This window comes from Nocardioides kribbensis (assembly GCF_015070375.1).
Classification (GTDB): Bacteria; Actinomycetota; Actinomycetes; order Propionibacteriales; family Nocardioidaceae; genus Nocardioides; species Nocardioides kribbensis.
Map to the genome: position 1 here is coordinate 1 of NZ_JADCLL010000008.1, position 114882 is coordinate 114882.

Annotated in this window: 100 protein-coding genes, 4 tRNA genes and 1 other RNA gene (1 of these 105 only partly in view); 63 read left to right on the top strand and 42 right to left on the bottom strand. The window is 74.6% G+C overall.

The genetic code is table 11. The features are described 5' to 3' along the window. Nucleotides 1-407: lactate utilisation protein LutB domain-containing protein (locus tag IR170_RS16080; protein WP_193665778.1), on the top strand; the 407-nt coding region annotated here is incomplete at its 5' end. Beyond that, a complete protein-coding gene (locus tag IR170_RS16085; protein WP_193665780.1) occupies nt 400-1080 on the top strand; it encodes a LutC/YkgG family protein in 681 nt (226 codons plus the stop codon). The genes IR170_RS16080 and IR170_RS16085, both read left to right, overlap by 8 nt. Before the next feature lie 151 nt (nt 1081-1231). Here the strand turns inward: IR170_RS16085 and IR170_RS16090 are convergent, their stop codons facing one another. Both IR170_RS16090 and IR170_RS16095 read right to left on the bottom strand, forming a co-directional pair. Then, nucleotides 1232-1633 (bottom strand): PGPGW domain-containing protein, encoded by a 402-nt coding sequence (locus IR170_RS16090; protein ID WP_251534890.1) that lies wholly within the window; start codon nt 1631-1633, stop codon nt 1232-1234. 198 nt (nt 1634-1831) lie between these two features. Next, on the bottom strand, nt 1832-2785 hold the full coding sequence (locus IR170_RS16095) for an alpha/beta hydrolase (protein WP_193665782.1): 954 nt from the start codon (nt 2783-2785) through the stop codon (nt 1832-1834). A 153-nt stretch (nt 2786-2938) separates the two neighbouring features. Between IR170_RS16095 and IR170_RS16100 the strand changes: the two genes are divergently transcribed. Beyond that, a tRNA-Ser gene (locus tag IR170_RS16100) sits at nt 2939-3025 on the top strand. 88 nt (nt 3026-3113) lie between these two features. On the opposite strand, the gene IR170_RS16105 is transcribed toward IR170_RS16100, so the two are convergent. Together IR170_RS16105 and IR170_RS16110 are read right to left on the bottom strand one after the other, a co-directional pair. Beyond that, a complete protein-coding gene (locus tag IR170_RS16105; protein WP_193665784.1) occupies nt 3114-4694 on the bottom strand; it encodes a hypothetical protein in 1581 nt (526 codons plus the stop codon). Nucleotides 4695-4880: 186 nt separating this feature from the next. Continuing rightward, nucleotides 4881-6029, bottom strand: coding sequence for a hypothetical protein (locus IR170_RS16110; RefSeq protein WP_193665786.1), 1149 nt, complete (start codon nt 6027-6029; stop codon nt 4881-4883). A 234-nt stretch (nt 6030-6263) separates the two neighbouring features. Here IR170_RS16110 and chrA point away from each other — a divergent pair, with 234 nt between their 5' ends. The 3 genes from chrA to IR170_RS16125 all read left to right on the top strand — a co-directional run bounded on the left by chrA (nt 6264) and on the right by IR170_RS16125 (nt 9098). Beyond that, the gene (chrA, locus tag IR170_RS16115; protein ID WP_193665788.1) at nt 6264-7625 is read left to right on the top strand and encodes a chromate efflux transporter; all 1362 of its coding nucleotides are present in this window, start codon (nt 6264-6266) and stop codon (nt 7623-7625) included. A 62-nt stretch (nt 7626-7687) separates the two neighbouring features. After that, nucleotides 7688-8221, top strand: a complete 534-nt coding sequence (locus IR170_RS16120) for a gamma carbonic anhydrase family protein (protein ID WP_193665790.1) — start codon at nt 7688-7690, stop codon at nt 8219-8221. A 106-nt stretch (nt 8222-8327) separates the two neighbouring features. Next, nucleotides 8328-9098, top strand: a complete 771-nt coding sequence (locus IR170_RS16125) for a crotonase/enoyl-CoA hydratase family protein (RefSeq protein ID WP_193665792.1) — start codon at nt 8328-8330, stop codon at nt 9096-9098. 49 nt (nt 9099-9147) lie between these two features. On the opposite strand, the gene IR170_RS16130 is transcribed toward IR170_RS16125, so the two are convergent. Continuing rightward, a complete protein-coding gene (locus IR170_RS16130) occupies nt 9148-9342 on the bottom strand; it encodes a hypothetical protein (protein ID WP_193665794.1) in 195 nt (64 codons plus the stop codon). 120 nt (nt 9343-9462) lie between these two features. Beyond that, nucleotides 9463-9900, bottom strand: a complete 438-nt coding sequence (locus IR170_RS16135; RefSeq protein ID WP_193665797.1) for a hypothetical protein — start codon at nt 9898-9900, stop codon at nt 9463-9465. Nucleotides 9901-10125: 225 nt separating this feature from the next. Between IR170_RS16135 and IR170_RS16140 the strand changes: the two genes are divergently transcribed. Both IR170_RS16140 and IR170_RS16145 read left to right on the top strand, forming a co-directional pair. Further along, nucleotides 10126-11007, top strand: a complete 882-nt coding sequence (locus IR170_RS16140) for an AAA family ATPase (RefSeq protein WP_193665799.1) — start codon at nt 10126-10128, stop codon at nt 11005-11007. Then, nucleotides 11004-12461 (top strand): VWA domain-containing protein, encoded by a 1458-nt coding sequence (locus tag IR170_RS16145; RefSeq protein ID WP_193665801.1) that lies wholly within the window; start codon nt 11004-11006, stop codon nt 12459-12461. Before IR170_RS16140 ends, IR170_RS16145 begins: the two co-directional genes overlap by 4 nt. A gap of 11 nt (nt 12462-12472) precedes the next feature. On the opposite strand, the gene IR170_RS16150 is transcribed toward IR170_RS16145, so the two are convergent. From IR170_RS16150 to IR170_RS16180, 7 genes are all read right to left on the bottom strand, one after another. Beyond that, nucleotides 12473-13957: a hypothetical protein gene (locus IR170_RS16150; RefSeq protein ID WP_193665803.1), complete on the bottom strand. Its 1485-nt coding sequence runs from the start codon at nt 13955-13957 to the stop codon at nt 12473-12475. Further along, nucleotides 13954-14919: a hypothetical protein gene (locus IR170_RS16155; RefSeq protein WP_193665805.1), complete on the bottom strand. Its 966-nt coding sequence runs from the start codon at nt 14917-14919 to the stop codon at nt 13954-13956. Before IR170_RS16155 ends, IR170_RS16150 begins: the two co-directional genes overlap by 4 nt. 84 nt (nt 14920-15003) lie before the next feature. Continuing rightward, nucleotides 15004-15456 (bottom strand): hypothetical protein, encoded by a 453-nt coding sequence (locus IR170_RS16160; RefSeq protein ID WP_193665807.1) that lies wholly within the window; start codon nt 15454-15456, stop codon nt 15004-15006. A gap of 84 nt (nt 15457-15540) precedes the next feature. Then, on the bottom strand, nt 15541-17058 hold the full coding sequence (locus IR170_RS16165) for an alpha/beta fold hydrolase (protein WP_193665809.1): 1518 nt from the start codon (nt 17056-17058) through the stop codon (nt 15541-15543). Beyond that, complete coding sequence (locus IR170_RS16170; protein ID WP_193665811.1) at nt 17055-18053, bottom strand: hypothetical protein; 999 nt, start codon at nt 18051-18053, stop codon at nt 17055-17057. The genes IR170_RS16165 and IR170_RS16170 overlap by 4 nt, the downstream gene beginning before the upstream one ends. Next, nucleotides 18053-18517, bottom strand: a complete 465-nt coding sequence (locus tag IR170_RS16175; RefSeq protein ID WP_193665813.1) for a hypothetical protein — start codon at nt 18515-18517, stop codon at nt 18053-18055. Before IR170_RS16175 ends, IR170_RS16170 begins: the two co-directional genes overlap by 1 nt. A 76-nt stretch (nt 18518-18593) precedes the next feature. After that, nucleotides 18594-19790 (bottom strand): pyridoxal phosphate-dependent aminotransferase, encoded by a 1197-nt coding sequence (locus IR170_RS16180; protein ID WP_319805124.1) that lies wholly within the window; start codon nt 19788-19790, stop codon nt 18594-18596. A gap of 112 nt (nt 19791-19902) precedes the next feature. Here IR170_RS16180 and IR170_RS16185 point away from each other — a divergent pair, with 112 nt between their 5' ends. Then, on the top strand, nt 19903-21414 hold the full coding sequence (locus tag IR170_RS16185) for a potassium/proton antiporter (protein WP_193665816.1): 1512 nt from the start codon (nt 19903-19905) through the stop codon (nt 21412-21414). A gap of 8 nt (nt 21415-21422) precedes the next feature. Here the strand turns inward: IR170_RS16185 and IR170_RS16190 are convergent, their stop codons facing one another. From IR170_RS16190 to eccCa, 4 genes are all read right to left on the bottom strand, one after another. Beyond that, nucleotides 21423-21938 (bottom strand): LytR C-terminal domain-containing protein, encoded by a 516-nt coding sequence (locus IR170_RS16190; protein WP_193665818.1) that lies wholly within the window; start codon nt 21936-21938, stop codon nt 21423-21425. Continuing rightward, entirely contained in the window at nt 21935-22240 is a 306-nt protein-coding gene (locus tag IR170_RS16195; RefSeq protein WP_193665820.1) for a type II toxin-antitoxin system VapB family antitoxin, read from the bottom strand. The genes IR170_RS16190 and IR170_RS16195 overlap by 4 nt, the downstream gene beginning before the upstream one ends. A 69-nt stretch (nt 22241-22309) precedes the next feature. Next, complete coding sequence (locus IR170_RS16200; protein WP_162242262.1) at nt 22310-22465, bottom strand: hypothetical protein; 156 nt, start codon at nt 22463-22465, stop codon at nt 22310-22312. A 227-nt stretch (nt 22466-22692) separates the two neighbouring features. Further along, nucleotides 22693-26712 (bottom strand): type VII secretion protein EccCa, encoded by a 4020-nt coding sequence (gene eccCa / locus IR170_RS16205; protein ID WP_227489459.1) that lies wholly within the window; start codon nt 26710-26712, stop codon nt 22693-22695. A gap of 212 nt (nt 26713-26924) precedes the next feature. Between eccCa and IR170_RS16210 the strand changes: the two genes are divergently transcribed. From IR170_RS16210 to IR170_RS16235, 6 genes are all read left to right on the top strand, one after another. Next, nucleotides 26925-28295: a ubiquitin family protein gene (locus IR170_RS16210; RefSeq protein WP_193665822.1), complete on the top strand. Its 1371-nt coding sequence runs from the start codon at nt 26925-26927 to the stop codon at nt 28293-28295. Between the two features lie 268 nt (nt 28296-28563). Next, nucleotides 28564-28890 carry a WXG100 family type VII secretion target gene (locus IR170_RS16215; protein WP_056863150.1) on the top strand — a complete coding sequence of 109 codons (327 nt, stop codon included), beginning with the start codon at nt 28564-28566 and terminating at the stop codon, nt 28888-28890. 32 nt (nt 28891-28922) lie between these two features. Beyond that, nucleotides 28923-29219 (top strand): WXG100 family type VII secretion target, encoded by a 297-nt coding sequence (locus IR170_RS16220; protein WP_056863151.1) that lies wholly within the window; start codon nt 28923-28925, stop codon nt 29217-29219. 199 nt (nt 29220-29418) lie between these two features. Next, on the top strand, nt 29419-30771 hold the full coding sequence (eccD, locus tag IR170_RS16225) for a type VII secretion integral membrane protein EccD (RefSeq protein WP_193665825.1): 1353 nt from the start codon (nt 29419-29421) through the stop codon (nt 30769-30771). Between the two features lie 4 nt (nt 30772-30775). Beyond that, nucleotides 30776-32188 (top strand): type VII secretion protein EccB, encoded by a 1413-nt coding sequence (locus IR170_RS16230; RefSeq protein ID WP_193665826.1) that lies wholly within the window; start codon nt 30776-30778, stop codon nt 32186-32188. After that, complete coding sequence (locus IR170_RS16235) at nt 32185-33504, top strand: S8 family serine peptidase (RefSeq protein WP_193665828.1); 1320 nt, start codon at nt 32185-32187, stop codon at nt 33502-33504. Before IR170_RS16230 ends, IR170_RS16235 begins: the two co-directional genes overlap by 4 nt. A 60-nt stretch (nt 33505-33564) precedes the next feature. Here the strand turns inward: IR170_RS16235 and IR170_RS16240 are convergent, their stop codons facing one another. Continuing rightward, nucleotides 33565-34704 carry an ECF transporter S component family protein gene (locus IR170_RS16240; protein WP_193665830.1) on the bottom strand — a complete coding sequence of 380 codons (1140 nt, stop codon included), beginning with the start codon at nt 34702-34704 and terminating at the stop codon, nt 33565-33567. A 294-nt stretch (nt 34705-34998) separates the two neighbouring features. Here IR170_RS16240 and IR170_RS16245 point away from each other — a divergent pair, with 294 nt between their 5' ends. Beyond that, on the top strand, nt 34999-35658 hold the full coding sequence (locus IR170_RS16245; RefSeq protein ID WP_193665832.1) for a hypothetical protein: 660 nt from the start codon (nt 34999-35001) through the stop codon (nt 35656-35658). Between the two features lie 82 nt (nt 35659-35740). Here IR170_RS16245 and IR170_RS16250 read toward each other — a convergent pair. After that, a tRNA-Ser gene (locus IR170_RS16250) sits at nt 35741-35829 on the bottom strand. Between the two features lie 139 nt (nt 35830-35968). On the opposite strand from IR170_RS16250, the gene ffs reads away from it, so the two are divergent. The 7 genes from ffs to IR170_RS16285 all read left to right on the top strand — a co-directional run bounded on the left by ffs (nt 35969) and on the right by IR170_RS16285 (nt 42666). Then, nucleotides 35969-36059: signal recognition particle sRNA small type (ffs, locus tag IR170_RS16255), an RNA gene on the top strand. Between the two features lie 103 nt (nt 36060-36162). Beyond that, a complete protein-coding gene (locus IR170_RS16260) occupies nt 36163-38526 on the top strand; it encodes a DNA polymerase III subunit gamma and tau (protein ID WP_193665834.1) in 2364 nt (787 codons plus the stop codon). A 70-nt stretch (nt 38527-38596) separates the two neighbouring features. Next, nucleotides 38597-38971, top strand: a complete 375-nt coding sequence (locus tag IR170_RS16265; protein ID WP_193665836.1) for a YbaB/EbfC family nucleoid-associated protein — start codon at nt 38597-38599, stop codon at nt 38969-38971. A 27-nt stretch (nt 38972-38998) separates the two neighbouring features. Beyond that, the gene (gene recR / locus IR170_RS16270; RefSeq protein WP_056863159.1) at nt 38999-39595 is read left to right on the top strand and encodes a recombination mediator RecR; all 597 of its coding nucleotides are present in this window, start codon (nt 38999-39001) and stop codon (nt 39593-39595) included. Next, on the top strand, nt 39592-40275 hold the full coding sequence (locus IR170_RS16275; protein WP_193665838.1) for a DUF5063 domain-containing protein: 684 nt from the start codon (nt 39592-39594) through the stop codon (nt 40273-40275). The genes recR and IR170_RS16275 overlap by 4 nt, the downstream gene beginning before the upstream one ends. 73 nt (nt 40276-40348) lie before the next feature. Continuing rightward, entirely contained in the window at nt 40349-41623 is a 1275-nt protein-coding gene (locus IR170_RS16280; RefSeq protein ID WP_056863160.1) for an aspartate kinase, read from the top strand. Beyond that, nucleotides 41620-42666 carry an aspartate-semialdehyde dehydrogenase gene (locus IR170_RS16285; protein WP_056863161.1) on the top strand — a complete coding sequence of 349 codons (1047 nt, stop codon included), beginning with the start codon at nt 41620-41622 and terminating at the stop codon, nt 42664-42666. The genes IR170_RS16280 and IR170_RS16285 overlap by 4 nt, the downstream gene beginning before the upstream one ends. A gap of 40 nt (nt 42667-42706) precedes the next feature. On the opposite strand, the gene IR170_RS16290 is transcribed toward IR170_RS16285, so the two are convergent. From IR170_RS16290 to IR170_RS16300, 3 genes are all read right to left on the bottom strand, one after another. Continuing rightward, complete coding sequence (locus IR170_RS16290) at nt 42707-43639, bottom strand: hypothetical protein (protein ID WP_193665839.1); 933 nt, start codon at nt 43637-43639, stop codon at nt 42707-42709. Nucleotides 43640-43786: 147 nt separating this feature from the next. Next, nucleotides 43787-43863: transfer RNA gene (locus tag IR170_RS16295), tRNA-Pro, on the bottom strand. A 122-nt stretch (nt 43864-43985) separates the two neighbouring features. Next, nucleotides 43986-44924, bottom strand: coding sequence for a metallophosphoesterase (locus IR170_RS16300; protein WP_319805125.1), 939 nt, complete (start codon nt 44922-44924; stop codon nt 43986-43988). Between the two features lie 26 nt (nt 44925-44950). On the opposite strand from IR170_RS16300, the gene IR170_RS16305 reads away from it, so the two are divergent. Continuing rightward, on the top strand, nt 44951-45412 hold the full coding sequence (locus IR170_RS16305; RefSeq protein ID WP_193665841.1) for a GatB/YqeY domain-containing protein: 462 nt from the start codon (nt 44951-44953) through the stop codon (nt 45410-45412). A gap of 66 nt (nt 45413-45478) precedes the next feature. Here IR170_RS16305 and IR170_RS16310 read toward each other — a convergent pair whose 3' ends face one another. Next, nucleotides 45479-47935: a penicillin-binding protein gene (locus IR170_RS16310; RefSeq protein WP_193665844.1), complete on the bottom strand. Its 2457-nt coding sequence runs from the start codon at nt 47933-47935 to the stop codon at nt 45479-45481. Between the two features lie 195 nt (nt 47936-48130). Here IR170_RS16310 and IR170_RS16315 point away from each other — a divergent pair, with 195 nt between their 5' ends. Further along, nucleotides 48131-48442, top strand: a complete 312-nt coding sequence (locus IR170_RS16315) for a WhiB family transcriptional regulator (protein WP_082500081.1) — start codon at nt 48131-48133, stop codon at nt 48440-48442. A gap of 48 nt (nt 48443-48490) precedes the next feature. On the opposite strand, the gene IR170_RS16320 is transcribed toward IR170_RS16315, so the two are convergent. After that, the gene (locus IR170_RS16320; RefSeq protein WP_193665846.1) at nt 48491-49669 is read right to left on the bottom strand and encodes an ArsA family ATPase; all 1179 of its coding nucleotides are present in this window, start codon (nt 49667-49669) and stop codon (nt 48491-48493) included. Beyond that, nucleotides 49666-50676: an ArsA family ATPase gene (locus tag IR170_RS16325; protein WP_193665848.1), complete on the bottom strand. Its 1011-nt coding sequence runs from the start codon at nt 50674-50676 to the stop codon at nt 49666-49668. Before IR170_RS16325 ends, IR170_RS16320 begins: the two co-directional genes overlap by 4 nt. A gap of 70 nt (nt 50677-50746) precedes the next feature. On the opposite strand from IR170_RS16325, the gene IR170_RS16330 reads away from it, so the two are divergent. Further along, nucleotides 50747-52057, top strand: coding sequence for an Nramp family divalent metal transporter (locus IR170_RS16330; protein ID WP_193665851.1), 1311 nt, complete (start codon nt 50747-50749; stop codon nt 52055-52057). Between the two features lie 88 nt (nt 52058-52145). Here the strand turns inward: IR170_RS16330 and IR170_RS16335 are convergent, their stop codons facing one another. Then, a complete protein-coding gene (locus tag IR170_RS16335) occupies nt 52146-53660 on the bottom strand; it encodes a PTS fructose transporter subunit IIC (protein WP_193665853.1) in 1515 nt (504 codons plus the stop codon). A 202-nt stretch (nt 53661-53862) separates the two neighbouring features. On the opposite strand from IR170_RS16335, the gene IR170_RS16340 reads away from it, so the two are divergent. From IR170_RS16340 to IR170_RS16360, 5 genes are all read left to right on the top strand, one after another. Beyond that, entirely contained in the window at nt 53863-54015 is a 153-nt protein-coding gene (locus IR170_RS16340; protein WP_165699027.1) for a hypothetical protein, read from the top strand. After that, nucleotides 54012-54488: a RidA family protein gene (locus IR170_RS16345; protein ID WP_319805126.1), complete on the top strand. Its 477-nt coding sequence runs from the start codon at nt 54012-54014 to the stop codon at nt 54486-54488. Before IR170_RS16340 ends, IR170_RS16345 begins: the two co-directional genes overlap by 4 nt. Further along, the gene (locus tag IR170_RS16350) at nt 54488-55366 is read left to right on the top strand and encodes an NUDIX hydrolase (RefSeq protein ID WP_193665856.1); all 879 of its coding nucleotides are present in this window, start codon (nt 54488-54490) and stop codon (nt 55364-55366) included. The genes IR170_RS16345 and IR170_RS16350 overlap by 1 nt, the downstream gene beginning before the upstream one ends. A 9-nt stretch (nt 55367-55375) precedes the next feature. Next, nucleotides 55376-56191 carry an MBL fold metallo-hydrolase gene (locus IR170_RS16355; RefSeq protein ID WP_319805127.1) on the top strand — a complete coding sequence of 272 codons (816 nt, stop codon included), beginning with the start codon at nt 55376-55378 and terminating at the stop codon, nt 56189-56191. Nucleotides 56192-56563: 372 nt separating this feature from the next. After that, a complete protein-coding gene (locus tag IR170_RS16360; RefSeq protein WP_193665858.1) occupies nt 56564-57553 on the top strand; it encodes a DUF559 domain-containing protein in 990 nt (329 codons plus the stop codon). Nucleotides 57554-57757: 204 nt separating this feature from the next. On the opposite strand, the gene IR170_RS16365 is transcribed toward IR170_RS16360, so the two are convergent. After that, on the bottom strand, nt 57758-58435 hold the full coding sequence (locus IR170_RS16365; RefSeq protein WP_056863171.1) for a Crp/Fnr family transcriptional regulator: 678 nt from the start codon (nt 58433-58435) through the stop codon (nt 57758-57760). Nucleotides 58436-58611: 176 nt separating this feature from the next. Between IR170_RS16365 and nth the strand changes: the two genes are divergently transcribed. The 3 genes from nth to IR170_RS16380 are packed head-to-tail and all read left to right on the top strand — an operon-like array spanning nt 58612 to nt 61217. Beyond that, nucleotides 58612-59316, top strand: a complete 705-nt coding sequence (gene nth / locus IR170_RS16370; protein WP_251534948.1) for an endonuclease III — start codon at nt 58612-58614, stop codon at nt 59314-59316. Next, nucleotides 59313-60020, top strand: a complete 708-nt coding sequence (locus IR170_RS16375; protein WP_193665862.1) for an NUDIX hydrolase — start codon at nt 59313-59315, stop codon at nt 60018-60020. Before nth ends, IR170_RS16375 begins: the two co-directional genes overlap by 4 nt. 6 nt (nt 60021-60026) lie before the next feature. Further along, nucleotides 60027-61217: a MarP family serine protease gene (locus tag IR170_RS16380; RefSeq protein ID WP_193665864.1), complete on the top strand. Its 1191-nt coding sequence runs from the start codon at nt 60027-60029 to the stop codon at nt 61215-61217. 54 nt (nt 61218-61271) lie between these two features. Here IR170_RS16380 and IR170_RS16385 read toward each other — a convergent pair whose 3' ends face one another. From IR170_RS16385 to IR170_RS19640, 5 genes are all read right to left on the bottom strand, one after another. After that, the gene (locus IR170_RS16385) at nt 61272-61676 is read right to left on the bottom strand and encodes a phage holin family protein (protein WP_056863175.1); all 405 of its coding nucleotides are present in this window, start codon (nt 61674-61676) and stop codon (nt 61272-61274) included. A gap of 125 nt (nt 61677-61801) precedes the next feature. Further along, nucleotides 61802-63148 carry a Na+/H+ antiporter NhaA gene (gene nhaA, locus IR170_RS16390; protein WP_056903216.1) on the bottom strand — a complete coding sequence of 449 codons (1347 nt, stop codon included), beginning with the start codon at nt 63146-63148 and terminating at the stop codon, nt 61802-61804. 205 nt (nt 63149-63353) lie between these two features. After that, nucleotides 63354-65333 (bottom strand): acetate--CoA ligase, encoded by a 1980-nt coding sequence (gene acs / locus IR170_RS16395; protein ID WP_193665866.1) that lies wholly within the window; start codon nt 65331-65333, stop codon nt 63354-63356. A gap of 142 nt (nt 65334-65475) precedes the next feature. Beyond that, nucleotides 65476-67110, bottom strand: a complete 1635-nt coding sequence (locus tag IR170_RS16400) for a solute symporter family protein (protein ID WP_056863178.1) — start codon at nt 67108-67110, stop codon at nt 65476-65478. A gap of 1 nt (nt 67111) precedes the next feature. Next, nucleotides 67112-67510, bottom strand: coding sequence for a DUF485 domain-containing protein (locus tag IR170_RS19640; protein WP_056863179.1), 399 nt, complete (start codon nt 67508-67510; stop codon nt 67112-67114). A gap of 334 nt (nt 67511-67844) precedes the next feature. On the opposite strand from IR170_RS19640, the gene IR170_RS16410 reads away from it, so the two are divergent. From IR170_RS16410 to IR170_RS16440, 7 genes are all read left to right on the top strand, one after another. Then, nucleotides 67845-69374 carry an MFS transporter gene (locus IR170_RS16410; protein ID WP_319805128.1) on the top strand — a complete coding sequence of 510 codons (1530 nt, stop codon included), beginning with the start codon at nt 67845-67847 and terminating at the stop codon, nt 69372-69374. Between the two features lies 1 nt (nt 69375). Next, a complete protein-coding gene (locus IR170_RS16415) occupies nt 69376-71547 on the top strand; it encodes a molybdopterin oxidoreductase family protein (protein ID WP_319805129.1) in 2172 nt (723 codons plus the stop codon). Next, the gene (locus IR170_RS16420; RefSeq protein WP_193665871.1) at nt 71544-73010 is read left to right on the top strand and encodes an FAD-dependent oxidoreductase; all 1467 of its coding nucleotides are present in this window, start codon (nt 71544-71546) and stop codon (nt 73008-73010) included. Before IR170_RS16415 ends, IR170_RS16420 begins: the two co-directional genes overlap by 4 nt. Continuing rightward, complete coding sequence (gene nirB / locus IR170_RS16425; RefSeq protein WP_193665873.1) at nt 73007-75610, top strand: nitrite reductase large subunit NirB; 2604 nt, start codon at nt 73007-73009, stop codon at nt 75608-75610. Before IR170_RS16420 ends, nirB begins: the two co-directional genes overlap by 4 nt. Further along, on the top strand, nt 75607-75957 hold the full coding sequence (gene nirD, locus IR170_RS16430; RefSeq protein WP_193665874.1) for a nitrite reductase small subunit NirD: 351 nt from the start codon (nt 75607-75609) through the stop codon (nt 75955-75957). The genes nirB and nirD overlap by 4 nt, the downstream gene beginning before the upstream one ends. Further along, nucleotides 75954-77129 carry a uroporphyrinogen-III synthase gene (locus IR170_RS16435; protein ID WP_319805130.1) on the top strand — a complete coding sequence of 392 codons (1176 nt, stop codon included), beginning with the start codon at nt 75954-75956 and terminating at the stop codon, nt 77127-77129. Before nirD ends, IR170_RS16435 begins: the two co-directional genes overlap by 4 nt. Nucleotides 77130-78442: 1313 nt before the next feature. After that, nucleotides 78443-79174 carry a sirohydrochlorin chelatase gene (locus IR170_RS16440; RefSeq protein WP_193665876.1) on the top strand — a complete coding sequence of 244 codons (732 nt, stop codon included), beginning with the start codon at nt 78443-78445 and terminating at the stop codon, nt 79172-79174. Nucleotides 79175-79184: 10 nt separating this feature from the next. Here the strand turns inward: IR170_RS16440 and IR170_RS16445 are convergent, their stop codons facing one another. The 5 genes from IR170_RS16445 to IR170_RS16465 are packed head-to-tail and all read right to left on the bottom strand — an operon-like array spanning nt 79185 to nt 84100. Then, nucleotides 79185-80741, bottom strand: a complete 1557-nt coding sequence (locus tag IR170_RS16445; protein ID WP_193665878.1) for a sodium/solute symporter — start codon at nt 80739-80741, stop codon at nt 79185-79187. Then, a complete protein-coding gene (locus IR170_RS16450; protein ID WP_193665880.1) occupies nt 80738-81157 on the bottom strand; it encodes a DUF485 domain-containing protein in 420 nt (139 codons plus the stop codon). The genes IR170_RS16445 and IR170_RS16450 overlap by 4 nt, the downstream gene beginning before the upstream one ends. Next, nucleotides 81154-81930, bottom strand: a complete 777-nt coding sequence (locus IR170_RS16455; protein ID WP_193665882.1) for a LytR/AlgR family response regulator transcription factor — start codon at nt 81928-81930, stop codon at nt 81154-81156. The genes IR170_RS16450 and IR170_RS16455 overlap by 4 nt, the downstream gene beginning before the upstream one ends. A 20-nt stretch (nt 81931-81950) precedes the next feature. Next, complete coding sequence (locus IR170_RS16460; protein WP_056903223.1) at nt 81951-83075, bottom strand: sensor histidine kinase; 1125 nt, start codon at nt 83073-83075, stop codon at nt 81951-81953. Further along, nucleotides 83072-84100 (bottom strand): class I SAM-dependent methyltransferase, encoded by a 1029-nt coding sequence (locus tag IR170_RS16465; RefSeq protein ID WP_193665884.1) that lies wholly within the window; start codon nt 84098-84100, stop codon nt 83072-83074. Before IR170_RS16465 ends, IR170_RS16460 begins: the two co-directional genes overlap by 4 nt. A 93-nt stretch (nt 84101-84193) precedes the next feature. On the opposite strand from IR170_RS16465, the gene IR170_RS16470 reads away from it, so the two are divergent. Further along, complete coding sequence (locus IR170_RS16470; RefSeq protein ID WP_193665886.1) at nt 84194-84922, top strand: oxidoreductase; 729 nt, start codon at nt 84194-84196, stop codon at nt 84920-84922. 358 nt (nt 84923-85280) lie between these two features. Here IR170_RS16470 and IR170_RS16475 read toward each other — a convergent pair whose 3' ends face one another. Beyond that, a complete protein-coding gene (locus IR170_RS16475) occupies nt 85281-86069 on the bottom strand; it encodes an HAD family hydrolase (protein WP_193665888.1) in 789 nt (262 codons plus the stop codon). 148 nt (nt 86070-86217) lie between these two features. On the opposite strand from IR170_RS16475, the gene ssd reads away from it, so the two are divergent. From ssd to IR170_RS16510, 7 genes are all read left to right on the top strand, one after another. After that, nucleotides 86218-87303 (top strand): septum site-determining protein Ssd, encoded by a 1086-nt coding sequence (ssd, locus tag IR170_RS16480; protein ID WP_193665890.1) that lies wholly within the window; start codon nt 86218-86220, stop codon nt 87301-87303. A 5-nt stretch (nt 87304-87308) separates the two neighbouring features. After that, on the top strand, nt 87309-88577 hold the full coding sequence (locus IR170_RS16485) for a TadA family conjugal transfer-associated ATPase (protein ID WP_193666114.1): 1269 nt from the start codon (nt 87309-87311) through the stop codon (nt 88575-88577). After that, the gene (locus IR170_RS20440) at nt 88574-89416 is read left to right on the top strand and encodes a type II secretion system F family protein (protein WP_193665893.1); all 843 of its coding nucleotides are present in this window, start codon (nt 88574-88576) and stop codon (nt 89414-89416) included. Before IR170_RS16485 ends, IR170_RS20440 begins: the two co-directional genes overlap by 4 nt. Beyond that, complete coding sequence (locus IR170_RS16495; RefSeq protein WP_193665895.1) at nt 89413-90165, top strand: type II secretion system F family protein; 753 nt, start codon at nt 89413-89415, stop codon at nt 90163-90165. The genes IR170_RS20440 and IR170_RS16495 overlap by 4 nt, the downstream gene beginning before the upstream one ends. Nucleotides 90166-90308: 143 nt before the next feature. After that, a complete protein-coding gene (locus IR170_RS19650; protein ID WP_227489460.1) occupies nt 90309-90881 on the top strand; it encodes a DUF4244 domain-containing protein in 573 nt (190 codons plus the stop codon). Next, entirely contained in the window at nt 90878-91252 is a 375-nt protein-coding gene (locus IR170_RS16505) for a TadE family protein (protein ID WP_056863196.1), read from the top strand. Before IR170_RS19650 ends, IR170_RS16505 begins: the two co-directional genes overlap by 4 nt. Next, nucleotides 91249-91641 carry an Rv3654c family TadE-like protein gene (locus tag IR170_RS16510; RefSeq protein ID WP_193665897.1) on the top strand — a complete coding sequence of 131 codons (393 nt, stop codon included), beginning with the start codon at nt 91249-91251 and terminating at the stop codon, nt 91639-91641. Before IR170_RS16505 ends, IR170_RS16510 begins: the two co-directional genes overlap by 4 nt. A gap of 26 nt (nt 91642-91667) precedes the next feature. Here the strand turns inward: IR170_RS16510 and IR170_RS16515 are convergent, their stop codons facing one another. After that, on the bottom strand, nt 91668-94016 hold the full coding sequence (locus tag IR170_RS16515; RefSeq protein ID WP_193665899.1) for a DEAD/DEAH box helicase: 2349 nt from the start codon (nt 94014-94016) through the stop codon (nt 91668-91670). Between the two features lie 276 nt (nt 94017-94292). Between IR170_RS16515 and IR170_RS16520 the strand changes: the two genes are divergently transcribed. The 3 genes from IR170_RS16520 to IR170_RS16530 all read left to right on the top strand — a co-directional run bounded on the left by IR170_RS16520 (nt 94293) and on the right by IR170_RS16530 (nt 98777). After that, complete coding sequence (locus tag IR170_RS16520) at nt 94293-94631, top strand: anti-sigma factor antagonist (protein ID WP_193665901.1); 339 nt, start codon at nt 94293-94295, stop codon at nt 94629-94631. A gap of 241 nt (nt 94632-94872) precedes the next feature. Continuing rightward, on the top strand, nt 94873-97224 hold the full coding sequence (locus IR170_RS16525; protein ID WP_193665903.1) for a sodium-translocating pyrophosphatase: 2352 nt from the start codon (nt 94873-94875) through the stop codon (nt 97222-97224). Between the two features lie 62 nt (nt 97225-97286). Further along, nucleotides 97287-98777, top strand: coding sequence for a DUF7059 domain-containing protein (locus IR170_RS16530; RefSeq protein ID WP_193665906.1), 1491 nt, complete (start codon nt 97287-97289; stop codon nt 98775-98777). Between the two features lie 8 nt (nt 98778-98785). Here IR170_RS16530 and IR170_RS16535 read toward each other — a convergent pair whose 3' ends face one another. Beyond that, nucleotides 98786-99607 (bottom strand): hypothetical protein, encoded by an 822-nt coding sequence (locus IR170_RS16535; RefSeq protein WP_193665908.1) that lies wholly within the window; start codon nt 99605-99607, stop codon nt 98786-98788. Nucleotides 99608-99858: 251 nt separating this feature from the next. On the opposite strand from IR170_RS16535, the gene topA reads away from it, so the two are divergent. From topA to IR170_RS16555, 4 genes are read left to right on the top strand one after another with little or no spacing between them, the layout of a single operon-like run. Then, on the top strand, nt 99859-102660 hold the full coding sequence (gene topA, locus IR170_RS16540) for a type I DNA topoisomerase (RefSeq protein ID WP_193665910.1): 2802 nt from the start codon (nt 99859-99861) through the stop codon (nt 102658-102660). A gap of 52 nt (nt 102661-102712) precedes the next feature. After that, a complete protein-coding gene (tmk, locus tag IR170_RS16545) occupies nt 102713-103363 on the top strand; it encodes a dTMP kinase (RefSeq protein ID WP_193665913.1) in 651 nt (216 codons plus the stop codon). Further along, nucleotides 103360-104520: a DNA polymerase III subunit delta' gene (locus tag IR170_RS16550; RefSeq protein ID WP_193665915.1), complete on the top strand. Its 1161-nt coding sequence runs from the start codon at nt 103360-103362 to the stop codon at nt 104518-104520. The genes tmk and IR170_RS16550 overlap by 4 nt, the downstream gene beginning before the upstream one ends. Then, nucleotides 104517-106106 (top strand): alpha/beta hydrolase, encoded by a 1590-nt coding sequence (locus IR170_RS16555; RefSeq protein WP_193665917.1) that lies wholly within the window; start codon nt 104517-104519, stop codon nt 106104-106106. The genes IR170_RS16550 and IR170_RS16555 overlap by 4 nt, the downstream gene beginning before the upstream one ends. A gap of 16 nt (nt 106107-106122) precedes the next feature. Here IR170_RS16555 and IR170_RS16560 read toward each other — a convergent pair whose 3' ends face one another. Further along, nucleotides 106123-107049 carry a LysR family transcriptional regulator gene (locus tag IR170_RS16560; RefSeq protein ID WP_056863206.1) on the bottom strand — a complete coding sequence of 309 codons (927 nt, stop codon included), beginning with the start codon at nt 107047-107049 and terminating at the stop codon, nt 106123-106125. A 105-nt stretch (nt 107050-107154) separates the two neighbouring features. On the opposite strand from IR170_RS16560, the gene IR170_RS16565 reads away from it, so the two are divergent. The 3 genes from IR170_RS16565 to IR170_RS16575 all read left to right on the top strand — a co-directional run bounded on the left by IR170_RS16565 (nt 107155) and on the right by IR170_RS16575 (nt 109105). Continuing rightward, the gene (locus tag IR170_RS16565) at nt 107155-107340 is read left to right on the top strand and encodes a hypothetical protein (RefSeq protein WP_056863207.1); all 186 of its coding nucleotides are present in this window, start codon (nt 107155-107157) and stop codon (nt 107338-107340) included. A gap of 80 nt (nt 107341-107420) precedes the next feature. Then, nucleotides 107421-107496: transfer RNA gene (locus IR170_RS16570), tRNA-Thr, on the top strand. A 196-nt stretch (nt 107497-107692) separates the two neighbouring features. Next, nucleotides 107693-109105 (top strand): DUF4041 domain-containing protein, encoded by a 1413-nt coding sequence (locus IR170_RS16575; protein WP_227489462.1) that lies wholly within the window; start codon nt 107693-107695, stop codon nt 109103-109105. An 84-nt stretch (nt 109106-109189) separates the two neighbouring features. On the opposite strand, the gene IR170_RS16580 is transcribed toward IR170_RS16575, so the two are convergent. Further along, nucleotides 109190-109696, bottom strand: a complete 507-nt coding sequence (locus tag IR170_RS16580) for a YxiG-like protein (protein ID WP_227489463.1) — start codon at nt 109694-109696, stop codon at nt 109190-109192. A gap of 254 nt (nt 109697-109950) precedes the next feature. On the opposite strand from IR170_RS16580, the gene IR170_RS16585 reads away from it, so the two are divergent. From IR170_RS16585 to IR170_RS16600, 4 genes are all read left to right on the top strand, one after another. Continuing rightward, nucleotides 109951-112077, top strand: a complete 2127-nt coding sequence (locus IR170_RS16585) for an ATP-binding protein (RefSeq protein ID WP_227489492.1) — start codon at nt 109951-109953, stop codon at nt 112075-112077. Nucleotides 112078-112355: 278 nt separating this feature from the next. Continuing rightward, a complete protein-coding gene (locus IR170_RS16590) occupies nt 112356-112934 on the top strand; it encodes a PD-(D/E)XK nuclease family protein (RefSeq protein ID WP_193665921.1) in 579 nt (192 codons plus the stop codon). After that, nucleotides 112927-113547, top strand: a complete 621-nt coding sequence (locus IR170_RS16595; RefSeq protein WP_193665923.1) for a hypothetical protein — start codon at nt 112927-112929, stop codon at nt 113545-113547. The genes IR170_RS16590 and IR170_RS16595 overlap by 8 nt, the downstream gene beginning before the upstream one ends. Nucleotides 113548-114242: 695 nt before the next feature. Continuing rightward, nucleotides 114243-114882: the 5' end (the start) of a pentapeptide repeat-containing protein gene (locus IR170_RS16600; protein ID WP_193665924.1), read on the top strand. Its footprint extends 1160 nt past the window's final position; 640 of the gene's 1800 nt are visible here — the first part of the coding sequence; its start codon is at nt 114243-114245; its stop codon lies off the right edge, out of view.

A 114882-nucleotide genomic window follows, 5' to 3' on the forward strand; every position in this document is an offset into this window, starting at 1 on the left:
CCTCGCTGTGCGGAGCCTGCTTCGAGGTCTGCCCGGTGCGCATCGACATCCCCGAGGTGCTGGTCCACCTGCGCTCCAAGGTCGTCGACGGCCACCGCGGCGACCGGGTGCCCAAGGCCGAGGCCGTAGCCATGAAGGCCGCCGCCTGGGCCTTCACCGACGCCCGCCGCCTCGGCCTGGTCGAGAAGGCCTCCGGTCTCACCGGCAAGGCCCTGGCACGTCTCTCACGCACCTCGCTGCCCGGCGGTCGTGCCACCGCCGGCCGCCTCCCCGGACCCGGCGCCGCCTGGACCGGCGCCCGCGACCTACCCGCCCCGCCCGCCGAGTCGTTCCGCGCCTGGTGGCAACGCACCGACGGCGGACGCACCGACAGCGGACACACCCCCACAGGACGAGTCGATGACTGACCCCACCCCGACCCCGACATCCACCGCGGGAGCCACCTCGGCGCGCGAGGAGATCCTCGCCCGGGTGCGCGCCGCGCTGGGCGACGTCGTGCCCGAGGCCGCCGACGCCTCGCCGGTGGTGGCACCGCGCGCGACCCCGGCCCACGAGGGTGCCCACGCCGCGCTGGTGGACCTCTTCGACGAACGCGTCGCCGACTACCGCGCGGTGGTCGAGCGCTGCACCGCCGCCGAGCTGGAGGAGCGCATCGCCGCCGCCCTGCCGGCCCAGGGCCGGGTGGTCGTGCCCGCCGGGCTCGACGTACCCGTGCCGCGCGCCGTGGTCGACGACCCCTCGGACACCTCTGGGGAGGCCGGCGTGCTCAGCGCCGCCGACCTCGACGCCTGCGTGGCCGTGGTCACCGCCGCCCGCGTCGGCATCGCAGAGACCGGCACCATCGTGCTCGACCACACCCCCGACCAAGGCCGCCGCGCGATCACCCTCGTGCCCGACCTCCACCTCTGCATCGTGCGCACCGACCAGGTCGTCGCCGACGTCCCCGACGCCATCGACCTCCTCGACCCCACCCGACCCCTCACCTGGATCAGCGGCCCCAGCGCCACCAGCGACATCGAGCTCGACCGCGTCGAAGGCGTCCACGGCCCACGCACCCTCCACGTGCTGCTCGTCGACTGAACCCCACCTCGACCGCCGGGCAACCAGCGCCGAGCGGCCTCCCCACCGGCACCACCCGTCACACCTGTCGGCCCACACCCGCACCTGTCGGCCCACGCGTAGGCCGACCAGTGCGGGTTTCGCCAGCCGACCGGCGAAACCCGCGCCCGCCTCAGAGCAGCGCCAGCGACCCGAGCAGCGCCGTGACCGCGGTGGTGGCCAGGAAGCCGGCGACGAGCACGCCGGCGATGGCGGCGACGCCGAGGAGCCGGCGCGGGCCTGAGGCGCCGGTGGGCAGGGTGGCCTGCTTGGCCCGCGCGAGGGCGCGACCGAGCAGGGCGAGCGCGTGGCGCGCCCAGGGGTACTCCACCGCGAGCAGCGCCAGGCCGAGCGCGATGACCACGAGACCGGGGCCGGGCAGCACCAGCATCGCGACCCCGGTGAGCACCACGAGCGGCCCGGCGACGGTGACCGCCGCCTTGACGGCCAGCGAGCGGGCCAGGCTGCGCGCCGACCACGCCTCCATGCGGGCGAGGAGGGCGTCGGCGCGCGGGGCGAGGGTCAGGTCGGTCACAGGTGGCTCCGGGGTGCTCCGGGGGTGCAGCGGCGGATGACCAGTCTCGCCGGTCCGCCTGAGCGGCGTCTGAGGAACGCCGCGCCTCGCGCCCGACCCCGACCCCGACCCTGACCGGCCCGATCTGACCGGGCCGGCCCGACCGGTTCAGCCCGACGGGCCCGACCGGTTCAGCCCGACCGGCCGGCCTGGACGGGGTCAGCCCGTGACCGCGGCGGCCACCCGCCGCGCGGCGGCCGGGTCGAAGAGGATCGTGTAGTGGTTGGCCCCCGCGAGGGTCTCGACGTCCAGTGCCGCCACCTCGGCGTCGTAGGCCGCGACCACCTCGGCCGGCAGCAGCCCGGGCGTCTCCCCGAACATCCCCAGCGGCGCGACGAGCAGTGTCGTCGGCGTGCGCAGGCCGCGCAGGGCGGCGTCGAGCCGCTCGCCCAGCACCAGCAGGTCGCGCCCGTCGGCGCGCACGGCGTCCTCGACCGCCCGCGAGCGCACCCCGGCGTCGGTGGTCAGCGCGTCGTAGCGGGCGTAGGTCTCGACGTCGTCGTTCCAGTGCGGGGCCAGCGCGGGGTGGGCGCGGAAGACGTCGACGTAGGCGTCGTCGTCGGGGAAGGTCTGGCTCAGCCGGGCCAGGGCGGGGCCGAGAGTGGCCTCGAGCACGGCGTCGGGGTCGGCGCCGGCCGGCACGGGCAGCGGCACGGCCCCGTCGACCAGCACCACGCGCGCGAAGGCGTCGGGGGAGTCGGCGGCCAGGAGCAGCCCGACGTATGCGCCCATCGAGTGGCCCAGCAGCACCAGGTCGCCCGAGCCCTCCGGGTCCAGGCTCCGTACGACGGCCCGGAGGTCGGCGACGTGGCGGTCGAGGCCGGTCGGGCCGGGCAGGTCGCGGGAGGCGCCCCGCCCGCGCAGGTCGACGGCCACGAGGGCCCAGTCGTCGGGCAGCGAGCGCGCCACCGCCGGCCACGCCCGCGAGCTGGCCGTGATGCCGTGCACGGCCAGCACCGTGCGCGCGGGGGGTGCGCCCGGGGCGCCGTACCGGAAGGTGGCGAGGGCGCCGTCCTCGACCGCGACGTCGTGGCGGTCGGGCTCGTGGTCGGGCCCGCGGCCGAGGCCAGTGCTGGCGTCGTGGCGGGGGCCGGTCTCGCTGCTCGGGGTCATACCTCGATCATGCCGCGCGGACCCGCGACGGAGCCGTCCGACCGACTGCGCGGCGGGCCCCACTGCGCCCCCGTCGAGGCCCCCGTCGAGGCCCCCTGCCACCACCCCTGGCCGGATTCGCCCTGACCCACCCCCTCCGGTACATTCTCCCGCGGTGGCGTGTCCGAGCGGCCGAAGGTGCATCACTCGAAATGATGTGTGGGGTCAAACCCACCGTGGGTTCAAATCCCACCGCCACCGCCCTGAGAAGGCCCCCGTCGAGCTGTGCTCGACGGGGGCCTTCGGCGTCTGCGGCTGGTCGCGGGCGGCAGGCCCGCCGGGCAGGCCGTCAGCAGCGAGCGGCGACGGCCCGGCGCGGCAGGCGGTCGCGGCTGAGGGTCTCCTCGCCGGTGGTGATCGGGAAGCCGCGCTGCCAGTCGGAGATCAGCCCGGTGTGGTCCATCTCCTGCGCGCCGTCGCCGACCAGCGAGAGACGCAGGGTGAGCGGCACGCCCGGCACGACCTCCTCACCGGTCACCGTGCCGACCGGGACACCGTTGACGAACCAGGTGACGTGGTCGCGGCCGACCTCGACCGCGACGGCGTAGGCGAAGCGCGTCGGGGTGTCGGGGCCCGTGACCCGGCCCGACCAGCGGTGCTGCGCCGACTGGGCGCCGAAGCGCACGACCCGGGAGAAGGGCGAGATCCGAGCCAGCCTGATCGTGCCCGCGCCGCAGTCCTGGTCGCCCACCGCGGCGGGCACCAGCTCGGCGAGCACGTCGTAGGGGTGGCCGGTGCGCTCGGCGGCGTCGCGCACGCGCATGCGCGCCTCCCAGCGGCCGTAGGTCATGGCGTTGCCGCGCAGGGTCGCGCGGGTGGTGCCGAAGTCGCCCGGGCCGGCCGTGGCGAGGCGCTTGCTGTCGATGGCCAGGCCGCCGTTGACCTTGCTCACCCGACCCGCGCCCTCGGAGTGGTCGACCCACCCACCGGCCAGGCGGGTGCCGCGCGCCGGCAGGCTGGTCAGCGACTGGCCGAACTCCCAGGCGAAGTCGAAGAGCGCGGGGAACCACCGCAGGCGCTGGCCCGCCGTCGTCCCCGGCGCCGCCTGGAGGGCCCGGCCGGCGGTGGCGGCCCTGGTCGGCGCAGCCGCAGCGGCTCCGACGTACGACGGGCGGGGCGAGGTCGTCGTCGGGTGGTCGCGGTCCCAGGCATGCTGGGCCTGCTCGCCGACGAGCACGTAGAGGGGGAAGGACTGCGTCCAGCCGATCCGGTGGCCGCCGGTGCGGTGGTCCTCGGCGCGGACCCGGTAGACGACGACGCCGGCGTCGGCCTCGAGGTCGGTGAAGCGCGTGGCGCCGTCGGCGGGCACCGTCGTGGTGGCCAGGGTGTCCCAGGTGTCCGCGTCGACGCGGCGCTGGAGGGTGAGGGTGCGGCCCTCGAAGACCGGCAGGCCGCGGGAGGTCGGCCCGCGCAGCTCGTCGGGCGTGGTGTCGACGGCGATCGCGAAGGGGCGACCGGCCTCGACCCGGCCGGGCGGGTTGGCCGCGTCGGCGCGTGTGCCGGCGACGCGGATGGTGAGGTCCTGGGTCTTGGCGAGGAACGTCAGCGGGGCGGAGACCGCGGAGCCGCCCCTGACCCGGTAGTGGATGTTCATCATGCTCGGCGCCTCGTGCACGAAGGAGAAGCTCCCGTCGAGAGCGCTCGTGCCGACCACGCCGGGCTCGGTGACCCACGCATCGCCCGGTCGGCCCATGTGGTGCTCCAGCACCAGCGCCCGCGGACCGGCGACCCCGAGGCTGCCGGTCCAGGTGACGGCCTGGCCACCGACGTAGCTGGTCGGTGACACCGCCAGCGCGGGCGGCGCGGGAGGCAGCGACGCCGTCGCGGTGCCGGTGGCCGCGCTCAGGGCACCCGTCAGGAGGCTCAGCACGCCGAGGAGCACGGCGGCCAGCGCGCGTGGGCGTCGAGGGCGCGGTGCCGCGGGGACGGCGTCGCGCGGGGCGGGGCGGGTCGGGGGGTGGGCGCGAGGGCCTCGGGGGGAGCCGGTCACGGTCTGGTCCATCGGCCCGTGGGGGCCCGACCTGACCCGACCGCGCCGGCTTTCCGCCGCGTCGGGTCAGAGCCCGGGGGTCGGGATCAGCCGTGTCGCGCGCTCGCAGGTGCGGTCCTCGGCCGGGCCGGCGACGGTGCACCGCACCACGGCCGTCCTGCGGACCCCGTAGACCGTGATCAACGCGGTGCGGTCGTCCTCCCACACGAGGGGGCCGAGCGTGCCCCGCGTGCCGTACGTCGCCAGCAGCCGGCCGTCGGGACGCCGCGCGTCGACCTGGCCCAGCGGCCCGTCGAGCAGCAGCGGCACGGTCAGCAGCCGACCGGTGCCGGGGGAGGCGGCCACCTCGATGTCGTCGCAGGAGCGCCACAGGGTGCGGGCCGGGTCGCTGAGGGGGGTGATCCGGCTGCAGCCGCCGTCGTAGGGGTCGCCGGAGAAGGTCGAGAGCCGGTCGGCGGCCAGGTCGGCGCGGTAGCCCTGGCGGCTCACGATCCGGGTGGTCTCGTCGGTGGCGGTGTCCCAGGAGACGGTGCGGCGCGGCGCCGTGCCGCCGAGCACGGCCACGCCGTCGGCGGCGTCGAGCACGTCGACGAAGCCGGGGAAGCCGCGGCGGGCGGTGACCTCGCCGGTGGTGGTGTCGAGCACCCGCACCACGGTGCGGTCGCGCCCGCGGGTGAGGACGTCGAAGAGCTGGCTGCCGTCGCTCGAGAGCTCGTAGAGGCCGATGCCGCTCTCGCGCAGCACCCGGGTGGACCCGTCGGGGGAGACCCGCTCGACCACCCCGCCGCTGGCGTCGTAGGCCACCACCACGTAGTCGTCGCCGGCGGGGCCGAGCAGGTCGATCTCGTCGGCGTCGACCGGCACCTCCAGGGAGCCGTCGACGATGGAGGTGCCGAGCACCCGGGGCACCCGGGGGCCCGCTCCGCGCTCGAGCTGCCCGGGGTCGAGCACGGTCGTGGGCACGGCGCGGTCCGTCGCCGTCGACACCGTGGAGGTCGCCGCCCCGCCGCCGGCGGGCGGCAGCGCCGTCGCCGTGACGGGCGCCAGCGCCGCCAGCACCGCCGCCGTCACCGCTGCCAGTGCCGTGAGCCCGGTGGCCCGCACGACGCCGGGCGCGCGCCGGGCAGGGACGGTCGCACGGACGCGGGCAGGAGCGCGTGCCGGGACAGGTGCGGGGTCGGGGGTGCGAGGCGTCGGGTGGAGGTGGGTGGTCATCGGGGATCCTTCGCGGGAGGGTGGCGCGACGGGCCGGCGGTCGGCCGTCCCCTTGTCGACGCGCCCCGCGTCGGTTTCGTTGTGGGCTGCCGCCGGTCCCTCCCGACGACCCTCACGACGCCGGCGGCGGGCAGGGTGGTGGTCGGAGCACCCGCCCGCCCCGCAAACCCCACTCGATCACTAGACTTCCACGGGCCGTACGACCGCCCGCCCGCACCGACCCCGAGGACGCCGATGAGCCAGCGCGACGCACGCTCCGCCGACGTGGTGCCGCTGCGGGAGGCCACGCGCGCGTGGTTCCTCATCTCGCTGCAGACCTTCGGGGGGCCGGCCGGCCAGATCGCGGTCATGCAGCGCACGCTGGTGGAGGAGCGCCGCTGGATCGGCCAGCAGCGGTTCCTCTTCGCGCTGTCCTACTGCACCCTGCTGCCCGGCCCCGAGGCCCAGCAGCTCGCCACCTACGTCGGCTGGCTGCTCAACGGCGTGCGTGGGGCCCTGGTCGCCGGCATCCTCTTCGTGCTCCCCGGCGTGGTCACGCTGCTGGCCCTGTCGGCGCTCTACGTCGGCTACGGCGAGACCACCCTGCTCGAGGGCCTCTTCCTCGGCCTGGCCGGGGCGGTGGTCGCCATCGTCGTGCAGGCCGTCACCCGCCTCTCGCGCAAGGCGCTGCGCCACCCGGCCCTGGTGGGCCTGGCGCTGGCGTCGTTCGTGGCCCTGAGCGTCTTCGGGGTGCCCTTCCCCGTGGTCGTGCTCGCCGCCGGCGTCCTCGGCTGGGCCCTCGGCACCCGGCTGCCCGGGCTGGGCGCCGCCCCGCCGCCGCTCGCCGACGACGGCCCCGCCCCGCTGATCGGCGACGAGGCGCTCCACACCGAGCGCCCCTCGACCGCCCGCTCGCTGCGCGTGCTCGGCCTGGGCCTGCTGCTGTGGGCCGCCCCCGTCGCCGTCGCGGCGGCGCTGGCCGGACGCGACAGCGTCTTCGTCGACCAGGGGCTCTTCTTCGGCGGCACGGCCGTCGTCACCTTCGGCGGGGCCTACGCCGTGCTGGCCTTCGTGGCCCAGCAGGCGGTCAACGTCTACGGCTGGCTGGCCCCCGGCGAGATGGTGCGCGGGCTGGCGCTGGCCGAGACCACGCCGGGGCCGCTGGTGATGGTGGTGCAGTTCGTCGCGTTCGTCGGCGCCTACCGCGACCCCGGCGCGCTCGACCCGTGGCTCGCGGCGGTGCTGGCGGCGCTGCTGACCACGTGGGTGACCTTCGTGCCCTGCTTCGTCTTCATCCTGCTCGGCGCGCCGTACGTCGAGCGGCTGCGCGGCAACCGCGCCCTGCGCACCGCCCTCACCGGGATCACCGCCGCGGTGGTCGGGGTGATCGCGAGCCTGGCGGTCTACTTCGCGGTGCACACCCTCTTCACCGACACGGTGCGCGTGGACCGCGGGCCGCTCGCCCTCGAGCTGCCCGTGCCGGCCTCACTCGACCCCGCCGCCCTCGCGGTCACCGCCCTCGGGCTGCTGCTGGTGCTCGGCCGGGGCTGGCCCGTGCTGCGGACCCTCGGGGTCTGCGCGGTCGCGGGCGTGGTCGTGCACCTGCTCGCCGGCTGAGCCCTAGGTCGCCCGCCGCGCCCGCCGCGCGCGGCGGGCCCGGGAGAGTGTGGAATGGCTCCATGCCGCTCTACGAGTTCGAGGGCAAGCGCCCCACCGTGCACCCCGACGCCTTCGTCGCCCCCACCGCCACCCTCATCGGCGACGTGACCGTGGAGGCCGGCGCGAGCATCTGGTACGGCGCGGTCCTGCGCGCCGACATCTGCACGATCGTGGTGCGCGAGGGCACCAACGTGCAGGACGGCTCGGTGCTCCACGCCGCGCCCGGCGAGACGCTCACGGTCGGCCCGAACGCCTCGATCGGCCACTCCTGCGTGGTCCACTGCACCGACGTCGGCGAGCAGGCGCTCATCGGCAACGGCAGCACCCTGCTCGACGGCGCTCGCATCGGCGCGCGCACCCTAGTCGGCGCCGGCTCGGTGGTCACCCCCGGCGCGGTCATCGAGAGCGGCGTCGTCGCCACCGGCGTCCCCGCCCGCGCGGTCAAGCCCGTCGCCGGCAGCAGCTCCGAGCCGTGGATCGAGTCCAACGCGCGCTACTACCAGGACCTCGCCCGGCGCCACGCCGCTGGCGCCGGCCCGGTGGGCGAGGACTGAGCGGGCCGGTCCGTCGCGGGCGTCGTACGAGGGGTGGAGGCGCCTCCACGGTGCGCATGACGTCCTGTGGCGGGGGCGGGCGGTGCGGGGGTCCTACGCTGCCGGCATGAGCGCTCCCGCCGTACGCGTCGAGACCGAGGGGCCGGTCACCACCGTGGTGCTCCACCGCCCGCACGCCCGCAACGCCGTCGACGGTCCCACGGCCGCCGCGCTGGCCGCGGCCTTCCGGGCCTTCGACGCCGACGAGACCCAGTCGGTGGCGGTGCTGTGGGGCGAGGGAGGCACGTTCTGCGCCGGAGCCGACCTCAAGGCGGTCGGCGGCGAGCACGGCAACCGGGTCGACGACGTCGACGAGGACGCCCCGATGGGGCCCACCCGGATGCGGCTGGGCAAGCCGGTGGTCGCCGCGATCGAGGGGTACGCCGTCGCGGGCGGGCTCGAGCTGGCCGCGTGGTGCGACCTGAGGGTCGCCGCCGAGGACGCCGTGCTCGGCGTCTTCTGCCGGCGCTGGGGCGTGCCGCTGATCGACGGCGGCACCGTGCGGCTGCCCCGTCTGATCGGAGCCTCCCGGGCCCTCGACCTCGTGCTCACCGGCCGCCCGGTGGGCGCCGTCGAGGCCGAGCGCATCGGCCTGGTCAATCGCGTGGTCGCCCCGGGCGGGGCGCGCGCCGCGGCCGAGGCCCTCGCCCGCGAGCTCGCGGGCTTCCCCCAGGAGTGCCTGCGCCACGACCGGCTCTCGCTGCTGGAGCAGCACGGACTGCCCGAGGCCGAGGCCCTGGCCGTCGAGCTCGAGCACGGCCGGGCCTCGCTCGCAGCGGGAGCGCTGGAGGGCGCCGCCCGCTTCGCGTCCGGGGCCGGGCGACACGGCGCTTTCTGACCCCTCGACGGTGGGTCCTGGCAGCGGATCCTGGCGGCGGGTCCCGGGGTCAGTCGCCGGGGCCGGGGACGGTGACGGCGGCCTGGCGCGGCCCGCCCGGACCGTCGCCGCCGGTGCCGGCCGACCCGACGCCCTGGCCGCTGCCGAGCGGCAGGCCGACCAGCAGGATCATCAGCAGCGTGAAGACCGTGGCCTTCACGGCTCGCACCGCGGTGACGGCGGCGGCGGGAGGACGGTGTCGCATGACGGTCCAACGAGCCTGGGGTCCGCGGGTGACGGCCCCGGCCGTGGATCTCCACGGCCTGCGCCGGGCGGCCGGTCCGGCACGACTAGCGGTCCCCGCGGGGCCGGGCGCGGGCTGGGCTCAGCGCGGAGCGGGGCCGAGGCACACGGCGACCAGCTCACCGGGGGCCTCACCCGTCCACGCGGCCCAGCCCCGGTCGAAGCCGGTCACCCGGACCACCCCGTCGCGCCCGCGCAGCAGCGCCTGCGCAGGGATGACGTCGGGCCCGAGACCCTGGGTGGAGCAGCGGTGGCGGGCCATCAGCGCGTCGACCCGGTCGGGCACGTCGGCGACGGGCTCGGCGCTCAGCCCCGGGGCCGACCCGGACGGCTCCGTCGTACGCGCGCCGAGCACGAGCGCCACCACGAGCGCGGCCAGGAGCACCACCACCGCGAGCCGGACCCCGACCAGCAGCCGGGCCACCAGCGGCGGCGGTGTCCGCGGCGCGATCGACGGCGGGATCGACGGCGGGATCGACGGCGGGGTCGACGGCGGGGCGACGTCGGCGGAGGGGTGCATGGCGGGCTCCTGGGGGGAGGACCACCGGCGGCGGGGACCGCGGAGGTGGGTGACGGGGGGAGGGGGCTGCGGGTCCCGGAACCACGCCCACGGACCCCGCTGGGGCTCGTGGTGCCCTCCTCAACGACCCGTGCGCGCCGAGGTGACCCTCCCGACCGGCGAGGCACCGGCCGGTCCAGACCGGTCCCGCCCCCGGCGGCACCGCCGGTGGGACAGGATGGGGCCATGACCTCCTCCTGGTTCTCCTCCCCGGCGCAGGCCGTCGAGCGGCTCGCCGCGGCGGGCTACCTCGCCGACGCCCCCACTGCGACGACCTCCTACCTCGCAGGAGCGCTGGAGAAGCCGCTGCTCGTCGAGGGCCCGGCGGGGGTGGGCAAGACCGAGCTGGCCAAGGCCGTCGCGCGGGCCTGCGACGCCGAGCTGGTGCGGCTGCAGTGCTACGAGGGCCTCGACGAGGCCCGCGCGCTCTACGAGTGGAACTACAAGAAGCAGCTGCTGCGCATCCAGGCCTCGCAGGGGGCCCAGGAGGGTGCGCAGGAGTGGAGCGCCACCCACGACGACATCTTCACCGACGAGTTCCTGCTGACCCGCCCGCTGCTCACCGCCATCCGACGCGAGGAGCCCACGGTGCTGCTCATCGACGAGGTCGACAAGACCGACGTGGAGGTCGAGGGCCTGCTGCTCGAGGTGCTCTCGGACTTCCAGGTCACGATCCCCGAGCTCGGCACGGTGACCGCGGTGCGCCGGCCCTTCGTCGTGCTCAGCTCCAACGCCAGCCGCGAGCTCTCCGAGGCGGTCAAGCGCCGCTGCCTCTACCTCCACCTCGACTACCCCGACGCGGAGCGGGAGCGCGAGATCGTCTCCTCGCAGGTGCCGGGGCTCGACGACCGCGGCGCCGAGCAGCTGGTGGCCATGGTCGGCCGGATGCGCGAGCTGGAGCTGAAGAAGGCGCCGTCGATCGCGGAGTCGGTCGACTGGGCGCGCACCCTCATCGCCCTCGAGATCCGCGACCTCGACGACAAGGCCGTCACCGACACCCTCGGGGTCGTGCTCAAGCACGCCTCCGACCACGACCGCGCGGTGCGCGAGCTGCGGCTGCGGGCATGACCGCGGCCGGCACGAGCGGCCTCCTCGAGCGGCACATCGCCTTCCTCGAGGCGCTGCGCGCCGCCGGCCTCCCGGTCTCGCTCGCCGAGGACCTCGACGCCATCGCGGCGCTCACCGCGCTGAGCTGGGACGACCGCGCCCTCGTCCGCGAGGGATACGCCGCGACGCTGGTCAAGCGTCGCGCCCAGCGACCCACCTTCGACGCCCTCTTCGACCTCTACTTCCCGCGCCTGGTCGGCGACGGCGGCCTCGGGCTCGACGGCACCCCCGGCGGCTCGGACGCCGAGACCTCGCCCGACGGCGACGCCGACGGGCCCGACGCTCCCGACGGGCCCGACGCCGCGGGGGAGGGTGTGCGCGACAACGCCGCGGCGCTCACCGACTTCCGCGAGCGCCTGCTCGACGCCCTGCTGGCCGGCGACGACGACGCCCTCGCGCGCATGGCCGCGGAGATGGTCGGCCGCTTCGGGGCGATGCCGGGCCGCGGCCCGGGACTGTCCTCGTGGTCGGCCTACACCGCGCTGCAGCGCGTGGCGCCCGGCGAGCTGGTCGACAAGATCGTGGCCGGGCTGGTCGCGGGCGGTCGCGGCGACGAGGAGGCCGACCGCGCGGCCGCCCAGCGCATCGGCGCCTTCACCCGCACCGTCGAGGCCGACGCGCGTCGTCGCATCGGTGAGGAGAAGGGGCCCGACCACGTCGCCTCGGTGGCGATGCGGCCCACCATCGACCGGCTCGACTTCCTCTCCATGCGTCGCGCCGACCTGGAGGAGATGCGGCGCGAGATCCACCCGCTCGCCCGTCGCCTGGCCAGCCGGCTGACCCAGGAGCACCACGCGCGACGGCGCGGCCCACTGGACTTCCGGCGCACGGTGAGGGCGTCGATGTCGACCGGTGGCGTGCCCCTGACCACCCACCACAAGCCGCGCCGGCCCCACCGCACCGAGCTGGTGGTGCTGTGCGACGTGAGCGGGTCGGTGGCCCACTTCGCGCAGTTCACCCTGCTGCTGGTCTTCGCGCTGCGCGACCAGTTCCAGGCCGTGCGCGCCTTCACCTTCGTCGACGACGTGCACGAGGTGACGCCGTACTTCCGCCCCGGCGCCGATCTCGTCGACGTGATGGGCGACCTGGCGGCCAGCGCGGCCCACGCCGCCCGCTTCGGGCGCACCAACTACGGCCGTGCCCTCACCCGCTTCGCCGAGGAGCACCCCGACGCGCTGGGTCCGCGCTCGTCGCTGCTGGTGCTGGGCGACGCCCGCTCCAACTACGCCGACCTCCGCCTCGACGTGCTGCGCGAGCTGACCGCCGGCATCCGTCACTCCTGGTGGCTCAACCCCGAGCACCGGCGCCACTGGGACACCGGCGACTCCGCCGCGTCGCGCTACGGCGAGGTCGTGCCGATGGTGGAGTGCCGCAACCTGACCCAGCTCGGGGAGTTCGTCCACCAGGTGCTGTGAGGCGGCCCGGGTCAGCCGGCCAGGTAGCCCAGCCCCTGGATGCGCTGGATCTCCGCGCGCAGCTCCGGGTGGGTCGCGCTGTCGGCGGCCCGGGCACCGGCGAGGTAGACGCTGGTGCCGTCGGCGCGGGCCGAGGCCCCCTCGAAGACCACCGTGACGCGGTGCGGCAGGCCGGCGTTGACCAGCGACCCGAGCAGCGCGACCGGGTCGGAGCGGTCCTCCAGCGACAGCACCCGCGTGGTCTCCGGCACGCGCGTCACCTGCGCGCCCGGCGCGCCGGCGGTCACGACCTGGTCGACCACGAAGTGGGGCGAGGCCACGGTGGCGGCGATCTCGGCGGCGGTCACCCCGCCCTGCGCCGACCCGACGAGCATCACGCGCGCGCCCTCGTCGCCGGCCACGGCGCGCTCCACCGCGGCCACGACCTCGGCGTCGTAGGCGGTGTGGTCGCCCCCGACCAGCCGCAACCGGCCCTCCCCGGCTTCGGGGCCGGGCAGGTAGGCGATGTAGCGCTGCGGGCCGACGCGCTGCACGGTGACGCTGCGCCGACTCGCGGCCAGCGCGGTCAGCAGCTCCTCGATGGTGCGAGGTGCGCGCTGCACCGGGTCGTCCGCGCCCGGCTCGCCGGGCCCGCCCGCGCCGCCGGCCCCCGGCGCGTCCGCGACGACGGTGGACCCGTCGTGCACCAGGCCGCCGGCGACGTCGCGCAGGGCGGAGCCGAGGTCGGTGGGGAAGTCGGCGACCCCGGCGGCGCGCAGACCGCCGGCGGCCGCCACCCGCTGCGTGTCGCCCGCGAGCACGCCGACCGTGAGCATCGAGCGCATCTGCAGCCCGTCGAGCAGGCCGCCGCCGCCGCTGCTCACGTGGTCCATCAGCTCGGGGTTGTTCTCGGCCAGCTCGTTGAGGTAGGCCGCCACGCCGTCACGGTCGAGCGCGTCGGTCTCGATCAGTCCGGCCGACACGATCGCGCCGCCCAGGGCCACACCGGGGGCGAGGTACCCGATGGCCCGACCGGCGATGGAGCCGAGGGTCTCGAAGGCCGCCGACTGCAGCTCGTCGATCCACCGGTAGGTCAGCACCGTCGCCCGGAGCACGAGCGCGTCGGCGTCGAGCTCGATGGAGCGGGTCAGCAGGCCGTGCTTGCCGGCGGTGGCGGCGCGGATGTCGTCCTCGGCCCGCGTCCAGGTCGACCGGGAGAGGTCGGCGGAGTCGGCGACGTCGGGGTCGCGCAGGATCTCCACGCCGAGGCGGGCCCGCTCGCGCACGTGCTGGCCGGCCGCGTCGAACTCGTCGGCGAGCCGCATCATCTGGTCGTACTTGTCGGCGAGGTCGGCGTCCTCCACCGCCGAGCGCGGGGCGGGTGCCGCCGCCGCTGCGTCTCCTGCGTCTCCTGCGGCCCCCGCGGCCCCGTCGGGCCGCCGGCCGAGGAGCTCCCCGAGGAGATCGCCGCCGGGTCCGCTGGCGGGCGTGCCCTGGTCGGGCAGGTCCCCGGTCACCGGGTGACCTCGGCGAGCACGGGCGCCAGCTCGGCGGCGAGGTCGGGAGGCTCGACGCGGTGCACGCCCACCCGGTGCTCGTCGTCGACGTGGCGCGGGCGCAGCGCGCGCCAGCCGTCGGCGAGCAGCACCCAGGAGACGACGCCGACGACGCTGGTGCTCGCGCCGGAGACGTCGGCGACCAAGGCCCGCAGGCGGCCCCGTGCCTCGGTGGTCAGGGCGCCGAGCGCGCCGACGGTGGCGGCGTCGTCGAGCGTCGTCTGCCGACCGGCCCACCGCTCGTCGGCGCCGGTCCTGCTCATCGAGCGGGTGCGGCCGGTGTGCTGCGCGACCAGCACCGGCAGCAGGTCGCTGCGCCCCGAGCGCACCGCCTCGCCCGCGGCGTCGACGAGCGCGAAGGGGGCGTCGAGCACCGCGGGCACCTGCGAGGTGCTCAGCGCGAGGTCCTCCGGCACCACGGCCACCCGGGCCAGCTCCATGGCCCACTGGGAGACCGGGAACCACGCCAGCTCGAAGACGATGCCGTCGGCCGTCGCCAGGGTGGCGACGGCGTCCCCGGCCTGGCGGTGCCAGGCCTTGCAGCGCAGCGGGCCGACCGCGAGGTCGACGTCGAGGGCGACGGCAGGCGTGGCGAGCAGGCCGACGGCTCCGAGAAGGCCGGAGTCGACCTCGCCGCCCGCCAGCAGGCCACGACGGCCCAACGAGGCCTCGGGGTCGTGCAGGGACGACAGCGCCGAGGCGTACGCCGCGTCCTCCGTCGTGCCGCGGCTCGAGCCGAGGCGACCGTCCAGCCCGCCCGGGCCCGCGGCGGGAGCGGGCGTCGGGGCGAACGGCAGCGGAGCGCCGCCGGCGGCCTCGGCCACGAGGTGCAGCTCGGCCAGGGTGAGGGCCACCCGTCGCGGCAGCGCGTCGAGCAGGTTGGCCGCCGGGGGCGGCGGGTTGCTCAGGTCGATGGTGGGCATCGGCGTCCTCTCGAGACGGTGTCGGGGGGTGGGCCGGACGGGGTCACGGGCTCACGAGGCCCGGGGGCCCGGGTGGGGGGAGGGTCACAGGCCCGGGAGCTCGACGGTCAGCCAGTCGCGGTGCCCCGCGGGCGGCGCGTCGAAGCCGGCGACCTGCTCGTCGGCCGGGTCGGCGAGACGTCGCACCCCGAGGGCGGCGTCGTCGTCGGCGTGGGCCTGCACCGCGGCGACGCGGGCGCGGGCGTCGGCGACCAGCGTCGCCGCGCGTCGCTCGCGCTCGCCGATGGTCTCCTGCAGGAGGCCCACCTCCTGGGCGTGCCGCTCCAGGGAGTCGGCGGCGGCGTCGTGGTCGGCGGCGGCGTCGCGCAGGTGCCCGGCGCGCTCCCTGACCCGCTCGCGCATCGTCTCGGCGGCCCGTCCGCTCCAGCCGACGGCCTCGGTGCGGGCGACCAGCCGGTCGGCCAGGGCGCGGATGTCGCCGCCCTGCTCGCGCAGCTGCAGCACCCGCCTGCGCATGACGTCGGTGTCGCCGTACATCGTGCCTCCCTCTCTCGTGCGCTCGCTTTCCCCGGGCCCGGGGCCGCGAAACCACGGCCCCGCGCCGTCGCGCGGGGCCGCGACTCAGCGCTCGGCGACCACCTGGAGCACCTGGCTGGAGGCGGCGGAGTGGCCGGCCGGGTCGAGGAAGCCGGCGGCGGTGAGGCTCTCGACCTGCTCCACGACGCCGGGGTGGGCCGAGGCGTCGAGCGCTGCGGCGCCCGCGACGTAGGCCGGCAGCCCGTGGTGGCCCACCACGCCCGCGCCGCCGGCGTCGAAGCCGACCGTGAGCTGCTCGGCGGTGTCGGGGTTGTCCTCGCCGTCGAGCAGGGGCACGACGTCACCGTGGTTCTCCAGCGACACCACGTGGGTGCCGGCCGGGAAGCCGTCGAGGTGGGCGGTGGGGGAGCCCGCGGTCACGACGTGGGTGACGTCGTAGGGGCTGCCCTGCGCGAGCAGCGCCGCGGCGGTCATGCCGCCCTGGGAGTGACCCACGAGCAGCACCGGCTCGTCGGGCTGCACCCCGGCCTGCTCGAGCGCGGCGACCACACCGTCCTGGTAGGCGTTGCCCTCCCCGGCGAGCAGGAGGTAGTTGGTCGCCATGTCGCGCACGTCGGAGTCCTGGGTCCACGGCAGCGTGCCGAGGTCGTCGGTGCCGGGCAGGTAGACGACGTGGCGCACCTGGCCGTCGGGCCCGCGGAGCGTCTGCACCTCCACGGCCCCCGGCGCCCCGCGCCCGTCGGGCCCCGACAGCGCGGCCACCTGCTGGAGGTGGGTCAGCAGCCCGGCGACGGTGGCAGGGGCGACGGCGCCGAGGCCCACCGCGAGGTCGCCGCGCGGCACCGCGACACCGGTGCGGTCGTCGTAGAGCCCGGCGAGCAGGCCCGCGGCCGACTCGGTGTCGGGGGTCGACGACGGCAGGCCGAACGGGCCGCCCGGTGTCGCCGGCGTGAGCCCGTCCCAGAGACCGTCGAGCAGCCCGCCGCCGCCGTTGGCGAGGTGCTGCACCAGCCCGGGGTGCTCGAGCAGCCACTGCTCGGTGAGCCGGCCGACCCCCGTCAGGCCCCGGTCGAGGTCGCGCCGCACCGACGGCGGCAGCGCCGGGCGGAGCAGCGTCGGCCAGAGCAGCGCCGCCGCCCCGCCCACGACCACGGCGCCGGGCAGCCACAGCGGGCTCGAGGCGGTCAGCGTGAAGCCCACCGCCCTGCCGGCGAGCAGGTCCACGGCCTCGAAGGTCGCCCGCACCAGCTCGTCGCTCTCGCGCAGCCAGTGCAGCGTCACCCGCACCAGCACGGCGTCGGTCTCCCAGGCCGCGGAGGCGGCCAGCGCCCCCTCCGGACCGGCGCAGGCGGCCACCACGGCGGCCTCCGCCGCGGCGAACGTGCGCGGCGCCAGCGGCGCCGAGGCCAGCAGGTCGGCGTCGAGCAGCACCCGCGACCCCTCGCCCGCCCAGTCGCGCAGCCGGTCCCCGGAGGCGTCGTACGCCGAGGCCAGCGCGACCAGCTGCGGCCAGCTCGCCGCGAGGCCGGTCGCGCCGCCGGTGAGCGACGTCAGGGGCGGCAGGGCGCGGCCCGGTCCGGCGGGGTCGCCGGGGGCGCTCACGACGTGACCCCGGCGACGAGCCGGGCCACCTCGCGGCCCAGGGCGGAGGGCTCGACGTGGTGCACCCCGACCTGGGACACCCCCGAGTCGACGTGGGGGCGCAGGGTGCGCCAGCCGTCGCTGAAGAGCAGCCAGCTCACCCAGCCGACCTTGCGCCGGCCGTCGTCGCCCTGGCCGGAGACCACGGCGCGCAGGCGTCCGACCACGCCGGAGTGCAGCAGCTGCACCTGCTCGCGGGCGTCGGCGCCCTCCGGCACGCGCATGTGCGGCAGGTGACGGCGCAGCAGCTCCTCGGTGAGCCGGGGTGCGTCGGTGCGGCGCGCCACGCCCACACCGAGCATGAGCTCGTGGGGCAGGGTGAGGTCGCGCGCAGGCGGGGTGGGCGCCAGGGCGCTGGTGACCGCGGCGACGCGGGCCAGCTCCGCGGCCCACGAGCGGTCGTCGAACCAGCCGATCTCCACCTGCGCGCCCGCGGTGGCGACGGCGGTGACCCGTCCCGCGCGCCGGCGGTGCCAGGCGCGCAGCTGGACGTCGGTCGACCCGCCCGGCCCGGCGCCGTCACCCGGGGCGGCGACCGGGGCGGCGCCCGTCGTCGGGCGTCGCACGACGAGGTCGAGGTCGACCGCGGTCTCGGGGCGGGCCAGCACGTCGAGGGCGCCGGGCAGCTCCGGGAAGAGCCGGCCGGAGGCGTCGACCAGGCCGAGCCCGCCGAGCTCCTCCCACGGGTCGGTCGTGTCGTCGGGGTCGTGGGGCGGCACGGGCGCCGGACGCATCGAGCCGTCGAGGGTCCGGTCGGGGCCGGTGCGGCGGGCGACCTGCCACGGCATCGGCGACTCCAGGCGGCGCCCCAGGGCCTCGGCCGCGCGCCGCGAGACCCGCACCCGGCGCGGATCCGCGCTCTCCCGGCCGGCCCCGGCCCCGGCTCCGGGTCCGGGTGCGGCCTCGTGCTCGGCCCGGGCGCCGTCGAGACGGCCGAGGTCGATCCGGGTCGTCATCAGGCCGCGCTCCCGAGGCCGGGCAGCAGGCCCGGCAGCTCCAGGTCGATCCAGTCGCGGTGGCCCGGGGGCGGCGGGGTGATCCGCTCGAGCCGGTCGGCCAGTCCTCCGGTCCAGTCGTCGAGCCGCCCGCCGAGCGGGTCCAGCCAGTCGTCGGCGCGCTCGCGCACCGCGTCGAGGAGCCCGGCGAGGCGACGCTCGGCCGCGGCGATGAGCTCGCGCAGCCGGTCGACCTCGCGGGCGTGGCGCTCGAGGGCCTCGGCGGCGGCGTCGTGGAGGGCGGCCGTGCGCCGCAGGTCACCCGCCCGCTCCCGGGCCCGCCGGCGCACCGCGTCGGCGGCGACGCCGGTCCAGGTGGTGGCCTCCGCCCGGCCCACCAGCCGGTCGGCCTCGGCGCGGACGTCGCCCGCCACGTCACGCATGCGGCGGGCCAGACCGAGGAGGGCCGAGGGGTCGCCGTACATCGTGGACCTCCGAGGGGGTGGGCGGTGGGCCGGGTGCCGTGGCAGGACCGTGCCCGACCTCGGCGGCGCGGAAACGTCACGGACGCAGGGCTGTGGAGAGCCGGTCGAGGCCCTCCTCGACCACGGCGGTGGGTCCGGCGAAGCTCAGCCGCACCGAGCGGTGGCCCTCGACCACGTCGAAGTCGACGCCCGGGGCCACGCCCACGCCGGTGCGGGCGAGCAGGTCGCGGGCGAAGGTCATGGAGTCGTCGGTGAGGTGGGAGACGTCGGCGTAGACGTAGAACGCCCCGTCGGCCGGCGCGAGACGGCTCAGTCCCAGCCGCGGCAGCCCGTCGAGCAGCAGCCGCCGGTTGTGGGCGTAGCGCTCCACGTGGGCGTCGAGCTCGGCGTAGGTCTCCTCGGTGAAGGCCGCGAGGCACGCACGCTGGGCGAGCACGGGCGGGCAGATCGTGAAGTTGCCGGTGAGCACGTCGACGGCGCGCCGCAGGTCGCGCGGCACGAGCATCCAGCCGATGCGCCACCCGGTCATCGAGAAGTACTTGCTGAAGCTGGAGAAGACCACGGCCTGGCGGCTGGTCTCCCACGCCGAGCGGGCCAGCCGGGCCTGCGGGCCCTGCTCGAGCGGGGCGTACTCGATGCCGTGGTAGATCTCGTCGGAGATCAGCCGCACCCCGTGCTTCTCGGCCCAGCGGGCCAGGGCGGCGAGCTCCTCGGGCAGCAGCATCGTGCCGGTGGGATTGGCGGGGCTGGCCACCACCAGGCCCGCGAGCCCCACCTCGGCGTGCAGCGCGTCGAGCTGCTCGACCGTGGGCTGGAAGCGGGTCTCCGGCCCGGTCGCCACCTCGACGACCTCGCAGCCGAGCGCGCTGAGCACGTTGCGGTAGCAGGGGTAGCCCGGGCGCGCGATCGCCACGCGGTCGCCGTGCTCGAAGGCGGCGAGGAAGGCGAGCAGGAAGCCGCCGCTGCTCCCGGTGGTGACGACGACGTCGTCGGCCTCGACGTCGATGCCGTGGGTGCGGCGGTGGTGGCCCGCGATGGCCTCGCGCAGCTCCAGCACCCCGGTGGCCGGGGTGTAGCCCAGCGGGTCGCCCGACCCGAGCAGCCGCACGGCCTCGGCGGCGACCGGGCCGGGGGCGCCGGTGCTGGGCTGGCCGGCGAGCAGGTCGACGAGGTCGCCGTGGGTGCGCCGGCGCTCCGCCGCCGCGGCCAGCATGTCCATCACGTGGAAGGGGGGTACGGCGGCGCGGCTGGCCACCTGCATCCGGTCGGTCACCCTTGCGACCCTAGAGGGGACCCCGGAGGGCGTCCGGGAGCGGTCGGGGCGCTCCGCGGCGGCCCCCCGCGCCGATAGACTGCGTGCCCGCCACCCCACGCGCAGAGGTGACATGACCTTCGACGTCCACCAGCTCGACCAGTTCGTGCTGGTCGGCTCGGCCGTCACGCTCCTGGCGATCCTGGCCGTGCGGATCTCCTCGCGCGCCGGGCTGCCCAGCCTGCTGTTCTACCTGCTGATGGGCGTCGCGCTCGGCGAGGCCGGCCTCGGCATCAGCTTCGAGGACGCCGAGCTGGCCCACGCCCTCGGGTTCGCGGCCCTGGCCGTCATCCTGGCCGAGGGCGGGCTCACCACCAGCTGGCGCGAGGCGCGACCGGTGATGCGCCTGGGCCTGTCGCTGGCCACGGTCGGCGTCGCGGTCTCGGTCGCGGTGGTCGCCGTCGGGGCGCACTACGTGCTGGGCCTGCCGTGGGAGCTGGCCGTGCTGCTGGGCGCGGTGTGCTCGCCCACCGACGCCGCCGCGGTGTTCTCGGTGCTGCGGGTCGTGCCGTTGCCCCGCCGGCTCACCGGCACCCTGGAGGCCGAGTCGGGCCTCAACGACGCCCCCACGGTCGTGCTGGTCACCCTCATCTCCACCGGGGCGGTCGGCGAGCACCCGCCGCTGGTGGTGCTCGCGATCATCGTCTTCGAGCTCGCGGTCGGTGTGGCCCTGGGGCTCGCCGCGGGCTTCGGCGGTGCCTGGACGATGCGGCGCGCCGCCCTGCCCTCCTCCGGTCTCTACCCCCTGGCCGTGCTCTGCCTGACCTTCCTGGCCTACGGCGGCGCCACGGCGCTGCACGGCAGCGGCTTCGCGGCCGTCTACGTCGCCGCGCTCGTGCTCGGCAACTCCGAGCTGCCCCACCGCGCGGCCACCCGGTCCTTCGCCGAGGGCGTCGCCTGGCTGGCCCAGATCGGGCTCTTCGTCATGCTCGGTCTGCTGCTCTCGCCGGGCCGCATCGACGCCGCGACCGTCGGTCTGGCGGTGGTGGCCGGGTTGCTGCTGACCTTCGTGGCCCGACCGCTGTCGGTGGCGGTGAGCGCCCTGGCCCAGCCGATGCCGCCACGGCAGCTGGCCTTCCTGTCCTGGGCCGGACTGCGCGGTGCCGTGCCGATCGTGCTGATGACCATCCCGCTGTCGGAGGGGGTCGAGGGGGCCGAGCGGCTGTTCGACATCGTGTTCGTGATGGTGGTGCTCTACACCCTTCTCACGGGGCCGACCCTGCCCTGGGTGGCGCGCGTGCTGCGGGTCGCCCGCCGCTCCGAGCCGCGCGACCTCGAGCTCGAGGCAGCGCCCCTCGAGCGGGTGGCCGCCGACCTGCTCCAGATCACGATCAGCCCGGTCTCGCGCCTGCACGGCGTGGAGGTGGGCGAGCTGCGGCTGCCCGTGGGGGTGTCGGTGTCGATGGTCATCCGCGACGGCCGCACGCTCGTGCCCGACCCGCGCACGGTGCTGCGCCGCGGCGACGACCTGCTCGTCGTGACCCCGCGCAAGCAGCGCGAGCTCACCGAGGAGCGGCTGCGCCTGGTCAGCGCCTCGGGCCGCCTGGCGCGGTGGAGCAGCCCGGAGCAGGGGCCGCGGGGCTGAGCCGCCGGTCAGGCGTCGGGCGGCACGCAGACGGTGGCGTCGCCGCGGACCTTGACCTGCTGCTTGCCCGGCAGGAGCTCGTCGAAGTCGTCGCCGACGACCACGACGACCCCGTCGACCGGGGCGTCGCGGCGCACGACCTCGGTGTCGGCGCCGAGGTGGGTCCGCACCAGCCGCACCGCGGGGTTGGTGGGGTCGTCGGTCCAGATCTGGGCGCGGGCCACGTCGGCGTCGCCCGGCGCGTCCTGACCGCTGCCCCGGGCGAAGCCGGCGTCGACCAGTCCCTGCAGCGTCCGCCCCGCGAGCCCCGAGCGGTCGCCGGCGTTGAGCACGCTGACGAGGACCTGTGCGCTGCTCAGTGTCGAGCCGCGGGCCACGTCGGTCTCGACGCAGGCGCTCGAGGAGGCCTCGTCGGAGTCCGAGAAGGGGGCGGTGACGGCCGAGAGGCCCCACGCCGCCCCGGCCACGAGCAGGACGGCGAGCACGGTCAGCGTGATCGCCGAGCGGGCCTGGGCGCTGCTCACGACGCGGTCCCGGCCACGGCGTGCACGCGCGCGTGCAGCACGGTGCGCTGCTGGAGCGCCGCGCGCAGCGCGCGGTGCAGACCGTCCTCGAGGTAGTACTCCCCGCGCCACTCCACGACGTGGGCGAACAGGTCGCCGTAGAAGGTGGAGTCCTCGTCGAGGAGCGCGGCCAGCTGGAGGGTGTCCTTGGTGGTCACCAGCTGGTCGAGGCGCACCTGGCGCGGCGGCACGTCGGCCCAGCCGCGCGAGGACAGGCCGTGGGCGGGATAGGGACGGCCCTCGCCCACGCGCTTGAAGATCACGCCGCGACTATAACCAGCCCGACGTGCGCCGTGGCCGCGGCGAGGCGGCCCCGGCGCACCCCGGACGGGTCAGGCCGACCAGCGCAGCGAGTCGTCGACCAGGTCGGCGAGGGCGTTGACGCCCCGCAGGTCGGCGCGCTCGCCCATGAGGCGGGCGAGGGCCTGCGAGTGGCGGGTCTTGAGGTCGCGCTGCTGGCGCGCACGCTCGAGGTCCCGGTCGGACATGGTGGGGTTCTCCATCATCGGCCTCCCTGACTGGTGCCTGTCGGCGTGACCGGGACCCGTGTCCCGGTCGGAGGCTCCAGCGTGGGGTGCGTCGATGGCCGCACTGTTGAGCGCGGGTTACGAGCAGGTCTCACGTGCCGTGACGTACGACTCGCGGCCGACCGCGCCGTTCCGCCCCGCCCGCGGCCGTCGTGTGCTGCCGACGGGCGCGGGACGGGCGAGGGGCCTCACAGGGTGGGCTCGCTCCACGCGTTCTGGATGACCTCGACGCCGCGGTCGCGGGTGACCAGGCGGGCCCGGCCGGCCGGGGCGGGCAGCGGCCGCAGGTTGCGGATGAGCGGCCCCTCGTCGGGGCTGCCCGAGAGCAGCATGCCCGGCATGGCCAGGTCGCGCAGCGACTGGATGACCGGCTCGTAGAGCGAGCGCGAGGCGCCACCGGAGCGGCGGGTCACCACGACGTGCAGACCCACGTCGCGGGCCTGGGCGAGCATCGGCTGCAGCGCCTGGAGCGGGGAGCTCTGCTGGGTGGCGACGAGGTCGTAGTCGTCGACGAGCAGGAACACCTCCGCGCCGGCCCACCAGCTGCGGTTGCGCAGCTGGTCGGGGGTGACGTCGGGCCCGGGGATGCGGTTCTCGAGGTAGGTCGCGAGGTCCTTGAGCACCGGCGTGGCCTGGGTGGCCGAGGTCATGTAGTTGAGCAGGTAGTCCTCGGGCACCTCCCCGAGCAGCGAGCGGCGGTAGTCGACGAGGAAGATCTGGGCCTGCCGGGGCGTGCGGGTCCGCACGATCTCCTGGGCGTAGGTGCGCAGCAGGGCGCTCTTGCCCGACTGGCCGTCGCCGAAGACCAGCAGGTGCGGCTCGGCGTCGACGTCGAGCCCCACCGGGGCCAGCTCCTTCTCGTTGATGCCGAGCAGGATCGGCCCGCCGGGCTTCTCGGCCGCGGGGTCGACCTCGGCGAGACCGGCGAGGCGGCGCACCTGCTCGAGGTCGATCCGCTCCGGCAGCAGCCGCAGCTTGGGACCGGCAGGGCCGGTCCAGGCGTCGGCCACCCGGGTGATGAGGTCGTCGACCCCGTCGCCGAGGTTGTCGGCGGAGGCGTCGCCGTCGATGCGGGGCAGCGCGCCGAGGAAGTGCAGCTTGCTGCTGACCAGGCCACGGCCGGGCCGACCGGCCGGCACGAGGGCGGCCACCTTGCGGTCGATCTCGGAGTCGATGTGGTCACCCAGCTTGAGCTCCAGGCGCGTGCCGAGCACGTCGCGCATCGCGGCGCGCATGTCCGACCAGCGCGCGGCGCCCAGCAGCATGTGCAGACCGAAGGTCAGGCCGCGCCCGGCGAGCTGCTGGAGCTCGATCTCGATGTCGTCGAAGTCGGCGCGCAGCGTGCTCCAGCCGTCGACGACGAGGAACACGTCGCCGTAGCCGTCGTCGGCGCGGCCCTGGGCGCGCCGGCTGCGGTAGGTCTCGATGGAGTCGATGCCGTGCGCGCGGAAGTAGGCCTCGCGCCGGTCCACGATCCCGACGACCTCGGCGATGATGCGCCGGATCACGTCGGGCTCGGAGCGCGTCGCGACGCCCGAGACGTGGGGCAGGCGGGCCAGCGGGGTGAACGTGCCGCCACCGAAGTCGAGCACGAAGAACTGCGACTCGGTGGGCGTCGTGGTCAGCGCCATGCTGGTCACGACGCTGCGCAGCAGGGTGCTCTTGCCCGAGCGCGGCCCGCCGACGACCACGACGTGGCCGGCGGCGCCGGTGAGGTTGACGGTGAGCGTGTCGCGGCGCTGCTCGCGCGGGCGGTCGACGGTGCCGAGGGGGATCGTGAGGCCGGGCAGCTCGCGCCAGCGGCGCGAGACCAGGCCGAGCTCGGGATCGGCCTCCAGGTCGCCGAAGAGCTGGTCGAGGGTGTCGGGCACGTCGAGCGGCGGCAGCCAGACCTGGTGGGCCTCGGGGCCGTGCCCGACCATGCGGTCGACCGCGATGTCGAGCAGGGACTTCTGCTGGCCCTCCTGCTTGGCCGCGGGCCGCGGTGCCTCCTCCGGCTCGGGCGCGCTCGGCACCTCGAGCATCTGCACCTCGGAGACGGTGAAGGGCAGGATCCCCTGCACGTGGCCGCCCTCGTCGCGGATCACCCGGGTGCGACCCGACGGCGGGCCCGAGACGTAGGCGGCCTTGAAGCGCACCATGCTGGTCGGGTCGGGCTTGAGGTAGCCCAGGCCGGGCACGGCCGGCAGCTCGTAGGCGTCGGGCACGCCGAGCACCGCACGGGACTCCTGGGCGCTGAAGGTGCGCAGGCCCACGCGGTAGGACAGGTGCGACTCCAGGCCGCGCAGCCGGCCCTCCTCCAGGCGCTGGGAGGCCAGCAGCAGGTGCAGCCCCAGCGAGCGGCCGAGGCGGCCGATGGCCACGAAGAGGTCGATGAACTCCGGCTTGGCCGAGAGCATCTCGGAGAACTCGTCGACCACGATGAAGAGCGAGGGCATCGGCTCGAGGTCCTCGCCGGCGGCGCGGGCCTTCTCGTAGTCGCGGATCGAGGCGTAGTTGCCGGCGGCGCGCAGCAGCTCCTGGCGGCGCACCATCTCCCCCGACAGGGCGTCCTGCATGCGGTCGACGAGGGTGAGCTCCTCGGAGAGGTTGGTGATGACCGCGGAGACGTGCGGCATCTCCGACATGCCGGCGAAGGTCGCGCCGCCCTTGAAGTCGACCAGCACGAGGTTGAGCTGCTCGGGAGAGTGGGTCATCACGAGGCCGAGCACCAGCGTGCGGAGGAACTCCGACTTGCCCGATCCCGTGGCCCCGATGCACAGGCCGTGGGGTCCCATGCCCTGCTGCGCCGACTCCTTGATGTCGAGGTGCACCAGCCCGCCGCCCTCGCCGTTGCCGATCGGCACCCTCAGCCGGTCGCGCGCGGGCCGGGCGCGCCAGGCCACCGCGGGGTCGAAGGTGTGCACGTCGCCGAGCGAGAGCAGCTCCATGAAGTCGGTCGGCCCGGTGATCTCGCCGCCGGCGGGCGCGGCGCCGCCGGCGGGCGCGGCCACCGTGTGCAGCGGGGTCAGGCGCCGCGCGAAGGCCTCCGCGGTGGCCAGGTCGCACTGGTCGGCCCGCGCGCGGATGGGCTCCTCGCGCAGGCGCAGCGCCTCCACCGGCACGCGGCCGTCGGCGCCGACCTCGCCGCCGAAGAGCAGCCGCAGGCTGCTGGCGTCGTCCATCTCGTCCCACCGCGAGGGCAGGTCGAGCACCGTCACGCCGTGCAGGCCGTCGGGCGGGATGACGTGGTTGCCCGGGGGCAGCGTGGCGCCGTCGAGCACCAGCAGCAGGTGGGGCGTGGCCGGCCGCTCGTCGGCCCCGAAGCGGGGCCGGTCGGAGAGGTCCTCGGGCAGCAGGGCCGCGAGGTCGTCGAGGGAGGTGCTGACCATGCGCATCGGCCCGACGGCGTCGGTGGCCCGCGGGCTCAGGCTGTGGGGCAGCCACTTGACCCAGTCCCAGTGGGCCAGGGTGCGCTCGGAGGCCAGGACCGCCACCACGAGGTGGTCGGGCGACTGGAACGCCGTGGCCGAGCAGATCAGCGCCCGGGCCAGCGCGCGGGTGGGGTCGTCGGGCCCGCACAGCTCGAGGCGGTCGAAGGCGCGCAGGTCGACCGACGCGGGGAGGTCGGGCTGCAGCCGGTGCACGACGAGCAGACGGTGCAGCGCCGAGGCGGCGGCCGGGTCGACCTGGTCGATCGGCGCCGACTCGGGCGGCACCAGCTCGAGCCCGAGCGGCTGGGCGCACACGCCGTACCGGACGTGGAGGAACTGGGGGTCGGCGGTGCCGTGCTCCCAGACCCGCGAGCGCTCCTCGGCGATCGCGGGCAGCGAGGAGGGCTCGGGGTGGTGCCAGGTCAGCGCGCGGCGCTGCTGGTCGGCGGCGTCGCGGGCGATCTTGCGCACGCCGGCGAGGTAGCGCAGGTACTCGGTGCGCGAGCCCGTCACGCTCTGGGCGCGCTGCTTCCGCTGCCGGTCGATCTGCACGACGATGAAGCCGAGGGTGGCGAAGAGGAACATGCCGGCCGCGATGTAGGAGCGCCCGCCGGTCTGCCCGCCCATGCTGGCCACCAGCACGATCGAGCCGAGGCTGCCGAGCATCGGGATCGCGTTCATCAGGACGCCGCCGGCGCCCTCGCTGTCCTCGATCTCGGGCGGGGCCTGCAGGACGATCTGACCGGAGGGCATCTCCGGCTCCTCGAGCCGGTGCCCGCGCAGCGTCGTGGTCAACGAGGTCCCCTCGGGGTCGGTCTGGCCGGGTGACGGGGCTCCGACCGGGGTCGCGCCGCGCGACCGGGTGGGGTGGTCGGGCTGAGGTCCAGCGATGATAGGCGCCGCACCGCCGACCGACTACCCTGCGTGCGACCGGGCCAAACCGCCCGGGCACGCCCCCTGGTCCGGCGCCGGCCGGGGGGCCCGGGCGCCAGGCGCGTGGAGCAGCCGTGGCCGGAGCGAGCAGCAACGTCGGTGACAGCGTCGCGCTGACCGTGCACGGGCCCCGCGGGTCCCTCGACCTGGTCGTGCCCACGGCGGTCACCGTGCTCGACGTCGCCCGGGAGTACGCCAGCCAGGCCGGTCTGGCCGACGTGCCGCCGCTGGGCACCCACCGCGGCGCCACCCTCGAGCCCGGCGCCTCCCTCGCCGGGTCGGGCGTGCGGGCCGGCGACGTGCTCGTCGCCCTCACCGCCCCCACCACGGCCCCCTCGCCCTCCCGGTCACGGCGCGGCTCCACCGGCCCCTCCGACGCGCCCGGCGCGCTGGCGGTGGTCTGGCTGGCGCTCGCCGCGGCCACCGCGGTGCTGGCGGGGCTGCTCGCCACTCGCGCCGACGGCACGACCCGCGACCTCACGGTGGGGCTGCTGGTCGCCGCCGCCGTGGTCGGCGTGATGCCCGTCGGTCGTCTCGCGGGCCACCGTGCCCTGGCCGCCCCGGTCTTCGCCGGCGCCGCCGCGCTCGCGGTCGTGTGGGACCCCGAGCCGGCCCGGCTGCCCACGGTCATCGGCCTCGCCGCCCTCGTCGCGGCCCTCACCGCGGCGGTGGGCCGCTCGCTCGACCAGCGCCAGGAGGAAGGGCTGCGCGTCTGGATCGTCGTGGGCTCCCTGGTCTTCGTGCTCGCCACCGGCTGCGCGCTGGTCGGCTTCGAGCCGCCGGTGGTCTGGTCGCTGCTGCTCGTGGTGGCCGTGCTGGCCCCCCGCTTCGTCCCCGCCTACGCCGTGGACGTGCCCGACCAACTGCTCGTCGACCTGGAGCGCCTCGCCGTGAGCGCTTGGTCGGCGCGGGAGCGTCCGCGCGGGCGGCGCGGCCGCACCGTCGTACGCCCCTCCGCGGTCGAGACCGTGGCCGAGCAGGGCGCCCGCACGCTGACGGCCTGGTCGGCCGCGGTGCTGGTGCTGGTCGCGGTCGCGGCCCCCCTGCTGCTGGCCTCGGCCACCCTGCCGGTCGACCGGGTGGGTGCGCGCGTGCTCGTCGGTCTCAGCGGCGCCGCCCTGCTGCTGGCGGCCCGCAGCTACCGCCACGTCGCGGCGCGGGCCCTGCTGCGGTGCGCGGGCCTCGTGTGCTGGCTCGTGCTGCTCGTCGCGCTCGTCGGGGCGCTGCGCGAGGGCGCCGGCACCCTGCTCGCGGTCGGGTCCGTGCTGCTGGCCGCGCTCGTCGTGCTCGTCGCCGTCGCGACGGGTCGGGGGTGGCGCTCGGCCTGGTGGTCGCGGCGGGCCGAGGTGGCCGAGGGTCTCGTGGGGGCCGGGGCGCTGGCCAGCGTCGTGGTCGCGGTCGGGATCTTCCGCGTGCTCTGGGAGAGCATCAACCTGCCCGGCTGACCCGTCGTGGGGGCCTGGCGCGAGGGCCGCGCCGCCACGGCGAGCCGCGCCCGACACGCCGGTGGCGCCGGGGTCCTGCACAGGTCTGCGGCGGGCCAGGTTTAGCCCCAGGGGCCCCGGGTAGACCGATGCGTGTCCGCCACCGGCGCCGCGCAGGACGTCCCAGCGCTCGTCCCGCGTCGCTCCGGTCCCGGGCCCCGGACCACAGCACAGCGACACCCCCACCCCCGCGCGGCGAGACGGCCGCACCCCGAAAGAAGGAGTTGGCATGTCCAACGAGTACGGCCAAGGCGAAAAGGTCCTCTCCCGCGCAGCCGGCATGGTTGCGGAGGCCAAGGGCGACTTCGACAACATCTCCAAGACCCTCATGGGCAACGTCGAGCAGCTCAAGTCCCAGTGGGGCGGCCAGGGCTTCCGCGCCTTCGACACGCTCTCGCAGGAGTGGCAGGCCAAGCAGAACAAGATCCTGAGCGCGCTCAACGTCTTCGAGTCCAACCTCCAGACCACGGAGAAGGACAACGTCGCCACCGACGAGTCGCAGTCCTCGACCATGGCGTCCATCAGCGCCGGCCTCGACGCCGCTCCCGGCGTCTGACCCCCCACAGACCACAGCAAGGAGACACAGCCATGTCGCTCGACGGAATCAAGGTCAACCACGCCGGACTCGACACCGGTGCGCAGGACCTCGCCACCGGTGTGAAGAACATCGAGAACCGCCTGCAGCAGCTCGAGGACGAGCTCAGCGAGCTCAAGGGCGCCTGGGTCGGCAACGCCCGCCTCGCCTACGACGACGCCAAGCGCAAGTGGGACCAGGCCATCCTGGAGATGAAGGACCTGCTCGCCCGCACCAGCAACGCCGTCGCCACCGCCAACACCGAGTACCGCGAGGCCGACAAGCGCGGCGCCGGCCTCTTCGGCGGCTGAGCGCAGCACCCACCCCGAGGGGGTCGGCACCGTCCGGTGCCGGCCCCCTCGTCGTGCCGCCCGCCCCCGCCGCGCGGCACCGCTAGCATCACTGCCGGTCTGGACCGGGGAGTCCGCGGACCGCCACGGGGTAGACCGGTGGGCGATCGACCCAGCGCACAGCACCGGAGGGACCTCCGGTGAGGAGAAGGAGACGCCGATGAGCCAGGCGCCAGTGAGCGCGACCGGCCTGGTGCGCGTGACCGTCGCCTCCGGCACCCGCCGGGTCGACCTGGTCCTGCCCGGCTCGGTGCCCGTGGCCGAGCTCGTGCCCGAGCTGGCCCGCAGCGTCGGCCTGCTCGACGCCCTCACGGTCTACGGCGGCTACCGCGTCGTGACCGCGGAGGGTCGCGAGCTGGCCCCCGACTCGGGCCTGGTGATGCAGGGCGTCGAGGACGGCGGCCTGCTCACCGTCACCGCCGGCATCGACGCCCCCGCGCCCCGGGTCTACGACGACGTCGTCGAGGCGATGACCGACGTCGTCGAGCGCGACCTCAAGCCGTGGTCGCCCGCCTCGGGACGCCGCACGGCGCTGAGCGCCTCGGGGCTGCTGATGGCCCTCGGCGCCGTGGCCCTGCTCGTGCAGAGCGACGCCCGGCTGGCCGGCACCGCGGCCGCCGTGGTCGCCGCCGTGCTGGTGGCGGGCGCGGTGGTGCTCTCCCGCGCGCAGCGCGAGGCCGAGGCCGCCGTGGCCGTGGCGTGGATGGGCTGCCTCTACGCCGCCGTGGCCGGGCTGGTGCTCGCGGAGTCGGCGTACGACGGTCCCTCGGCCGTGGTCAGTGCCGGCGGCGCGGCCCTCGTGGCCGGGCTGGTCGCGCTGGTGGGGCTGGGGGAGGGGCGCACGCTGGTGCTGCCGCCGGTCGTGGTCGGGGCCGTCTTCGTGGCCACCGGCCTGCTGATCCGGGTCGCCGACCTCGACACGGCGGTGGTGCTGACCACCGCGATGGCCTTCGTCGTGCTGGCCGGCAGCGTCTTCCCGTGGCTGGCCCTCGGGCTGACCGGCACGACCGTCGAGCAGATCTACTCCGTCGCCGACATCACGACCGACCCCGACGAGATCGACCCCGTGCGCGTGAGCGCCGACGCCCGCGTGGCCCACGAGATCCTGGTGGCCATCTCGGCCACGGTGGGCCTGCTGCTGGTGCTGGTCGTGCCGCTCGCGGTCGGGCTCGGCCTGTCCGGCACCCTGCTGGCCGTGGTGGCCTGCCTCGTGGTCATGCTCCGCACCCGCCAGTACCGCACCGGCTCCGAGGTGCTGGTCGGCCTGGTCAGCGGCATCGTGGGGCTCGGCGCGGTCGCGCTCTCGCTGATGTACCTCCAGCCCGAGTGGCGGCCCACGACCGCGGTCGTCCTGGCCGCCGCGGGCGCCGTGCTGCTGGCGGTGACCCTCCTGCCCCGCACCCCGTCGGTGCGCGGCGGCCGCTTCGGCGACGTGGTCGAGACCGTGGCGCTGCTGGCGATGCTCCCGCTGCTGGTGCTGGCCAGCGGCCTGTTCTCCTCGATCACGGGCTGACCCGGTGGCGACCAAGAAGGACCTCGTCGAGGCCCACGCCTTCAGCCGGCGCCGGCTCGTCACCGCCTTCGTCTCGGGCGCCCCCGGCGGCCGCGAGGTCGAGCCGGCGCGCCCGGGCCGCACCCTCATCGGCGGGGCGGCGCTCGCCGTGCTCCTGGTGGCCGGTGCCGCCATCACGGGCATCTTCACCGACCGGACCCCCGAGGGCTGGGACGAGCCGGGGCTGCTCATCTCCGAGGACGAGGGAGCCTCCTACGTCGTGCTCCTCGACGGCGAGGGCAACCCCGAGGCGCGCCCGGTCGACAACGTGGTCTCCGCGCGCCTGGCACTGCAGGGCCAGCTCGACGAGCCGACCACCATCGCCCAGGACACCATCGACACGCTGCCGCTCGGGCCGGAGATCGGCATCCTCCAGGGGCCCGAGACGCTGCCGGGCTCCGACGAGATGGTCGAGAGCGGGTGGACGGCCTGCACCGGGCCCGCCAAGGCGCTCCAGGTCGACGTCTCCGCTCGACCCGACGCCACCCCGATCGGCGACGGCCAGGCCTTCGTGGTCAAGAGCGAGGGCGAGGTCTGGGTGATCGCGACCGCCCCGGCCACCGTCGACACCCCGGCCCAGGCCTACCGGTACCTGCTGTCGATGGACAACGGCCGCGACTTCTTCCTCAACGAGTTCGGGCTCTCCACCCAGGCCCAGGCCACCGCGGTCAGCGGCGACTGGCTGCAGCTCTTCCCCGAGGGCGCCCCCCTCGACCTCGACTCCTTCGACGTCGGCGAGGTCGGCGGCGAGGTGCCCGGGCTCTCCCGCGCCGAGGGCGTGGCGGGCGACTACGTCGCCACCGACGACGGTGGCGGCTACGTCCTCACCAGCGACGGTCCCGGCCTGCTCGACCCCTTCGCGCTCGCCGTCTACGCCAACGCCGCGCGCGGCACCGACCGCACGCCGCTGGACATCGCTCCGCCCGACGTGGACCAGAACCGCGACGTCTACGCCGGTGCCCGCTGGCCCACGGCGGCGCCGGAGCAGGCCGTGCCCAGCGGCCAGTGCGCCTTGCTGGAGACCGACCCCGAGGGCGCCCCCCGCGCCCAGGCCTACGCCGAGCCGGGCGAGGACGCCAGCGCGGCCGACCTGCCGCGGGCCGAGCGCGACGTCAGGGTCGAGCCCGGCGCGGGCGCCATCTTCGTGGTGGGCGACTGGTCGGGCGCGCCCGGCACCAGCACCTTCGTCGTCGACTCCACCGGCACGGCCTTCAACCTCGAGGGTCCCGACACCCTGACCTACCTCGGCTACGGCGACATGACCCTGCCGGTCGTGCCCGACGCGTGGCTCGACATGTTCGACACCGGCGTCGTCCTCTCGCCCGAGCTGGCCCTGTGCCCGCCGCAGAGCGTCGAGGAGGCCACGGAGTGCGCGTGACCCGGGGGTCCGCCCGGGCCGGATCGGCGACCAGGTCCGAGCGGCGGCACCTCTCGCGGGTCGTGGTCGGCGGGCTCGCCGTCACCGCGCTGCTGGGCACGCCGCTGCTGCCGCCGCCGGCCGGGGCCGCCAGCCCCTTCGGACAGGGCTGCGACCAGGCCTTCGAGGAGGGCACGGAGGTCAGCGAGCCCCTGACCGGCGACAGCCTTCCCCTCGAGGCGATGGGCGTGCCGGCGGCGCAGGAGGAGCTCGCCGCCCGGGGCGTCGAGCCCGGGGCCGGGGTCACCGTGGTGGTGCTGGACTCGGGCGCCGTCGGGGTCCCCGCGGTGTCGGCCGGCGCCGTGCTGCCGAGCCAGGCCGGCGGTGGACGCCCGCTCGACCACCGCGGCACGACCTTCGCGGGCATCGTGGCCGGGGCGTCGTTCACCGAGGAGGGCGCCGAGCGGTCGACCCCGGTCGGCATCGCCCCGGGGGCGCAGGTGGTCTCGGTGCGGGTGCTCGACGACGTCGACCCCGACGCCGAGGGCACCGGGGCGACGACCGAGGCCCTGACCGCCGGGCTGCGCTCGGTGCTGCCGCTCGTGCGCGCCGCCGACCGGACGGTGGTGGTCGCGGTGCCCGTGGCGGTGCCGCGGGGCCGCGCGCTCGAGGCCGCCGCCGAGGAGCTGTGGGACGCCGGGGCGATCGTGGTCGCCGGGGTCGGCGACCGCCCGGTCGTCGACGAGGCGCGCCCCGACAGCGCCGACGTGCCGCTGGCGCGGCCGTCGGCCACCGAGGACGCCGCCGACGTGCTGGGCCCGGCCGGCGCCGGGCACGTCGTGGGCGTCGCCGCCACCGACGTCGCCGACCCGCTGCGCTCCTCCGCCGTCGACGTCGCCGCCCCCAGCGTCGGCGCGCTGTCGTGGGCGGCCAACGGTGCCCCCTGCATCGCGCCGGGCCCCTCGACCACCATCGCGACCGCAGAGGTGGCGGGGGTGCTGGCCCTGCTGGTCTCGCGCTTCCCCGACGACTCCCCGCAGCAGCTCGTCGACCGCCTGGTCGGCACCGCCGCGGGACGCGCCGACGTGGCGTCGCGGCTCACGGGGGCCGGGCTGGTGCAGGCCGCCGAGGCGGTCACCCGGCCGCTGCTGCCGCAGCGCTCGGGCACCTCGGGGGAGACCACCGTGGCCCGTGACACCGCCAGCGCGCTGGCCCCGCCGCCGGTGAGCGACCCGCTGGCCGGGGCGCGCGACGAGGCGCTGTGGTGGGGGTTGCTCGGTGGCGGGGCGCTCCTGCTCGCGCTGGTGCTGCGACCCGTGCTGGCCCGCCGCCGCTGACGGTCGGCCGGGAGCCCGGCCGATCGGGCGGAGCCGCCGGCCGGTCCAGGTGCGGCCAGGTCAGGTGGGGCCGGGTCGGGTGCGGTCGGGGTCTTGGCCCCCGCCTGGAGGGCCCGGGTCTGCCGGCGTCGGTGGCGTGGTCGGGGGTGACGCGGGCAGCAGCACCGGCACCGCCGTGCGCAGTGCGGCGGGCAGCGCCGAGATCGTCACCAGCGCCACGAACCCGCTGATCATCTTGTCGCCCAGCGACACCAGCAGGTTGGCGACCGCGAGCGCGGCGAGCGGGGGCACCCCGAGGGCGAGCACCGAGTCGGTGACCATGTCGCCGCCGTTGCCGGTGCCGCCGTCGAAGCGCCAGAGGAGGATGGGCACGGCCACGGCCGAGCAGACCAGGGCCACGAGCACGTTGAGCCCCAGGAACCGCGGCAGGCTGCGCCCCAGGCCCCACCGCCGCGCGCCGTAGCCCCAGACCAGCGCACCGGCCACGTTGACCAGCGCGAAGGGCACCGACACGGGGCCGCTCTCGGCCACGCCCAGCAGGTTGGTGGCCAGGCCCACCGCCGCGCCGCGCCACGGCCCGAGCGCCAGGGCCGCGATCGCAGTGCCGACCATGTCCAGGTGCACCGGCAGGTGCAGGAGCTCGACCAGCGAGCGGCCCAGCAGGTTGACCACGACGCACACGACCAGGAGCAGCAGCGCCCTGCGCGGCGGCACCCCCGTGCCGGCCCCCGACGACGGGTCGGGCCCGGACGGCGCGGGCGGGTGGTCGAGGGGGCGGGCCGTGCCGTCGCCGCCCTCCGCGCCGTCTGCCGCGTCCGCCCCGTCGGCGGCGGGGAGCGTCGGGGGTGCTGGGGGTGCTGGGGGTTCGGCCGCGGCGGTCGGACGCGGCCGCCGGCACTGCTCGACCCACGCGTCGACGCGCTCGTCCTCGGCGCCGAGCGCGTGGGCGATCTCGCGCACGAGCTGGAGGTTGACCCGGGTGCGACCGGTGCGGAAGGCGTCGTAGACGGTGGTGCGGGCGACCCGTGCGGCGTGCGCCGGGGTGCCCGCCGCCTCGCGGGTGCCGCTGACGCGGCGGGCGATCTCGGCGTACGACGGGTCGCCGACCCGGGCGCGCAGGGCCTGCAGCTCCAGGGCCAGACCGTCCCACCGCGACGCGTCGCCCGACCCGTTGGGCCCCCCGGCCGTGTCCTGCTCCACCGATGGCCCCCCGAGTGACCTGACGACGTGCGGGCGCGCTCCCCGTGGCCGCCCGAGGCCGAAGCATACGGCGGTGTCGGGGTCCCTCCGGCCCCGGCTTCGCGGTGCGGGTCCGGTGTGCCCGGGCCCTCGAGCGGAGCCGGAGGCTGTCCGGGATCGTCCGAGAAGCCGTGTCCGGCCCCGCCGGGGCCCGACTCCGACGTAGAACTGCACCACTGACTCGTCTCCCTGCCCCCTCGCCTCCACCAGACCCGTCCCGGCGACACCGCCGCCCCGTCCGACGAAGGACCCCCCTTGCCGATCTACTCCGTGACCGACGACCGTGGCCGCACCCGCCTCGTCGCGTCGCTCGCCGACGCGCTGCGCCAGGCCGGTGGCAGCCGGCTGAGCGACGAGCAGCTGCAGCTGCTGCCGCCGGGGGTGCGCTCACGGCTGGCCGAGGAGGCGGGGGTGCGCACGGCGATCGCCGAGGAGTTCGCCCCCTTCGCCTCCCAGGCCCGCGAGGTCTGGGACGCCGCGGCCCGCGCCCACCGGGGCCGCTTCGAGGTGCTGCGCGCCTCGCTGCGCCGGCTCGAGACCGACGACGAGGACTACCGCACCGCCACGGAGGACGCCGCCCGGCTCGTGACGCACCCGGCGGTGGCGACGATGAGCGACGCCGACTTCCGCCGCGCCGCGCGGCTCTCGGCGAGCCGGCACGGCTTCGACTGGCAGGCCTACCGCGACCACTTCGAGTGGCACGTCGAGGCCACGGGCAGCCACCCGCGCTCGGCCGCTGCGGTGGTGGCCGAGATGGTGCGCGACACGGTCGCCTTCCACAACGAGGAGCAGATCGGACAGGTGCGTGACCGCGCCTCGCTCGAGCGGCTGCGCGACTGGGCCACGGTGCTGCTCGACACCGCCGAGGCCTTCGGGCTCGACGTCGACGACCTCATCCGCGAGAGCGCGGGCTGAGCGGGCCCCGGAGGCGGTGGCGTCGCGGGGCGACGGGTGCCGACAGACAGCGACGGCGCCGCACGAGTGCGGCGCCGTCGAGTGGCGGAGGATAGGGGATTCGAACCCCTGAGGGCTGTTAACCCAACCCGCTTTCCAAGCGAGCGCCATAGGCCACTAGGCGAATCCTCCGCGCAGGAGCGTACCCGTGGCGGTCCTCGCGGTGAAATCGCACCCCCGCGAGCGGCTCCGGACGGGCCCCGGGCCGGGACGGCCGGCCGGTCGCGGGCTCGTGTTGGCGCTGCTGCGGGCCTCACCTACACTCGTGGCCAACCCCCCGTGTGGCGGCATCTCGCCGAACTCCCCCAGGGCCGGAAGGCAGCAAGGGCAAGCGAGCTCTGTCGGGTGCGCGGGGGGCCTTTTCATGCCCGCACGCGGAGGGCGCCCACCGCGTCCGCGCGGGTCGCTCCCGCGGTCGCGCCGCCGCCCGTGGTGGTTGTCGGAGCGGCCGTCTAGGGTCGGGGCGTGGACTCACCGCTCGCCCTCTACCGCCGCTACCGGCCGGAGTCCTTCGCCGAGGTCATCGGCCAGGACCACGTGACCGAGCCGCTGCGCGCGGCGCTGGCCAACAACCGGGTGAACCACGCCTACCTGTTCTCCGGGCCCCGCGGCTGCGGCAAGACCACCTCGGCGCGCATCCTGGCCCGGGCGCTCAACTGCGAGCAGGCGCCCGTCGCCGACCCGTGCGGGGAGTGCGACAGCTGCCGCGACCTGGCCCGCGGCGGCCCGGGGTCGATCGACGTGATCGAGATCGACGCGGCCTCCCACGGCGGCGTCGACGACGCTCGCGACCTGCGGGAGAAGGCCTTCTTCGCCCCCGTGCGCAGCCGCTACAAGGTCTACATCATCGACGAGGCCCACATGGTCACCACGCAGGGCTTCAACGCCCTGCTGAAGCTGGTCGAGGAGCCCCCGCCCCACCTGCGCTTCATCTTCGCGACCACCGAGCCCGACAAGGTGCTGCCGACCATCCGCTCGCGCACCCACCACTACCCCTTCCGGCTGATCCCGCCGCGGCTGCTGTCGTCGTACCTCTCCCAGCTGTGCGAGCAGGAGGGCGTGCCGATCGAGCCGGCGGCGCTGCCCCTGGTGGTCAGGGCGGGTGCGGGCTCGGCCCGCGACACGCTCTCCGTGCTCGACCAGCTCCTGGGCGGCTCGGGTCCCGCCGGCGTCACGCACCAGCTGGCGACCGCCCTGCTCGGCTACACCCCCGACGCGCTGCTCGACGAGGTCGTCGACGCCTTCGCCGCGGCCGACGGCAGCGCGGTCTTCGGGGTGGTGGACAAGGTCGTCGAGACCGGCCAGGACCCCCGCCGCTTCACCGAGGACCTGCTGCGCCGCCTGCGTGACCTCGTCATCGTGGCCGCGGTGCCCGACGCGCCGGCGACCGGGCTCATCGACGTCTCCGAGGACCAGGGCGAGCGACTGGTCGCGCAGGCCGCGCGGTTCGGCAGCGCCGAGCTGACCCGCGCCGCCGACCTCGTGGCCGCGGGACTCACCGAGATGCGCGGCGCCACCGCGCCGCGGCTGCTGCTCGAGCTCATCTGCGCCCGGGTGCTGCTGCCCGCGGCCGACCACTCCACCGAGGGCCTCATGGCGCGCCTCGACCGCCTCGAGCGCCGGGTGGCCATCAGCGGCACCCCCTCGGCAGCGGCCTCGCCGGTGCGCGCGGGCGCGCCCGTCCAGGACCGCCCGCACCGCGAGGCCTCCCGGGTCGAGCCGCCGCTGGAGCCGGAGCCGGTCGCCGCCCCCGACGCTGTCGTGCCCCGCATCAGCTCCGAGGTGGTCGTGCCCCCGGTGGAGGAGTCGGCCGTCCCCGGCACGGAGCGCGAGCGCGCGCCGGCGCCGCCGCACCGGCCCGAGCCGCCCGCCCCGCCCGCCGAGCCGCAGCCACCGTCCGTCGCCCCGGCCGCGGACGCCCCGCCCGCCCCGCCCGTCGAGGCGTCGGAGCCGGAGCCCGCTCCGCCGGCCCCGGCCCCACCGGCACCCGCGCCGGCACCCGCGCCGGCGCGGGAGCCCGCCCCCGCCGCTGCGGCGGGCCCGGCGGCCGGGCTGAGCCTCGTCGACGTACGCCGGCTCTGGCCGGACATCGTCGAGGCCACGAAGCTGCGCCGGCGGGTCACCTGGATCCATCTGACCCAGCACGCCCAGGTCGTCGGCGTCGACGCCAAGACCCTCACCCTCGGCTTCTCCAACTCCGGGGCCCGGGAGTCGTTCGAGAACGGCGGCAGCGGCGAGATCGTGCGCCAGGCCGCGATCGACGTCGTGGGCTCCGACTGGCGCATCGAGACCATCGTCGACCCCGGCGCGCAGGCCGAGGGCACGCCGCAGGTGACCCGGCCGGCGAGCCCGGCGGAGCCGCAGCGCTCCGAGCCCCCCGAGCCGCCGGCGCGCGAGGAGCCCGCGGGCCCGCCGTCGTGGGCCGACGAGCCCGGACCCGAGGGACAGGGCTCCGAGGCCGCGGGCGCTCCGGGCGCGCAGGGCTCCCCGGGTGTGCCCGACGACCGCCACGACGAGGGGCGGACGCCCCGGGCCGACGACCACGGCGCGGTCGACGGCGCCCCGGCCCGGGGCGTCGCCCCCGAGGCGACGGTGGCGGTGGTGCCGGAGGTCCGCACCGCCGGCCCCGACTCGATCGCGGCGGCGCGCGGCGCCATCCAGCAGACCCGCACGGGCGGTGTGGACCGTCCGCGCAGCGACGACCTGGCCGAGCGCGACGCCGACGCCCACCCCGACGACCTCGACGCCGACAGCCACGAGCTGGGGGGCGCCGAGCTGCTGGAGCGCGAGCTGGGTGCCCGGATGATCGAGGAGATCCGGCACCAGTGACCGCCGTCCTGGCGCGACCCGTCATGCTGGGCCCGCACGCACGCACCCGACCGGACACAGAGGTGACCCCATGACGCAGAACCCCTTCGACGCGCTCGGCGGCGGCGGTGGCGGCTTCGACATGAACGCCCTGCTCCAGCAGGCCCAGCAGATGCAGGAGCAGCTGCAGGAGGCGCAGGAGCGGCTGGCCTCGACCACGGTCGAGGGCACCGCTGGCGGCGTGACCGCCACGGTGAGCGGTGTCGGCGAGCTCGTCGGCGTCCGGATCGCCCCCGGAGGCTTCGACGCCAGCGACGCCGAGAGCCTCGTCGACCTCGGCGACCTGGTCGTCGCGGCCTACCGCGACGCCAAGACCCAGGCCGACGCGATGGCCAGCGAGGCCCTGGGCCCCCTGGCCGGCGGCGGCGAGATCCCGGGCATGCCCGGCGGCTCGCTCGGCCTCTAGGTCCGAGCAGCAGGGGAGGGGAGCGCGGTGTACGAGGGTGTCGTCCAGGACCTCATCGACGAGCTCGGGCGCCTGCCCGGGGTCGGTCCGAAGAGCGCCCAGCGCATCGCCTTCCACCTCCTGCAGGCCGACCCGGTCGACGTCCGGCGCCTCGCCGACGTGCTGATCGAGGTCAAGGCCAAGGTGAAGTTCTGCTCGATCTGCTTCAACGTCTCCGAGGACGAGCAGTGCCGCATCTGCCGCGACCCCCGGCGCGACCCGACCGTGCTGTGCGTGGTCGAGGAGTACAAGGACGTCGTGGCCATCGAGCGCACCCGCGAGTACCGCGGGCGCTACCACGTGCTGGGCGGGGCGATCAGCCCCATCGACGGCATCGGGCCCGACCAGCTGCGCATCCGCGAGCTGATGATGCGGCTGGCCGACGGCACGGTCACGGAGACGATCCTGGCCACCGACCCCAACCTCGAGGGCGAGGCCACCGCGACCTATCTCACGCGGATGCTGCGCCCGATCGGGTTGCGCGTCACGCGTTTGGCGAGTGGACTGCCGGTGGGTGGTGACCTGGAGTACGCCGACGAGGTCACCCTCGGACGTGCTTTCGCAGGGAGGCGAGCAGCAGAATGACCCCGACCCAGACCTCGGACCCGGCCACGGGTCCCGCGGTGCGCGAGACCGGCGCGCCCGTGGCCGCCGGCGCCGAGCGCCCGGCCCTCGACGCCGAGACCGAGGAGTTCGCGCAGCAGATCGCCGACCAGGTGGCCAGCTTCCTGCTCGCGCTGCGCGCGGTCTCCCAGGAGCCCGACGCCGGCCGCACCATCTCGCTGCTGCTGCTCGAGATCAGCCAGGTGCTGCTCGCGGGCGCGCGCCTGGGCGCCCAGCGCGACTTCACCCCGATCGCGGAGTACCAGCCCGACGTGGGCCCCGAGGCCGACCTCGACGAGATGCGGCTGCGGCTGGCCGAGCTGCTGGGCGGTCTCGACACCTACGCCTTCGTCTTCGACCCCTACGTGCCCGAGGTCGTCGAGGGCCAGCTCTCCGACGACCTCACCAGCATCGCCAGCGACCTCGAGAACGGCCTGCGCCACTACCGCGCCGGCAACGTCGAGGAGGCGCTGTGGTGGTGGCAGTTCTCCTACGTCTCCTCGTGGGGCAACCTCGCCGGTGCCGCGCTGAACGCGCTGCTCTCGGTGGTCGCCCACGACCGTCTCGACGTCGACCTCGACCTCGACGCCGACCAGGTCGCCGCGGCCGACGAGATGCTGGCCGATGAGATGCGGGGCGGGCGGGCCACGACGCCCCGATAGACTCCGACACCGGTCAGGACGCGCTGCACAGGCCGCGTCTCACGCAACACCGGGACCTCGAGGGACATTCATCGTGGGCATTGTCGTCCAGAAGTACGGCGGGTCGTCGGTCGCCGACGCGACCGGCATCAAGCGGGTCGCCCAGCGGATCGTCAACACCCGCAAGCAGGGTCACGACGTCGTGGTGGTCGTCTCGGCCATGGGCGACACCACCGACGAGCTGCGCGACCTCGCCGAGCAGGTGACGCCGCTCCCGCCGCCGCGCGAGCTCGACATGCTGCTCACCGCGGGCGAGCGGATGTCGATGGCGCTGGTCGCGATGGCCATCGCGCAGCTGGGCCACAAGGCGCAGTCGTTCACGGGCTCCCAGGCCGGGGTGATCACCGACTCGGTGCACGGCAAGGCCAAGATCATCGACATCAGCCCCGGGCGCATCGAGCAGGCCATCGCCGACGGCGCGATCGCCATCGTCGCGGGCTTCCAGGGCGTCTCGCAGGACACCAAGGACGTCACCACGCTGGGCCGCGGCGCCTCCGACACCACCGCGGTCGCGCTGGCCGCGGCGCTCGGCGCCGACGTGTGCGAGATCTACACCGACGTGGCCGGCGTCTTCACCGCCGACCCGCGCATCGTCCCGGCGGCGCGCAAGCTCGACCGCGTCTCCACCGAGGAGATGCTCGAGATGGCGGCCTCCGGCGCCAAGATCCTCCACCTGCGGTGCGTCGAGTACGCCCGCCGCTACGACGTACCGATCCACGTCCGCACCTCGTTCGACACCGTCGAGGGCACGTGGATCCTTCCCGACCACCGTTCAGGAGAGAACCCCATGGAGCAGGCGATCATCGCGGGCGTCGCCCACGACCGGTCCGAGGCCAAGATCACCGTCGTCGGCGTGCCCGACAAGGTCGGCGAGGCCGCCCGCATCTTCGAGACGCTGGCCTCCAGCGAGGTCAACATCGACATGGTCGTGCAGAACGTCTCGGCCGCCGCGACGGGCCTCACCGACATCTCCTTCACGCTGCCCCGCGAGGACGGCCAGAGCGCGATGGGCGCGCTCGCGCGGATCCAGGACGAGGTCGGCTACGACAAGCTGCTCTACGACGACCAGATCGGCAAGGTCTCCCTCATCGGCGCCGGCATGCGCTCCCACCCGGGCATCACCGCGAAGTTCTTCTCCGCGCTGGCCTCGGCGGGGGTCAACATCGGCATGATCTCCACCTCGGAGATCCGGATCTCGGTGATCGTCGACGAGGGCCAGATCGACACCGCCGTGCAGGCCACCCACACCGCCTTCGACCTCGACGCCACCGAGGTCGAGGCCGTCGTCTACGGCGGCACGGGTCGATGAGCGGGCTGCGCATCGGCGTCGTCGGCGCCACCGGCCAGGTCGGGGTGGCGATGCGCCAGATCCTGGCCGAGCGCAAGGTGCCGGTCGAGGAGATCCGCTTCTTCGCCTCCGCGCGCTCCGCGGGCCGCACGCTCGACTTCGAGGGCCGCGAGGTCGTGGTCGAGGACTCCGAGACCGCCGACCCGACGGGTCTCGACATCGCGCTCTTCTCCGCCGGCGCCACCGCGTCGCGGGCGCTCGTGCCGCGCTTCGTCGACGCGGGCGTGGTCGTGGTCGACAACTCCAGCGCCTTCCGCAAGGACCCCGCCATCCCGCTGGTCGTCTCGGAGGTCAACCCCGAGGCCGCCCGCGAGGTCATCGCCGCGCGGCGCGGGATCATCGCCAACCCCAACTGCACCACCATGGCCGCCATGCCGGTGCTCAAGCCGCTGCACGACGAGGCCGGTCTCGTGCGCCTGATCGCCTCGACCTACCAGGCCGTCTCCGGCTCCGGCATCGCCGGCGTCGACGAGCTGGCGGGCCAGGTCTCGGCGGCGGGGGAGGGGAGCCGCGAGCTGGCCTACGACGGCTCGGCCGTCGCCTTCCCCGACCCCCGGGTCTACGCCCGCACCATCGCCTACAACGTGCTCCCGCTGGCGGGCTCGATCGTCGACGACGGCCTGGGCGAGACCGACGAGGAGCAGAAGCTGCGCCACGAGTCGCGCAAGATCCTCGGCATCCCCGACCTGCGCGTCTCGGGCATCTGCGTGCGCGTGCCGGTCTTCACCGGCCACTCGCTGGCGATCAACGCCGAGTTCGCCGAGGCGATGACGCCGGCCCGTGCCGCCGAGCTGCTCCGCGACGCCCCGGGCGTCGAGCTGGTCGACGTCCCGAACCCGCTCGCGGCGGCCGGGCGCGACCCGTCGTACGTCGGACGGCTGCGGCAGGACCCGGGCGTGGACGGCGACCGGGGCCTGGCCCTCTTCATCAGCAACGACAACCTGCGCAAGGGCGCGGCGCTCAACACGGTGCAGATCGCCGAGCTGGTCGCCGCCGGCCTCTGAGCGCAGCCCGCTCCCGCCCCTCGTGGCGTCTGCGACCAGCCTAGTCGTCGGGGTCGATCAGCGTGGTGACCCAGTGGGAGAACAGGTAGGTCACGCCGGTGACCAGCGGGATGACGAGCACCATCCACCACTCCAGCAGGCTGTCGACGAGGAAGAGCAGGCTCACCACGCCGAGCAGGCCGATGGCCAGGAAGCTCGTGCTCCCGGCGTCGCCGACGCGGAAGAGGCGCAGCAGGGCCGTGCCCAGCACCACCATCGCCGCCATGATGGCCAGCAGCGCCAGGAAGCCGGGTCGGCCGCAGGTCGAGGTGCCGCGCACGGCCTCGCAGCCGGCCAGGGCCAGGGTCGTCAGGGCCACGGTGACGATGCCGACGACCAGACCGGTGACCGCGGCCGCCACGGGCCCGCTCACGGCCTCCAGGGCCGTGCCCAGACCCGGACGGGGCGCCGTGGGCCGGGGCTCGTCGGCGACGCCGACCGCGACCGCGGCCGCAGGAGCGGCGGCCGGGGTGGGAGCCGTGGGCGCCGCCTGAGCGGCGGCGGGCCTGGGGGCCGCGGAGGGAGTCGGAGCCGCAGCCGGGGCAGGAGCCGGAGCGGGAGCCGGAGGGGCGACGGCGGACGGCGCGCTGCCCGGCGCCTGGCTCGGCGACGCGCCACCCGTGGACCGCTCGGACCTGCCGGCCCGGCCGAAGCGGCGGCCGCGGGGAGCCTCGTCCGCCCCGGGGGCCGACGGCGGGGCAGGGACCGCCGGGGCGGTGCCGCCCGCGGGCGGCGGCTCCGGGGTCTCGACGACGGGCAGCGGGGCGGTGCTCCCGGCGTCGGAGGTGTCCGCGGGCGCCGCGGGGCCGGTGTCGACGGGACGCGAGGCGGGGGTCTCCTCCGGCGGGGTGGCGTCACGCTTGCGGCGACGCTTGAGCCCGAAGGACGGCACCTCCAGCGACGGCGCCTCGGGTCGCTGCTGCTCGTCTGGCATGCGGCCAGTCTGACACGCAGCGGCGGGCCGCGTCCGCGGGTCGGCGGGGCGCGCCGGCTCTCCTCGCCCGGTCGCCGCCGCGCTCACCGGCACCCCTGCGGTCCCGGGACCACGAAGGGCCCGGATCCTGGTGGATCCGGGCCCTGATGGTCGGGCTGACAGGATTTGAACCTGCGGCCTCCTCGTCCCGAACGAGGCGCGCTACCAAGCTGCGCCACAGCCCGATCGTGACCACCGGCGATGCCGGGCTCACAAGCACGGGAGCATACCCGAGCCGCTCCTGCGGCCCCCAATCGGCCGCAGGGTGGTCCGGACCCTGGTCACCGGCCCCGGTCAGCGGCACCGGTCAGCGGGGAGCGCGCGGCACCAGGGTGAGCAGCGTGGCCTCGGGGCGGCAAGCCAGGCGCAGCCGCACGTAGGGGTTGGTGCCGAGGCCGGCGCACACGTGCATCCACGCCGAGCCCGGGTCACCGTCGCGGGAGTCTGCGGGGTGACGGTGCAGCCCGCGGGCCCGGGCCGGCTCGAGGTCGCAGTTGGTGGCCAACGCCCGACCTCCGGGCAGGCACACCTGGCCGCCGTGGGTGTGACCGGCCAGGACCAGGTCGTGCCCCTGGGCGGAGAAGTGGTCGAGGACGCGCAGGTAGGGGGCGTGGGTGACGCCGATGCGCACGTCGGCGCCGGGGTCGGCGGGGCCGTAGACCGCGTCGAGGCGGTCGTAGCCGAGGTGGGGGTCGTCGACCCCGGCGAAGGCGAGCCGGGTGCCGCGCACGGTGAGGACGCCGCGGGTGTTGGTGAGGTCGAGCCAGCCCCGCCCGGTGAAGGTCGCCGACAGCTCGCGCCAGGGCAGCTGCGGGGTGTGGGTGGCGCGTCGGCCGTCGTCGGGCAGGAGGTAGCGCAGGGGGTTGCGCAGGCTCGGCTCGAAGTAGTCGTTGGAGCCGTGCACGAAGACGCCCGGCACGTCGAGCAGCGCTCCGAGGGCGTCGCGCACGACGGGCACCGCGTCGCGGTGGGAGAGGTTGTCACCGGTGTCCACCACGAGGTCGGGGCGCAGCTCGGCCAGGCCGGCCAGCCACTCCTGCTTGCGGCGCTGGCCCGGGGTCATGTGCAGGTCGGAGAGGTGGAGCACGCGCAGCGACTCGTGGCCGGCCGGCAGCAGCGGGACCTCGACGCGGCGCAGGGTGTAGGCCCGCGCCTCCGAGGCGGCGTACGCCGTGAGGGCCGCGCCGGTCGCGGCGGCCGCCGCCGCCCCGGGGAGGAGGTGGGGCGCAATGCGGGTGAGGAGCACCGGCCCAGGCTGCCACAATGGGCCTCATGCCCGCCCTCAAGGACCGTCTCCGTGCCGACCTGACCACCGCCATCAAGGCCCGCGACGAGGTGCGCTCCTCCACCCTGCGCATGGTGCTGAGCGCCCTCACCAACGCCGAGGTCGCCGGCAAGCAGGCCCGCGAGCTCACCGACGACGACGTCGTGGGCGTGCTGACCAGCGAGGCCAAGAAGCGCCGCGAGGCGGCGACCGCCTTCGCCGACGGCGGCCGCGACGAGATGGCCGCCAAGGAGCGGGCCGAGGCCGAGGTCATCGCCGACTACCTGCCCGAGCAGCTCAGCGACGCCGAGGTCGCCGATATCGTGTCGGCCGCGGTCGCGCAGACCGGCGCGGCCGGTGAGGGCATGCGCGCCATGGGCAAGGTCATGGGCCTCGTGCAGCCGCAGGTCAAGGGCCGTGCCGACGGGGGCGCGGTCGCCGCGGAGGTGCGCCGCCAGCTCGGCGCCTGACCCCACGCACGACGAAGGCCCGCTCCCTCCAGGGAGCGGGCCTTCGTGCGTCAGGGGGTGGCGAGGTCAGTTGCCGCGACCGCCGCCGTTGCCATTGCCGTTGCCGTTGCCGTTGCCGCCCGCGTCACCGCCGCCAGCGCCGTTGCCACCGCCACCGCCGTTGCCACCGCCACCGCCGTTGCCACCGCCGTTGCCGCCGCCACCCTGCGGGGTCGAGGGGGCGACGGGCTGGGGCACGACCCCGGTGGACTGGTAGATGGTGATCGCGGTGCCGGACGGAGCCGACTCCCCGCCGCTGGGGTAGGTGTAGGCGACCGAGTCGGCGGCGTAGCCGGTGTCGCGGTAGCCGCCGTAGGTGTAGCCGAACCCGGCCGAGGACAGCTGGCTCTGCGCCTCGGTCAGCGACAGGCCCGCGACGTCGGGGATGGTGGTGAGCACGCCCTCCACGTCGGTGCCGGAGGGAGCGACGAAGTCGTCGTCGTCGAGCTGGTCGTCGACGGCCTTCATGGCGTCACCCCACATCGGCCCGGCCACGCCGGAGCCGGAGGCCGCGGAGATGTAGGTGCCGCCGACGGTCTGGTAGCTGAGGCTGACCGGCGTGCCCACGTCGTTGGCCCCGGCGATCATGGCGGCCGTGGCGAGCTTGGGGGTGTAGCCGACGAACCACACCGACTTGCCGTCCTGGGTGGTGCCGGTCTTGCCCGCCGCGGGCGAGTCGAGCGCCTCGGCGGAGGCGAAGCCGCCCTCGATGACGCCGCGCAGCACCGAGTTGACGGCGTCGGCCGTCGAGGCCTCCATCACCTGGTCGCACGAGGAGGGGTACTCCTTGAGCAGGTTGCCCCGCAGGTCCTCGATCGCGGTGACGGGGCGGGCGTCGCAGTGCAGGCCGCGACCGGCGAAGGTGGCGTAGGCCTCGGCCATCTCCAGGGGGCTGACGTTGGGGCTGCCCAGGGTGAAGGAGGGCACGCGCTCGGCGCCGTTGCCGAACTCGTCGCCGGTGGGGTTGTCGAGGTCGAGACCCATCGACTTGGCCAGCTCGAAGGGCTGGCAGATGCCGGTGCGGGCCTCGAGCTGGGCGTAGAAGGTGTTGACCGACAGCTGGGTGCCGGTGATGAGGTTCATGGTGCCCGAGTCGGTGGAGTTGCTCGGCGACCACGTGCCGTAGCCGTAGGGCTCGCCGTCGCAGTCCTCGAAGGCCGACTCGCTGATCGAGATGGTCGGCGGGGAGAAGATGGTCTCGGTGAGCGGGATGCCGTCCTCGACCGCGGAGGCCAGCACGAAGGCCTTGAAGGTGGAGCCGCCCTGGAAGCCGGCGGAGTCGCCGTACTTCTCGTTGACGGCGTAGTTGAGGTACGTCTCGCCGGCGGCCATGTCGTCGCCCATGGGACGCGACTGCGCGATGGCGCGGACGTTGCCGGTGCGCGGCTCGACCATGGCCAGGCCGCCGATGGCGGTGTCGGTCGGGTAGACGTGGCTGGCGACCGAGGCGTCGGCGGCCTCCTGGAAGCTCTGGTCGAGGGTGGTGCGGATCCGCAGGCCCCCCGAGAGCAGCATGTCCTTGCGCTCGCGGCGGGTGTCGCCGAGGGCGGGGTCGTCCATGAGGTAGTTGACGACGTAGTCGCAGAAGAAGGGGGCGACGGTCGAGACGCAGCCGTTGGGAGTGTTGGTGACCTTGAGCCGCAGCGGGGTGTCCTTGAGCCGGTCGGCCTTGGTCCCGGGGATCACCGAGAGCTCCGCCATCCGGTCGAGCACGACGTTGCGGCGCTCGATGGCGCGGTCGGGTGAGTTGGTGGGGTCGTAGCCGTCGGGGCTCTTCACCAGGCCGGCCAGCATCGCCGACTGGGGGTAGTTGAGCTGCTTGGCGTTGACGTCGAAGTAGTGCTTGGCCGCGGCCTGGATGCCGTAGGCGCCGTCGCCGAAGTAGGCGATGTTGAGGTAGCGCTCGAGGATCCAGTCCTTGCTGTGGCGCTGCTCCAGGGCGATGGCGTAGCGCAGCTCGCGGATCTTGCGGGCGTAGCTGTCGTCGATGGCCGCGGCACGCTGCTTCTTCGTCTTGGCCTGCGTCAGCAGGGTCTGCTTGACCAGCTGCTGGGTGATCGAGGACCCGCCCTGGACGTTGCCGTCGTTGGCCTGGTTGGTCACGAAGGCGCGCAGGGTGCCGCGCACGTCGAGGGCACCGTGCTGGTAGAACCGCGAGTCCTCGATCGCGATGATCGACTTCACCATCTTGCGCGAGATCTGGCTCAGCGGGACCTCGACGCGGTTCTGGTCGTAGAGCGTGGCGATGACGTTGCCCTCGACGTCGGTGATCTCGGTCTTCTGGGCCAGCTGCTCGGTCTCGAGCTCGGCGGGCAGGCTGTCCATGGTCTCGGCGACGTTGCGGGCGCTGATGCCCAGGACGCCGGCGAACGGGATGGCGAGCCCGGCGACGACGACGCCGAGGACGGCCGACACGGCGACCATCACACCCAGGTGGGTGAGCACCCGGCCGCTGGAGAGACGGTCACTGCGCGGTTCAGACATGCCGCCAGGGTACGGGAGGCCTCCAGGCCCCAGCGAAACCCGGCTATGGGAGGGTAGTCATTTCGGACTATGCGGCTCGACCTCAACGAGTCTGTCCGCCGCCGGCCCCGGTTCCTTAACTTGTACCCAAGAGATCACAGGATCGTGCGTCATGGGGACGCCACACCTGCTCTCGGACGATGTGGGGACATCATCATGTGGGTTGAAGACTGGACGCCGCGCGCCGCCTGCCGGGCCGCGCAGCCGGATCAGCTGTTCGTCCGTGGGGCCGAGCAGAACAAGGCCAAGCAGCTGTGCGCCGGGTGCCCTGTGCGCACCGAGTGCCTCGCCGAGGCCCTGGACAACCAGATCGAGTGGGGAGTCTGGGGCGGCATGACCGAGCGTGAGCGCCGCGCCCTCCTGCGCCGCCGGCCCAACGCCTCGTGGCGCTCGGTCCTCGAGGCCGCCCGCACCCAGGCCGCGCCGGCCCCCGTGGCCGCGCCCCGCACCGCCGACGTCACGGTCTGAGGCCCGACCCGGCGGGGGCGTGACGGCGCCGGCGTCCGACCCGCGGCCCTAGCCCTCGGCGAGCAGCTCGCCGACGCGGCGCAGACCGCCGAGGTCGTGCACGTCGCCCGCGAGGGCGGGCACGACGGCGGTGGCGACGCCGGGGTGGGCCGCGGCGAAGCGGGCACGCAGACCGGCCTCGCGCTCGACCAGGCGCACCTGGTCGGCGTGCAGCCGCAGCAGGCCCGCGGTGAGGTCGTCCTCGGTGCGGCCCGCGCGCAGGCGGGCCGCCGCGCTCATGGCCTCGTCGGCCGACAGGTCGCTGGCGGGGGCCGGGCTGGCGCGGTTGACGACCAGGCCCGCCAGCGGCATGCGGTCGCCGCTGAGCCGCTCGACGAAGTACGCCGCCTCGCGCAGCGCGTCGGGCTCGGGCGCCGCCACGACCAGGAAGGCCGTGCCCTCGGCCTGCAGCAGGGCGTAGGTGCGCTGGGCGCGCTGGCGGAAGCCGCCGAAGACGGTGTCGATCGCCGACACGAAGGTCTGCAGGTCGCGCAGCACCTGGGCGCCGAGGATCTTGGTGAGGGCGTTGGTGACGATCCCGAGCCCCGCGGTCATCAGCCGCGCCGGCCCCTTGGCCGGGGCCAGCATGAGCCGGATGAAGCGGCCGTCGAGGAAGCTGGAGAGACGCTCGGGCGCGTCGAGGAAGTCCAGCGCCGAGCGCGAGGGCGGGGTGTCGACCACGATGAGGTCGTAGGTGCCGTCGCGCTGGGCGTCGGCGTGGATCTGGCCCAGCTTCTCCATCGCCATGTACTCCTGCGTGCCCGCGAACGAGCTGGAGAGCGCGACGTAGAAGGGGTTCTCCAGGATCTGGCGGGCCTTCTCCGGGCTGGCCTGGCTCTCGACCACCTCGTCGAAGGTGCGCTTCATGTCCAGCATCATCGCGTCGAGGGACCCGGTGGCGCCCTCCGCGAGGCCGGTGACCGGGCGCGGGGTGTTGTCGAGCTCCTCGATGCCCATCGACTGCGCCAGGCGCCGGGCGGGGTCGATGGTCAGCACGACCACCTTCCGGCCACGCTCGGCCGCCCGCAGCGCGAGCGCGGCGGAGGTGGTCGTCTTGCCGACGCCGCCGGAGCCGCAGCACACGATGATGCCGGTGGCGGTGTCGTCGAGCAGCGCGTCGACGTCGAGAGGCGGGGCTGCGGAGGCGCGCCCGGCCAGCGGGCCGACGCGGGGTCCTGAGCGGGTCATGCGATCCCCTGTTCCTTCAGCGCTGCGGCCAGCTCGTAGAGCCCGCCGAGGTCGACGCCGCCCGGCAGGCGCGGCAGCTCGTACGACGGCACGCCGAAGTCGGCGACGAGGGCGCGCTGGGCGTCCTCGAGGGCGCGGCGCTCCGCGTGGTCGTGGGCGACGCGCAGCAGGCCGTCGAGCAGCGGGTCGCTGACCGGCAGGCCGGCCTCGGCCAGGTCGGTGGCCAGCGCGTCGCGGTCGAGGTCGTCGGCGCGGGCCAGCGCCAGGTCGTCGTGGCCGATGTCGCGGGGGCGCACCATGTTGACCACGACGCCGCCGACGGGGAGGCCGTCGCGGCGCAGCTCCTCGATGCCGTCGTGGGTCTCCTGCACCGGCATCTCCTCCAGCACGGTGACCAGGTGGACCGCGGTGCGCGGGGAGCGGAAGAGGGTCATCATCGTGTCGGACTGGTTCTTGATCGGTCCGACCTTGGCCAGGCCGGCCAGCTCGTCGCTGACGTTGAGGAACTGCGAGATGCGTCCCGTCGGCGGGGCGTCGAGCACCACGGCGTCGTAGGTGATGGCGTTCCTGTTGCGGCTGTTGCGCTCGACGGCCTCGTAGACCTTGCCGGTGAGCAGCACGTCGCGCACGCCCGGGGCGATCGTGGTGGCGAACTCCACCACCCCGAAGCGGTCGAGGGCGCGGCCGGCGCGGCCGAGCTTGTAGTACATCGCGAGGTACTCCAGCAGCGCCGACTCCGGGTCGATGTGCAGGGCGTGCACGGTGCCGGCGCCGCGGTCGGTGCTCAGCCCGGTCGCGACGCGGACCTCCTCGTAGGGCAGCGGGTCGACGTCGAACATCCGGGCGATGCCCTGGCGTCCCTCGACCTCGCAGACGAGGACGTTCTTGCCGTGGGAGGCCAGCGCGAGCGCGAGGGCCGCCGCCACGGTGGACTTGCCGGTGCCGCCCTTGCCGGTCACGACGTGCAGCCTGACCTTCGGCCAGTCCGGCCGCCTCTGCGCACTCACGGGGCAACCCTAGGTGTGACGCCCTAGGGGTGGGACATGATGGGGCGATGGCTCTTCTCGGGACCCGTCGATGACCGCCGCGGACCGCACCGGCTCCGCCCCGCCCGCCGCCGACCAGGCGCCACGCTGGAAGGTGGTCGGCCCGGGGCTGGTGGTGGCCGCCACCGGCGTCGGTGCCGCCGACCTGGTGGCGACCCTGGTGGCCGGCTCGAAGTTCGGCTACACGCTGCTGTGGGTGGCCGTGCTGGGGGCGGTGATCAAGGTGGTGCTCGTCGAGGGCGCCGGTCGCTACTCGCTGGCCACGGGGCGCACCATCTTCGAGGGCTGGCGCAGCCTCGGCCGGTGGACGACCTGGTACTTCGCGCCGTACATCGTGGTCTGGGGCCTGGTCTACGGCGCGACGGCGATGTCGTCGACGGCGCTGCCGCTGGTGGCGCTCTTCCCCGACCTGTCGCTGCGCTGGACCGCGGTGGCCTCGGGGCTGGTGGGCCTGGCGCTGGTGTGGTTCGGCTCCTACCGCACCTTCGAGAAGGTGATCACGGTCTTCGTGGCGATGATGTTCGTCGCCGTGGTGGGCGCGGCGGCGCTGACGCTGCCCAACCTCGGCGAGGTCGTGCTCGGCCTGCGCCCGATCTTCCCCGACGACTCGGTCATCAACGTGCTGGGGATCGCGGGCGGCGTCGGCGGCACCATCACGCTGGCCGCCTACGGCTACTGGCTGCGCGAGAAGGGCTGGGACACCCCGCGCTTCATGAAGGTCATGCGCATCGACAACGGCGTGGCCTACGCCGTGACCGGGGTCTTCGTGGTCTCGATGCTCATCGTCGGCGCGGAGCTGCTCTACTCCGCCGGCATCGCCATCGACTCCGGCGACCAGGGTCTCGTGCAGCTCGCCGACGTGCTGCAGGACCGCTACGGCGAGGTCTTCGGCGTGGTCTTCCTCGTCGGCTTCTGGGCCTCGTCGTTCTCCTCGCTCATCGGGGTCTGGAGCGGGGTGAGCCTGATGTTCGCCGACTTCTGGGGCAACCTGCGCGACCTGCCCTCGGGCCACCCGGCGACCCGCACCGGTGGCCGGTACTTCCGCGCCTACATGCTGTGGCTGACCTTCCCGCCGATGCTGCTGCTCCTGCTCGACCGGCCGGTGGGGCTGATCCTGGCCTACGGCGTGCTCGGTGCCTTCTTCATGCCGTTCCTCGCCGTGACCCTGCTGGTGCTGCTCAACCGGCGCCGCGACGGTGCGCTGGAGCACACCGAGGTGCCGCAGCAGTGGCGCAACGGCTGGCTCTCCAACGCGCTGCTGGTGCTGTGCGCGGTGCTCTTCGCCGCGCTCGCGCTCAACGAGCTGCGCGGCGTGCTCGCGCCGTACCTGCCCTTCCTGTGAGCGCCGGGCCCGGACGTGCCACGGACCCCGGGAGGGCTGCTCCCGGGGCCCGCGGAGAGTGGGGCCGACCTGCGCCGACGGCGTGCGGTCAGGCGACCAGGGCGAGCTCCTCGTCGGCGGTGCGCACGGCCTGGCGGCCGCGGCCCAGCGACTTGGAGACGACCACCAGGGCGGCGGTCACGAGGGTGCCGACCACGACGGCCACGAGGTAGCCGGGGATGCCGCTGATGAGCGGGGTGACCCAGATGCCGCCGTGGGGCGCTGCGAGCTTGCTGCCGAAGGCGGCGACCAGGCCGCCGGTGACACCCGAGCCGACCATGATCGAGGGGATCACCCGCAGCGGGTCGGCGGCGGCGAAGGGGATCGCGCCCTCGGTGATGAAGGAGGCGCCGAGCAGCCAGGCGGCCTTGCCGTTCTCCCGCTCGGCCTCGGTGAAGAGGTGCTTGCGCACGACGGTGGCCAGGGCGAGGCCCAGGGGCGGGGTCATGCCGGCGGCCATCACGACGGCCATGACGGTCAGGGCGGCGCTGGAGTCGGCGATGGCCGAGGCGGTGAGGCCGCCGGTGGCGAAGACGTAGGCGGTCTTGTTGACGGGGCCGCCCATGTCGAAGGCCATCATCAGGCCGAGCACGACGCCGAGCACGGCGATCGAGCCGCCGCTGAGGCTGTCGAGGCCGTCGGTGAGGCCGGTCTGCACGCTGGCCAGCGGGCGCCCGATCACCAGGAGCATCACGACCGTGGTGGCGAAGGTGGCCAGCAGCGGGGTGACCACGACGGGCATGAGGCTGGCGACGGCCTTGGGCACGCGCAGACGGCTGATGCCCAGGGCGAGGAAGCCGGCCACGAAGCCGCCGACCAGGCCGCCGAGGAAGCCGGCGCCGACGACGCCGGAGAGGGCTCCGGCGACGAAGCCCGGCGCGAGCCCGGGGCGGTCGGCGATCGCGTAGGCGATGAACCCCGCCAGCACCGCGACCAGGAAGCCGAACGCCGCCACGCCGCCCTGGAAGAGCAGCGCGGCCCACTCCATGCCGGAGGTGGGGTCGAAGCCCGCGATGAGGTCGGTGACGGGGATCTGGGTGACCTCGACGGCGCCCTGGTCGCCTCCGGCGATCCGGGCGAGCATGAAGCCGAGCGCGATCATGATGCCGCCGGCGGCGACGAAGGGGATCATGTAGCTGACCCCCGTCATCAGCCACTGGCGCACCCGCGAGCCGACCGACCCGCTGGCCTCGACCTTCGTCGCGGGCGCCGCGGCGGCGCCCGGCACGGTGCTGGTGGCGGTGCTCGTGCGGACCCCGGCGCGGGCGGCGGCCTCGGCCTCGCGGATGAGCCCGGCGGGGTCGCTGATGCCGCGCTTGACGCCGGAGACGACCGTGGGCAGGCCGGTGAAGCGGTGCTTGTCGCGCACCTCGACGTCGGCGGCCAGGATGACGGCGTCGGCGCGGTCGAGGTCGGCCTGGCTGACGCGCACCGCGCCGCCGGCGCCCTGGGTCTCGACCACGATCTCGTGGCCGGCCTCGCGGGCGGCGGTCTCCAGGGCCTCGGCGGCCATGTAGGTGTGCGCGATGCCCGTGGGGCACGACGTCACGGCGATGAGGAACATGTGGACTTCCTTCGAGCAGTGGCCGGAGCGGCCGAGGGTGGGCCACCCCCCGTGGCCTCCGGACGAGAGTGAGGCAGGTCACGTCGCGTCGTCAAGACGTTCGCAGGTAAAACCACAGGCTCGGGTGTCGGAACGGGCGTGATCGGGCCCGGGCCGGTCGTGTGCTCCGTCCGGGCCCAGCGACGTGAGTAGGGTGCGGAGCATGACCAAGTGGGAGTACCAGGTGGCGCCGATTCCGCTCCACAACGAAGCGCTCATGCTCAACAACTTCGGCCAGGACGGCTGGGAGCTGGTGACCATCCAGACCAACGCCCAGGGCGGGCTGATCGCCTTCCTGAAGCGACCCGCCCAGTGACCTCCCAGGGGACCTCCCCCGAGGAGCGGCTGGCCGCGATGGGGCTGGCGGTGCCCGAGGTCGCCGCCCCCGTGGCCGTCTACGTGCCCGTCGTGCGCACCGGCGACCTGGTGCTGACCTCCGGGCAGCTGCCGATGCGCAGCGGCGAGCTCATGGCCACCGGCAAGGTCGGCGGCGAGGTGACCGTCGAGGAGGCCTACGCCTGCGCGCAGCAGTGCGCGCTCAACGCCATCGCCGCGGTGCGCTCCGAGATCGGCGACCTCTCGCGCGTCGTGCGCGTCGTCAAGGTCGTCGCCTTCGTGGCCTCGACCCCCGACTTCACCGGCCAGCCCCAGGTCGCCAACGGCGCCTCGGAGCTGCTGGGCGAGGTGTTCGGCGACGCCGGCGTGCACGCCCGCTCCGCCGTGGGAGTGCCGGTGCTGCCGCTCGACGCCCCCGTCGAGGTCGAGATCATGGTGGAAGTGGCCCCCTGATGCGGATCCCGCTCCCGCCCGTGCCGCTGCCCGACGAGGTCGCGGCCGTGGCGCTGGAGTACGCCGCGGGCCGCCGCGAGCCGGTCGAGCCGCGCGACGCGGCCACCGTCGTGCTGCTGCGGGGCGGGGAGCGGGGCCCGGAGGTCTACCTGCTGCGGCGCCAGACGACGATGGCCTTCGCCAGCGGCATGGCCGTCTTCCCGGGCGGCGGGGTCGACCCCCGCGACTTCGACGCCGAGGTCGCCTGGGCCGGCCCGACCCCCGTGCAGTGGGCCGAGCGGCTGGGCTGCGACGAGGACAAGGCGCGCGCGCTGGTCTGCGCCGCGGTGCGCGAGACCTTCGAGGAGTCCGGCGTGCTGCTCGCCGGGCCCTCCGAGGACGACGTCGTCGCCGACACCACCTCGCAGGACTGGGAGGCCGACCGCGTGGCGCTGGAGGCCCGCGAGCTCGCGCTCACCGACCTGCTGACGCGCCGCGGGCTGGTGCTGCGCACCGACCTGCTCGGCGTCTGGGACGCGTGGCTGACCCCGGTCTTCGAGCCGCGCCGCTACCGCACCTGGTTCTTCGTCGCGCTGCTGCCCGAGGGGCAGCGCACCCGCGACGTGTCGAGCGAGTCCTCGTCGGTGACCTGGCTGCCGGCGGGCGTCGCCGCCGACCGGGCCGACGCCGGCGAGCTGGCGATGATGCCGCCGACGTACCTCACCTGCCTCGAGGTCGGCGACCACGCCGACCCGCACGAGGTGCTCCACGTGGCCGGGTCGCGCTCGGTCGCGATGTTCACCCCCACCGTCGAGCCGCTGGGCGAGGGATGGACGCTGTCGATGCCCGAGCGGATGCGGCCGCTGGTCGCCGCCCGACGGGCCCAGCGGGGGGAGTGAGCGGTGGTCGTGCCGCTCGGTGAGTGGGCCGGGGGATCCTTCGGCGAGCGCGCCCGCTGCGTGCTCGCACCCAACGCCGACCTGATGACCCTCGACGGCACCAACACCTGGGTGCTGCGCGAGCCGGGCGCCTCCCGCGCGGTCGTCGTCGACCCCGGCCCGTCGATCACCTCCCACCTCGACGCCGTCGCCGAGGCGGCGGGGGAGGTCGGCCTGGTGCTGCTGACCCACCACCACCACGACCACGCCGAGGCGGCCCGGGAGTTCGCCGAGCGGATGGGCTGCGGGGTCCGTGCCCTCGACCCCGCGCTCTGCCTGGGCGCCGAGGGCCTGGGCGACGGCGACGTCGTGGAGGTCGACGGCCTCGAGGTGCGGGTGGTGGCGACGCCCGGCCACACCGCCGACTCGCTGTCCTTCTGGCTGCCCGCCGAGGCCGCCGTGCTCACCGGCGACACCGTGCTGGGGCGCGGCACGACCGTGGTCGCCCACCCCGACGGCCGCCTCGGTGCCTACCTCGACTCCCTCGACCGGCTGCACGCCCTGGCCTCCGAGCGCGACCTCGCCGCGATCTGGCCCGGCCACGGCCCGGTCATCGAGCAGGCGCTGCCCGTGCTCGACCACTACCGCACCCACCGCCGCTCGCGCCTCGAGCAGGTCGAGGCGGCCCTGGCCACGCTCAGCCCCTCCGAGCGGGCCGCCGACGACCTCGCCCGCCGCGTCGTCGAGGTCGTCTACGCCGACGTCGACCCCGTGCTCTGGGGGGCCGCCGAGCTGTCCGTGCGCGCCCAGCTGGCCTACCTGGAGCACGGGCGCCCGGGGCGCTAGCGGCGTACGAGGCCCCGGGTCCGCGCCGACCGCGCCGAGTGCGCGAGCGAGGCAATTGCGCGATCGGGACGCGTGGACCGCGCCATTGCGTGATCGGGACGCACAGACCGCGCAATTGCGCCCGTGCGGGGTGGCCGCCCCTCCTGCTTTGCGTGGCTGGCGCAGTCCTGAGGCGGCCCGGACGTTCGAACCGGCGCAAAGCTCGGAAGACGTGCCGGGGCCGTCATCTGCGCGTGCGCGGTGGCGGCTGGCCCGCTGTCGGCTCCTGGTTCGGACACCTCCGGCCGGCGGTGGCGGCCCGACCGGCCCCCGGGTGCCACCGGGCTGTGGAGGAGCTGGGAGCGGTCGCGGCGGAACGGGCAGGACGTGCGTATGGACCGATCGACCCCACCGGCTGTGCCCGCCCCCGACTCCGACCCCGACCCCCGCCCCGGACAGGGGGCCGGCGGCCCCGTCGGCCTGGACCTCGGGCGACCCTTCACGACGGCGGCGTTCCTGGCCGCCGGCCACTCAGTCGTCGAGCTGCGCCGCCGGTGCTACCGGCAGGTGCTGCGGTCGGTGTGGGTGCACACCGAGGCCGTGGACGACGACACCCCCATCCGGGCCGCGCTGGCGCTCCAGCCGACGTCGGCGTACGCCAGCCACTTCACTGCCGCCAGGCTCTGGGGCCTCCCGGTGCCCGAGCACCCCTTCGAGCACGTCACGGTGGTCAAGGCCTGCCACCGACGGCCGCGCCCGGGCCTGAAGACCCACGTCACCGGTCGTGGTCGGGCGGTGATGACGGCGCGAGGCGTGCGCGCCACCCCGCCGGTGGTCACGTTCATCCAGCTCGCGGGGTCCTTGGCCCTGGTCGACCTCGTCGTGCTCGGTGACGCGTTGGTCGCGCGGCGCGGTGTCACGGCGGCCCAGCTCCGGGCGGCGTGCGACCGCAGCACGGAGTACTACGCCGCGGCGGCGCGCGAGGCGGCGGCGTACGTCCGCGACGGAGTCGACTCCCCGCAGGAGACACGGACCCGTCTGCTGATCGTGCTCGCGGGGCTTCCCGAGCCCACGGTGAACGTGGTGCTCCGCCACGACGACGGGTCGTGGTGGCGGCGCTTCGATCTCTGCTACGAGCTGGTGCGGCTCGTCATCGAGTACGACGGGCGACAGCACGCCGACGACGCTCGGCAGTGGCAGTCCGACCTGGTGCGCCGCGAGGAGCTCGACGATGCGGGGTACCGGATCCTCGTCGTCACCGCGTCCGGACTCTTCGCCGAGCCGGGCCGCACGCTGGAGCGGATCCGTCGCCAGCTGGTCGAGCGCGGCTGGCCCGACGTGCCGCCTCTGGACGAGACCTGGAAGCGGCACTTCCCCACCTGAGGTGCGCAAACGGCGCAATGGCGCGCCTGACGCGGCCCACGGCTCGGAGCTTTGCGCGGTCCGCGCAGCCCGGGGCGCGCCCTGGTCGCGCAACTGGCGCACTTGCGCTGGGCAGTGATGCGCACCGTCGCGCAATTGCGTGATCGGTGCAGCGGCGGCCGGGTCGAGCGAGGGTCCGCGCGGCGCCGAGGGGTGGAGCGGGGGTCAGCGGGCGCGGCGGGAGAGGCGCTCGACGTCCATGATGACGACGGAGCGGGGCTCCAGGCGCAGCCAGCCGCGGGAGGCGAAGTCGGCGAGCGCCTTGTTGACCGTCTCGCGGGAGGCGCCGACCAGCTGGGCGAGCTCCTCCTGGGTGAGGTCGTGGTGCACGTGGACGCCGTCGTCGGCGGTGCGGCCGAAGCGGTCGGCGAGGTCGAGCAGCGCCTTGGCGACGCGGCCGGGCACGTCGGAGAAGACGAGGTCGGCGACGACGTCGTTGGCCTTGCGCAGCCGACCGGCCAGCTGGGTGAGCAGGCCGCGGGCGACGACGGGGCGGCCCTCGAGCCAGCGCAGTAGGTCCTCGTGGGAGAGCGAGGCGTAGGTGACGTCGGTGACGGCGGTGACGGTGGCCGAGCGCGGGCCGGGGTCGAAGAGCGACAGCTCGCCGAACATCTGGCCGGGGCCGAGCACGGCGAGGAGGTTCTCCCGGCCGTCGGAGGAGGTGCGGCCGAGCTTCACCTTGCCGTCGAGCACGATGTAGAGCTTGTCGCCGGAGTCGCCCTCGTGGAAGAGCACCTCGGAGCGCCGCATCCGGCCCTCGGTCATCGAGGCGCGCAGCGCGGAGGCCGCCTCGTCGTCGAGGGCGCTGAAGAGCGGGGCCTGACGAAGTACGTCGTTGTCCACGGAACCTCCAGAATCTGTGCCCGCCGTGCGCAGAGCCACCGCGACGATCCTATCCGTGTGGAACCTCACAGGGGCAATCCGGCCTCGGCGCGGCGAGCCCCCGGGACCGTTGCGGGGTGGGTCCGGGGTCGGTGCGGGGTCGGCCCGGTGTCGGCACGGTCTCGTACGCTGACCCGGTGCCCGCCGTCGAGACCCCCACCGGCCTGGTGCGTCGAGCCCGCAAGATCGACCGCACCCTGGCCGAGACCTATCCCGAGGCGGGCTGCGAGCTCGACTTCGACGACGCCTTCCAGCTGCTCGTGGTCACCGTGCTCTCGGCGCAGACCACCGACCGTCGGGTCAACGCCGTGCGCCCGACCCTCTTCGCGGCCTACCCCGACGCCCGCGCCATGGCCGCGGCCGACCGCTCGGCCCTCGAGGGCATCGTCGGGCCGCTGGGCTTCTTCCGGGCCAAGACCGAGTCGCTGCTCAAGCTCAGCGCGGCGCTGGTCGAGGACCACGGCGGCGAGGTCCCCGGGCGTCTCGACGACCTGGTGAAGCTGCCCGGCGTGGGTCGCAAGACCGCCAACGTCGTGCTCGGCAACGCCTTCGACGTGCCGGGCATCACCGTCGACACCCACTTCGGGCGGCTCGCCCGCCGGCTGGGCTGGACCAGCGAGACCGACCCGGTCAAGGTCGAGCACGCGATCGGCGCGCTCTTCCCGAAGCGCGACTGGACGATGCTCAGCCACCGGCTGATCTGGCACGGCCGGCGCTGTTGCCACGCTAAGAAGCCCGCCTGCGGCGCCTGCCCGGTCGCGCGCTGGTGCCCGGCCTTCGGGGAGGGGCCCACCGACCCCGAGGCGGCCCGCGCGCTGCTGAAGACCCAGGGACCCGCGTGATCCCCGACTGGCTCGAGCCGGTCAGGCGCGGCGCCTCGGAGATCACCGCCGAGCAGCTCACCCGCTTCACCCCGCCCGCCGACGGCAGCGCCCGTCAGGGGGCCGTGCTCATGCTCTTCGCCGAGGGCGAGCGCGGCGGCGAGCTGCTGCTGACCGAGCGCGCCCACGACATGCGCTCCCACCCCGGCCAGGTCTCCTTCCCCGGCGGCTCGGTCGACCCCGGCGAGAGCGTCGAGGAGGCCGCGCTGCGCGAGGCCGACGAGGAGGTCGGCCTCGACCCGGCCTCGGTCGAGCTCTTCGGGCGGCTGCCCGAGCTGTGGCTGCCGCCGAGCAACTTCGCGGTCACGCCGGTGCTCGGGTGGTGCGCCGACGTCGCCGTGCGCATCGCCAGCCGCGCCGAGGTCCACGCGATCCACCGCGTCGCCATCGAGGACCTGCTCGACCCCACCCACCGCGTGCAGGTGCGTCACCCCGCGGGCTTCACCGGCCCCGGCTTCCTCATCGGCCCCGAGCACGACGTCGTGCTGTGGGGCTTCACGGGCGGTATCGTCTCGAGGCTCTTCGACCACCTGGGCTGGACCCGTCCGTGGGACACCTCGCGGATGCAGGACCTGCCCGAGCACATGGTGGCGGGCGCGCCGCGGCCCCGACAGGGGCGGATGCTGGACATCGAGGACCGCGCCGAGGCGCACGAGGACATCTAGGACCCCATGAACCTGCTCGACTGGCTGCTCGTGGTGCTGGTGCTCGCCTACGCCCTCTCCGGCTACTGGCAGGGCTTCATCACCGGCGCCTTCGCCACCGGCGGGCTGCTGCTCGGCGGCCTGCTCGGCGTGTGGCTGGCCCCCGTCGCCCTGGGCGACGCCGCCCCGTCGCTGCTGGTCTCCCTCGGCGCGCTCTTCATCGTGATCCTCGCGGCCTCGCTCGGCCAGGCCGCGCTGCAGTACGCCGGGGCCCGGCTGCGCTCGCGCATCACCTGGCAGCCGGCCCGCGCGGTCGACGCCATGGGCGGCGCGGCCCTCAGCGGCGCCGCGGTGCTGCTGGTCGCCTGGGCGCTGGGCGTGGCCGTCTCGGGCTCGCGCATCGACGGCGTGACACCGCTGGTGCGCAGCTCGGAGGTGCTCGCCAAGGTCGACGGCGTGCTGCCGCGTGCGGCCGGCGGCGTGCTCCAGGCCTTCAACGACGTGGTCGGCACGAGCTTCTTCCCGCGCTACCTCGAGCCCTTCGCACCCGAGCGGATCGTCGAGGTCGCCCCGGGCGACCAGCGGATGCTCTCGCGCCCCGGCGTCCAGGCCGCGGCCGCGAGCGTGCTCAAGGTGCGCGCCACCAACGCCTGCGGGCGAGGGGTGGAGGGCAGCGGCTTCGTCTACGCCACCGACCTCGGCGACGGCCGCGACCGGCTGCTCACCAACGCCCACGTCGTGGCCGGCGTCGACGAGCCCCAGGTGATGCTGGGCGACGTCTCGGTGCCGGGCGAGGTCGTGGTCTACAACCCCGACGTCGACGTCGCGGTCATCGCCTTCGACGGCGACCGCGCCGCGCTCGCGCTCGACGACTCCGCGGCCGAGGGCGACCCGGTGGCGATCCTGGGCTACCCCCAGGACGGCCCCTACGACCAGCAGGCCGGTCGGATCCGCTCCGAGCAGCGGCTGCGCTCACCCGACATCTACGGCGAGGGCACCGTCATCCGCGAGGTCTACTCGCTGCGCGGGCTGGTGCGCCCGGGCAACTCCGGCGGCCCGATCGTCGCCCGCGACGGCGACGTCGTGGGCCTCGTCTTCGCCGCCTCGGTGACCGACGACGACACCGGCTACGCGCTCACGGCGGGCCAGGTCGCCGACACCGCGGCGCGGGGCCGGGGCACGGCCTCGGCCGTCGACACCGGCGACTGCGCGGGCTGAGCCCGCGCCGGGGCCAGGACCCGGGACCGACCCCGGGCGAGCCTCAGGCCTGGCTCAGGCCTGGCCCTTGAGAGCGCGGGGGATCTCCTTGCCCTGGGCGATGGCCTTCTCGGGGGCGCGCACCTGCTTGACCTTCTTGACGCCGACGAAGGCGAGGAGGCCGGCGAGGAGCAGGTAGGCGCCGAAGACGATGAGGAAGGCCCAGTGCAGGGCCAGGCCGTCGCCGTTCCAGTTGATGAGGTAGGCGAAGGCCACCGAGAGCATGATGACGGCCAGCACGGCGAGACCGCCGGCGGCCACGAAGAGCCCGATGCCGACACCGCCGGCCTTGACGCTGACCTTCAGCTCCGACTTCGCCAGCTCGATCTCCTTGGAGACCAGGGTGGAGATGTCGCGGCTGGCGTCGGCCACCAGCTTGCCGATGGTGGGGTCGGTGTCCTTGACCGGTTCGATGGCCATGTGTGGGTGCTCCCGCTGCTCCAGCGCCGTGCGTGCCGACGTCGACGTGTGTGACTGCTCCGCCCGACCCTACAGAACGCGGGCCCCCGGCCTCACCACCGTGGGGGTGAGGCCGGGGCCGGGGCTCAGCGCGTGCCGGGCTCGCCGCGCTGGAAGACGTCGGGGATGCCGTCGAGGTCGCGGTCCTCGGCCTCCTCCTCGCACAGGCGCCGGTAGACCCGGTTGCGCCCGCGCAGGACGACGGTGGCCAGCAGCGCAGCGATCACCGAGCCGACCAGCACACCGACCTTGACGTGGTCGTCGCGCTCGGAGCCCTGGCCGAAGGCGAGCTCGCCGATGAGCAGCGAGACCGTGAAGCCGATCCCCGCGAGCATCGACATGCCGAGCACGTCGACCCAGGTCAGGTCGTCGTCGAGGTCGGCGCGGGTGAAGGTCGACAGCAGCCAGGTCGAGCCGACGATGCCGACGGTCTTGCCCACCACCAGGCCGGTGACGATGCCGAGGGCGACCGGGTCGCCGAGGGAGTCGACCAGCCCGCTGAGCCCGCCGACGGTCACGCCCGCGGCGAAGAAGGCGAAGACGGGCACGGCGACACCGGCGCTGATGGGGCGCACGAGGTGCTCGAGGTGCTCGGCCAGGCCCGGGCCCTCCTGGCCGTCGCGGCGCAGCACCGGCACGGTGAAGCCGAGCAGCACGCCGGCGACCGTGGCGTGCACGCCCGACTCGTGCACCAGGGCCCAGGCCACGACGGCGAGGGGGATGAGCAGCCAGCCCTTCCACACCCGCTTCTGCACCAGCAGGGCGAAGGCCGCGATCGGCACCAGGGCGAGCGCGAGGAAGGTCAGGTCGAGCTCGCTGGTGTAGAAGATCGCGATGATGGTGATGGCCAGCAGGTCGTCGACGACCGCGAGGGTCAGCAGGAAGGTGCGCAGGCCCGAGGGCAGGTGGGTGCTGATGACGGCCAGGATCGCCACGGCGAAGGCGATGTCGGTGGCGGTGGGGATGGCCCAGCCGCGCAGGTCGCCGTCACCGCCGAGGTTCCACAGCACGAAGACCAGCGCCGGCACAGCCATGCCGCCGACCGCCGCCGCCACCGGGAGGGCGGCGCGGCGCGGGTCGCGGAGGTCTCCCGCGACGAACTCGCGCTTGAGCTCCAGGCCGGCCACGAAGAAGAAGATCGCCAGCAGCCCGTCGGCCGCCCAGGTGCCGAGGGAGAGGTCGAGGTGCAGCGCCGAGGGCCCGACGGTGTAGTCGCGGATCGACTCGTAGACCGAGGCCCAGGGGGTGTTGGCCCACACGATGGCGACCACGGCCCCCGCGATGAGCAGCATGCCGCCGGTGGTCTCGGCGCGCAGGATCTCCGCGACGCGGGAGTGCTCCAGGAAGGAGCCGCGGGCGAAGAGGCGCTGGCGACCCGGGGCCGGGTCGGGTGTCGGACCGGGCGGGGGAGTGGGCTGCTGGGCGTCGGGCACGGGGCTCCTCAGGGGTCGGCGGGGCGAGCGCCGACCAGACTTCCCGGCTCACCTGTTCAACAGGCTACCGGCGGCAGGGCCCCGCCCGGACCACCCGTCCGGGGCCGGACACGCACCGGCCGCCGTCGCCCGCGGGCGGCGGCGGCCGGTGCGTCGTACGACGGGGTCGCTCGGGTGGGGCCGTGTCGGGCCTGGTCGGGCGGGGTCAGTCGTCGGCCTTGCCCGACTGCAGGCCCGAGGAGATGAGGTCCATCACCGAGCTGTCGGCCAGGGTGGTGACGTCGCCGACCTGGCGGTTCTCGGCGACGTCCTTGAGCAGGCGTCGCATGATCTTGCCCGAGCGGGTCTTGGGCAGCTCGGGCACCACCATGATCTGGCGCGGCTTGGCGATCGCGCCGATCTCCTTGGCGACGTGCTTGCGCAGCTCCTCGACGATGTCCTCGCCGCCGTCGCCGGCGGAGTCGCGCAGGATGACGAAGGCGCACACCGCCTGCCCGGTGGTCTCGTCGGCGGCACCGACCACGGCGGCCTCGGCGACCTTGGGGTGCGAGACCAGCGCCGACTCGATCTCGGTGGTGGAGAGGCGGTGGCCGGAGACGTTCATGACGTCGTCGACGCGGCCCAGCAGCCAGATCGCGCCGTCCTCGTCCTTCTTGGCGCCGTCGCCCGCGAAGTAGTAGCCCTGCTTGCGGAAGCGGCTCCAGTAGGTCTCGACGTAGCGGTCGTCGTCGCCCCACAGGGTGCGCAGCATCGAGGGCCAGGGGCCCTTGACCACGAGGTAGCCGCCGGAGCCGTTGGGCACCGACTCACCGGCCTCGTCGACGACGTCGGCCTCGATGCCGGGCAGCGGGGTCATCGCGGAGCCGGGCTTGCCGGCGGTGACGCCGGGCAGCGGCGAGATCATGATCGCGCCGGTCTCGGTCTGCCACCAGGTGTCGACGATGGGGCAGCGCTCGCCGCCGATGACCTCGCGGTACCACATGTAGGCCTCGGGGTTGATCGACTCACCGACCGAGCCGAGCAGGCGCAGCGAGGAGAGGTCGAAGCCGTCGGGGATCTCGCGGCCCTGCTTCATGAAGGTCCGGATCGCGGTGGGGGCGGTGTAGAAGATCGTCACCTTGTAGTCCTGCACGATCTGCCACCAGCGGCCCTTGAAGGGCGCGTCGGGGGTGCCCTCGTACATCACCTGGGTCGCGCCGTTGGCGAGCGGTCCGTAGACGATGTAGGAGTGCCCGGTGACCCAGCCGATGTCGGCGGTGCACCAGTAGACGTCGGTGTCGCGCTTGAGGTCGAAGACCGCGTCGTGGGTGAAGGAGGTGCCCACGAGGTAGCCGCCGGTGGTGTGCAGGATGCCCTTGGGCTTGCCGGTCGTGCCGGAGGTGTACATGACGTAGAGCGGGTGCTCGGCGTCGAAGAACTCGCAGGTGTGCTCGGTGGAGGCGCCGGCGACGGCGTCGTGCCACCACACGTCGACGGCGTCGTCCCACGCCACGTCCTGGCCGGTGCGGCGCACGACGAGCACGTGCTCGACCTCGAAGTCCTGCTCGGCGGCCTTGGCGCGGGCCTCGTCGACGGCCGGCTTGAGGGCCGAGGGCGCGCCGCGGCGGTAGCCGCCGTCGGAGGTGACGACGACCTTGGCGCCGCAGTCGACCAGGCGCGAGGCCAGGGCGTCGGAGGAGAAGCCGCCGAAGACCACGGTGTGGGGAGCGCCGAGGCGGGCGCAGGCCAGCATGGCCACGACGGCCTCGGGGATCATCGGCATGTAGATGGCGACGCGGTCGCCGCTGCCGACGCCGAGTGCGGTCAGGGCGTTGGCGGCCTGGTTGACCTCGTCCTGGAGCTGGGCGTAGGTGAGGTCACGGGTGTCGTCCTCGGGCTCGCCGACCCAGTGCAGGGCGACGGTGTCGCCGCGGCCGGCCTCGACGTGGCGGTCGACGCAGTTGTAGGCGGCGTTGAGGCGACCGCCGACGAACCACTTCGCGAAGGGCGGGTTGCTCCAGTCGAGCACCTGGTCCCACTCGCGCTCCCAGGAGAGGCGGCCGGCCTGCTCGGCCCAGAACGCCTCGGGGTCGGCCGCGGCGCGCTCGTAGGCCTCGGCCGTCACGTTGGCCGCGGCGGCCAGCTCGGCCGGGGGCTCGAAGGAGCGGTCCTCACGGGACAGGTTGGACAGGGTCTCTTCGCTCACGGTTTCCTCCGGGTCGACGGGGTGGCGCTGGCCACACTAGGACGCGGGTCCCAGGGTGGCGAGGGCCGGTTGCCCCGCGGTTGCCCGCGGGTCGTGCCACTCCGCCGGGCGCCTCGCGGCGCCCGGCGGAGCGGTCGTGCGGTCAGTGCGAGATCGCCTTCTCCGAGCCGGCGCCGGTGAGGGCGCGCACCTCGAGCTCGGTGTAGCGCTCCTCCGCGGTGGGCTCCTTGGAGGTGATGGTGCCGATGTAGCCGAGCAGGAAGCCGAGCGGGATGGAGACGATGCCCGGGTTCTCCAGCGGGAACCACGAGATGTCGATGCTGGTGGGCAGCAGCGAGAGGTTCTTGCCCGTCGGGTCGAGTCCCTTGCCGGACACGACCGGGGAGAAGACCACCAGGCCGACGGCCGAGATGAGGCCGCCGTAGATGCTCCAGAGCGCGCCACGGGTGTTGAAGCGCTTCCAGAACATGTTGTAGATGATCGTCGGCAGGTTGGCCGACGCCGCGACGGCGAAGGCCAGGGCCACCAGGAACGCGATGTTGAGGCTCTGGGCAGGGATGGCCAGCAGGATCGACACCAGGCCGATGCCGGCGGCGGCCCAGCGGGTCACCTTGATCTCCTGGTCCTCGCTGGCGGTGCCCTTCTTGATCACGCTGTTGTAGATGTCGTGGGCCACCGACGCCGACGAGGTCAGCGTCAGGCCGGCCACGACGGCCAGGATGGTGGCGAAGGCGACGGCCGCGATGATGGCCAGCAGCACCGCACCGCCCGTGGAGCCGGCTCCACCGCCGACGGCCTCGGCCAGCAGCGGGGCGGCCAGGTTGCCCGAGGCGTCCAGCTCGCCGGACTCGCGCAGGCCGGGGATGTCGAGCAGGGCGGCGGCACCGAAGCCGAGCACGAGGGTGAAGAGGTAGAACACCCCGATGAGGCCGATGGCCCACAGCACCGACTTCCGCGCGTCGCGCGAGGTCGGCACGGTGTAGAAGCGGATGAGGATGTGGGGCAGGCCGGCCGTGCCGAGCACGAGCGCGATGCCGAGGCTGATGAAGTCGATCTTGCTGGTCGCGGTGGCGCCGTACTTCAGGCCGGGCTCGAGGAAGGCCGAGCCGGCACCGGAGTTGCTGGCGGCGGTGCCGAGCAGCTCGGAGAGGTTGAAGTCGAACTTCGCGAGCACGAGCACCACGATCAGCGCCGAGCCGGTCATGAGCAGCACGGCCTTGACGATCTGCACCCAGGTCGTGCCCTTCATGCCGCCGACGGTGACGTAGAAGATCATCAGCGCGCCGACGCCGAGGATGACGATGTTCTTGACCGCCTGGTCGTCGACGCCCAGCAGCAGCGCCACCAGGGCGCCCGCGCCGACCATCTGGGCCAGCAGGTAGAAGATCGACACGACCACGGTGGAGGTCGCCGCGGCCATGCGCACCGGGCGCTGGCGCATGCGGAAGGCCAGCTGGTCGGCCATCGTGTAGCGCCCCGAGTTGCGCAGCATCTCGGCCACGAGCAGCAGCGCGACCAGCCAGGCCACGAGGAAGCCGATGGAGTAGAGGAAGCCGTCGTAGCCCGACAGCGCGATGGCCCCGGAGATGCCGAGGAAGGACGCCGCCGACATGTAGTCGCCGCCGATGGCCAGGCCGTTCTGCACCGGCGAGAACGAGCGGCCGCCGGCGTAGAAGTCGGCCGTGCCGGAGGTCTGCCGGCTGGCCCAGAAGGTGATCCCGATCGTCAGCGCGACGACGCTGAGGAACAGGATCGTGGTGAGCACCTGGTGGTCCATGTCAGTGCCTCTTCCCGTCGGTGCCGGCCACGGTCGCGTCGTACTCGTCGTTGAGGGAGCGCGCCAGCGGGTCGAGGCGGCTCTCGGAGAAGCGGGCGTAGGCGAAGGCCAGCCCGAAGGTGGTGGCGAACTGCAGCAAGCCGAAGACCAGCGCGACGTTGATGTTGCCGACGAGCTTGGTGTTCATGAAGCCGCCGGCGTAGTTCGACATCAGGATGTAGAGCAGGTACCACGCCAGGAAGGCCACCGTGGCGGGGATGACGAAGCCCCGGTAGGCCTTGCGCAGCGCGGCGAAGTCGGGTGAGTCGTGCAGCCGGTCGTAGACCGGGTCGTGCCGGGAGGCCTGGGTGGCGGCCTGCGGCTGCTCCCCGGCTCCGGGCTGGCTCTCGTGGGTGCCCACGGCGGTGTCCCCTCTCGTGCGGATGCGGCCGCGCCGGCCGCAGGTGTGATCGCGGTCACCGTAGGAGTGACGGCGCTCACCCCGGCAGGGCCGACGCCCGGGTCGTCGGCGAGCGGCGCCTCGGAGTCGGTGAGCGGTCGGTCGGGCGCGGTGAGCGGCCGGGTGGGGGGTGGTGGTGCGGCGTGACGAGGACGGGCGGTGGGGCGGGCGGTGAGGTCGTGAGGGGTGTGAGGACGTGAGGAGAAGTTGACCTCGACGGTCACCCGGGGTCGACAGGTGCGAAATCTCGCGCGCCGAGGGTGGAGCCACCGACGAGCCCCTCAGGAGCAGCGCCATGACCATGACCAGCCACTCGCGCAGCAACCCGCGCAGCGCCGCCGCCGCCGGGTCGGTGCCCGCGCGCCGCACCGGACGCTGGATCGAGGACTGGCGCCCCGAGGAGGAGGCGTTCTGGGAGGAGACCGGCCGCCCCGTCGCCCGGCGCAACCTGCTGTGGTCGATCTTCGCCGAGCACCTCGGTTTCTCGGTGTGGCTGATCTGGAGCGTCAGCTCGGCCTTCCTGGTCGCCCAGGGCTTCTCCTTCACCCCGCAGCAGCTCTTCGTGCTGGTGGCGCTGCCCAACCTCGTCGGCTCGCTGCTGCGCCTGCCCTACACCTTCGCGGTGCCGAGGTTCGGCGGGCGCAACTGGACGATGGTGAGCGCGGCGCTGCTGCTGGTGCCGACGCTGCTCTTCGCCTGGGCGGTGCAGGACCCGGGCACGCCCTACTGGGCCTTCTGCCTCATCGCCGCGACCGCCGGCCTCGGGGGCGGCAACTTCGCCAGCTCGATGGCCAACATCAACTTCTTCTACCCCGCGGCCAAGAAGGGCGCGGCGCTCGGCCTCAACGCCGCCGGCGGGAACCTCGGCGTCTCGCTGATCCAGCTCTTCCTGCCCGTGATCGTCGGCGGCGCCGGCATCTTCGGCCTGGTCAAGGCCAGTGAGGGCGGCATCCACCTCGAGCGCGCCGCCTGGGTCTACGCCGGGCTCGCCGTGGTGGCGACGTTCGCGGCCTGGCGCTGGATGGACAACCTGGCCACCGCGACCTCCCGCCCGCGCGAGCAGATGCAGGTCGTGCGCAAGCCGCACACGTGGATCATGGCCTTCCTCTACATCGGCACCTTCGGCTCCTTCATCGGCTACTCCGCCGCCATGCCGCTGCTCATCAAGCTCACCTTCTGGGTGCCGGAGCCGACCCCCCTCGGCACGGGCATCTACTTCGCCTACTTCGCCTTCCTCGGCGCCCTGGTGGGCTCCGCGACCCGCCCGCTCGGCGGGTGGCTGGCCGACCGCTTCGGCGGCGCCCGGGTCACCCTGGCCGCCTTCGGCGCCATGATCGTCTTCACCCTGGCGGTGCTGTGGACCCTCACGCGGCTGACCCCGAACCCGACCGCCGACCCGGCGATCGCCACCGACAACCAGTCGTGGTTCCCCTTCTTCCTCGGCTTCTTCCTCTGCGTCTTCGCCGCCACCGGCATCGGCAACGGCTCGACCTACAAGATGATCCCCGCCATCTGGCGCACCGAGGCCGAGCGCACCAGCGAGGCCGGCACCCCCGCCCGCAGCGCCGCGCTGCTGCTGGCCACCAAGCAGGCCTCGGCCGCCATCGGCGTCATCGGTGCGGTGGGCGCGATCGGCGGCTTCCTCATCCCGATCGCCTTCAGCTCGCCGTGGGTCGAGGACCCGCTCTCGGCCACGAAGGGCGCCTTCGTCGTCTTCACCGCCTTCTACGCCGTGTGCGCCCTGGTCACCTGGGCGGTCTACCTGCGCCGGCCCTCCGCGGCCGCCGCCGCGAGGCCCGGCACCATGGCGGGCGCGGGCATCTGACGTGAGCACCCCTCCCGCCGGCCCGGCCACGGGCACCCGCACCCACTGCCCCTACTGCTCCCTGCAGTGCGGCATGACCCTGGAGCGCTCCGGTCGCACCCTGCAGGTGCAGCCGTGGGCCGACTTCCCGGTCAACGAGGGCGCGCTGTGCCGCAAGGGCTGGACCGCGACCGGGCTGCGCGGCCACCGCGAGCGGCTGACCAGCCCGCTCGTGCGCGACGGGGCCACCGGCGAGCTGCGCACCGCGTCGTGGGACGAGGCGCTCGACCTGGTCGCGACCCGGATGCGGGCGCTCCAGGCCGAGAGCGGGCCCGACGCGGTCGCGGTCTTCGGCGGCGGGGGGCTCACCAACGAGAAGGCCTACCAGCTGGGCAAGCTGGCCCGGGTGGCGCTCGGCACCAGCCAGATCGACTACAACGGCCGCTGGTGCATGAGCTCCGCGGCCTCCGCGGCCAACCAGTCCCTCGGCCTCGACCGCGGGCTGCCCTTCCCGCTGGCCGACCTCGAGCGCACCGACCTGGTCGTGCTCGTGGGCTCCAACCTCGCCGAGACCATGCCGCCGGCCGCCCGCCACCTCGACCGGCTGCGCGAGCGCGGCGGCCGCGTCGTCGTGCTCGACCCGCGCCGCACCGCCACCGCGGAGCGCGCCGACCTCGTGCTCCAGCCGCTGCCGGGCACCGACCTGGCCGTCGCGCTGGGCCTGCTGCACCTGCTCGACGGCGCCGGCGCGGTCGACGAGGAGTACGTCGCGACCCGCACCACCGGCTTCGAGGACGTCCGGCGCTCGGTCGCCGGCTGGTGGCCCGAGCGCGTCGAGCGGGTCTCCGGCGTCGCCGCGGAGGACCTGCGCGAGCTGGCCGGGCTGCTCGCCGACGCCGAGCGGGCCGTCGTGCTCACCGCCCGGGGCGCCGAGCAGCACGCCCAGGGCACCGACACCGTGCTGGCCTGGATCAACGTCGCCCTCGCCCTCGGGCTGCCCGGGCGCGACGCCTCGGGCTGGGGCTGCCTCACCGGCCAGGGCAACGGCCAGGGCGGGCGCGAGCACGGCCAGAAGGCCGACCAGCTGCCCGGCTACCGGATGATCGACGACCCTGCGGCCCGCGCCCATGTCGCGGGCGTCTGGGGCGTGGCGCCCGAGACCCTGCCCGGGCCGGGGCGCTCGGCGTACGAGCTGCTGGAGGTGCTGGGCACCGAGGGCGGCCCGCGGGCGCTGCTGGTCACCGGCAGCAACCCGGTCGTCTCGGCGCCGAACGCCGACCACGTGACCGAGCGCCTCGACGCCCTCGACCTGCTGGTGGTGGTCGACCTCGTCCTCTCGGAGACCGCGGCCCGCGCCGACGTCGTGCTGCCCGTGGCCCAGTGGGCCGAGGAGACCGGCACGATGACCAACCTCGAGGGCCGGGTCGTGCTGCGCCAGCGCGCGGTGGCCCCGCCCGCCGGCGTGCGCGACGAGCTGGAGCTGCTGGCCGACCTCGCGGCCCGCCTGGGCTCCCCGGTGCCCTTCGGCACCGACGCCGCCGAGGTCTTCGCCGAGCTCGGCCGCGCCTCGGCCGGCGGTCGCGCCGACTACTCCGGGATCACCCACGAGCGGGTCCGCGCCGAGCAGGGCGTCTTCTGGCCCTGCCCCGCCGTGCCCGAGGGTCGCGCGCCCCACCCGGGCACGCCGCGCCTGTTCGCCGAGCGCTTCGCCACCCCCGACGGCCGCGCGCGCTGCCGCGTGGTGGAGCACCGTGGCCCCGTCGAGCAGCCCGACGCCGCCTTCCCGCTGCACCTGACGACCGGGCGGGTGCTCGCGCAGTACCAGTCCGGCGCCCAGACCCGCCGGATCCGCGACCTGCCCGACACCGGGCCCTTCGTCGAGCTGCACCCCCTGCTGGCCGCCCGGATCGGCGCCGCCGACGGCGAGCCGGTCGTCGTCACCACCCGCCGCGGGTCGCTGCGCGCGCCGGCGCGCGTGGTCGACTCCATCCGCCCCGACACCGTCTTCGTGCCCTTCCACTGGGTCGGCGCCAACCGGCTCACCCACGACGCGCTCGACCCCTCCAGCCGGATGCCGGAGTTCAAGGCGTGCGCCGCGGCGGTGGGGCTCGCCGCGTCACCGGACCCCACGCCGGACGTCTCGTCCACGCAGGCGCCCGTGCGGGAGCGGGCCGCCGCGGGGGTGCCCGCATGAGCGCACGCGTCGTGGTGGTCGGGTCGGGCATGGCCGCGACCCGGCTGGTCGAGGAGCTGCTCGCCCGCGACACCGGCGCCCGGATCACCGTGCTCGGCGACGAGCCCCACGCGCCCTACAACCGGATCCTGCTCTCCGCGCTGCTCGAGGGCACCCACCGCGCCGACGCGCTCACCCTGCGCGGCCTGGAGTGGTACGCCGACCGGGGCGTCGACCTCCGCACGGGCGCGCGGGTGCTCGAGGTCGACCGCGACGCCCGCGAGGTCGGCCTCGTCGACGGCACCCGCCTCGGCTACGACCGGCTGGTGCTGGCCACGGGCAGCATCCCCACGCTGCCGCCGGTGCGCGGGCTGGTCGGCATGGACGGACGCCTCGACGAGCGCGTGCATGCCTTCCGCAGCCTCGACGACGCCCTGCGGCTGAGCCGCGCCGCGGCGTCGGCGCGCCGCGCGGTCGTGGTCGGCGGCGGGCTGCTCGGCCTCCAGGTGGCCCGCGCCCTGGGCGTGCGCGGCCTCGACGTCGAGGTCGTCGAGGGCGGCGACCACCTGCTGCGCAGCCAGGTGGGCGCACCGGCGGGCGCGATCCTGGCCCGCGACCTGCGCCGGCTCGGCACGGCGGTCTACACCGGCACCCGCGCCGTGCGGCTGACCCCCGCGGGGCTCGTGCTCGACCACGGCTACACCCTCGGCACCGACCTCGTCGTGCTCACCGCCGGCGGCCGTCCCTCGGTCGCGCTGGCCCGGTCGGCCGGCCTCGCGGTGCGACGCGGGGTGGTCGTCGACGCGCGGCTGCGGACCAGCGACCCCCGCGTGCACGCGATCGGCGACTGCGCCCAGCGCGGCGATCGCACCACCGGCTTCGTCGCCCCCGCCTGGGAGCAGGCCGGCGTGCTGGCCGAGGTCCTGGCCCACGAGCTGGCCGGGGCCGGTGGCGCGGCCGGGGGAGCCGACCCGCGCCCGGGCCGCACGCTCCCGGCGTACGAGGGGTCGCGGACGGTGGCGCGGCTGCGCGCGACCGACCTCGACGTCGCGGTGCTCGGCGAGCCCGAGACCGCCGAGGGCGAGGTCGTGGAGCTGACCAACCCCGTGGCGGGCTCGCACCGCCGCCTCGTCGTGCGCGACGGCGTGCTCGTGGCCGCGACCCTCGTCGGCGACCTGAGCCGGATCGGCCTGCTCACGCAGTACTACGACCGCGGCACGGTGCTCTCGCCGGGCGAGCCCGGCGCGCTGCTGCGCGGCGAGCGACCCGGCGCGGGTGCGACCCCGAGCGCGGCCTCCCTGCCCGACGACGCCGAGGTGTGCGCGTGCGCCGGCGTCAGCGCCGGGCGCGTGCGCGCCTGCGGCTCCCTCGAGCAGGTCCGCGACACCACCCGCGCCACCGCCGGCTGCGGCGGCTGCGCGCCCGCCGTGCGACAGCTCCTCGCCACCCGACCCAGCACCACCCTGGAAGGAACCCGAGCATGATGGCTCACCACCGCAGGACCCTCGTGGTCGTCGGCCACGGCATGGTCGGCCACCGCTTCGTGCAGGCCGCCGTCGAGCGGGGCCTCACCGAGACCCACGACGTGGTCGTGGTCGGGGAGGAGCTGCGCGCCGCCTACGACCGCGTCGCGCTGACCTCCTTCTTCGAGCGCGGCGCCGAGGAGCTCTCGCTGCTCCCGACCGGGGAGTACGACGACCCCCGGGTGCGGCTGCTGCTCGGCACCACCGTCGAGTCGGTCGACACCGGTGCCCGCACGCTCGTGCTCGGCGGTGCCGCCGCGGGCGAGGAGCTGGCCTACGACGAGCTGGTGCTCGCCACCGGCGCCGCCCCCTTCGTGCCGCCGATCCCCGGCACCGACCTCGACGGCGTCTTCGTCTACCGCACCATCGAGGACCTCGAGGCGATCCGTGACGCGGCCGCCACCGCCCGCGTGGGCGCGGTCGTCGGCGGCGGGCTGCTCGGGCTGGAGGCGGCCAACGCCCTGGCGCAGCTGGGCCTGGAGACCCACGTGGTGGAGATGGCGCCGCGGCTCATGGCCGTGCAGGTCGACGACGCCGGTGGCGCGGTGCTGACCCGCCACGTCGAGGGCCTGGGGCTGGGCGTGCACACCGGCGCGATGACCACCGAGGTGCTCGGCCAGGACGGCCGCGTGGTCGGCCTCGGGCTGCGCGACCGCGAGCCGCTGCCGGCCGAGGTCGTGGTCTTCTCGGCCGGGATCCGCCCGCGCGACGCCCTGGCCCGTGCGGCCGGTCTCGACGTCGCCGAGCGCGGCGGCGTGCTGGTCGACGAGCGGTGCCGCACCTCCGACCCCCACGTGTGGGCGGTGGGGGAGTGCGCGGCCCCGGCGGGACGGATGTACGGCCTGGTCGCGCCGGGCTACGCGATGGCCGAGGTCGTCGTCGACGCCCTGCTGGGCGGCCCGGGAGCCTTCACCGGCGCCGACATGTCGACCAAGCTCAAGCTGATGGGCGTCGACGTGGCCTCCTTCGGCGACGCCTTCGCGACCACCGAGGGCGCCCTCGAGCTGGTCTACGCCGATGCCGTGGCGGGGGTCTACAAGAAGCTCGTCGTCTCCGAGGACGGCCGGCGCCTGCTCGGCGGCGTGCTCGTGGGCGACGCCAGCGCCTACGGCGTGCTGCGCCCGATGGTGGCCACCGCCACCAACCCGGGCATCGCGCTGCCCGACAACCCCGAGGACCTCATCCTGCCCAGCGGCCGCGGCAGCGCCGAGATCGGGCTGCCGCCCGAGGCGCAGGTCTGCTCCTGCAACGACGTCACCCGCGCGCAGATCGAGGAGGCGGTCGGCGAGGGCGGCTCGTGCGACAGCCCGTCGTGCGTCACCGCCTGCACCCGCGCCGGCGCCACCTGCGGGTCGTGCAAGCCGCTGGTCAAGAAGGTCGTGGAGGACTTCTTCGCAGCCCGAGGGCGCAGCGTCGACCGCAGCCTGTGCGAGCACTTCCCGCTCTCGCGCCAGGAGCTCTTCGAGGTGATCGCCGTGCACGGGCACACCCGCTTCGACGACGTCGTCGCCGCCCACGGCACGGGCCGCGGCTGCGACGTCTGCAAGCCCACGGTGGCCTCGATCCTGGCCAGCCTGCTCGGCGACCACGTGCTCGGCGCGGAGCGCCGCACGCTGCAGGACACCAACGACGCCTACCTCGCCAACATCCAGCGCAACGGCACCTACTCCGTCGTGCCCCGCATCCCCGGTGGCGAGATCACCCCGGAGAAGCTCATCGTGATCGGGGAGGTCGCCCGCGACTTCGGGCTCTACACCAAGATCACCGGGGGCCAGCGCATCGACCTCTTCGGCGCCCGCATGGAGCAGCTGCCGGCGATCTGGACCCGCCTGGTCGACGCCGGCTTCGAGTCCGGGCACGCCTACGGCAAGTCGCTGCGCACCGTGAAGTCCTGCGTGGGCTCGACCTGGTGCCGCTACGGCGTGCAGGACTCCACGACGCTGGCCATCATGCTCGAGGAGCGCTACCGGGGCCTGCGCTCCCCGCACAAGCTCAAGGGCGGGGTGAGCGGCTGCGCCCGCGAGTGCGCCGAGGCCCGGTCGAAGGACTTCGGCGTCATCGCCACCGAGAAGGGGTGGAACCTCTACGTCGCGGGCAACGGCGGCGCCACCCCCGTGCACGCCCGGCTGCTCGCGGGCGACCTCGACACCGAGACGCTGGTGCGCTACCTCGACCGCTTCCTCATGTACTACATCCGCACCGCCGACCGGCTCCAGCGCACCGCCCCCTGGGTCGACGCCCTCGACGGCGGCCTCGACCGGGTGCGCGAGGTCGTCGTCGACGACGTGCTCGGGCTCGGCAGCGAGCTCGAGGCGGCGATGGCCACCCACGTCGAGGGCTACTCCGACGAGTGGCGCGCCACCCTGGAGGACCCCGACAAGCTGGCCCGCTTCGTCTCCTTCGTCAACGCCCCCGACACCCCCGACCCCCACATCACCTTCCGCAGCGAGCGCGACCAGGTCGCCCCGGCCGACAGCGAGGGCCCGGTGCTGCTCGGCGCGAGCATCCCCGTGGGACCGGGCGGCCCGGGCAGCCCCGAGACGGTCGGGGCCGGCCGGTGAGCGCGCCGGAGGCGACCTGGACGGCGGTCTGCCGCCTGGAGCAGATCGAGGTCGAGGGCGGCGTGGCGGCGCTGGTGGGGGGCGCGGCGGTCGCGGTCTTCCGCACCCACGACGACACGGTGCACGCGCTGGGCAACTACGATCCCCTCGGGCGGGCCTCCGTGCTCGCCCGCGGCATCGTCGGCACGCGGGGGGAGGTCCCGTGCGTCGCGTCGCCGCTGCACAAGCAGGCCTACGACCTGCGCACCGGGCAGTGCCTCGACGACGCGGCCGTCCGGGTCCCGACGTACGACGTCAGGGTCGACCGCGGCGTGGTGCTGGTCGGCCCGCAGAGGGAGGGTCCGTGACACCCGAGCTGCCCGAGCCGCCCGAGCCGCCCGAGCCGGCCGAGCCGCCCGAGCCGCCCGATGCGGCCGCGCCGCTGGCCGGCTACCGGATCGGCGTGACCGCCGCCCGCAAGGTCGACGAGCAGGTCGCGCTGCTGGAGCGTCGCGGCGCCCGCGTGGAGTGGGCCCCGGCGCTCTCGCTGGAGCCCAACCAGGTCGACGACGCCGAGCTGCGGGCCCAGACCGCCGAGGTGCTCTCCCGCCCCGTCGACGTCTTCCTGGCCACCACCGGCATCGGCATGAAGGCGTGGTTCGAGGCCGCCGAGGGCTGGGGCCTGCTCGACGAGCTGCTCGCCGCCCTGAGGTCCTCCGAGATCCTCGCCCGCGGCCCCAAGAGCGTGGGCGCGCTGCGGCGCCGCGGGCTGCGCGAGCTGTGGGCCCCGGAGTCGGAGTGCTTCGAGGACGTGCTCGAGCACCTGCGCGGACGCGACCTCGCCGGGCGCCGCATCGTGGTGCAGGAGCACGGCCAGTCGCTGTCGATGGTCGCCCACGCGCTGCGTCGCCAGGGCGCCGACGTCACCACCGTGACCGTCTACCGCGTGCTGGCCGCCGACGACCCCGGCCCGATGTTCAAGATGGTCGACCTCATCGCCGACCGCGCCCTCGACGCCGTCACCTTCACCTCCGCGCCCGCCGTGGCCGCCCTGATGGAGGCCGCGGGCGTCGTGGGCCGGCGCGACGAGGTCGTCACCGCCTTCCAGGCCGACGTCGTGGCCTCCTGCGTCGGCCCGGTCACCTCGGCCGCCTTCGAGATGTGGGGCGTGCCGACGCTCTTCCCCGAGCGCTCGCGGCTGGTCGCGATGGTCAAGCAGCTCGAGACCGAGCTGCCCTCGCGCTCCTCGGGCCTGGCCGTCGACCTGGTGGGTGGGCGCCAGCTGCTGCTGCACGGCGACGGCGTGCTCCTCGACGGGGTCGAGGTCAGGCTCTCGCCGGCGCCGACCGCGGTGCTGCACGCCCTGGTCGCCAACCCCGGCAACGTCGTCTCGCGCCAGGCGCTGCTGGCCATGCTGCCCAGCGGCACCGCCGGCTCCGAGCACGCCGTGGAGATGGCCGTGGCCCGCCTGCGCGCCGGCATCGGCACCAAGGCCGTGCAGACCGTGGTCAAGCGCGGCTACCGGCTGGCCGTGGGCTGACTGCGGGGCCTCCCTTCGCCGCCTGAGGGTGCCGGGCTGCGGCGGTCATGGCGCCGGCCTGGCGCGACACGTCGAACGCCGCGACGAGGCCGTGAAGCAGCTCGACCGTCCCGGACGCGCCACGCTTCGTCGTCGCGCCGAGCCCGACCCGATCGAGGCGGTCCGAGACGCGCGGGCGGCGCTGTCACGGGACGCCGGCACCCCGGGGTCCCCGGCTCTGTGCCCGGCCCTGTGCCTGGCGCGGTGACCGGCCCGGGGATCGACCTGCTGACCCGCCCGCCGACTCGGCCGTGGGGCGGCCCGGTAGTCGGCGTCGGCAAGTGGCGGGAGACGACACCTGCGGCGGTCCTCGACTGGTCGTTCGCCGCCATTTCTCGACGGGTCGGCGCCGGGGACGCGAGGCGGCCCCGCGTGGCGGGTCGGCAGGGCTCGCGGTGATCGATCGTGTGGGCACGCGCAGCAGGTGGTGGACCCGGGCGCGGCGGCAAGTGGCGGGAGACGACACCTGCGGCGGTCCTCGACCTGTCGTTCGCCGCCACTTCTCGGGCGGGCCGGCCGGGGACGTGACGCGACCCCCGCGTGGCGGGTCGGCAGCGCTCGCGGTGACTGATCGTGCGGAAGTGGCGGGAGACGACAGCTGCGGCAGTCCTCGACCGGTCGTTCACCGCCACTTCTCGGGCGGGCCGGCCGGGACGTGACGCGGCCCCGCGTGGCGGGTCGGCAGCGCTCGCGGTGATCGATCGTGTGGGCACGCGCAGCAGGCGGTGGACCCGGGCGCGGCGGCAAGTGGCGGGAGACGACACCTGCGGGGGTCCTCGACTGGTCGTTCGCCGCCACTTCTCGGGCGGGTCGGCCGGGGACGCGAGGCGGCCCCGCGTGGCGGGTCGGCAGCGCTCGCGCTGACCGATCGTGCGGGCACGCGCAGCAGGCGGTGGACCCGGGCGCGGCGGCAAGTGGCGGGAGACGACACCTGCGGCGGTCCTCGACCTGTCGTACGCCGCCACTTCTCGGCCGAGCCGGCCGGGGACGTGACGCGACCCCCGCGTGGCGGGTCGGCAGCGCTCGCGGTGACCGATCGTGCGGAAGTGGCGGGAGACGACAGCTGCGGCGGTCCTCGACCGGTCGTGTGCCGCCACTTCTCGGGCGGGCCGGCCGGGGGCGCGGGGCGGCCCCGCGTGGCGGGTCGGCAGGGCTCGCGGTGACCGACCGTCCGGGGCCGGGTGCGCCCGAGACCCCCGCCGACCACTCGCACCCCGACGGGTCACGACTCGACGAGCCACAGGAGCGTCCCGGCTGCGGGGTCGGGTGGCACGATGAGCGGCATGGACGCCCGCCTCGTGACCGTCGCCCACGGCACCCGCAAGGGCGGCGGCAACGAGATCGCCCGCCTGCTGACCGACGCCGCCGGCGAGGAGCTCGGCCTCGAGGCCGTCTGCTCCTACGTCGAGCTGTGCGAGCCGCTCTTCGAGGACGTCGTGGCGGCCTCGGCCACCCCGACGCTGGTCGTGCCGCTCCTGCTGTCGACCGGCTTCCACCTGCGCCAGGACCTGCCCCGCATGGCCCGCGCCGCCGGCGGTCCGCTGGTGCTCGGCCGCCCCTTCGGCCCGCACCGGCTGGTCGCGGCCGCACAGCTGGAGCGGCTGCGGGAGGCGGGCGCGCGGCCGGAGGAGCGGCAGGTCGGGCGGCTCGTGCTCGTCGCCGCGGGCTCCTCGGACCCGCTGGCCACCCGCGACCTGACCCGGGCCGCCGAGCTGCTCGGCGAGGCCTGGGCCGAGGCGGCCGGCGCGGCCGGGGCGCCCCCGCCCGTGGCGGTCGAGGTGGCCACCCTCACCGCGCTGGGCCGTCGCCCGGCCGAGGTCGTGCGGCCCGGCGACGTGGTGTCGCCGTACCTGCTCTCGCCGGGGTTCTTCGCCGACCGGGCCGCCCGCGAGTGCCGCGAGGCCGGAGCCGCGCTGGTCGCCGACGTCATCGGGCCCCACCCGCGGCTCGTCGAGCTGGTGGCCCGGCGCGCCCGCGCCCTGGCCCGCATCGAGCAGCCCGCCTAGCCCGACCCCCTCAGCCCCGGGGGTACGCCGACTCCTCGGGCGTGTGCAGCCGCACGAGGAAGGCGCCGGCGTGGGCGGGGCGCGAGGCCCGGGTGAGCAGGCTGGTGCCGACCATGACGCCCACCGCCAGCGGCACCGACCAGGCGGCCGGCTGCTCGAGCAGCACCGCCCGCCAGCCGGGGTCGACGTCGACGAGCAGCGTCACCAGCGCGGCGGTGCCGGAGCCGAGGCCGCCGACGACCAGGCCGGCGACGGCGCCCGCGGCGGTGAGACCGGGCCACCAGATGCCGAGCACGAGCAGCGGGCAGAAGGTCGAGGCGGCCACCGCGAAGGCCAGGCCCACGGTGGAGGCGACGCCGACCTCGGGGCCGAGCAGGGCCACGGCGCACGGCACGGTGACGGCGACGACGGCCGCCACCCGGAAGGCGGTGACCCCGTCGAGGCGGCGCCCGCCCCAGGCCCGCCCGGTGACGTCCTGGCTGAGCACGCCGGCCACCGCGATCGACAGCCCCGAGGAGGTCGACAGGAAGGCCGCGAACGCCCCCGCCACCACCAGGCCGGTCAGGACGTCGCCGCCGAGTCCCGGCAGCACGATCCGCGGCAGCTCGAGCACCAGCGCGTCGGAGCGGCCTGCGGCGGCCAGCGCCGGGGCGTAGGCCCGGCCCAGGGCGCCGTACACCGGCGGGACGAGGTAGAAGGCGCTCAGCAGCACGAGCACGACCAGCGTCGTGCGGCGCGCGGCCCGGCCGTCGGGGTTGGTGTAGAAGCGCACCACCACGTGGGGCAGGCCCATCGTGCCGAGGAAGGTGGCCGCGATGAGGGAGTAGGTGACGTAGAGGCCCTGCCCGCCGCCCTCGGCCAGCGGCTGCGACCACGACACCAGGTCGGGGAAGGCCGGGCCCGCCCCGGCGTCCGCCCCGGCCGCACCGCCGGAGGAGCCGCCCGTGGGCCGGCCGTCGCCGAGCCACACCACGACGAGCACGGCCGCGGGCACGAGCAGGGCGGTGAGCTTGAGCCAGTACTGGAAGGCCTGCACGAAGGTGATCGAGCGCATGCCGCCCGAGGAGACGTTGACCAGCACGACCGCGCCGACGATGACCGGGCCCACCCAGCCCGGGGCGCCGACCGCGGAGGTCAGCGTGAGCCCGGCGCCCTGGAACTGCGGCAGCAGGTAGAGCCAGCCGATCACGACCACCAGCAGCGAGCAGGTCGAGCGCACCCGCCGCGAGCCCAGCCGGGCCTCGGCGAAGTCGGGCAGCGTGTAGGCCCCCGAGCGGCGCAGGGGGGCGGCGACGAGCACGAGCAGCACGAGGTAGCCCGCGGTCCAGCCGACGGGGTACCAGAGCATGTCGGCGCCGAAGGTCAGCAGCAGCCCGGCCACGCCGAGGAAGGAGGCGGCCGAGAGGTACTCCCCACCGATGGCCGAGGCGTTGAGCCCCGGGCGCACCGTGCGCGAGGCCACGAAGAAGTCGCTGGTCGTGCGGGAGAAGCGCAGCCCCCAGGTGCCGATGGCCAGGGTCGCCACCGTCACCAGGACGATCGCGACGATGCCGGGTGCGGCGTTCACCGCGGGTCCCCCTCGGGCCCGTCGGGGGACGGGGCGGCGGGCGCGGTGCCGCGCACGAGGTCGCCGTAGGCCACCTCGTTGCGCTCGGCGCGGCGCACGTAGAGCCAGGCGAGCCCGACGAGGAACGGGTAGGCCGCCACGCCGAGCAGCAGCCACGGCAGGGGCACGCCCAGCCAGCTGCGGTGGCCCAGCGAGGGTGCCAGGTGGAAGAGCAGCGGCAGCGACCCGAGCACCCCGACGAGCACCAGCAGGGTGCGCGCGGCCAGCCACAGCTGCTCGCGCAGCAGCGAGCGGAGGTAGAGTCCGGCCAGCCGCTCGTCGGGCCCGGGGTCGCGGCGGGCGCGCTCCGCCCCGCCCGTCGTACGCCGCCGCGGCGGCCCGGTGACCCGCACCCGCGGCGGGCGGGCCTCGCTCACGAGCCGGCCCGCCGCAGCAGCAGGTCGCGAAGCTCGCGGGTGTGGCGTCGGCTGACCACCAGCTCGGGACCCGGCCCGGAGCCCTCGGCGCCACCGCCGGCGGGGCCGACCCGCACGGTGCAGCGGCCGGCCTCGGTGCGGACCTCGGCCACGTGGGCCAGCGCCACCAGCAGCGAGCGGTGGATGCGCACGAAGCCGGCCTCGGCCCACTCCTCCTCCAGCGTCGACAGCGGGGTCCGCACGAGGTGGGAGCCGCCCGAGGTGGTGTGCAGGCGGGCGTAGTCGCCCTGGGCCTCGACGTGGGTGATCTCGGAGCGGGCCACGAAGCGGGTGACCCCGCCCAGCTCGACCGGCACCTGCAGGTCGGCGACGGTCCCGGTGCGGTCGGCGCCGTCCACGACGCGGCGCACGGCCTCGGCGAGTCGCTCGGCGCGCACGGGCTTGAGCACGTAGTCGACCGCGCGCAGGTCGAAGGCGTCGACGGCGTGGGCCTCGTGGGCGGTGACGAAGACGACCGGCGGCGGGGTGCGGAAGCGGCCGAGCACCTGCGCGAGCTCCAGGCCGGTGAGGCCGGGCATCTGGATGTCGAGGAAGACCGCGTCGACCTCGGTCTCCTGCAGCACCTTCAGCCCGGCGGTGGCGGAGTCGCGGGTCAGCACCTCCCCGACGCGGGGGTCGCGCTCGAGGAGGTAGCGCAGCTCGTCGAGCGCGGGCCGCTCGTCGTCGACCACCAGCACCCGCGCCAGCGCCGGCGCCGCTCCCTGGCCGGTCACCTGGCCCGTCCCCTGGCCGGTCACCGGACGTGCACCCCGGGGGCGAACTTCGGCACCCGCACGGTGACCTTGGTGCCGGCGCCGGCGGCGGTCTCGACGACCAGGCCGTGGTCGTCGCCGTAGACCGCGCGCAGCCGGCCGTCGACGTTGCCCAGGCCCACCGAGTCGAGGCTGCCGTCGCCGGCCAGCGCCCGTCGCACCCGGGCGGGGTCCTCGCCGACGCCGTCGTCCTCCACCTCGATGACGCACTCCTGGCCGCGGTCGAGGGCCACGATGCTGATGTGGCCGCCGCCCTCGCGGCCCTCGAGGCCGTGACGCACGGCGTTCTCGACCAGCGGCTGGATGCACAGGAACGGCACGGCCACCGGCAGCACCTCGGGCGCGATGCGCAGGGTCACCCGCAGCCGGTCGCCGAAGCGGGCCTGCTCGAGCAGCAGGTAGCGCTCGACCGAGCGCAGCTCCTCGGCCAGCGTCGTGAACTCGCCGTGGCGGCGGAAGGAGTAGCGGGTGAAGTCGGCGAACTCCAGCAGCAGCTCGCGCGCCCGGTCGGGGTCGGTGCGCACGAAGCTGGCGATAGCGCCGAGGGAGTTGTAGATGAAGTGGGGGCTGATCTGGGCCCGCAGCGCGCGCACCTCGGCCTCCATCAGCCGGGTGCGCGAGGCGTCGAGCTCGGCCAGCTCCAGCTGCCCCGAGACCCAGCGGGCGACCTCGTCGGTGGCCCGGGCCAGCCCGGCGGTGGGGTACGCCGTGAACGTCGCCAGCGTGCCGACCACCCGCTCCTCGACCAGCAGCGGGCTGACCACCGCGTTGCGCACCGGGCAGCCGGGCTGGTCGCAGGGCAGGTCGGAGCGCTCGAAGACCCGGGTGGCGCCCCGCTCGACGGTCTCGGCGACCAGGGCCGGCAGCTGGCCCTGGTGGTGGGCGCCGCTGCCCTCCCAGGCCAGGACCTCGGCGGGCACGGCGGAGTCGGTGAGCGCGAGGGCGGGCGCGCCGAGCAGCGCGTGCAGGTGGCGGATGCTGCGCTCGGCGCTGGCGCGGTGCAGCCCCTCGCGCAGGGCGGGGCCGGCCAGCGACGCGGTGTGCAGGGTGCGGAAGGTCGTGCGGTCGGCGTCGGTGCCGAGGTGGCGCCGGCGTCGCAGCCTCACCGGAAGTCGAAGAGGAGCACGGTGTCCTCGTCGACCGTGACGGCCGAGTCGGGCGCCTTGGTCACGTCGGTCACGGCCGGGAAGCTCCCGGTGGTGACCACGAGGTGGCTCCCCATGGCGTCGGGGGTGGCGTCGGCGGTGGCGTGGTGGGTGGCGTGGTGGGTGGCGTCGGGCTCGGTGGGCCCGTCGGCGGCGCCGTGGGGGTCGGCTGTGCCGTGGCCGGTCGGGGGCGCGGCGTGCGCGGGCTCGTCGGCGACGACGACGCGGCGCTCGAGGACGCCGGCGCGGAAGCACTGCACCACGTAGGGCAGCTGCATGCCGTCCATGCCGCGGCCGTAGTCGTCGTAGAAGGCGAGCACCTGGGCGCGCAGCTCCTCGCGCCCGGTGTCGTCGCGGGTGGCGACGTGGGAGCGGGAGAGGGCGAGGTCCTGCACCGTGCTGCGGTTGAGGGTCTGCCAGGAGCGGAAGGCGCGGTCCTCGACGAAGCCGAAGAGCGGGGAGTGCACGAGCGCCCGGTGGGACTCCCCGCGCTGCCCGCCGCCGAGCAGGCGGCCCAGCCGGCGCACCCACGGGATGCGCTCGTCGCGCTCGTTCCACACCAGGGCCAGGTGGCCGCCGGGGCGCAGCACCCGGGCGATCTCGGGCAGCGCGACCTCGGGGTCGAGCCAGTGGAAGGCCTGGGCGCACACCACGACGTCGACCGAGGCGTCGGGCAGGGGGAGGTCCTCGGCCGGGGCGACGGCGGTGCGCACGTCGGGCAGGCGCCGCCCCAGCACGGCGAGCATCTCCGGGTCGGGGTCGGTGGCCAGCACGTCGTGACCGAGCGCGACCAGCTGCTCGGTGAGCTTGCCGGTGCCGGCGCCGACCTCGAGCACGGTCACCGGGTCGCCGGCCCCCAGGTCGGTGAGCCACGCGGCGGCCTCGCGGGGGTAGCCGGGCCGGCCGCGGTCGTAGGCGTCGGCGACCGTGCCGAAGGCCCGGGCGGGCGTGCGGTCCGGGTGCGGGGCTGCGGGGTGGTCGGCCATCGCAGCGACGATATCCCCTGCCGGCCCTCCGTGGTCCCCGCCGGCGTCCCCTGCGACGCGGCCGGGCCCGCGCGGGCCGGTAGCCTCGCGCCCGTGACCGATGACCCGCTGGCCTGGCTGACCTCGCTCGAGGGCGTGCCCAGCGCCTACGTCGCCGCCCGCGACGGCATCGACGTGATGCTGCGCGACCGCGGGCTGCGGCGTACGTCCCCGGAGACGACGGCCGAGTCGCTGCTGCGCGGCGCCCACGCCAGTGCGGTGCTGGAGGGCTCGGGCTCCTCGCTCGCCGAGGTGCGTGCGGGGGAGGGCGACGCGGTGGCCGCCGACGCGGTGCGGGTCTCCTCCGAGCTGCTCGCGCTCGTGCCCGCGCTGGGCCGCACGCCGCTGCAGGCCCTGGCCCGGGTGCACACCCTGGCCTCCGCCGGCTCGCTGCCCGAGGACGAGCGGGGCCGCCCGCGCGACGCCGCGGCCGCCGAGCGGCTGCGGGCGCTGGCGACGCTGCTCACCGCCGAGACCGCGGCCCCGGCGCTGGTCGTGGCCGCGGTGGTGCACGCCGACCTCGCGACCTCCGCGCCCTTCGCCTCCCACAACGGGGTCGTGGCGCGGGCGGCCGAGCGGCTGGTGCTGGTGGCGCGCGGGGTCGACGAGAAGTCGCTGGTCGTGCCCGAGGCCGGCCACCTCGCCCTGCGCGAGGCCTACGAGTCCAACCTGCGCGGCTACCGCGACGGCGGCGAGGCCGGCGTCCACTCCTGGCTGCTCTACGCCGCCGAGGCCTACGCCGCGGGCGCCGAGGCGAGCCCGCTGCGCCGTGAGGCGACCTGAGGCGACCGGAGGCGACCGGAGGCGACCGGAGGCGACCGGAGGCGCAGCGTCGCGGGGCGCCCGGAGACGTGCCCGTCAGGGCCCGGACATGCAGGTGGCACCCGGGCCATCGATCGACCTGGGTGCCACCGCTGACACGCGAGCCGCCGGCTACCAGGCGTGCATCACTACTGCTGCTGCGGGAGTGTCCCGCTGGCATGCGCCCATAAGAAGGGTGGATCGCCGCGTGGGTACCCCGGACCGCGTGTACGTCTCTGTTGAGGTGTCCCGACCCCGTCCTGCCGGGCCGGTGAGGCCTTCCCGCTCCTGCTGGCCTCGTGACTCCATGTGTACGCCGGTGTGACCTGGAGCACAAGACCTACCCGGCGGTAGGTCGCCGACGGCGTGTGCCGGCCCAGACCGCGCCGCCCACCGCGACGACCCCGGTGACAGCCAGCGCGGCGAGCGTCGAGCGACCGCCGGGCAGCCGCGAGCGCAGGGCCACGGGTCGGGTGAAGACGAGCACGGGCCAGTCGCGGGCGACCGCGATGCGGCGCAGGTCCTTGTCGGGGTTGACGGCGTGCGGGTGGCCCACGGCCTCGAGCATCGCGGTGTCGGTGATCGAGTCGCTGTAGGCGTAGCTGGCCGCGAGGTCGTAGCCGCGCTCCTCGGCCAGCGCGCGGATGGCGGCGGCCTTCTCCTCGGCGTAGGCGTAGTAGGCGATCTCGCCGGTGTAGCGGCCGTCGACCTCCTCCAGCCGGGTGGCCACCACGAGGTCGGCGCCCAGCATGGCCCCGATCGGCTCGACGACCTCGCTGCCGGAGGTGGAGACGATGACCACGTCGCGCCCGGCGGCGTGGTGCTCCTCGATGAGGCCGACCGCCTCCTCGTAGACCAACGGGTCGACGATGGTGTGGAGGGTCTCCGCGACGATCTCGCGCACCGTGGCGACGTCCCACCCCGCGACCAGCTGCGACATGAAGTGCCGCATCTTCTCCATCTGGTCGTGGTCGGCGCCGCCGGTCAGGTAGACGAACTGGCCGTAGGCCGAGCGCACGACGGCGCGCCGGGAGATCAGGCCCCCGGCCTGGAAGGGCTTGGTGAAGGCCATGGCGCTCGACTTGGCGATGATCGTCTTGTCGAGGTCGAAGAAGGCCGCTCCCGGCATGGCTCCAGCATAGGGACCCCGCGGGCGGCGCGCGGGCGAGTGCCACGGGTGACCACGAGTCGTCCCCAGGGCGGCCGGCGCGCGGCCCTGTCCACAGCGGTGGCCGCAGGCGCGGCGTACGGCGTGACGGCGGGCGAGGCTCGCCGGCATGGACGCACCCCTGCTGCTCACCCGCGACCCGCTGCTGCTCGACGAGGTCGCCCGGCTCGCGGCCGCGGCGGGCGCGCGGCCCCACACGACCGACGACGTGGCCGGCGCCCTGCGGGCCTGGTCGACCGCCCCGGTCGTGCTGGTGGGCGTCGACCTGGCTCCGCAGCTGGCCCGGCTCGGGCCCGACCGGCGGGGGCAGGTGCACGTGCTCGCCCTCGACGACGTCGGACCTGCCGGTCTGCGCACCGCCCTCGAGCTGGGGGCGGAGTCGGTGCTCGCGGTCGGCGCCGCCCCGGGGCGGCTCACCGAGGTGCTGACCGACCTGGGGGAGGGGCGGGCCTCGCCGGGGCGCACGATCGCGGTGGTCGGCGGCTCGGGTGGGGCGGGCGCCACGACGGTGGCCTGCGCGCTGGGTCAGGTGGCGGCCGCGGCCGGCACGTCGCTCGTGGTCGACCTCGACCCGCTGGGTCCCGGCGCCGACCGGGTGCTGGGCCTCGAGCGGGCGGCCGGGGTCCGCTGGGGCTCCGTGGCCGAGACCACGGGCCGGCTGAGCTCGCGGGCGCTGCGCGAGGCGCTGCCGCGGCGCGAGGGCCTCGGGGTGCTCGGCTGGGCCGCCGGCCGGGCCGAGTCGCTCGATCCCGGCGCGGTGCGCGAGGTGGTCTCGGCGGCGCGTCGCGGGCACGACACCGTCGTCGTCGACCTGCCGCGCGTCCTCGACGCCACCACCGGCGAGGTCAGGGCCCGCAGCGACCTCGTCGTGGTGGTCGTGAGCGCCACCGTGCCCGGGGTCACCGCCGCGGCGCGGCTGTGCGACCGGTTGGCCGCGGAGGCCGGCGGTGGGGGTGTGACGGGCGAGGCCGGTGGGGTGGCCCTGGTCGTGCGGGGCCGGGCCCTGACGGCGTCGGAGGTGACCCGCGCGACCGGCCTGCCCGTGCTCGCCGTGGTGCCGGAGGTGCGCCGGCTGCGCGAGTGGTGCGACCTGGGCCTGGGGCCGGTCCACGGGCGGCGCAGCCCGCTGGCCCGGCCGATGGGGGAGGTCCTCGGCGCCGTGCCCGCCCCGCTGCGGACGAGGGCCACGCCATGACCGGCATGACCGGCACGACCGGAGTGACCGGGCTCCAGGCCCCGCAGGTGGGCGCGCCACCGGCCGAGACGGTGGAGGCGGTGCGCGAGCGGCTGGCCGCCGAGCCCGGCGAGCTGACCCCGCACCGCGTGGCCCAGGCGCTGCGGGCCACGGGGCGCCCGGTCGGCGACGCCACGGTCCTCGCCGTGCACGACGCGCTGCGCCGCGACGTCGTCGGTGCCGGGCCGCTCGAGCCCCTGCTGCGCGTCCCGGGCGTCACCGACGTGCTGGTCAACGGCCCCGACCAGGTGTTCCTCGACCGCGGGGCCGGTCTCGAGCCCGCCGGGGTGCGCTTCCCCGACGACCAGGCGGTGCGACGCCTCGCCCAGCGCCTGGCCGCGCTGGCCGGTCGCCGTCTCGACGACGCCAGCCCCTGCGCCGACCTGCGGCTGCTCGACGGCACCCGCTTCCACGCCGTGCTCTCCCCGGTGGCCCGCCCCGGCACCACCATCTCCCTGCGCGTGCCCTCCCGCCGGGCCCTCGACCTCGACGCCCTGCAGGCCGCCGGCGCGGTCGGTCCCGACGCCGCCCACCTGCTGCGGGCCGTGGTGGCCTCGCGTCGGGCGTTCCTCGTCACCGGCGGCACCGGCTCGGGCAAGACCACGCTGCTGGCCGCCCTGCTGGCCCTCGTCGACCCCGCCGAGCGGCTGCTCGTGGTCGAGGACTCCTCCGAGCTGCGTCCCGTCCATCCCCACGTCGTGGGGCTCGAGGCGCGCACTCCCAACATCGAGGGCGTCGGAGGCATCGAGGTGCGCGAGCTGGTCCGTCAGGCCCTGCGCATGCGGCCCGACCGGCTGGTGGTCGGCGAGGTCCGGGGCGCCGAGGTCGTCGACCTCCTGGCGGCCCTCAACACCGGCCACGAGGGCGGCTGCGGCACGCTGCACGCCAACTCCGCGACCGACGTGCCGGCGCGGGTCGAGGCGCTGGCCCTCGCGGCCGGGCTCGGCCGCGAGGCGGCCCACAGCCAGCTGGCCTCGGGCATCGACCTGGTCCTCCACCTGCGCCGCGGTGGCGACGGGGTGCGCCGGCTGGTCGAGGTGGCGGTGCCCGACCGCGGCGCCGACGGCATCGTGCGGATGCAGGTCGCGGCCCGGCTGGGGCCACCTGCGCCGCACGGCGACCGCGACCTGGTGGAGGGTCCTGCGGCCGACCGTCTCGCCGCCCTGCTCACCGACCCTGACGCCGACCCTGACGCCGACCCCGGCGCGGGGTCCGCGCCCGGGTCGCGGCCGTGACGAGCGCCGGCCCCGCCACCTGGGTGGCGCACGGTGCGCCGGCGGCCGCGGTGGCGTGCCTCGCCGCCGTGTCCGCCGCGCTCGCCGTCGCCCTCCTGCTGCCTCCGCGGCCCCGGGTCGCGACCGCGCGGGGCGGGGCGGGGCGGGCGACGCCCGGGCGGGTCGTGCCGGCCTGCGTCGGCGTCGTGGCGCTGCTCCTCCTCGCCGCCTCGCTGGGCCCCGCGGCCGTCGCGCTGGCCGTGGTGCTCGCCGGCGCCGCGGGCGCCACGGCCCGGCTCTGGGCCGCCCGCCGCGCCGCCCGCGAGGCGCACCGCACCTCCACCCGGGTGCTGGAGACCTGCGAGCGGCTCGCCGCCGAGCTCGCGGCCGGGCGGCCGCCGGTGCTGGCCCTCGGCCACGCCGCCCAGGAGTGGTCGGCCCTCTCCCCGGTCGCCGAGAGCCTGCGCCTGGGCACCGACGTCGCCGAGGCGTGGCGCACGGTCGCGCGGCAGCCGGGCGCCGGTGACCTGCGCCTGTTGGCCGCGGCGTGGCAGGTCGCCCACCGCACCGGTGTGGGTCTGGCCGCCGCCGTCGACCGGGTCGCGGTCGACCTGCGCGCCGTGCGCTCCACCGAGCGGGTGGTCCGCGGCGAGCTCGCCTCGGTGCGGGCCACCGTCAAGCTCGTCGCCGCACTGCCGCTCCTCGCGCTCGCCATGGGGTCGGGTGCCGGCGGCGACCCCTGGGGCTTCCTGCTCGGCGAGCCGGTCGGCCTGGCCTGCCTGGCCGCCGGCGTGACCTGCGCCCTGGCCGGTGTGGCCTGGGTCGAGACCATCGCCCGGTCGGTGGAGCAGGGCCGGTGACGCCCGGGCTCCTCGCGGCCCTCGCCGCAGCGGCGGCGGTGGCGCTGCTGCTGCCGAGCCCGGCGCGGCCTCCCGACCCGTGCTCCGGCGACGCGTGGGGCGGCCCCGCGGGGACCGCTGCTGCCGCCGGCGGCGCGTCGGGTGTGGGCTGGCTGCACCGTCACCGTCTGCTCTGGTCGCTCCTCGGCGCCGTCGGGGCCTGGTCCTTCGTGTCCGGCACGGCCGGCGCGGTGCTGGCCCCGGCCGTGGGCGCGGCGGTGTGGGTCGGCGTCGGGCGCGCCGAGCCGGCGCCCGCCCGACTCGAGCGCGAGGCGGTGAGGCGCGAGCTGCCCCACCTCGTGGCGCTCGTGGGCTCCGCGCTGGGGGCCGGTGCCTCGCCGGGGGCCGCCGTGGAGCTCGCGACCGCTGCGCTCCCGGGGCCCGCCGCCCAGCGTCTGGAGCCGGCGGTGCACCGCCTGCGCCTGGGCCTCGACCCGGGCGAGGTCTGGCGCCTCGTCACCGCCGACGCCGACCTGGCCCCTCTGGGCAGGGCCCTGGGTCGGGCCCACGAGACGGGCGCCCCGGTGGTCGCCGCCGTCGAGCGGCTCGCGGAGGAGCTGGCGCGCTCCGCCCGGGCCGACGTGGAGGACCGCGCCCGGGCCGTCGGCGTCCGGGCGGCGGCCCCGCTGGGCCTGTGCCTGCTGCCGGCCTTCCTCCTCGTCGGGATCGTGCCGGTCGTCGCGGGCCTGCTCGAGAGCCTCGCCTGGTGAGCGACCTGACCACCAACTCTGCACACGACCACCCTGCGGCCGGGCCCTCCACAGCCTCGGCCGCGGGCCGCACCGCCAGGCGTCGGCGGCGGCAGGGTCGAGACACGGCGCCGCGCCCGCGGCGCCACGACGCGAGGAGAGAGATGACCACGACCGCCGAGCACCACACGGCCCCTGCCGGCCCCGTCCCCGGATCCAGCACCGCCGCCAGCCCCGCCGCCGGCACCGCAGCCAGCACCGCCGTCGGCAACGCGGCCCCCGTCTCCGGCACCGCCGTCGGCAACGCGGCCCCCGTCTCCGGCACCGCCGTCGGCGACGCGGCCCCCGTCTCCGGCACCGCCCCCGCGTCGGCGCCTCGGCCGCCCCGGGCCCTCCGCCTGGCGCGCCCGGGCGTCGACCGCCCCGGCCCGTGGCCGGTCTCGCGGACCGGCCGCCGTCGCCGGCCGGCGCTCTACGCCGTGCCCGGCACCCGTCCGGACGCCGCGTCCACGGAAGCGTCCGCGAAAGCGTCCCCGGCGGGGTCCCCGGCAGCGTCGCCGGCCGGCACCCGCGTTGCGGCCCCCGAGGCGGGCATCACCACCGCGGAGTACGCCGTCGGCACCGCTGCGGGCGCCGGCCTGGCCGGGCTGCTCTACAAGATGCTGACCGGTGGCTTCGGCGACCAGCTCCTCACCCGGCTCTTCGACCACGTGCTCGGGCTGCTGGGCATCGGATGAGCCGGGAGCCGTCGCCCCGACGCGGCGAGCGCGGCGCCGTGACCGCCGAGGCCGCGATGGTCCTGCCGGCGATGGTGGCCGTGACCGCGGCCCTCGTGTGGGTGCTCTCGCTGGTGCTGGGCCAGGTCCGCGTGGTCGACGCGGCCCGGGAGGGAGCGCGGGTGGCGGCGCGGGGCGACGGCGAGGCGGCCGCGGTGGCAGCGGCGCGCCGGGTGGCTCCGAGCGGCGCCACCGTCTCGGTGGTCCGCTCGGGTGACACCGTCACCGTCACCGTCACCGCGCGACTCGACGGCCCGGGGGGAGTCGTCGGGTCGCTGCCGGGCGCGGAGGTGGCCGCCGATGCGGTCGCCGCGGTGGAGGTGGGCGTGTGACCGTCCCGGTCACGAGGCCCGCCGGCGGGCCGGTCGCGCCCGAACGGGGGGATCGGGGTCAGCGCGGTGCGGCCACGGTGCTCGGCGTCGCCCTGCTCGGGGTGCTGCTCCTGGTGGCGGCGGCGCTGGGCACGGTGGGGGCGGTGTTCGCCGCGCACCGCTCGGCCCAGGCCGCCGCCGACCTCGCTGCGCTCGCCGGGGCCGGCGCCCTGCAGCAGGGCGCGGACGCCTGCTCCGCGGCGGCCCGGGTGGCGGGCGACAACGGCGCCGAGGCCGTGCGGTGCACGGTCACGGGCGCCGAGGTGGAGGTCGAGGCGCTGGTGCGCGGGCCGCGGTGGCTGGGCCGGTCCGCCGATCCCGTGGGCGTCGCCCGCGCGGGCCCGGCCTGACGCGGGCGCGACGGTCGTGGCCGGTCTCAGGCCCCGGCGGCGGGCCCGTCGGGGTCGGCGCCGGTGAGCAGCAGGTCGAGCAGCCGGCCCGCGGCGGCCTTGTCGAGCGGGTTGTTCTGGTTGCCGCACTTGGGCGACTGCACGCAGGAGGGGCAGCCGTCGGCGCACTCGCAGGTCGCGATGGTCTCGCGGGTCGCGGTCAGCCACGCCCGGGCGGCGTGGAAGCCCCGCTCGGCGAAACCGGCCCCGCCCGGGTGGCCGTCGTGCACGAAGACCGTCAGCTCGCCGGTGTCGGGGTGCATCGCGGTCGACACGCCGCCGATGTCCCAGCGGTCGCACGTCGCGAAGAGCGGCAGCAGGCCGATCGAGCAGTGCTCGGCGGCGTGGGCGGCCCCGGGCAGGTCGTCGGCGGCCAGGCCCGCCGCGGCCAGGGTGGCGGCGGGCACGGTCCACCACACCGCGGTGGTGCGCAGCGCCCGCTCCGGCAGGTCGAGCAGCTCCTCCCCGACGACGTCGCCCCCGGGCTGGCGTCGCTTGAGGAAGGAGACCACCTGCTGCGACACGTCGACCTCGCCCACGCTGAGGCGGCACGGCCCCCAGGTGCGGTGCGCCCGCTCGGCGACGATCGAGATGTCGGTGACCTCACGCGCGGAGGTGGAGTAGTCGGGGTCGGCGCGGTGGATGACGGCGACGTGCTCCTCGAGGTCGAGGGAGTCGACCAGCCAGGTCTCGCCGCGGTGCACGTAGACCGCTCCGGGGTGGGCGGTGCCGTGGGCGCTGGAGGCGTCGACGGTGCCGATCACGCGACCGGTGCCGGCCTCGACGAGCGAGACCGGCGCGCCGCCGGTGGAGCGGATGTCGGCCAGGTCGGCCGCGCGGCGGGCGTCGGTCCAGTACCAGCCGCGGGGTCGGCGACGCAGCAGCCCGCCGGCGACCAGCTGGTCGAGCACGCCGCGCGTGGTGGGGCCGAAGAGGTCCAGCTCGTCGGCGGTGAGCGGGGCCTCCTGGGCGGCCGCGCACAGGTGGGGGGCCAGGACGTACGGGTTGCCGGGGTCGAAGACGCTGGCCTCGACGGGAGGCCCGAAGAGGGCGTCGGGGTGGTGCACGAGGTAGGTGTCGAGCGGGTCGTCACGGGCCACGAGCACCCCGACGGCGTCCTGGGCGCCGCGCCCGGCCCGGCCCACCTGCTGCCACAGGGCGGCGCGGGTGCCGGGGAAGCCGGCCATCAGCACCGCGTCGAGGCCGCTGACGTCGATGCCGAGCTCGAGGGCGTTGGTAGCGGCCAGCCCGCACAGCGACCCGTCGCGCAGCGCGGTCTCGATCGCGCGGCGCTCCTCGGGAAGGTAGCCGCCGCGGTAGGCCGCGACCCGGCGGGCCAGGGACGGCTCGACCTCGCCGACCAGGGCGGCCGCGGTCATCGCCACCTGCTCCGACCCCCGTCGCGAGCGCACGAAGGCCAGCGTGCGCACGTCGTCGACCACCAGGTCGGCGAGCAGGTCGGCGACCTCCGAGGAGGCGGCGCGGCGCACCGGGGCGCCGTTCTCGCCGGTGTGGGAGGTCAGCGGCGGCTCCCACAGCGCCACCGACACCCGGCCCCGCGGCGACCCGTCGTCGGTGACCGGCTCCACGTCGAGCCCGGTGAGGCGGTGAGCGGCGGCCGCCGGGTCGGCCACCGTGGCCGAGGCCAGCACGAAGGTCGGGTCGGCGCCGTGCAGGGCGCACACGCGTCGCAGCCGGCGCAGCACGTGGGACACGTGGGCGCCGAAGACGCCGCGGTAGTGGTGGCACTCGTCGACCACGACGTAGCGCAGCGAGCCGAGGAATCCGGCCCAGCGGGCGTGGCCCGGGAGCATCGAGCGGTGCAGCATGTCGGGGTTGGTGAGGAGGTACTCCCCGTGCTCGCGGGCCCAGTCGCGCTGGTCGCGACCGCTGTCGCCGTCGTGGGTCGTGGCGCGCACGTCGAGGCCCAGCGAGCGCAGCGAGGTCAGCTGGTCCTGGGCGAGCGCTTTGGTCGGGGCGACGTAGAGCACCCCCGCGCCGCGCTGTCCCCGGCTGCCCCGCGACTCGCGCACCGCGGTCAGCGCCGGCAGTTGGTAGGCCAACGACTTGCCCGACGCCGTGCCGGTGGCGACGACCACGTGCCGCCCGGCCCGCACGGCCTCGGCGGCCTCGACCTGGTGGCTCCACAGCCGCTCGACCCCGCGCGCCTCGAGCGCCCCCCGCACGTCGGACGCGACCCAGGTCGGCCACGGGGCGTGGCGCGGATCGCGCGCGGCGAGCTCCTCGACGTGGGTCAGGCGGTCCTCGCGGCCCGGCACCGCGGCGAGGCGGTCGATCAGACCGGCTCGGGGGCGCAGGGGGAGGGCGGCGGTCATGGATCCGAGTGTCCCAGGGTCCACCGACAGCCCCGCAGGGCCGGGCGGCGCGGACCGGTGGCGGCCGTCGCGGGGGCCTTCGTGCCACTGTCCGGGAGCGGCCAGGGCGCTGCGTCGGGGCGCAGCGCGGCGCGGGCGTCCGACCTTTACCCTTTTTGTGCGCCGGGGCCGCGAGCGTGGTTTCATATGGCTGGCCGAGTGTCATGGCGTCGCCCGCCCTCACGAGGTCCGCCAGCTCGACTGGCACGGATTCCGCAGGCCGACATGGGAGTAGACGTGGACCTCACTCTTGCGACGCGCGACGTCGATGGGAAGACCATCGTTGCCGTCGGTGGCGAGATCGACGTCTACACCGCCCCCAAGCTGCGCGACAAGATCACCGAGCTGGTCGCCGCCGGCACCTACGACCTCGTGGTCGACATGGAGGCCGTCGAGTTCCTCGACTCCACGGGCCTCGGCGTGCTCGTCGGCGGGCTGAAGAAGGTCCGGGCCCACGACGGCTCGCTGCACCTGGTCTGCACCCAGGACCGCCTGCTGAAGATCTTCCGGATCACCGGGCTGGCCAAGGTCTTCATGATCCACGACAGCGCCGACGCCGCGCTGGCCGCCAGCTGACCCGTCCTCAGGACCGACCGCCGGCCCCTCCCCCTCCTCGCTGAGGAGCACCGGACCCGACCGCCGTCGGGGCCGGCCGCGACCCGTGCCCACGCCCGACACGTGTGACCCACGCCACATCGTCGTGCACTGACGGGCGTCGGCGTGCGTAGACTCCGGCTCGTCCGTGAGACGCAGATCACGTTCTTGCGCCTGATCGTTCACTCCACCGCTCGCTCAACCAGCACGTAGGAGGAATCAGATGACGGGGATCCGACCCTTGGTCGTGGAGCTCTCCGGCGGCAATCTCGTCCTGGTCGTCATCGTCGCCCTCGTCGCGCTCGGTGCGCTGGCGATGGCGGCGATGTTCCGCCGGGAGGTCCTCGCCGCCGGTGAGGGCACCGCCAGCATGCAGACCATCGCCCAGGCCGTGCAGGAGGGCGCCAACGCCTACCTCACCCGACAGTTCCGGACGTTGGCGATCTTCGCCGCCGTCGCCTTCTTCGCCCTGCTGCTGCTGCCCGCCGACGACACCGTCGTGCGGATCTTCCGCTCGGTCTTCTTCGTCGTGGGAGCCGGCTTCTCCGCCACCGTCGGCTACCTGGGCATGAACCTCGCGGTGCGGGCCAACCTGCGCGTCGCCGCCGCGGCCGAGACCTCGGGCCGCGAGCCGGCGATGACGATCGGCCTGCGCACCGGGGCCATGGTCGGCATGCTGACCGTCGGCCTGGGCCTGCTGGGCGCGAGCCTGGTGGTGCTCTTCTTCCAGGACGAGGCCCCCGACGTGCTGGAGGGCTTCGGCTTCGGCGCGGCCCTGCTCGCGATGTTCATGCGCGTGGGCGGCGGCATCTTCACCAAGGCCGCCGACGTCGGCGCCGACCTGGTGGGCAAGGTCGAGAACAACATCCCCGAGGACGACCCGCGCAACGCCGCCACCATCGCCGACAACGTCGGCGACAACGTGGGCGACTGCGCCGGCATGGCCGCCGACCTCTTCGAGTCCTACGCTGTGACGCTCGTGGCGGCCCTCATCCTGGGCTCGCAGGCCTTCGGCGACCAGGGGCTGGTCTACCCGCTGCTCATCCCGGCCATCGGGGCCCTCACCGCGGTGGCGGGGGTCTACCTCACCCGCCCCAAGGCCGGCGAGAACGGCCTCACCACCATCAACCGGTCCTTCTACCTCTCCTCGGGCATCGCCGCCGTGGCCAGCGTGCTGCTCTCCTACGTCTACCTCCCCGGCAGCTTCTCGGAGTTCGCCAACATCGCCCCCGACCTGGCCCAGGCCGACGGCGACCCCCGCTTCATCGCCTCGGCCGCCGTGGTCATCGGCATCGTGATGTCGGCCGGCATCCTGGCCCTCACCGGCTACTACACCGGCACCGAGTTCCGCCCGGTCAAGGACGTCGGCAAGACCTCGCTCACGGGCGCGGCCACCGTCATCCTCTCGGGCCTCTCGGTCGGCTTCGAGTCGGCGGTCTACACCACGCTGGTCATCGGGGCCGCGGTCTTCGGGGCCTACCTGCTCGGCGGCGCCGCGCTCACGGTGTCGCTCTTCGCGGTGGCGCTGGCCGGCACGGGTCTGCTGACCACGGTCGGCGTCATCGTCGCCATGGACACCTTCGGCCCGGTCTCCGACAACGCTCAGGGCATCGCGGAGATGTCCGGCGACGTCAGCGAGGAGGGGGCGCAGATCCTCACCGAGCTCGACGCGGTCGGCAACACCACGAAGGCCATCACCAAGGGCATCGCGATCGCCACGGCCGTGCTCGCCGCGACCGCGCTCTTCGGGTCCTACGCCACCTCGGTCTTCGAGTCCCTGGCCGACGCCGACCCGAGCCTGGAGGAGGCCAACCTCCTCGATTTCAGCGTCTTCAACCCCGCCGTCCTCGTCGGTGTGCTGCTCGGCGCCGCGGTGGTCTTCCTCTTCTCCGGCCTGGCCATCAACGCGGTCGCCCGTGCGGCCGGCGCGGTCGTCTACGAGGTGCGCCGCCAGTTCCGCGACATCCCTGGGATCATGGAGGGCACCGGACGCCCGGAGTACGGCAAGGTCGTCGACATCGTCACCAAGGACTCCCTGCGCGAGCTCGTCACGCCGGGCATCCTCGCGGTGCTGGCCCCGATCGCCGTCGGATTCGGGCTGGGCGCGACCGCCCTGGCCGGCTTCCTCGCGGGCGCCATCGGCACGGGCACGCTGATGGCGGTCTTCCTCGCCAACGCCGGTGGGGCCTGGGACAACGCCAAGAAGCTGGTCGAGGACGGCCACCACGGCGGCAAGGGCTCCGAGGCCCACGCCGCCACCGTCATCGGCGACACCGTCGGCGACCCCTTCAAGGACACCGCCGGCCCGGCGATCAACCCGCTGATCAAGGTGATGAACCTCGTCTCCCTACTCATCGCCAGCGCGGTGGTCTCCCTCAGCGTGGGCAAGGACCAGAACGACGTCCTGCGCGTCGCGATCGCGCTCGCCGCCGTCGTCGTCATCGCGGTCGCGGTCTACATCTCCAAGCAGCGCGAGACCGCCATGGGCGACGAGCCGGCGCCGCCGAGCGCGCCACCGCCGCCCCCGACCGACGGCTACGTCGACCCGACGCCCACCGTCCAGCGCGAGCTGTGAGCACCGACCCGCCCGGTCCCCGACCGGGCGGGTCGCTCTCGTCGGGGCCTACGCTCGCCTGCGTGAGCGACCTTCCCCACCTCCTGCGCGAGGCCCTCGTCAGGGCCGACTTCACCTACGACGCCGTGGCCGGCCTGCTGGGTCGCCAGGCCCACGACGCCTTGGCCCGCAACGAGACGACGCCGGGGCTGCTCGCGACGGGCGACGGCTCGCCGCTGGCGACCCTGGTGCGCCTCTTCCTGCTCCAGACCGCCGTCTCGCGCGACGCCGCGGAGCGCGCGCTGCCGGGGCTGCTCGACGCGATGGCCGCGCAGGGTCTGGTCGAGCAGTCGGTGGGCGAGGTCGCGGCGCGCCTCGACGTGCGCCCCTACGCCACCGACCACGCCGACGAGACCGCCCACCTGTGGGTCGTCAGCGACCTCACCCCGGGCCTCGACGGGCTGCCGCAGCGCGTCGGCGGCGACCACGTGCTCGGGATCAGCCCCGCCTCGACCTCCCTGGCCCAGCTCACCCTGCGCGAGGAGGTCGACCGCAGCCTCGACCTCGGCACCGGGTGCGGGGTGCAGGCGCTGCACCTCGCGCGCCACAGCGGCCGCGTCGTCGCCACCGACGTCAACGCCAAGGCCCTTCGCCTGACCCGCTTCAACGCCGCGCTCAACGACGTCGCCGACCGCGTCGACGTGCGCGACGGGTCCTTCTTCGAGCCCGTCGCGGGGGAGCGCTTCGACCTGATCGCCACCAACCCGCCCTTCGTCATCAGCCCCGCCACCGGCGAGCGGCTGGTCTACCGCGACTCCGGTCTGCCCGGTGACCGGGTGGTCGAGGACATCGTGCGGGCCGCCCCCGACCACCTCACCGAGGGCGGCTGGTGCCAGGTGCTGGCCAACTGGGTCATCGCCCGCGACACGCCGTGGGACGAGCGCCTCGCCGGCTGGGTGGGCGACGACTGCGACGCGCTGGTGGTGCAGCGCGAGGTCCTCGACCCCGCGGCCTACGTCGAGCTGTGGCTCAAGGACGCCGGGCAGCACCCGAGCACCGGCGGCGCGAGCGCCGAGGACTACCGGCGCCGTTACGACACCTGGCTGTCGTGGTTCGACGAGCAGGGGGTCGAGGCCGTCGGCTTCGGCTGGATCAACCTGCGCCGCGGGGCGTCGGCCGCGCCGGACACCGCCGCGCGGACGCTGCTGGACTGGCCCTACGAGGTCGAGCAGCCGGTGGCGCCCGCCGTACGCGACTGGGGCCGGGCCGCCGACGTCGTCGTCGAGGCCGGCAGCCGACTCGTGCTGCGCGTCGACGTCCTCCAGGAGACCGTCGGCGCGCCGGGCGCGGAGGATCCCGAGACCATCGTGCTGCGCCAGCAGCGCGGGCTGCGTCGCGCGCGCAAGGTCGACACCGTCGAGGCCGCCCTGGCGGGAGCCTGCGACGGCGAGCTGAGCATCGGCCAGATCCTCGACGCGGTCGCCGACCTGCTCGACCGCGACGCCGCCGACCTGCGCGCGCAGTACCTCCCCGTCGTCGCCGAGCTCGTCCGCGAGGGGTTCCTGGTCGCCTGAGCGCCCGGTCAGGCGACCTCGCGCGCCTCCCGGGCCCGCTCGCGCAGCCGCGTCAGACGGACCCGGGTCGCGGCCGTGAGCAGGTCGGGCCTGCCCAGCGGCAGCAGGTCGGGTGCCTCCCGTGGTCGTTCGCGGCCCTCCAGGTCGCCCCACCGCAGACCGACGAGGGCCCGCCGGACCAGTCCGCCGACCGCGGCGGGCGAGCCGGGCAGGGCGAGGGCGTCCTGGACCATCGTCAGGCGCAGCGACCCGTGGGGGTGGAACCACCCGTTGGCCCGGCCCACGGCCCAGCACAGACCTCCGGCGAGGTGCGCGGCCGACCGCGCGCCCGTGACGACCTCCGGCTCCAGGACGCTCAGCGCCACCAGGGCCCGTCGCAGGGCGTAAGACGACTCGACGTCGAGGTGCGCGGCGGCCACGGCGTCGAGGAGCTCCCCGACTCCCTCGGCGCGGCGCCGGAGGGGCAGGTCCTCGAGGGTGTCGGGCAGGTCGGTGCCGTCGTCGTCCAGCGGGAGGTCGTCGAGGGTCTCCAGGGCCTCGCGTCCCCCGCAGACCCGCTCCAACCAGGCCTGGACCTGCTCGTGCGCCGGCGGGGGTGGGGGAGGCGGTGGCGGCAGGGGCCGCCGCTCCTGGTCGTGCCGCCGCGCGACGTGCTCCCAGTCGGTGTGCTCCACCGGCTCGCTCCAGGCGTCGACCAGGCGGCCGTCGACGAGCACCAGGTGGGTCAGGCGGTGCTCACCGACCCCTCCGGGCCGCGGGTGGCGCGGCGCCGCGGACGGCTCGAACCAGCCCTGCCGTCGGTCGCTCTCCCAGATGTCGGGGTCCTGCACGGGGTCCTCCCAGGCTGTCGTCGGTGTCGGGGGACCACGCTGGCACGCCGCGCCGACCCTCCGCGGCGCTCGTCCACAGGGACCCGGCGTACGGGGCCGGGAGCTATGGAGGAGGGCGGGGCGTGGCGGCGGGGCGGCGGGGGCTCGTGCGGACCGCGGCGGGGATCGTGGGGGTCACGCGCTACCGTGAGCCGCCGTGGGCCCCGTCTGGTGGCCCTCGTGCATCCCCCGAGCTCAGAACGGCTGGTCGCGTGGCACACAAGTTGGTGATCGTCGAGTCCCCGGCGAAGGCCCAGAAGATTGGTGGCTTCCTCGGCCGGGGCTACGTCGTGGAGTCCTCGGTCGGTCACATCCGCGACCTGCCCCAGAGCGCCGCCGACACCCCGGCGAAGATCAAGGACAAGCCCTGGGGCCGTCTCGCCGTCGACGTCGAGAACGGCTTCGAGCCGCACTACGTCGTGCCGCAGCGCCAGCGCGAGCAGGTGCGCAAGCTCAAGGGCCTGCTCAAGGAGGCCGACGAGCTCTACCTCGCCACCGATGAGGACCGCGAGGGCGAGGCCATCGCGTGGCACCTGCTCGACGAGCTGAAGCCGAAGAACATCCCCGTCAAGCGCATGGTCTTCCACGAGATCACCGAGCCGGCCATCCTCGCGGCCGCCGAGAACCCCCGCGACCTCGACATGGACCTCGTCGAGGCCCAGGAGGCCCGCCGCATCCTCGACCGGCTCTACGGCTACGAGGTCTCGCCGGTGCTGTGGAAGAAGGTCATGTCGGGCCTGTCGGCCGGGCGGGTGCAGTCGGTGGCGACCCGGCTGGTCGTCGACAAGGAGCGCGAGCGGATGGCCTTCCGCGTCGCGTCGTACTGGGACCTCGAGGGCACCTTCGACGCCGGCAGCAAGCACGAGCAGCGGATGTTCCCGGCCAAGGTGCACTCCGTCGACGGCTCCCGGGTGGCCCGCGGCTCCGACTTCGGCCAGGACGGCGTGCTGAAGTCGAGCGCGCAGGGCAAGGTCGTCCACCTCGACCGCGCCGCCGCCGAGGCCCTGTCCTCGGCGCTGCAGGAGACCTCCTTCGAGGTCCGCTCGGTCGAGTCCAAGCCCTACCGCCGCTCTCCCTACGCGCCCTTCCGCACCACCACGCTGCAGCAGGAGGCCAGCCGCAAGCTGGGCTTCAGCGCCTCCTCGACGATGTCGGTGGCCCAGCGGCTCTACGAGAACGGCTTCATCACCTACATGCGCACCGACTCCTCGACCCTCTCGGGCGGGGCGATCGACGCGGCGCGGGCCCAGGTGCGCGAGCTCTACGGCACCGACTACCTCCCCGACGCCCCCCGGGTCTACGCCGGCAAGGTGAAGAACGCCCAGGAGGCGCACGAGGCGATCCGCCCGGCGGGCGACACCTTCCGCACCCCGGCCCAGACCGGTCTGACCGGCGACCAGTTCCGCCTCTACGAGCTGATCTGGATGCGCACCGTCGCCTCGCAGATGAAGGACGCCGTCGGCAACACCGTCACGGTGCGCCTGGGCGGCGCGGCCGACACCGGCCAGGACGTCGTCTTCTCCGCCTCCGGTCGCACCATCACCTTCCACGGCTTCCTCAAGGCCTACGTCGAGGGCACCGACGAGGGCGCGGCCAAGGACGACGCCGAGACCCGCCTGCCCAACCTCAGCGAGGGCGACGCGCTCAGCGCCGCCTCGCTCTCCGCCTCCGGCCACGAGACCAAGCCCCCGGCCCGCTACACCGAGGCCACGCTGGTCAAGGAGCTGGAGGAGCGGGAGATCGGGCGCCCCTCGACCTACGCCGCGATCATCAAGACCATCACCGACCGCGGCTACGTCTACAAGAAGGGCACCGCACTGGTGCCGGCGTGGCTGGCCTTCTCGGTCGTGCGGCTGCTGGTGGAGCACTTCCCCCGCCAGATCTCCTACGAGTTCACCGCCGAGATGGAGGACGTGCTCGACGAGATCGCGGCGGGCCGCAAGGACCGCAAGAGCGAGCTCGGCGAGTTCTACTACGGCAGCGGCGACGTGGTCGGTCTCAAGCGGCTCGTCGACGAGCTCGGCGACATCGACGCCAGGGAGCTGGCGACCTTCCCCGTGGGCGGGCCCGACTCGGGCATCCACCTGCGCGTGGGCCGCTACGGGCCCTACCTCGAGGGCCCCGACGACGAGGGCAACCCGGTCGGCAAGCGCGCCAACGTGCCCGACGACCTCCCGCCCGACGAGCTGACCCTGGAGAAGGCCACCGAGCTCTTCGCCAACCCCGCCGGCGAGGAGATCCAGCTCGGCGTGCACCCCGAGACCGGTCTCCAGGTCGTGGCCAAGAACGGCCGCTTCGGCCCCTACGTCACCGAGGCGCTGCCCGAGGACGCCAAGAAGAGCGCCAAGCCCCGCACGGGCTCGCTGTTCAAGACCATGTCGCTCGACACGATCACCCTCGACGACGCCGTGCGCCTGCTCTCGCTGCCCCGCGTGGTGGGCGTGGGCGAGGACGGCGAGGAGATCACGGCGCAGAACGGCCGCTACGGGCCCTACCTGAAGAAGGGCAGCGACTCGCGCTCGCTGACCGCGGAGGAGCAGCTCTTCACCGTCACCCTCGACGAGGCGCTGAAGATCTACGCCCAGCCCAAGCAGCGCGGACGTGCCGCCGCGGCCCCGCCGCTCAAGGAGCTCGGCGACGACCCGGTCTCGGGCCAGCCGGTCGTGGTGAAGTCGGGCCGCTTCGGGGAGTACGTCACTGACGGGGAGTACAACGCCACCCTGCGCAAGGACGACTCGGTGGAGGCCATCACCCTCGAGCGCGCCGCCGAGCTGCTGGCCGAGCGCCGCGAGCGGGGTCCGGCCAAGAAGGCGGCCAAGAAGGGCGCGAAGAAGGCCCCGGCGAAGAAGACGGCGGCCAAGACCGCCGCCAAGAAGACGACCGCCAAGAAGACCGCGACCAAGACCGCCGCCAAGAAGACGGCGACCAAGACCGCCGCCAAGAAGACCACGAAGTCGACCGCGACGACCACCGCGAAGAAGGCGGCGACGAAGGCGACGGCCGAGAAGGCCTGATCGGCGTGGACCGGCGTCGGCGGCTGTCGGCCCGGCCACGTAGGTTCCTCGCGTGAGCTCTCCCGGCGTCTTCTCCCCGCGCGGCGTCTTCGTCTGCCTCGAGGGCGGCGAGGGGTCGGGCAAGTCGACCCAGTCGACGCTCCTGCGCGCCTGGCTGGAGGAGGCCGGCCACACCGTGGTGTCGACGTTCGAGCCCGGTGACACCCCGGTCGGGCGCGAGCTGCGCCGCATCGTGCTCAGCCCCGAGACCGGTGCCGTCTCCGACCGCACCGAGGCCCTGCTCTACGCCGCCGACAAGGCCGAGCACGTCGACACCGTGGTGCTGCCGGCCCTCGAGCGCGGCGAGGTCGTCGTCACCGACCGGTACGTCGACTCCACGCTGGCCTACCAGGGTGCGGGGCGCACCCTGCCGGTCGCGGAGGTGGAGCGGGTCGCGCGGTGGGCCACCAGCGACCTGCGGCCCCACCTGACCGTGGTGCTCGACCTCGAGCCGGCCGCGGGACTGGGACGCTTCGAGGGCCGCGACCGCATCGAGGGCGAGTCGCTGGACTTCCACGAGCGGGTGCGCGCGGCGTTCACGACGATGGCCGCGGCCGACCCCGAGCACTACCTCGTCCTCGACGCGCGCGCCGACCGCCACGAGATCGCCGCCGCGGTGCGCCGGCGCGTCGAGCCGCTGCTGGTGCAGGCGGTGCGGTCATGACCGTCTGGGAGCAGCTGGTCGGCCAGGCCCGTGCGGTCGAGGCCCTGCAGACCGCGGCCGCGGGTCACGGCATGAGCCACGCCTGGCTCTTCACCGGCCCGCCGGGGTCGGGTCGCTCCAACGCCGCCGTCGCCTTCGCCGCGGCTCTGCAGTGCGACCGCGCCCCGGAGCAGGCCGGCTGCGGGCAGTGCCACCAGTGCCACACGGTGCTGGCCGGGTCGCACGCCGACGTGGCGGTCATCCGCACCCAGAAGCTGTCGATCGGGGTCGACGAGGTCCGCGACCTGGTGCGCCGGGCCGCGCTGTCGCCGGTGGGCCGGCGCTGGCAGATCCTGGTGGTCGAGGACGCCGACCGCCTCACCGACCAGGCGTGCAACGCGCTGCTCAAGGCGATCGAGGAGCCCACCGACCGCACGGTGTGGATGCTGTGCGCCCCCACCGTCGACGATGTGCTGCCGACCATCCGCTCGCGCTGCCGGCTGCTGACCCTCACCACCCCGACGGCCCGCGACGTCGCGGCCTTCCTCGAGCGCACCGACGGCGTCGCCCCCGACCTCGCGGCCTACGCCGCCCGCGCCAGCCAGGGCCACATCGGCCGGGCCCGAGCGCTGGCGCGCGACGAGGGCACCCGCGCCCGCCGCCACGAGGTGGTCTCCCTGGCGCGCCGGGTCACGTCGCTGGGCGCGGCCATGCGGGCCGCCGGCGAGCTCGCCCAGGTCGCCAAGGACGAGGCGGAGGTGCAGACCGGCGACCTCGACGCCCGCGAGCGCAGCGATCTCGACGCCTCCTACGGCGTGGTCGAGCGCGGCCGCCGCCCGCGCGAGTACGGGCCCGCCCTCGCCGCCCTGGAGAAGGGGCAGAAGACCCGGGCCAAGCGGCGTCACCTCGACGTCGTCGACCGGGGCCTCATGGACCTCGTCTCGGTCTACCGCGACGCGATCGCGCTCGCCTCGGGTGCGCCCGGCGACCTGGTCAACGAGGACATCCGCGCCGACGTGGAGGAGATCGTGCGCACCTCCAGCCCCGAGCACAACCTGCGCCGGATCGCCGCGATCTTCGAGGCGCGCGAGCAGATGCTGGAGTTCAACGTGCCGCCTGCCTTGGCGCTGGAGGCCATGATGGTCGCCCTGCAGGCGCCCGAGGGGAGCAGTCGATGAGCCCGTCCACCACCCGCATCGTCGCGATCGTGCTGGCGGTGGTGCTCGTGCTGGGCGCGGCCGGCGTCGCGATCGGCTACGGCCTCTCGGCCCGCGACAGCGACGACTCCGCCGACGGGCCCGAGCGCGCGGGCCCTGCGCCTACGTCGACCCCGTCGGCCGGCGCCACCGAGCCGCCCGACCCCGCGCTCGCGGCGTACTACGGGCAGAGCATCGACTGGGCGGCCTGCGAGGACGACGACGACATGGAGTGCGCCACGCTCACCGTGCCCGTCGACTACGCCGAGCCCGACGGCGAGACCATCGACCTGCGGCTGCTGCGCGACCCCGCCGACGAGCCCGGCCAGCGGGTCGGCTCGCTCGTGGTCAACCCCGGTGGACCCGGCTCGCCCGGCACCTCCTACGCCGCGGCCGGCACCCAGGCCTTCCGCCAGCCGCTGCTCGACGCCTTCGACATCGTCGGCTTCGACCCGCGCGGCACCGGCGGCTCCGACCCGGTCGACTGCCTCTCCGACGAGGAGCTCGACGCCTTCCTCGCCGCCGACCCCGACCCCGACGACGCGGCCGAGGAGCAGGCGCTGGTCGAGGACCTCGACGGCTTCTTCGCCGGCTGCGTCGAGCGCTCCGACGCCCTGGTGGGCCACGTGACGACCGTCGAGGCCGCTCGCGACATGGACGTGCTGCGCGCCGCGCTGGGCGAGACCACGCTGACCTACCTCGGCGCCTCCTACGGCACCAAGCTCGGCGCGACCTACGCCGAGCTCTTCCCCCAGCGGGTGGGCCGCCTGCTGCTCGACGGCGCCGTCGACGTCTCGCTGAGCACCCGCGAGTCCTCGTTGGGCCAGGCGCGCGGCTTCGAGACCGCTCTGCGCGCCTACGTCGAGGACTGCGTGTCCGGCGACGACTGCCCGCTCGGCGGCTCGGTCGAGGAGGGCCTCACCACGATCACCGACCTGCTCGACGACATCGACGCCCAGCCGCTGCCGACCTCCGACGACCGCGAGCTCACCGTCGGCAGCGCCTTCTACGGCGTCGTGACCCCGCTCTACGTCCGCGACTACTGGCCGCTGCTGACCCAGGGCCTCGAGCAGGCCCTCGACGGCGACGGCACGACCCTGATGCTGCTCGCCGACGCCTACGCCTCGCGCGACTCCTTCAGCGGCGACTACCTCAACAACTCCGCCGAGGCCATCTACGCCATCAACTGCCTCGACGACCCCACCGCCCTGGCCCCCGAGGACGTCCCGGCGCAGTACGCCGACTTCGAGGAGGCCTCGCCGACCTTCGGGAGGGTGTTCGCGTGGGGCCTGGTGGGCTGCGCGGGCATCGAGGTCGAGGCCTCCGAGCCCGCCCCGCAGATCGACGGGGCGGGCGCGGCGCCCATCGTGGTCGTCGGCACGACCCGCGACCCGGCCACGCCCTACGAGTGGGCGCAGGCGCTGGCCGAGCAGCTCGACTCGGGGGTGCTCGTCACCCGCGACGGCGACGGCCACACCGGCTACAACTCCGGCAACGAGTGCGTTGACACCGCGGTCGAGGACTACCTGGTCGAGGGGACCGTGCCCGACGACGGGCTCGAGTGCTGAGGCGGCCCTGCTGACCTCAGCGGCGGTGGATGGGCTCGGCCACGGCGCGGATGCGCGCCGTGGCCAGCTCGATCATCAGTCGCGCGGCCGGTGACAGCACGGCGTCGGCGCGGTGCACCACGGCGAAGGTGTCGAACTGGCGCGGGCGCAGCGAGACCCACCCGGCGTCGGGCGCGAGGCGGGGGAGCAGCTGCTCGGCGGCGCCGCGCGGGATGACGGTGTCGGCCAGGCCCATCCCGACCAGCTCGACGGCGGTCTCGATGTCCTCGACCTCGATGCGGGTCTGCGGGTTGCGGCCGGTCTCGTGCAGCATCTGGCGCAGGGTCTGCCGGGTGGAGTCGACGGCGCGGTAGGTCGTCTCGGGCATGACCAGGGAGGCCTGCGACAGGCGGTGGGCCGTGACCGGGGTGGTGAGCCGCTCGGGGTCGGCGCTGACGTAGACCAGCTCCTCGCGCGCCACCGGGGTCACGCTCATGCCCTCGCTGGAGACGTTGTGCACCGCGAGCATCGCGGCCTCCAGCCGGCCGCGGCGCAGGTCCTCCTGCACCTCGGTGGAGTTCTGCCCGATGAGCTCGACGCGCACCCCGGGGTAGCGGGCCAGGACGTCGGCGACCAGGCCGGCCCCGGCGTAGAGGCGGGCGATGCCGAACATGCCGAAGCGGATGGTGCCGGTCTCGAAGGACTTCACCCCCTGCACGGCCTTCTGGGTCTCGTCGAGGGCCGCGAGCACGCGCTCGGCGTGGGGCCGCATCTCGTCGGCCACGGTCGTGGGCACGACGCCGCGCCCGACGCGCCGGAACAGCTGCACCCCCAGCGACCTCTCCAGGGTGCGGATCTGCTCGGAGACCGACGGCTGGGCGTAGCCGAGGCGCTCGGCGGCGCGGGTCAGCGAGCCCTCCTCGTAGGCGGCGAGGAAGCATGTGAGCTGGTGCACACTGAGCACAAGGTGGAGCCTATGGCATCTGACGGCAGGTGGTCCTAGCCCTATGGCCAGGTGGCCCCGAGACTTGAGTCACCACCTCACCCGATGCCTCAGGAAGGACCCGCCGTGCTCACCCACCTCTGCAGCGCCTGCGACAAGCGCCAGCTCATCTTCCCCTCCCAGATCACCGCGGTCGCCGACTCCGACCACGGCGTCCTGGCCACCTTCACCTGCTGGTGCGGCGCCGAGCAGACCGCCCCGCTCGACCTCGTGCCGAGCCGTGCGCGCGGCGAGAAGGTCCTCGCCGCCTGAGGCGATTTCGGCGCCTGCCGGGTCCGTCCGTATACTTCGGCGGGTTGTCCGGCCTCGGTCCCTGACCGATCCGGCAGCGCGCCGCCTTAGCTCAGTCGGTAGAGCGTCTCACTCGTAATGAGAAGGTCGTCGGTTCGATTCCGACAGGCGGCTCCACCTCAAGCCCCTGACCTGCAGTGATGCGGTCGGGGGCTTCGTCGTTCCCGGCCCGCGAGGGGTCAAGTCAACAGAAACTCAACAGAAACTGCGCGGAGTCCCTGCCCGCCACGTGTCCGTGCGGTCGACCGGCTGCAGGACCGTCGGATCTGTGGTGGTGTGTCCTGGGTAAAGGACACGGCGACAGGACACCCAGATGATGGCGACCCCACCAGGTTGGTATCCCGACCCCCAGGACCAGAGCATCGTGCGGTGGTGGGACGGCCAGCAGTGGACCGGCCACACCCAGCCCCGTGTGACCTCACCGCCGTCGCAGGGGCCGGCCGCTGAACCGGTCACGGCTGTACGGCGCGCGAAGCCCAAGTTGTTCGGCAAGGGCCAGGCCCTCGAGGAGGCCCAGGCCGAGAACGACCGCCTGCGCGCGGAGCTCGCGCGTCTGGGCGCCATGGAGATCGCCGACCTCCGAGCGGAGCGCGACCGGCTCCAGACGGAGGTCGAGACGACTCGCGCCGGCATCGACGAGGCTGCGCGTGAGGCCGAGCAGCAGCGCGCCCGCGCCGCCGCCGAGCTCGCGGCGCTACGCGACCGCGTGGTGGAGACCAATGAGACCGCGATCCTGCAGGAGGTCGGGGTCTACCGCTACCAGCACCCGCTCGACGACGCCGTGGCCTATCGCTCGGAGCTGTCGCGGCTTCAGGCTCAGATCAAGGCGATGGCGCGCAAGGACGGGGGCGCGATCTCTGCGACGACGACGTGGCAGGTCAACGGCTCAGCCGCGCAGGGGCGCAAGCTCGTCTCCGACATCAGCAAGCTCATGCTGCGGGCCTACAACGCCGAGGCCGACAACCTGGTGCGGGGGATGAAGCCCTACAAGCTGGAGTCGGCCAAGGCGCGTCTGGACAAGGTGGTGGCCACCATCGAGCGCCTGGGTGCCTCCATGAGCATCAAGATCTCCATCCCCTACCACCTGCTGCGCTGGCGTGAGCTCGAGCTGACCGCGGACTACCTGGAGAAGGTGGCTGAGGAGAAGGAGTGCGACCGCGAGGAGCGAGAGCGGCTGCGCGAGGAGCGCAAGGTCGAGCAAGAGATCGAGCGCGAACGCCAACGTCTGCGCAAGGAGGAGCAGCACTTCCGCCAAGCCATCGCGCAACTGCAGGCCAAGGGCGACACCGACGGCGTCGAGCGCCTGCGCGCCCAGCTCGCCGCTGTGGTGGGGGAGATCGAAGCCGTCGACTTCCGCGCACGGACCCTCACCGCTGGCCACGTCTACGTCATCTCCAACATCGGATCCTTCGGGGAAGGGGTGCTCAAGATCGGCATGACCCGCCGCTTGGAGCCGACGGACCGGGTGAAGGAGCTCGGCGACGCCTCGGTGCCCTTCATCTTCGACGTCCACGCCCTGTACTTCGCCGAGAACGCCGTGAAGATCGAGCGCGAGATGCACCAGCGCTTCGCCGACCGCAGGGTCAACCGCGTCAACAACCGCAAGGAGTTCTTCCGCGTCACCGCAGCCGAGGCCCGCGACGCACTTGCAGACCTCTCAGGGGAGCTCATGACGTTCGTCGAGGAACCCGAAGCGGTCGAGTATCGGCAAGGTCTCGTGAGCTAGCGCAGCGTGAAGTCTCGCTGGTTTGGTCCGGCGTAGGGCCGCAGAGCAGGGAGCGCTCCATGGCATGAGCGCGCGGCGGCCCGTCTAGGTAAGTGGAATCTTCCAGTCCGGACCGCCGGGCGGCACGGTGGAGGGTGCGCACCCTGCGGCGACTTGGCGGACCGCGAGGTCTGAGAAGACCAGATTGATGTTGTGGCCGTTCATTTTGATGGAGACCTCATAGAACGGAACCCCGAGTGCACTCTCCCAGTGGGACGCATCCGAGGAGGGGGACACGAACTGCATCCCTGGGTAAAGTTCTTGCGACTTGACGCCCCAGACATAGCCGTCGAGTTCCACGCCCGTTTCGTAGTCCATCAGCCGATCGTCGAGTGATCGGGCCCAGACCTCTGGCGGCACCGCTGAAGTCACGGTGGCTCTGACGCAATGCTTGAACGTGTACACCAGGCGCTCGGGGGCGATGTCTGATCGCGGATCAGCCGTAGCCCACATAACGACGTCGTAGTCGCGCATGTAGTCGGCGAACCCGTGAAAGACGACAGCTTGATCGAAGACGTCGTCCATCGCCTGCTTCATCTCGTCCCTGTTCACGCCCCGAGCATGAAGCACACCGTGCAAGCCCGCAGGCTCATCGGCATCCCAACTGCCCTCGTCGTGCACCGGCAGGCGGCGGAATGGGCTAGCCCCGCTGACACCGATTCGTGCAGCAGACCCCACTGCACGGGATGAGGTGCGGCGGCAACCCACCCGCCTGAGGCCCACAGAGCGACGAGATCTCTTGCCGTCGTTGGTGCGAAAGGGACGGTTTTGCCGTCGTCCTCCGACAGAATCAGGCCGTGAGCACGATGACCGTCACCGTCACCCCCGAGCACCTGCGGCAACTGCGTCGCACTCCGGTCACTGGCCTTCTTGAGCTCGTCAAGAACTCCCTTGATGCTGACGCCGCGCACGTGAGCGTCACCTACGAGTTGGAACCGATGGAGCGTGTGGGCGCCGTAGTCATTACCGACGACGGCAATGGCATGACGTATGAGGACGTGGGTCGCTACTTCCAGCCGTTGGGACGGTCGTGGAAGCAGAGGCTGGCATCGACGACCCCGTCGGGTCGGCCGTTCTTCGGCAGAAGGGGCCGCGGGCGGTTCACCGCGTTCGCGATCGGTGAGCAGGTGCGCTGGGAGAGTTGGGCTGTGCCGGCTGCTGGGTCGACGACGTCGCCCGCTGAGGCGGACGCGGCGCCGCAGTGTGAGCGCGTCATTGTCGACTGGCACGTCGATAGCAACACGTTCGCCGTCGCCCGCGAGCCGGCACCGGAGGGCATGCCGAGCCACAATCTGGCCGATGCGGTCTTCGGCGTCGACGAGCGGTCGGAGTCTCGACCGCGGACGGGCACCCTGGTGACGGTGAGCGGCATCGGGGTCAAGGGGCAGCAGGTGCGTTCGTCGAAGGCCCGCAGCGCCGTCACTGAAGCACTCGCGGAGTACCTGTGGCGCCATTCCCAAGTGTCGGTGTCGGTGGACGGTGAGGCCGTCGACCCTGCGCAGGTGCAGGTCGATACGACCCCGCTCAAAGTCGACCTCAGCGGTGTCGTCGAACTCCTCCGCACCTCGGAGCCGATGGGGTCGCCCATGCTGGTTGGCGGGGAGACCGGCAAGGGCCCAGGCGAGGAGGTCAGTGGACGATCGAGCGTCTCGACAGAAGCAGCCCTCGTGGTCACCGAGTGGGAGCACAACGTGCTGGCGTCTGTGGGCCTGGCCCGCCTTGACGGGACCTTCGTAGCACTGGTGCCCGTTCGTGTGCCAGCCGCTGGTATCGCGTACAGCGCGAAGGTCGTGTGGGACGGAGCCGATGCCGTCGGTGGGCTATTGGCTACGGGCGACATGTCGCCGGTGGTCGTGGAGTTCAACCGGGTCGTCCGTACGCGACTTCGGGACTTCCTCGCCGTTCGCGCCGACGAGGCGCGGGCGCTGCTACTCGCGACGTGGCGCGATGAGGGCAGCTACCCGTACACAGCGCCTGCTCGTGACGATGCGGAGGAGGCGGAACGCGACCTCTTCGACATCGTCGCCGTCACCGCCGCTCCGGCGGTCAAGGGATCCGATGCTGCGGGACGCACTTTCGCGTTTCAGCTTCTACGGCAGGCCCTCCGCACGGACGGCGACGAGCTGCAGCGCGTTCTCGAGCAGGTCCTCGGCCTCAGTGGCGAAGACCTCGCGGGCCTCGATGAGCTCCTGACGAAGTCGTCGCTGCCGGCGATGATCGCCATCGGGAAGACGGCGACGGACCGGATCGGGTTTTGTGCCTGGCTGAAAACGGTCCTCAACGACGACGCGTGGGTCCGTTCACTGACCGAACGTGGCGGACTGCAGGACATTATCGAACGCAACGCGTGGATCTTCGGTGACGACTGGCAGACCGTCGTCGCGGACCGTGGGCTCGCAGCAGGGCTGCACCGTCTGCGCGAGGAGGGCCTTCCCGGTGTTGGCCCCGCCGAGACGGTCCGAGATGCCAATGGCCGCATCGTGCGGGTCGACCTGCTCCTCTCACGGGCGCGTGAGGCGTTCGGTCGCCGTCAGCACTTGGTCGTCGAGCTGAAGCGCCCGAGCCAACTGCTGCGTAAGCAGGAACTCGACCAGCTGGAGAACTACGTGACGACGGTCGTTGACAACTCTCAGTTCAACGACGGGGCGATTGACTGGACGTTCCTTCTCGTCGGCCGCGAGACCGACGGGTATGTCAACCGCAGACGCACGTCTGACGACCGGCCAGCAGGGGTAGTCGACCGGAAACGCCTGGAGAACGGTGCGACATACCAGGTGGTGGTGCGCCCCTGGTCGGAGATCCTCCGCGAGGCAGAGAGCCGGCTGCGATTCCTGTCGGTTCACCTTCCGGACTTCCCCGACAAGGACGAGGTCGCGCGTCTGTCACAGGCGCACACCGACCTGGGCATGGGGCCCGCTGCTGAGGACGTCTGACGCACGTCGAGTGCGGTCTTCGAGCTGGACACGCAGAGCCCGAAGCGGCGAGGTGGGAGCGTCGCAGCGGCGTCTGACTGAGGTTCGTGCGAGGCGGGACCCGCGTTCCGTGTCCGGGGCGGAGCAGGTTGTGACACGGTCTACGGGTGTCGGTCGAACTTGTTGAGCCATGGCGAGGGCGTCACCTAACACTTCGCGCCCGCTGGGACGTCATCGAGCGAGCCGACCGGTCTCGTGACCATACGGACGTCGCAGCGTGGACTCAGCGCCATCAGCGGATGAGAGCCGTCCAAGAGCAGCTTGTAGACCGCGGTGCCTGGCGAGGAGGCCCACGCACTCTCCTGGCTGCCATCGGCGTCCAGTATCTGGAGCTGCCGCTGACTGCCGGTCTGGCGTGGCTGCTGCGTCCGGACGGGCATCACGGTCTGGGCTCATCAATGCTCGTCGACCTGCTCGACCACCTTTGCCCCGAGGCGCCACGGCGTGTTGATGCCAGCCGGGTACGGGTCGTGAGGGAGGAGACAAGGGCCGATGAGCGCGGTAAAACGCGAGCGGACCTGGTCATCTACGGCACCGGCTGGACCCTCGTCGTCGAGGCCAAGACGTTCGCAGTCGAGCAGCCCGAACAACTCGATCGGCTCTACCGGCTTTGGACCGATGACCCGGACCCCCAGTTCGTGTTCCTCACCCGCGGCGAACGAGACCAGAAGACGGCCGAGGTCAGCGCCGGCCGCTGGACGCCGTTGACCTGGGAACAGGTCGCCGACATCGCATCGTCCGCTGCCACGTCCCGCGCCGGCGTAGCTCCCGGAGTCTTCGATTACCTCGCAACCTTGAAGGGCTTCCACCGTGTCTGAACCTTCCGCCCCCGACAGCGGCGTTAGCCCCGTCAGCCCTGACGGGCTCGAGCGTTCTGGTGCTTCGAGTCGTGATGAGGCGGACGCGAAGGCTTGGTTCTACCTCGACCACCGAGAGGACATTGAGGCGTGGGCGTCGCTGCGCAGCGAGGGTCGGGCTCTCCTTGAGAAGTCCCTCGTCGGCATCGCGACCGACCTTGACGAGTTCGCCGAGGAGGTAAGTGCCGCAAGGGAGACGACCGAACTGGCCGACGGGTCCTGGCCGACCGTGGGCCTGTACCGGACTCGGTGGGCCACTGGCGGGATCGCAGACGCCGACGTCGTCGTCCAGTGGGAGCGGTCCCGTCTCCTCGTGCGAGGAGCCGGCACCGAGTGGCCGTACGTCGGAGTACGAATCCGAACCGACCTGGACGACACGGCCCGGCGCAGCCAGATCTGCGAGGCGGTGCGACCGTTCAGGTCGCAGTTCACCGGCAAGCCGTCACGGAACTTCCCCTGCTGGGGCCACGTCCGTGCGAGCGGTCCACTCGACCCGGAGGCGTACGTCGCTGACGTGCTCGCGGCCTACCGGCGCCTCTGGGCGGCGGTTGCGCCAGCACTCGACGCACTGTGAGGGCCGACCCTCAGGGGACCGCGGGCCCGTCAGAGTCGACCCCGGGCGCGGGCTACCGCGGCTACCGCGAACTACGTGAACGATGAGATCCCTACTCCACCCCCGCCGGGGGCCGGGAGACTGATGAACGGATCTGTCACATCTGAGATCGCTTGACGAGTTGTCTGGCTGGAAGGATGTTGCTGTGCCCTAGTCCTACGCCCGCGAGGTCCGTGAGGACGTCGTCCGGGTCGCCCGTAACCGTGGGTCTGGGGTGACGCTGGCTCAGAGCGCAACCGGCTTCGGAGTCCATGAGATGACGATCTCGAAGTGGCTCCGTCAAGCTGATCTCGAGGACGGCGTGAAGCCCGGTGTCACTACCGATGAGTCGCGTTAGCTCCGCGAGTTGAAATCCCGTAACTGGTTGCTGAAGCAAAGGGACGAGGTCCTACGGCGGGCTGCGGCTTAACTGTCGCAGGCCCAACTACAGCGAAAAAGGCTCAAGTCGCTCGTGAGAGCTCGCCGCGGCCGGCACCCCGCTTCGGGTGCCGGTCGCGGTGGGGTCTAGCGATCGGAGACCTGTGACTGCCCGCTGACGCGGCACACCCGCCCGGATCCGAGTCCGACGTTGCGTCTTCTTCTGCGGATCCGTGCGCCTTGACCAGGACGGCGAGGCGTCAAAGGAGAAGTCGCACCCATCATTTACGTTTCGGAGCATGTTGCGCATGTTCACCAGGGGAGAGGACCGCGAGCCGACACCAGAGGAGGTCGACCAACACCCCGCTCTTGTGGATGCGTGGCAGCAATCTGAATATTTGCGCTGGCCGCACGGGATCGGCGTCGGGGTCCTGTGCATCCTAATACTTGTCCCTGCGCCCATATGGGCGATGCCGGTCTTAGAGTTCAGTGAACAACACTGGGCGTGGATTGTGTTGATTCCGTTGGGTTTTGCGTTGTGGTGGGTAGGGCTTGAGTTCTTCGAGGCAGAATTTTTTTGGACCTGTTGCGCGGTCGCAATGACACTCGGAACTGCCCTGCAGGTGGACGGCATTGTTGACGTCGTCGGAATCCTGCGAACAGAAATTGGAGGATTTCGACTATGGTTCTTTTTGGCCATTATTTTTGCGAGTGGATTGATGGCGTGGGGTGTTACTCATATTCACGAAAGTGAGATCGTTGTCGTATTGATCGGGATCGCTGGCGTGACGTGGGTGGCGCTCGTGCTTTACATCGCTTGGAATGCCGCTATTGCGCGCGTCGAATTGACTGACTTTCGGATGTTGCTCAGCGGATTACGACAGCACTGGGCTCCAGTAGGTCTCGTCTTCGCGGCCGCTGTCACGTTCATTCGTCTTC

Bases quoted from the DNA above. Each gene is read 5' to 3' on its own strand.
- IR170_RS16085 (WP_193665780.1), top strand. From the start codon at position 400: ATGACTGACCCCACCCCGACCCCGACATCCACCGCGGGAGCCACCTCG.
- IR170_RS16095 (WP_193665782.1), bottom strand. From the start codon at position 2,785: ATGACCCCGAGCAGCGAGACCGGCCCCCGCCACGACGCCAGCACTGGC.
- IR170_RS16110 (WP_193665786.1), bottom strand. From the start codon at position 6,029: ATGACCACCCACCTCCACCCGACGCCTCGCACCCCCGACCCCGCACCT.
- chrA (WP_193665788.1), top strand. From the start codon at position 6,264: ATGAGCCAGCGCGACGCACGCTCCGCCGACGTGGTGCCGCTGCGGGAG.
- IR170_RS16120 (WP_193665790.1), top strand. From the start codon at position 7,688: ATGCCGCTCTACGAGTTCGAGGGCAAGCGCCCCACCGTGCACCCCGAC.
- IR170_RS16125 (WP_193665792.1), top strand. From the start codon at position 8,328: ATGAGCGCTCCCGCCGTACGCGTCGAGACCGAGGGGCCGGTCACCACC.
- IR170_RS16130 (WP_193665794.1), bottom strand. From the start codon at position 9,342: ATGCGACACCGTCCTCCCGCCGCCGCCGTCACCGCGGTGCGAGCCGTG.
- IR170_RS16135 (WP_193665797.1), bottom strand. From the start codon at position 9,900: ATGCACCCCTCCGCCGACGTCGCCCCGCCGTCGACCCCGCCGTCGATC.
- IR170_RS16140 (WP_193665799.1), top strand. From the start codon at position 10,126: ATGACCTCCTCCTGGTTCTCCTCCCCGGCGCAGGCCGTCGAGCGGCTC.
- IR170_RS16145 (WP_193665801.1), top strand. From the start codon at position 11,004: ATGACCGCGGCCGGCACGAGCGGCCTCCTCGAGCGGCACATCGCCTTC.
- IR170_RS16155 (WP_193665805.1), bottom strand. From the start codon at position 14,919: ATGCCCACCATCGACCTGAGCAACCCGCCGCCCCCGGCGGCCAACCTG.
- IR170_RS16160 (WP_193665807.1), bottom strand. From the start codon at position 15,456: ATGTACGGCGACACCGACGTCATGCGCAGGCGGGTGCTGCAGCTGCGC.
- IR170_RS16170 (WP_193665811.1), bottom strand. From the start codon at position 18,053: ATGACGACCCGGATCGACCTCGGCCGTCTCGACGGCGCCCGGGCCGAG.
- IR170_RS16175 (WP_193665813.1), bottom strand. From the start codon at position 18,517: ATGTACGGCGACCCCTCGGCCCTCCTCGGTCTGGCCCGCCGCATGCGT.
- IR170_RS16185 (WP_193665816.1), top strand. From the start codon at position 19,903: ATGACCTTCGACGTCCACCAGCTCGACCAGTTCGTGCTGGTCGGCTCG.
- IR170_RS16200 (WP_162242262.1), bottom strand. From the start codon at position 22,465: ATGTCCGACCGGGACCTCGAGCGTGCGCGCCAGCAGCGCGACCTCAAG.
- IR170_RS16215 (WP_056863150.1), top strand. From the start codon at position 28,564: ATGTCCAACGAGTACGGCCAAGGCGAAAAGGTCCTCTCCCGCGCAGCC.
- IR170_RS16220 (WP_056863151.1), top strand. From the start codon at position 28,923: ATGTCGCTCGACGGAATCAAGGTCAACCACGCCGGACTCGACACCGGT.
- eccD (WP_193665825.1), top strand. From the start codon at position 29,419: ATGAGCCAGGCGCCAGTGAGCGCGACCGGCCTGGTGCGCGTGACCGTC.
- IR170_RS16265 (WP_193665836.1), top strand. From the start codon at position 38,597: ATGACGCAGAACCCCTTCGACGCGCTCGGCGGCGGCGGTGGCGGCTTC.
- IR170_RS16275 (WP_193665838.1), top strand. From the start codon at position 39,592: ATGACCCCGACCCAGACCTCGGACCCGGCCACGGGTCCCGCGGTGCGC.
- IR170_RS16285 (WP_056863161.1), top strand. From the start codon at position 41,620: ATGAGCGGGCTGCGCATCGGCGTCGTCGGCGCCACCGGCCAGGTCGGG.
- IR170_RS16290 (WP_193665839.1), bottom strand. From the start codon at position 43,639: ATGCCAGACGAGCAGCAGCGACCCGAGGCGCCGTCGCTGGAGGTGCCG.
- IR170_RS16305 (WP_193665841.1), top strand. From the start codon at position 44,951: ATGCCCGCCCTCAAGGACCGTCTCCGTGCCGACCTGACCACCGCCATC.
- IR170_RS16310 (WP_193665844.1), bottom strand. From the start codon at position 47,935: ATGTCTGAACCGCGCAGTGACCGTCTCTCCAGCGGCCGGGTGCTCACC.
- IR170_RS16315 (WP_082500081.1), top strand. From the start codon at position 48,131: ATGTGGGTTGAAGACTGGACGCCGCGCGCCGCCTGCCGGGCCGCGCAG.
- IR170_RS16320 (WP_193665846.1), bottom strand. From the start codon at position 49,669: ATGACCCGCTCAGGACCCCGCGTCGGCCCGCTGGCCGGGCGCGCCTCC.
- IR170_RS16330 (WP_193665851.1), top strand. From the start codon at position 50,747: ATGACCGCCGCGGACCGCACCGGCTCCGCCCCGCCCGCCGCCGACCAG.
- IR170_RS16335 (WP_193665853.1), bottom strand. From the start codon at position 53,660: ATGTTCCTCATCGCCGTGACGTCGTGCCCCACGGGCATCGCGCACACC.
- IR170_RS16340 (WP_165699027.1), top strand. From the start codon at position 53,863: ATGACCAAGTGGGAGTACCAGGTGGCGCCGATTCCGCTCCACAACGAA.
- IR170_RS16350 (WP_193665856.1), top strand. From the start codon at position 54,488: ATGCGGATCCCGCTCCCGCCCGTGCCGCTGCCCGACGAGGTCGCGGCC.
- IR170_RS16360 (WP_193665858.1), top strand. From the start codon at position 56,564: ATGGACCGATCGACCCCACCGGCTGTGCCCGCCCCCGACTCCGACCCC.
- IR170_RS16380 (WP_193665864.1), top strand. From the start codon at position 60,027: ATGAACCTGCTCGACTGGCTGCTCGTGGTGCTGGTGCTCGCCTACGCC.
- IR170_RS16385 (WP_056863175.1), bottom strand. From the start codon at position 61,676: ATGGCCATCGAACCGGTCAAGGACACCGACCCCACCATCGGCAAGCTG.
- IR170_RS16400 (WP_056863178.1), bottom strand. From the start codon at position 67,110: ATGGACCACCAGGTGCTCACCACGATCCTGTTCCTCAGCGTCGTCGCG.
- IR170_RS16410 (WP_319805128.1), top strand. From the start codon at position 67,845: ATGACCATGACCAGCCACTCGCGCAGCAACCCGCGCAGCGCCGCCGCC.
- IR170_RS16420 (WP_193665871.1), top strand. From the start codon at position 71,544: ATGAGCGCACGCGTCGTGGTGGTCGGGTCGGGCATGGCCGCGACCCGG.
- nirB (WP_193665873.1), top strand. From the start codon at position 73,007: ATGATGGCTCACCACCGCAGGACCCTCGTGGTCGTCGGCCACGGCATG.
- IR170_RS16440 (WP_193665876.1), top strand. From the start codon at position 78,443: ATGAGCGGCATGGACGCCCGCCTCGTGACCGTCGCCCACGGCACCCGC.
- IR170_RS16465 (WP_193665884.1), bottom strand. From the start codon at position 84,100: ATGGCCGACCACCCCGCAGCCCCGCACCCGGACCGCACGCCCGCCCGG.
- IR170_RS16475 (WP_193665888.1), bottom strand. From the start codon at position 86,069: ATGCCGGGAGCGGCCTTCTTCGACCTCGACAAGACGATCATCGCCAAG.
- ssd (WP_193665890.1), top strand. From the start codon at position 86,218: ATGGACGCACCCCTGCTGCTCACCCGCGACCCGCTGCTGCTCGACGAG.
- IR170_RS16485 (WP_193666114.1), top strand. From the start codon at position 87,309: ATGACCGGCACGACCGGAGTGACCGGGCTCCAGGCCCCGCAGGTGGGC.
- IR170_RS19650 (WP_227489460.1), top strand. From the start codon at position 90,309: ATGACCACGACCGCCGAGCACCACACGGCCCCTGCCGGCCCCGTCCCC.
- IR170_RS16505 (WP_056863196.1), top strand. From the start codon at position 90,878: ATGAGCCGGGAGCCGTCGCCCCGACGCGGCGAGCGCGGCGCCGTGACC.
- IR170_RS16515 (WP_193665899.1), bottom strand. From the start codon at position 94,016: ATGACCGCCGCCCTCCCCCTGCGCCCCCGAGCCGGTCTGATCGACCGC.
- IR170_RS16525 (WP_193665903.1), top strand. From the start codon at position 94,873: ATGACGGGGATCCGACCCTTGGTCGTGGAGCTCTCCGGCGGCAATCTC.
- IR170_RS16550 (WP_193665915.1), top strand. From the start codon at position 103,360: ATGACCGTCTGGGAGCAGCTGGTCGGCCAGGCCCGTGCGGTCGAGGCC.
- IR170_RS16555 (WP_193665917.1), top strand. From the start codon at position 104,517: ATGAGCCCGTCCACCACCCGCATCGTCGCGATCGTGCTGGCGGTGGTG.
- IR170_RS16575 (WP_227489462.1), top strand. From the start codon at position 107,693: ATGATGGCGACCCCACCAGGTTGGTATCCCGACCCCCAGGACCAGAGC.
- IR170_RS16585 (WP_227489492.1), top strand. From the start codon at position 109,951: ATGACCGTCACCGTCACCCCCGAGCACCTGCGGCAACTGCGTCGCACT.
- IR170_RS16590 (WP_193665921.1), top strand. From the start codon at position 112,356: ATGAGAGCCGTCCAAGAGCAGCTTGTAGACCGCGGTGCCTGGCGAGGA.